Below are 92,925 nucleotides of genomic sequence, written 5' to 3'. Positions count from 1 at the left end.
AAATCCATATCCGCGGGCCATCTCGACAAGATCGTATTGCCGGCGCTGGCTTTCGAGGTTCGTCATAACCTGGCTCTGCGTCGACTGGCGCACGTAGATCACCGCCTGACGCTTCAGCAGTTCCGGTGGAAACGTGAGGGCCATGTCATTCATTGCTGTGCCCTCCCGGACCGGTTTTTGCCGCGGTCAGCAGCAATTGCGCCAGGGCTGTCACCATCGACCGGTATTCCGGTTCCGTCAGCGATGGTGCCGGCGATAACGGCAGCGGCAACTGGGCTGGTGTCGAGGATCTGTGATGCTTCATTCGGGGCCTCCATGGGTGACTCGTCACCATTCAACCCTCGCCGGAAACCGAGGTGCCCGAGAACCGAATGAAGTTCGAAAAGCGCATCCGTGGACACCAAAGGTGCGCCAAGCTCGAAACTCTGACAAACCGAAGCATCCAGAATCCAAGCGGGTGCCAGGATCGCGATCCCCGCATCGCGCTCGATCCCAACATGTTGGCCATCACCGCGATTGAGCGTGCGGAAAACCTTCACGTCCGAGCCAAAATAGGCATGCCATCGATAATGAACCCGGTAAACTTGCCCGACATGGGCAGAATGAACGGGAACTGGCCATAGGCCGCAAAAACTACCTGTTCGTCGGCTCCGAAGGTCGCGGCAACGCAGCTGCCACCGCCTATACCCCGATCGAAACCGTCAAGATGAACGGCGTAGATCCGCAAGCCTGGCTTACCTGGGTTCTGGCCCAGATCGCAGATCATAAGATCACTCGCCTGAACGAACTCATGCCATGGCACTACGCTGCTGCCGCAGCGTAGCAAGCAGCACCGCCACCGTACCAGAGCGCCTTCGCCGGACGGTTACGATTTCCGGGCCCTAAATTTCTATCTTTCACTGTTCAAGGCAAATCCAGCCGCGGCAAATTTTAAAGAACGCCTGAGATGTGATATATTCAGCCCAGCTCAACTAAAGGATTATCACCCATGTGGCGCGGATGGTTGTGTGCTTTGGTGGTGGCGACGGCAGCAAGTCCTGCGGTCGCTCAGGAGAATGCGGATTTGCGAATCGCGATGTCTGTGAGCGACAGGCAAGTGCCGCGGGAACTGGCAGAACTGGTGGTTGAGGCGGAGGCCTGGCGACAGTTTGGCCGCGCGGTGGAGTTGCTGCTCACTGACCGGCCCGTGAAAGACCTGCTGCAGGCAGGGGAGGCCGATCTGGGGTTCGTGCCACTGTATCAGGCCTTGGACCCTGACGAACGGCAATTGGGAGTGGCCAGTATCCTTCACCAGCCATTTGGCGGGCTTGGCCCCGGCGGCACGGCAAGACTTCTGGAAACCGGGTTCAGGGATGCCGCCTTGATGGATTTGGGGCAAAAAGACTTCTTTACCCTGTCCTTTGCCAGTCTTGGGACCAGCAGCCTCATTTCATCCCTGGACCTCAACACGGCCGAAGAGTTCGACGGCCTCATGGCGTTTGAGTTTGCGCCCGACGGCACCGGCCTCGACGCCCTTGGCGCCGACCTGCAGCGCGTTGAAATTCAGGAATTACCAAGGGCTCTTCAGAACAGAAATATCGAAATTGCCGAGACTCTGTGGAGCGAAGATGTTGCAAGCTTCGTGGCAGAACAACAGCCGCAAAGCGTTCTCACCGGATACTCTTCCCTGGTTCTGGCAGTATTGGTCCGCCCTGAAACCTGGGGCGCGTTGTCCGAACAGGAACGGCGCCAAATCCGCAGCGCGCTATTGCAAATTGAAGAACGGAGTTTCGCCAACGCGGAGAACGACATCGAGGCATTGCAGAACCAGCTTGCCGAACTGGGAGTGAATGCCATTCCATTTGCCGAAGTGGCGGGTGAAGAGGGCCGGCAGCGGATGGCTTCGGCCTGGGCGGAGCAGGTAGAAAACCGTGCCTTTGCGCTCGAACTGTTTGAAGCGGCCCTGGAGGAGGCCAGTGGCCCGCGGCCTGAGCCCAACCCCGATGACGAGGGGTTTCTGGGGCCGGAAGGCAAGCCTCTGATTTACTTCGCAACCGACCGCGAACGCAATTATACAGGAAACCTCGCCACCGAATTCGGGGTCGAGCAAATCACGGAAGCGCGCTTCCACTGCGGCCGGGTAGACTGGCAGAAGAATGGACGGCGGGACAGCGACAATCTTTACGCCGGCAGCATCTCCCTTGCTGGACGCCTCAGTGCTGACGACGACTGCATTTCAGATCTGGCGCAGCCTCTGGGAGCCGAACGTGTCTTGCTTTTCATTCACGGGTACAACAACTCCTTTGAAAAGGCTTTGCAGCGGGTCATCGCCGTGGCCGAAGATATTGGCTGGCAGGGCCCGGTTCTTTTGTGGAGCTGGCCATCATGGGGGGAGCGCTCGGCGTATCTGGCAGACGCGCAGCACATCGACGACAGCCGCCGCAGGCTGGAAGGATTTCTGAGGAACCTGACGCAAGCAAGCAACGGGATGACGATAGATCTCGCGGCCCATAGTATGGGCGGCCGGCTGGGCGTCGAGACCGTTTACCAATTCGCCCGGGGAGCGAGCGGCCCGCTGATGCGCGCTGTATTTGTGGCCCCTGACGTGTCGGGAAAGGCATTCTCCGACATGATCAAGCGTTCAGGGCATAAGCATCCAATTACGCTCTATTCGCATCGGGAAGACTGCCCGTTGAAATTCTCGGCGCACAGGTTCAACAACGACCAGCCGCGCGCGGGGCAAGGCGGGCCCCATCTGATCGTTCTCAGTGGCCTTGAGACCGTGGACGCGACCTATGTCCGGGACGGAAAACTGTGCGGAAACCATACCTACACATTTGACAGACCCAGAGCGCTGAAGGACTTCGCAATGTTGCTCAACCACGGAGCGTCAGCCTGTGCCCGCGGCCTCGAAAAGACCACCCGCAACGGCATCCGCTACTGGCGGATTTCAAAACATACGCGTAAGTGCCCCTGATCCAAAGGGATGCCCTCTCCTCCGCCAGTCCTGCAAGGGGCAGCAGCAGTTCAGCGGCATAGCAGTTCATCGCGTCCGGTCGGTTCGCAGCGCACCAGCGCGTTCAGTTCCGCGCGAGTCTGGCCGGTGCGCGCCAGGTTGTCTTCCAGCATCGGCGTGCGCGCCGCGCCAAGGCAGACCGCATTGACCCTGATCTTGTCCGGGACATAGTTGCGCGCGAGGTTTTGGAGGAAAGCGGTCACTGCGGCCTTGGCGGTGTTGCAGGCGATTTGCCCCGCCGCCGGAGGTGCGGAAGTGATGGTCGGCCGCGCGGCACAGTTCTGAGGCGGAGAAAAATTCCCCTGCATTTCGCGCGCCCCGACGGCGAACCGGTCTTCAAGCGGCTCGGCAGCGCTCACATGCAAGAGGATTCCGGCGTTGTCGGCCGGAACGGTTATTCCCGAAAGTGTCTGCATGCAATCGCCTCTCAACGTGACGGGCAGGAAAATTCCCGCCAGCTGCGTTTCTGCGCGGCGTGCCTTCGCCAGCATGGGCGATCCGACAGCCCTGGTGTCGGAGAGGGTGAAGCCCTACGGAAAAGGATCGCCCGGATCCAGCCCGATCTGGGTATTCGCGTATATCCAGCACTGGCGGGACCCCCGGTGCGGTTCAGTAGCCGCGATTACCATGATGTTCACCCTTGAAGATGGGGTAGGCATATTACAACTTCCCCTAAACGGCTGAGTACATCATCGCCGTGACTGTGTTGATCCTTTGGCCTCTAGGAGGGCTTTTAGTACATCCTAAGACAACCCTAACGCATAACTATTACCGCAGTTAGGTGACTGCTGTCAGCCCTTCACGGACCTTCGAGCCTGGCGCAGCGCCCGCTCCTCTGAAGGTGCAAATTTTCGTAATCACCTTACTGAAAGCTGACGCTCGGAAATGCGTTGTCACAACTTGTGATGCTGAGGGGACGCCGGTGAAGACGAAGCGCAGTTAGCGAATGTTGCAAAATGGGGACCGCAAAACGCCGCCAAGGGCCACGGCGGCCCATAGCGATTTTTCTATTTGCTAGGTGGGTCTGGGAGTTCTACCGTAGAGTTCTTTAAGCCTTCGCAAAATCAACCTACGCATTACCTTGGCCTGTACGCTCTCACTCCAGCCTTTGCGCTGCATTCGAAGCCGTACATCTTGGTCCATCTTCGGAACTGGAGAAATCCGCAGTAAATTAACTGTCATCGGAAACTTACCTTCTGGACAAATGGAGTCCACCATAGAGCGAAAACGCTGTTCAAAAATCGTCTTTTGGTCGAAAGGGCGGTGACGAGCCCTGAACTGCAGCTGCCCTGGCCTGTCTGTTTCTCAGGTGTAGCAACCCGGTCGAAGTCCAAACTTGCCCCTCGCCCATGTACCATCTCTCCCTGGGGTTGCTCGTCGAACGGGCGGCAGTCGGCTTTCGTTATTAAGCCGCATACCGGCCGAAAACTCACAACAACCGGCACGCGAAGAGCCGTGTTTTGCGACAGCGCATGGCTGGTGGTGCAAGCCTGAGAAACGTGGCCGCACCGTCCGGCTGTTCACTCTTGCCTTTCCGCCGGCTGCCAGAGAAACAAACTCTGGCAGCCGGTGAAAGAAACTACCTGTTTCAAAATTCCTGCCACATATCTTTGGCAGCATTGCCATCAACACTAGCTGTGGCAATGGAAGGGGCATGCTCGGTTGATTGCCATTCATTTCCGCCTAAGGTAGCTTCTGCCGCTTGTCTATCGTAGGGCGTATTCGCAAAACCTTCCTCGCGTATTTTGAAACGGGCTACCAGTTCCGCCAGCTTGGTAGCGTCGCCGCTGAGCATGTGGCCGGCCGCCGTAGACTGCTCCACCATGGCCGCGTTTTGCTGGGTCACCTTGTCGAGCTGAACTACACCGGTGTTGATCTCGCCCAAGCCCGTTGATTGCTCGGCAGCCCCCTCGGCGATATCGGAAACCAGCTGGGAAATGTGGTTCACTCTTTCCACAATGTTGTTCAGTGCGCCGCCGGCCTTGCCAACCAGTTCAACGCCGTGGGTAACCTGTTTGCTGCCGTCGTTGATCAGCGTCTTGATCTCGGTTGCAGCGTCCGCCGAACGCTGAGCCAGGCCGCGCACTTCGGAGGCGACCACCGCGAAACCACGCCCAGCCTCACCAGCTCTTGCCGCTTCCACACCGGCGTTAAGAGCGAGCAGGTTTGTCTGGAAGGCAATGTCATCGATAACGCCGATGATCTGGGAGATCTTTGCCGAAGACTGTTCAATTTCGGTCATCGCCGAAACCGCATCCTTCACAATTATGCCGCTGTTTTCAGCCTCCGCTCTGGCCTCGCCCATGATGCTTTCCACACTGCGCGCGCCTTCGGCCGCGGATTTGACACTTGCAGTCAGTTCATCGAGCGCCGCCGCGGTTTCTTCCAGTGTTGCCGCCTGGCTTTCGGTGCGGTTGGACAAATCGTCGGAGGACTGGCTGATTTCAGCCGCACCATTCCTGATGCTCGAAGAGGCCGAAATCACCTGAGACACTGTCTGGCTGAGCGTGGCCGCGGTGGTGTTGAAGTCCTTGCGGAGTTGCTCGTAATCCTCCGGGAAGGACTGGCTGATATTCGCTGTCAGGTCTCCCCGTGACAGATCGGAGAGACGGCCGCTGAGCTCCCGGACGACCTCGGCCTGCTGTGCGTCACGCGCCCGTTGCGCCTCTTCCAGTTCCTTTTCACGAACCAGGGAATTGCGGAACACATTCAGGGAACGTGCCATTGCGCCGACTTCATCCCCTCGGCTCTGGCCGGTGATTTCCACAGCGGTATCGCCTTCCGCAAGGCGCCCCATTGACTGGGTGACGGCTCGCACGGCATTGCCGATGCTGGATCCGATAATCAGGGACACGGCCGCCCCGATCAGCACTGCCGCCGCGACCGCACCCAAAATCAGAAATCGGGTGTTCGAGGACGTTTCAACATTGGCCTGCCTGCGTTCTTGCATCAGCGTCTGCTCTATCGATGCGAACTCGCTCATGATGCTGCGAAACTGGTCGAAGAAGTGCTTGCCGCGTTCCTCACCAACAAGACGCGCCATGTCATCCATGGTTTCCGCATTGCCGATCTCTCGGCGCAGATCCAGCATCGGCACCACGATTTTTGCGCGCCATTCAGCGATGACGGTCTGTATTTCATGCAGACGTTCCACTTGGGGGGGATTATCGCTTACAGTCTCGGCGAGGTTCTGGATCAGGCTCTCAATTGCCTGTCCGCCCGCCTCGTAGGGTTCAAGAAATTCTTCCTTGCCGGCCAGGAGAAAGCCGCGCATCCCGGTCTCCATGTCTACTGCAGCACCTACAATACTCAAGGCCTGCTCGATAACCTCGTGAGTATGGTTCACCATGCCCATGGCATTCCGGATGGTCGCTCCCGTGGTTTCACCACGGTCCAGAAGCTTGTAGAATTCGGAGGTGCGTTGCTCCAAAAGCTTTTCTTCCACTTCTATAAATTCAGCCGCGAGGGCTCTAAACCGATCAAAATATTGTTTTCCCTCAGCCTTTTGAACCTTGCGCGCCAAATCGACCATAGTTTGGGAGTTTCCAATGGCGCGGCGCATAGCGATTTGCTGTTCAGCCACTTCCGATTGCCATTCCCTCAGGATATTTTCGGCCTCTGCCAGGCGCTCAACCTGAGGCGGGTTATCACTGACTGTTGTCCGCAAGGAGTCCAATGAAGAATAAACATTTGTTTCGCCACTATGGTACGGCGCCAGGAACGTCTCTTCGCCCGCCAGAAGATAGCCCCGCATGCCGGTTTCCATGTCCACTGCAGAAGCTACAATCGTGTCGCCCTGCTTCAGAACCTTTTGGGTGTGCTCGACCCAGCCGGAGGTCTCCGCCATTTTTGCGAGGTTCATTTGCGCGACAATTCCAATTCCCAGCGTCAGTACCAATGGCGCTGCCGTGGCTACCAATACTTTTGCCTTGGTGGACCAGTTGGAGAATTTAAAAATCCAATTTCTTCTTTTGGTTGATTCGCTTGTTTTCATTATACGTGCCTCCTCAAGGCAAAACTCACTGAACAATTCATTACTTCATCAAAAAAGTTTCCAAAAAGTTCAATGCATCAAATCCCATGTAACGCCTCGCTTCCTTTCGCAACTTTATTGCGCGGCCGAATGCTGCCTTTTGATAATTAGAGCAAAGAAAAAATAGAGCTTGGGGACGCATGTAGTATGAATTTCATCCTTGATACACTAAATATCCGCACAACTTGAATATGGTTACCAACCCCTTAATGACGGTCACGGTAGTGTTTCCGCGTGAGGCGCCCAAGTTTGATCAGGGCGAGCTCGTTGCCATGATCATCCGGTTTAACGCTGGTTTTGCTAAGGGGGGGCGGGCGTCCGCCTTGATTGTGATTCTGCGCGGTCCAGAGCGGACACAAATCGCGGCTTGCCGTTCTGGCGGTACTTACACGAGCAGAGGAACTCCTCTCGTTGGTCTGTTGCTTCGGCTGCGATGCCTTGCTTCGCACAGCCAGCCGCCTTCTCAACCCAAGTGCGGGCCAACTGAACATCATCGGGTGATGAACGTCAGTTTTTCCTGTCAAGATCGCGGAACTGAGCACCTGCAGCGGTTTCAAGTTGCTCGCCCGATCCGCCGAAACGCTACGTCCGCCTCGTTCCGACAAGATGAGGTCGTTCGGCCTGTAACTTTGCAATTACAGCGAACGGCAGGAATGACGGGACGCGCCGCAGCTATTTGAAGTCGGTTTGCGCGGCCGACCGGCGACAGGAGTGTGACTCTGCAAATGGCGCTTTCTGCGCTTCGCCGCCACTGGTGCTGACCGCAGCGTTGCCGTCAATGTGCATGAGCGGTTGATAGGCCGCTTTGGATGGGAGGCACAGTTGGTTTCGCGCTTGCGGTCCCCTTGAGGCTGCACCGATGCGGCCCGGACAGCTGCAACCGACGGTTCATAGATCACAACCAGGTTCCACCGCTTCCCAGTAATGGTTCACAGGCAAACTTCGGGCACGCTGCTCGATCTCTGACAGGCTCACCGGTCGAAAACCCCATAAGTCGGCGCCAACATTCACGCTGTTGCGCGTTCCCGGCCGATTTTTGTGGACGTGGCCGACCAGCTGAAGCGCTTTGCGGCGGGCACCCGGAAAGGTAATCTTCGGATAATGGCATAGAAACACTCGTCGGCAATCAACTAGGATCTCGGCTATGTCGCTGACGCTGTCCCATCGCAGTCTCCGAACCCAAGGGCGGTCAAACGGCATCGTTCCGAAAGCCAGTTTTTCGCAAACTCGTTTCGGGGGAGTTCGGGTCGGATCAGGAGCCCAGCCGCCGCGGAAAATGCTCCGCAGCGGCGCTCCCACCAATGAGTGAGCTCTCAACTGGCGGGTCAAGACCAAGCTGATGCACATTCCGGTAGAGCGCGATCTTGCTTAGGCCTGCCACTATGGCCTCCCCGCTTACGGCCCTCAAGACTCGCCCTGAAGAACCGGGAACATTCCACGAAACACCGCAGTCAGAAGGACCTGCGCCAAGGCTTTGGCGTACATGCCACGGTCCTGGGCGTGCCAATCCACTAGCTGCAGAAATGTTTTGGCCATGCCAAGCTGTCTAACGCCACTATCTTCGCCGAAGCCGTAAGCCGCCAGCAGTAGGACATCGCATCCCGAACGTGGCATTAAGTTACTCCGGCCCGCCGCCCCGGATCGGCGCAATGCGAAAAACTGTCTGCTGAATTGATTTTCGCAAGCCCGGCACTTGCTACGCTGCTGGAGATGCCAATGGAACAAGAGGCGCACTGCACCAAAGCGGCTCAGGCCTGCGTTCAGAAACCCCGAAACTGACATGTGCGAAAACAAAAAAATCAATATTTTCAATTCACTACACGGAAAATTAGACTCTTGCGTCCCGCGCAGCCCCCCCCTATTGGGCACCCTCCCGAGAGGAGCGTACAGTGACCATAGACCCTTCCCCAGATGATCATCCCAAACCCCGCCTGCCAGAGTGGGCGCCTTTCGCCCGTGCTCTGATTCGACGCCACCACGCGGGCAGCGACAGCTCGCCTGCTCATGCCGGCGCTCCCGCTGTGGCCACAGCCGCCAGCCGGGCGGAGAAGCACTCCGATGACACTGATGCCATAGGGCCTCACCCAGACCACCTACTCCTGCTCATCCGATGGGCTGCGACCTGGGGCTCGGAGCAGTGCTTTCGGGGTCAGGTTCTCAGCTCCGGATCCGTGACGGTGCTGGGCGGCATCAACGCACGCGAGCTGAGCGGGATGGAATACCTTCTGAAACACAGTCTAGTGCCGCCGGACATGCGCGTATACACCCGCGGCCCCCGTCATCCGGCCGAACCCGTGCTTCAACTGTGCGCACCACAGTTCCGCAGTTCTGGAGACATCTCTAGCCACATGCGCGACGTCTTCGAAGACACTATTCGGGAGGCGCTCCTGTTTCCGGCACCGATGCTCATCTTGGTGCCAGACGGGTTCGAGTTTTCCGCTCCCCTTCGGCGGGCTCTGCCCGAAGCGCAGCGCCTTGCCCCCGTCGATCGGCAGATCCTATTTATGCTGATCACGCACCACTACAACATGGTAGGCGAGGCGGAGCACGCGCGTCTACTCCCGGACCGTGAAACCCTCGCGCGGCTCGAGTACCCGGCATTGCTCATGGCCCTACGGGCGCCCACAGCGCAAAACGCGGCGCGCAAGCTGCAGAAGCTGACACGGCCACGTCGCCCTGTCCGGGAGGAGGCCCTGACACTGGCAGAGATCGGTGGCAATTCCGCTGCCCACCAGGCGGCGGCGGCCCTCGCCGCTGACGTGCAGGCTTGCCTGCAGGGTACCGCGAGCTGGTCTGACATCCCGCGCTCGCTGCTTCTTTACGGCGATCCAGGCACAGGAAAAACGATGCTTGCGCAGGCCACCGCAAGATCGGCGGGCCTTCCGATCATCATCGCGAGTGCAGCCGAATGGCAGGCACGGGGACATCTTGGGCACATGCTTAACGCCATGCTCGGTACATTTTCCCAGGCGGCTGCGCAGCGTCCTTGCATCGTTTTTATCGACGAGATCGACTCATTCGGGTCGCGCGACGGCCGAGATCAGCACAACAGCAACTATCGCCGGCAAGTAATCAACGTGCTGCTCAAAGAAATAGACAAGTTTCTTGCGGTTGACGGCACCCTCCTCTTGGGAGCTTGCAACGCCGTGGACACGATTGATCCGGCCATTTGCAGACCAGGGCGCTTCGACAAAGTCGTCGAACTGGGGCGGCCGCATCTTCGGCAGGTCGCTCACATGCTCCGGCAAGTGTTCACGGAGCCCGAGGAGGTGTTGGGTCTGGCACGCCTCTGCGTCGGCCAAACGCCGGCGGAGATCGACGCAACGGTCCGCGCGGCAAAGGCCACGGCGCGTCGCGAAGGCATCCCCTTCGATGCTAGTTATTTTACCGCGCACCTGAAGTGCAACCGCCCGGAGCGCCCCGCTCTGGAGCGGCGCATTGCACTGCATGAAGCCGGCCACGCCTTTGTCACGGCACTGCTGCTCGGTGCATCGGCCGTCGAACGCATCGTGATCACGAAAGATGTAGGGATGACGACCCGGGGAACCGCGATCATCGAGGGCACCACCCACGAGTTCGAGGGCGAGATGGCAATCCTCCTCGCCGGGCGTGCCGCGGAGCACCTGGTGCTCGGGGATGTCAGCGCTGGCAGTGGCGGTGGTCCGGGCAGCGATCTTGAACGTGCAACCCGCCTGCAGTTGCATTGTGATCAGGTGTTCGGCCTCGGCATCCATGGCCCCGCCTGGCTCGGTGAGCCCGACATGGCGCGGCTTTCCAGGGCGGATTGGGACCGTGTGCGCGTCAAGCTCCAACAGTTCGAGCAAAATGCGCGAGACCTCCTAGCGCCGCACCGGGATCTGCTCGAGAGCCTTGCCGGTGCGCTGATCCTTCAGCGCGAAATGAATGCTGAAGAGCTGTGGCCTTGGCTCAGCCAGATCACCGGCAGCAACTAGCTCCCACCGTCCTTTTTCATCAACAACAGGAGGACACCGCATGACTTTCCATCAGGTTTTGCCCTTTAGCCCGTTCTTGGACATCTACTGCATGCCGCGCCGACATCTTGACAACTGGCAGCCTCGCGGGGCCGCCCTCTACGCATTTCACGCCGATGATCGGGTATACCTTGGGGAATCTGCTGATCTGGCCAGTCGGTTGATGGACAGCCTGCGGGAACAGGGCTTCGGTGATACTATTATATGCATAATTCTAAATCCGCATCGGTTCCCGTCAAGAGATGCGCGGCTCGAACTGGAGAAGCTGTGTATTTCGGCTCTACACACCCTCCTTTGGGGTCACGGCACTCCTCTATCTCTCACAAACAAAAGAGATGTTGTACTACTCGAAGACGTCGCATGGAACGCCGACCGCCCCGAAGGTATTTCCATCGCGATCTGTATCGCGAGAACCATTCTCCACGCATTTGGCATGCCTTCGGCCTGGTTCGACCTACCATGCCGCTGGGCGCTATATACAATATCCCCTGTGCTTCTTGCTCGTCACAACAGAAAAATTAAACCGCTCTTTCTTAAAAGAGCGGCGAGCCTCCGCCAGGGAATATTCGATCAAGCCCTCGCACTCTCCGGTTCCCCGCGGCATTGTCTGAAAGCGCAATTCGCCCAGTTCTATGCGGAGGAGTAGGGCTGGTGAGGTGCGCCTGATAGCGCTCAAAGCTCTTTCGCCCCTCCCGGAGCTTCAAAAAACGTCCTGCAATATCGAGCTGGATGACAGGGCGCTCTTCTAGGCGAAAGCTGGTTGCCAGATCAAGGCTTGCCAAGGCGCGACGCCTAAGGGGGACTGCTGCCGCGATGGCCAGCAGGAGACCGTTCCGATAAACGGTTGCGGAGTGGATGTCATGGCTGGAGCCTGCCTGGGCTTCGTCTATCATGTTCAGGCCGGTCTGGTAGATCAAACTTGCAGGGATGAACTGGGAAGGCCTTTTCTGGCATGGTCCAGCGATCAGCGCACGTCCCTTCAACTCTCGCAAAACTGCTTGGCAAGCTATCGAGCGAAATCCTGGTGTCAGGACATGAGTGTAGCACATGTAGACCTTCGTGGTGGTGGAAAGAACCGCCGAAGGCCAGACATCAATCGTTTGTAGATGCTCGGCAAAGCGGTTCAATTCGGCACCTGTCATTGGGCTCCTTGTATCGCTCTCCCGGAAGCGAGCCCAGGACACGAGCGCTTCAGCCATGCTCTTGAGTGTGAAAGGACTGAGCATGACATGCGCTGGTTCGGGCTCCGTTTCACAACTTGAAATGAAACTGCCAAACCTTTCCTGCCAAGCGGCCGGCAGGCGGACCGCCGCAGTCCGGACAGCATCCCAAATCAGAGTACTCTTGAGTACTCTAAGCAGGAGTACTTTTCATCTTAATGTGGATTTTTTTTGAATCGCTCTCCAATTAATTGATATGTTCAGTTTGCTGGAGCGTCGAGGAAACCTGGATGGGCGCCAGAATGCATCGCTCTGAGAATTGCTGACAAGTTTGCGACGGGGTTTGCGGTCTTGTGAATCTGTTCCGCGGCAGGGCACAGATTTCTGGAAGTACAAACCAAATGTAAGCGGGCGTTCAACCTGCTCTGAGGCTCGAATCGGACAGCCAGCCTCTGAGCAGCGGGATTGCTTTAGGTGCGATCAAACAGCTCAAGGTGTATCAGTGTACTCTTAATTTCGTTCTGAGTGTGGAAGCCAGAGCAGGTCATGAATTTCCCCTGGGCGCCACTCGCGGTAAGGCTTGCGAAATGTTGCCGGGGATGCGCGTCTCGCCCACGATATCGATATCTTGGAGATTAATGGCGAGAATGACCGGCTCGCGCAAGGCCGGGGCTGTAACAGCAGTTGGACCCGTTGGAAAACTGCGAAGCACGGAGGTAACCGCCGTGTGGCTGGGTTTGGTGCCGCTGTTGACACCAGAGGCGCCGCCCGCTTGAAACGTCAAGCGCAGGCGGAGCCCCAACTTACCTCTCCTGCCGACTCCGCTCAAACGCCAGCCTCGCAACTTTCCTTTTCGCCGCAATGTCGCGGACGGTCGCGGCAACCTCTGATGCGCTGAAATCTATCGGATTGAAGGGGCGCCCGTACCAGCGGATCATGTTTTTGTGTTCCGGGTGATGGTTATTGGCCATGGCCTCCAAGAAATCCATGATACCGGGCGGACCACCCACATCTTCTGGCGGCGCGGTGCGCTCACCATCCAGATATATGGGATAGTCTACATCTGGATCCGCGACGCCTATGTGTTCGATGGCAATGCTATGCTGCCAGTTGTCACCAAAATCGTAGGTGTACTGGAACTCTGCGATGCCGCGCCCGACCAAGGTTCCCAACCGCATATACTTGGCATGGTAAGCCTTGTGTCCCAATACTGCATCCTCGGGACCGGGTTCCCCATAGAAGCGCTCTCCGATCGAGAATTGATAAAGGTGATCGTTCTCCCACGACATTACGGCTTGGATGAGTTCATGCAAGGCGCTTAGGTTTGTGGTCAGGCTGACCTCCACCCTCCGCCAGATGCGTGGTTCGATGTGCAGGAGTTCCACCCGAAGTCGCGCGATTTGATCTGCCATGATGCCTCCTTGATTGCGGCCGAGAGGGCGACCAGCACCTTTCCCTCTATTCCGCCGCTATACCTGGTCCGGATGCCGAGAGACGATTGACGTAGGACTTGAACTCACTCGTGGTCGTGAAACAACGGTAAGTCCAGCACCCACATAGGCGTCGCGCGACGCTCGCCTCGTCAAGTTTGCACAGGCCTCAATGGCAGGTGTCACTCTCGTCTCAGAGACTGGCAAACGAATCAGTTGAACGGGCTGCTATAGAAACAGCACACTCGGCTTCTCTCGGAGAAGCCTAACAGTAGGTGAAAGGTAGTGAAGGCCCCGATGGCTACGCGAGAGAAATTGCGTCCCCAGTGCGTCCCCATAGCAATACGCAGCTTTTCGCAACACCACTACGCTTTGGAAAAACTTCAAATATTTCAATGATTTGAAGTGGTGCCCGGGGGCGGAATCGAACCACCGACACGAGGATTTTCAATCCACTGCTCTACCCCTGAGCTACCCGGGCACGGGAAGGCTGATCGCCTTGGGTGGAGGCCTTCTATGCCGAGGGCGCGGCGGTGTCCAGAGGGTTTTTCAAAGAAAATTGCTAATGACGCGTCTGCTGCGTCTTTTCTTCGGATGCCAGTGCGCGCTCCGCTTCTTCCAAAGCGTTTTCAATGTCTTCCGGATCCTGGCTGGGCACCGAGTAGGCACCGGTCAGCCACTTCCCAAGGTCGATATCGGCACAGCGTTTGGAGCAGAACGGCCGAAAGCTCTTTTGCGATTCCCCGCCGCAAATCGGACAGCTCATCTCAGCACCTCACTCAGGGCAATGCGGCCGCGTTTGCGCTGCAGTTCGTAGTGGCCAAGGCTGGTCCAGCCGGCCAGAACCGTTTCCTCGGAATCGGCCCGGAAGGCGGCCCGCAGCGCGGTCTCGAACCCGCGGCGGTCCTTTTTGGGCATCGGCGCCAGGTCCAGCACGATCTGGCCGCCCAGACCCCTGACGCGCAGGGCACGCGGCAAGGCCTTGGCGGCCGCCATATTGGCCTTCACACCTGCCGCCAGCGAGGTGTCGGACCCGGTGTTCACATCCACCGCGACCAGGGCGCGGGTGGGCTCGATAAACAGGGAACCGCCGCCCGGCAGCGGCTCGCGGATACCCCGGGCAATGTCCAGCGCATCCAGAACGCCCAGGCGTTCAAATCCGCCTGGATCCTGCTCGATATCCGCGGGCTCGACCCAGTCCCGCCAGGCCAGCAGATGCGGGGTGTCGCCTTCGGACAGCACTTCCGCTTCGGCTCCTTCATCCTGCATCACCTGAGCCGCCATAGCTGCCATAGCCGCGACATCCTCGGCGATCTCTTCGCGGTCCGCCCCGGCGCAGGCAGAGCGCAGGATCAGGCCATAGCCCGTGTCCCCCATTTCCTCGTGGGCGATCTCCAGCAGGCGGTCGCGCTCTTCCTCGTCGCGGATGCTGCGCGAGATGTTCAGACCAGGGGCCTCCGGCGTCACGATCGCATAGCGGCTCTTGAACAGCAGCTTCTGGGTGACCGGGATCGCCTTGCCCGGCTCGGCGTAGCCGGAGACCTGCACCAGGATCATTTGCCCCGGTGCCAATCCTTTGACCTGACGCAGGAAGGCCGGGCCGTCAGGCGTGGTCAGGAACATGCCGCCCTGCCCCTTCACCGGCCGGTCGGCGCGGGCGCGGTAGATGGTGCCGGGCGCAGGCGCATCGCTTTCGATCAGGAAATCTTCCAGTTTGCCATCCACCATAAGCGCGGCGGCTTCACGGTCCTGGATGTGGTCGAGAATAACGGTGCGGCCCTTCATGCGGCAGCCTCCTGATACAGCGGCAGCCCGGCGGCGCGCAGAAGATTGGCAGTTTCTGACAGCGGCAGCCCGACGATACCGGTGAAGGAGCCGCTGATCCACGGAATGAAGGCCCCGGCGGGCCCCTGGATGGCATAGGCGCCGGCCTTGCCTTCCCAATCGCCTGTGGCGAGGTAGGCATTCAGCTCCTCGTCAGACAGGTTTTTCATTTTCACCTGGCTCACCACGTCTTTTTCCCAGATCCGGTCCCCGCGGCGCACGGCAACGGCAGTGATGACCCGGTGGCGGCGGCCCGACAAGGCGAGAAGGAACGCGGCCGCTTCTCCTGCATCGCGCGGCTTGCCAAGGATGCGGCGGCCCAGGGCGACGGTGGTGTCGGCACACAGGACAATATCGTCCGTTCCCGCGGGGACAGCCTGCGTTTTTTCCCGCGTCACCCGGGCGCAATAGTCGCGCGGCAGCTCGCCTTTCAGCGGTGTCTCGTCGATTTCCGGCGGGCGCACAGCGTCGGGATGCACGCCTAACTGCGCCAGAAGCTGCAGCCGCCGCGGACTGCCCGATCCCAGAATGAATGCCATGCATTGGCCCTCTTGACTGTTCGCGCCTGTCATACGGTGATTTCCGGCCGCGGAAAAGCGCACTGGCCCGCTTCCTGTTGCCTAAAATATCCCCGCCAGAGGCCGCGGCTGCAAAGCCGCTTCAAAAACAAAAGCCCGGCGCGATGCCGGGCTTTGATTGTCTTGGCAGATCAACGGCTTACTTGAAGCGGTAGTTGATCCGGCCCTTGGTGAGGTCATAGGGTGTCATTTCCACCTGGACCCGGTCGCCGGCCAGAACACGGATGCGGTTCTTGCGCATCTTGCCTGCCGTATGCGCGATGATTTCATGGCCGTTTTCCAGCTCGACCCGAAACGTCGCGTTAGGCAGGAGTTCCTTCACGACACCGGGAAATTCGAGCGTATCTTCCTTGGCCATGTTGTCTCCATCATTGGGTTAACCCGCAAACTGCGGGACGTGCGCTTAAATGGGGGCATTTTCCCAATATTTCAAGGCCTCAATCAGGATAACACGGCTTTTGTGACTGATTTCACCCGCGGCATCTGCTCCTCCCAATGCAGCCGGTTCAGCACCCCGCCATCGGCCCGCACATGGGCAATTGTGTCCAGATCAGCCTCGCCGTAGGTCCAGCCCGGCTGATTGAGCACGCCCTCGGCGAGCACCCCGGTTCCGGGGAACCCATTGTCCGGCGGGCCGAAAATGCCGCCCATTCCGGTATTCGTATCCACCGCCTCGGACCATGCGTTGTTGCCCACGACGGAGGCCATTGCGGTCACGCACTGGTTTTCCAGCGCCCGCGACATCGCGCCGATGCGCACCCGCCAGTATCCGGCCAGCGCCTCGGTGCAGGAGGGGACGAGAATCACATCCGCCTCCGCCAGGGCACGGCCCAGCAGCGGGAACTCGCTGTCATAGCAGATCAGCACACCGATTCTGCCCAGGCTGGTCTCGAAGATCTTGAGCGGGCCGCCCCCAGCGATGCCCCACGGCGCGCGCTCGAACCGGGTCATGATCTGCTTGTCCTGGTGATCGCGGCTGCCGCCGGGCGTGTAGAATTCCGCCCGGTTCACCGGCTGGTCCAGCCCGCTGTTCACGGGCGCAGATGCGCCCAGGATGTGCACCCCGTACTCAGCGGCCAGCCTCAGGTGCAGCGCCGCCGCATCCTCCATCTTTTCCGAGACCGAATGGATCGACTGCGCCAGATCGCCTGCAACCGCGGCCCCGTCCAGGGTGGACAGCTCCATCGCGCCGTATTCCGGGAACACCAGCAGTTCGGCGCCGTTCCCGGCGGCCTCTGCCACCCAGGCGGCCAGCTTGTCTTCGTACTGCGCCCAACTGTCGAGCCAGTCGAGCGGGTAAGCGGCAGTGGCGATTTTCATCCTGTCTTCCCTTTGTGCAATTCCTGCTGTGCAGATAGGCCCGGCTGCTTTTGAGGGTCTTCGAAAACGGGGGGTGCCTTCCGTACACTCCCTGTGCACCCCCTGTGCACCCCTCTTACAGCGGACCGGCAGAAGGCTCTCCGGCCAAACCGGGCCGGCAGTGCTGCAAATCCCGGATCCAGAATTGCAGCGGCTTCTTCGTTTCTTCCGCCTGATCGACGTCCTTCCATGAGAAATGCGCGATGGCGCCAGCCAGGGGCTGGTAGCCGCGCTTGCGCCAAAACGGGTCCAGCGGCGCGTAATCCGCCGGGCGCAGCGGATGGTCCGCCGGACGCTGCACGCCGCAAAACGCGCATTTGCGGAAACCGTGCCTGCGCGCGTGCGCCTCTCGCGCGTCAAAGAAACCGTGGCCGGCACCCTGCCCGCGGTACTCCGGCAGCAGCACAGATTCGGCGCAGTAGAAGACGTCCTTCAGCTCAACGCCAGTGCCCTCAAAGGCCGCCGCGAAATCATCCGCGTGATCAGCCAGCGGCGCGCCGGTGGAGGCGCCGACCAGCGCATCGCCGTCGAAAGCGCCGACCACAACGGCGCGGTCACTGTTGCGGTAGCTTTGCAGATATGCGCGCTCATAGGCCAGATCGCCGTCATAGAGATACGGCCAGGCCCGGAACACCTTGATCCGCAGGCCCGCCACGTCGTCCAGCGCGGCCTCCAGCGCCGCGCCGGTCATCGCTTCGACCCGGAGTGTCATCCGGCGGAGACCTGGGCGATCCAGTCCGCCAGGTTGTAATAGGTGGTGACGCGGGAAATCTTGCCGTCCTTCAGCTCAAAGAACGACCCGCCCGGCAGGCGGTAGGTCTGGCCCTTGGCTTCCGGCAGGCCTTCGTCGGTCACCAGATAGGTGCCGTTGACGATGAATTCGGCCGCCGCGCGGGTACCGTCCTCATTGGAAAAGATCACCATATCGGTCAGCTCTTCCTTGTAGCAGCGGCTCATGTGGGCGCAGAATTCCGCGAATTTATCCTTGCCCGCGCGGATCTTGCCCTCATTGACGTGATGGGCAATCTGCTCGTCCAGGCAGTCCAGCATGGCACCGGTGTCGCCTGCATTGAAGGCTTCGAAATAGCGCGCGATGGTGTCGGTCATGTTCTCTCCGTCGGTTCGCCCCAGCGGTTTTTCAGATGCTGGATGATTTGATCCCGTGTTTGACGGTAGATATCTAGCTTGGCTTCGCGGGTCTCGCCGAGCCCGGTTGGGTCCATAATCGGCCAATATTCGACATCGAGGTGAAAAAAACGGGTCAGTTCCAGCGCCCGGCGCTGGCTGGCGGGCGACAGCGCCACCACCAGGTCAAACGACGACAGGTCATCGCCCCAGCGCTCCATCTCGTCAAAGGAGCGCGAGCGGTGGCGCGACAGCTCGACATCTATTTCCTGGCAGACCGCGATGGAGAAGCCGTCGATTTCCATGTCGTTCTTGACGCCGGCCGACTGCACATAGGTGCCGGTGCCATAGAATTTCTTCATGATGCCCTCCGCCATCGGAGAGCGGACCGAATTGTGGTCGCAACAGAACAGAACGGACTGCGGCAGCTCCTTCACCCGTCAGCCTCCGAAATGCAAAACGCAGATCAGGGTGAACAGGCGGCGGGCGGTATCCGTGTCGACCTCGGCCTTGCCCTCCAGCCGCTCCTGCAGCACCCGGCTGCCTTCGTTGTGGATGCCGCGCCGGGCCATGTCGATGGTCTCGATCTGGCTTGGCGGCATGGTCTTCACCGCGGTGAAATAGCTCTCGCAGATCTGGTAGTAGTCTTTCACCACCTGCCGGAAGGGCGACAGTGACAGGTGGAATTCCGCGGCCTTCTCACCTGCTTCGGTGTTGATGTCGAACACCAGCCGCTTGTCGCGGATTGCCAGGCCCAGATGGTACGGGCCTTCAGGCAGATCGCGGTCCTCGCGGGACGGCAGGGTAAAGCTGTTTTCTTCGATCAGGTCATAGATAGCCACCTTGCGCTCCTGCTCGATCTCAGGGGTCGGAGGCGGCAGGTTGCGGTCGTCCAGTTCGATGTGGCTGATGCGGCTCATGGGTCTTTGTCTCTATATGCGCTAAGGCGTCCGGCCATGAGTATCGCACCGGCGCGCCTTGGGCAATGCAGCAGCAGGCGTCACAGCAAGGCCGGTATGCGGCAGCGCTTGACAGACAGCGCCCGCCTGCCCAGCCTGCCCCGTGCAGGAGACAGGACCATGACAGCGCTTGAACAGTTTTCCCTCGCAGGCCAGCGCGCGCTGGTGACCGGCTCCACGGACGGCCTGGGCTTTGCCGCCGCCCGGCTGCTGGCCGAAGCCGGTGCCGAGGTCTGGGTAAACGGCCGCAGCGAGGAGCGGGCGGCAGCGGCAGCGGCCCGGATGCCCGGCACCGCCCGCCCGCTTATTCTGGATGTGGCAAATGAAGAGGCTTGCGTTGCGTCGATGGAAGACATCGCGGCGGCAGGCGGGCTCGATATCCTGGTCAATAACGTCGGCCAGCGCGACCGCCGCAGCCTGCCGGAGTTCTCCCGCGCCGACCTGCAGGCGCTGTGGGAGGTCGACCTGGTCTCGCCCTTCCGCCTGAGCCAGCTGGCAGCGGCGCAGATGGCCCCCAAGGGATATGGCCGCATCATCAACATCTCTTCGATCGCGGGCCTGATCGCGCAGGCGGGCGACGCCGCCTACACCACCGCCAAGGCCGGTATCAACGGCATGACCAGGGCGCTGGCGGCAGAGCTGGGGCCGATGGGCATCACCGTAAATGCAATCGCCCCGGGCTTTTTTAAGACCGCGCCCAATATGGCCGCGGCGGCGGACCCGGCGATTGCGGAAAAGCTCAAGGCCGCCACGTCCCTCGGCCGCTGGGGCGAGCCTGAGGAGCTGGCGCCCGCCGTTCTGTTCCTCGCCTCCCCTGCCGCGTCCTACATCACCGGACAGGTGCTGGCGGTGGATGGCGGCTATACCGCGCACTACTGAGGGCGCGCGGCTTTTCTTCTGGCTGGAAATATCCCGGGGTGAATGCGCGCCCCGCGCGCAGAGGGGCAGCGCCCCTCCGACCCCTTACCCGTTCAGCGCATCCAGACGTGCGGTGACGGACAGACCGTGCGCCTCCAGGCTTTCGCTTTGCGCCAGCACTTCGGCCGCCGGGCCAATGGCGCGCAGCGCATCCGGTGTCATCTGGCTGAGCGTCGTGCGCTTGAGGAAATCCAGCACCGACAGGCCGGAGGAGAACCGCGCCGAGCGCGCGGTCGGCAGCACGTGGTTCGGGCCGCCGACATAATCGCCGATGGCTTCGGGCGTGTACTGGCCCAGGAAGATCGCGCCCGCGTGTACCGTCTTTTCGCTGAGCGCAACCGGGTCGGCGACGCACAGCTCCAGGTGCTCCGGCGCGATGCGGTTGGACAGCGCCGCCGCCTCACCCAGATCCTGCACGGTGATCACCGCCCCGAAATCGCGCCAGGAGGCGCCGGCAATGGCGCGGCGCTCCAGCGTCTCCAGGCGTTTGTCCACCGCCTCCGCCACCGCGCGGCCAAAGCCTTCGTCGTCGGTGATCAGGATCGACTGGGCGCTTTCGTCGTGTTCGGCCTGGCTCATCAGGTCCAGCGCGATCCAGTCCGGGTTGTTGTCCTTGTCGGCGATCACCAGGATCTCCGAGGGGCCAGCAATCATGTCGATGCCGACCTTGCCGAACACCCGCCGCTTGGCCGCCGCGACAAAGGCGTTGCCGGGGCCGGTGATCTTGTCCACCGGCGCGATGGTTTCGGTGCCATAGGCCAGCGCCGCCACGGCCTGCGCACCGCCAACGCGGTAGATTTCATCGACTCCGGCAATCCGTGCCGCCAGCAGCACCAGCGGGTTGATCTGACCGTCCGGCGTTGGCACCGTGACCGCCAGCCGCTCGACACCGGCCACCTTGGCCGGGATGGCGTTCATCAGCACCGATGACGGGTAGGACGCAAGCCCGCCCGGCACGTAAAGCCCCGCAGCCGACACCGCAGACCAGCGCCAGCCCAGCGTTGCGCCGGCCTCATCCGTCCACTGCGCATCCTCCGGCATCTGGCGCGCGTGATAGGCGCGGATGCGGTCTGCCGCCAGCTCCAGTGCGGCGCGTTCTTCGGGGGAGACTTCGGCAATGGCGGCATCAACGTCCGCTTCGGTGATGCGCAGCTGCGCGGGCGCCAGGTCCAGCCGGTCGAATTTGGCCGTCAGCTCCACCAGCGCCGCATCGCCGCGGGCGCGCACGTCCGCGATGATCCCGGCCACGATGGCGTCCACATCCGGGCTGTCCTCGCGCTTGGCACCCAGCAGCGCCGTGAAGGATGCTTCGAAATCGGTGTCACGGGTGTTCAGAAACTGCGGCATCGGGATCTCCTTTGCCCTCGCATAGCTGCATGACCGGGCAGTCTCAAGATCTATGGGCTCAAGATGCATGGGCACGCGCGGCGCAAATGGACGCAATCGCGGGACGCCGCCCCCTTTTGGACCGGCGGCCAATGCCCCCGGACCGCCAGTCCGGTTGCGCTGCCTTACTGCAAAGGCCCGGGAGAGGCCGGGCTTGTTTTGCGCTGGTCAGGATTTGTGATCCGGTGCCTTCCCCGAGGGGGCGCGGTAGGGCCGGGTCACGTCGCGCAGGGAGACTTCCAGCGCCTCGACCGACAACCGGATCGCCCCGTCGCCTGCCAAGGTGAGCAGCACGTGGCCGGTGCCGTCCTCGCCGGGTTCGAAACTGACGGCAAGAAGGGACAGCACCAGATCCTTGTCCTTGCGGTCGACCCCTTGCGAGGCCACCCGCAGCACATTGTCCACCACCAGCAGCGACTGCACCCGTTCATAGGCGCGGCCGCGGCGTTCTGCAGCGTCGCGGTCCTCCCAGCGGAAACGGTTCAGAAGCAGGGCAAAGCGGCGCTGCGAGGCGCGCCAGCTCATTTCGGTTGCCGGGAAAACAGCATCCTGGATCAGTGAGGAGAGGACCTTGAGGTCCTCTTCCTCCAGGGCGCCCAAATTCAGCGGAACCTCGCGGCCGTCCTCGAAACTTGCATCCGCCATCACTGCTCCTTGATCCGTTCGATTTTGGCACCAACGCCGGACAGCTTGCGCACCACATGCTCATAGCCGCGGTCCAGGTGGTAGACACGGCTCACCTTGGTTTCGCCTTCTGCTGCCATGCCAGCCAGAATCAGCGAGACCGAAGCCCGCAGGTCGGTGGCCATAACGGGCGCGCCTTTCAGCTTCTCGACGCCGGTTACCGTGGCATGGCCGCCATGCACCTCGATCTGCGCCCCCATACGCACCAGTTCCGGGGCGTGCATAAAGCGGTTTTCAAAGATCTTCTCTTCCAGCACCGAGGTGCCTTCGGCGGTGCACATCAGCGCCATCATCTGCGCCTGCAGGTCGGTCGGGAAACCGGGGAAAGGTTCTGTCACCACGTCCACCGCCCGGACCCGGCCGTTCTTGCGGCTGACGGTCAGGCTGTTTTCGTTTTCGGTGATCTCGATGCCGGCCATCTCCAGTTTGTCGCAGAAGCTTTCCAGCAGGCTGCGGCGGCCGCCCAGCAGTTCGACCTCGCCGCCGCAAATCGCGGGGGCCAGCATATAGGTGCCAAGCTCGATCCGGTCGGTGACCACCTGGTGAGTTGCGCCATGCAGCCGGTCAACGCCCTGAATGGTGATGTCCGGGCTGCCGTCGCCCTCGATCTGTGCGCCCATTTTGCGCAGGCAGTCCGCCAGGTCGACGATCTCAGGCTCGCGTGCCGCGTTCTTGATGACTGTGGTGCCCTTGGCAAGCGTGGCCGCCATCATGATGTTTTCGGTGGCGCCGACCGAGGCAAAACTCAGCTCGACCACCGCGCCCTTGAGGCCGCCCGGCGCCTTGGCGTGCAGATAGCCGTCTTTCAGCTCGATCTCGGCGCCTAGCGCCTCAAGTCCGTGGATGTGCAGATCCATCGGCCGCGCGCCGATGGCGCAGCCGCCCGGCAGCGACACCACGGCCTGGCCCTGACGGGCCAGCATCGGGCCCAGCACCAGGTTGGAAGCCCGCATTTTCCGCACGATTTCATAGTCGGCGACATGGCTTGTCAGGTCATGGCTCGACATTGCCAGCACCTGGCCGTCCTGCAGGCTGGACACTTCGGCCCCCAGGGACTGCAGCAGCAGGGTCATCGTCTTGATGTCGCTGAGCCGCGGCGCATTGGTAAGCGTCAGCGGCTCGTCGCTGAGCAGCGTCGCCGGCATGAGGGTCAGGCAGGCATTTTTGGCGCCCGCGATCGGGATCTGCCCGTTCAGCGGGCCATTGCCCGTTACCAGAATCGAATCCATCTGCTCTTACTCTCCGCTCTTACCTGTGTCCTGGTCCTGCTTATCAGCCCGCGCCTTGGCCTGGGCCTTGCGCCGGGCCATGTTGGCCTTGAGCGCGGCCTTCAGCCGGTCTTCTCGGGAGGCCGCAGATCCGTCGTTTTTCGGTGTTTTCTTCTCTGCCATAGAACTTCTGTAACTTAGTGCGAAAAAACCGTCCAGAATGCTCTTGCACCCCCCCGCGTTTATGCCTAAAAGCCCCCTCACCGGCGCTGCTGTAGCTCAGAGGTAGAGCACTCCCTTGGTAAGGGAGAGGTCGAGAGTTCAATTCTCTCCAGCAGCACCATCTTCCAAAACATCAGTGTTTTCAAAGGCTTGAAACTGGGCCGAGTGTTTTTGATGCCGCTTTCGCATGCAAACGGCCATCGCCTGCAGGCTTGATATCCTGAAAATAAAGGAATTTCGCGCCGCGTGCGCCGTTGGCAGTCTGCCGGGCGGTTTTCAGCCGGAACCGGGCTGGCGGCGGCACAGCTGCACCCGGCCCGGCAGATTCGCAGCTGCGGGCGCAGGAAGGCGGCGGAATTCGGCTGAGCCTGAGCGAATCACCGCATCGGCGGAGTCCGCAAATAAAACTGAATCGGCCTTTTTGCGGCCCCCGCCGCGGAGAGATGCCGCAAATCAGGGGCTCCGGCACCGGAATTAACGCTGCGGAAACGAATCCCTCTGAGTGTTTCTCACATCAACCGCCACCCGGCTGGCACAGCCCGCCGCTGCACTCTGGCTGCCGGGCAGACCGAAATGCTGATGGGAGCTGCACACTGATGACCCGACTTTCCAAATTCTGGGGCAATATGCGGCTGGGCCGCAAGCTGCCGCTGTCCATCGCCGCGCCGACAATCCTGCTGACGCTCGCTTCGGGCTTTTTCTTTGCCTGGGAAGCCGGGCAAGCGCTGAAGGCCAACCGCGAAGCCGCCTTTGCAACGCTGCTGGAGGAACGCAAGGAAGCCCTGGAATCCTGGGTGGCGGACCTGCGCTCGCAGACCCGGACGCTGGTTGCCAGCAAGGCGGTGGAAACGGCGCTGCGGGATTTCTCCAACGGCTTCTACTCTCTGGGCGAGGATCCCGGAGGTTACCTGCGCGCTGCATATGCCGACAGCAACCCCAACCCCTCCGGGGAGCGTTATAAACTACTGGACGCCAAGGACAAATCGGCCTGGTCGATCCGCCACAAGATGAACCATACCGGTTTTGTCACGTTCTTGGAGGAACAGGGGTTTCTTGACGCCTATCTTTTGGATGTTCAGGGCAACATGGTCTATTCGGTTCAAAAGAATGCCGATTTTGCACTAAATTACCTGGATGGGCCCTACAAGGACAGCGGCCTGGGCCAAGCCTTCCAAACGGCGCTGGAGCTGGAACAGGGCGATGTGTTCCTGTCGGAAATGGCCGCTTATGAGGCAGGCGGCGGTGCTGCCGCCATGTTCCTGTCCTCGCCGGTCTTCAAAAAGGGCGCGATCATGGGGGCCCTGGTCCTGAGGGTGCCTGTGAACGAAATCGCGGGGATTCTGTCACATTCCGCGTTGCTGGGGGACACCGGCCAGGCCTATCTGGTGCGCGGTGATGGCGTTGCCTTGACTGCATCCAGCCGCCCGGGCGGCCACCAGATCCTGTCGCAGCTGCCTCAGCTGCAGCAGATCGGCGCCGCGATCGGCGGCCGGGAAAGCACGTTCTCCGGCACGCCGGGGCTGTCCGGCCAGCCGGTTGAGGCGATGGCCGGCCGCGTCGGCCTGGAAGACCGGACTTGGGGAATCGTGCTGGAAGTCGACAGTGCCGAGGCATTGGCTGCGCAGAAAAGCCTGGTCAATGCCGCCATGCTGCAGGCAGTTGGGGTGGCGCTGGCGGTAGCGCTGCTGTCGTGGGCGGCGGCCCGCGGCATCGCCCGCAAGGTTGCCGCCCTGTCCGGCAGCGTCGAGCATATTGCGGCCAAAGATTACGATCATCCGGTTGCGGGCAAGGGCAACGGAGACGAATTCGGCAATATCGCAGGCATTCTGGAAGGTTTGAAAACCGATCTGCAAAATGCCCAGACCGCCGAAGAGGAACGGGCAGAGCTGCAGCGCCAGCAGGGCCATGTGGTCAGCGAGTTGCGCAACGGCCTGAAAAACCTGGCAAACGGCGACTTCTCCAGCACGATTGATAAGCCCTTCCCCGAGGCCTACAAGGGCCTGCGGCTCGACTTCAACCAGACGGTCAACACGCTGAACGCGACGGTGCGCGAGGTGGTTGAGGCCACCACCAGCATCCGCAGCGGCACGCATGAGATCAGCCAGGCGTCAGACGACCTCTCGCAGCGTACCGAAAGCCAGGCTGCCACGCTTGAACAGACCGCGGCGGCACTGGATCAGATGACCGCCAGCGTCAAAGCGGCGGCCGATGGCGCCCGCGGGGTTGAAGCCGCGATGAACAGGGCCCGGGATGAGGCTGAAACCAGCGGCCAGGTGGTTCAGAATGCGGTATCCGCAATGACTGAGATTGAGCAGTCTTCAACCCACATTTCGCAGATCATCACCGTGATCGACGACATCGCTTTTCAGACCAACCTGCTGGCGCTGAACGCCGGGGTGGAGGCCGCACGGGCGGGTGAAGCCGGACGCGGGTTTGCGGTTGTCGCCTCCGAAGTGCGGGCGCTGGCGCAGCGGTCCTCGGATGCGGCGATGGAAATCAAGGCGCTGATTTCCAATTCCGGCGAACAGGTGGCCAAGGGCGTGGACCTGGTCGGCAAGGCTGGCGCGGCGCTGGACGGCATCGTCTCGCAGGTCACCCATATCTCGGGCCTGGTGTCGGGCATTGCCGAAGGCGCCGCCGAACAGTCCACCGGCATCGGCGAGATCAACACCGGCGTGATGCAGCTGGATCAGGTGACCCAGCAGAATGCCGCGATGGTGGAACAGATGACCGCGGCAGGCCAGCTGCTGAACGGCGATGCGGCCAAGCTGGCCGGGCTGGTGGCGCGGTTCGATGTCGGGCTGGCGACGGCGGCGCCAAAGCAGCCGGCCGCAGCGGAACTGCCATCGGCGCATGGCACGGGCTGGGCTGATGCGCCGGAGGGACCGGCCGCCGTCCCGGCTCCGGATGGGTCTGCCGCCCTGATGAAATGGCAGGATTTCTGACCCCGCGCCGGACTCCTTGCTGCGGGCCCGGATCCGCGCACGGGGCCGGGCCTGGGCGGCCAGGCTGCCTGCTGCCCCGTGTGACGGTCTGCCCGCCGCCGCCCGCCGGCCGACGCCGAGGCCGGCGCGGCACCGCCGCTGAAATAGCTGCGGTTGTGAAAACCTGTTTTTCAGACTTTAAGGAGATCTTGGAGCAGAACCGGACACCTGACGTGCAGAGCCCTGGCGGCTGTCAGAGGAGATTCGCGCAAATGCAAAAGGTGGCTAGATGGCCCTGAACAAGATTTCCGCAGGCTGGCTGCGCAGGCTCGGCAACCGGACCTACCTGCCCGCCCTGCTTGCCCTGGCGGTTGTTTGCGCTGCCGGGTATTACGCCGAAAGGCAAAACGACACGATCCACTACCAGTCCGAACGCGCCAGGGTTCAGCAGCAGGCAGGGCTGATGAAGTCCAGCCTAGAGGGCCAACTGAACGGCGACTATCAGCGGCTGCGCGGGCTTGCCGCCATGCTGGCCACCGAACCGGACATGCCGCAGGCGCGGTTCAGCCAGATTGCGGAACAGGTTCTGATGGGACAGACCGCGATCCGGCATATTGCCGCGGCCCCGGGGCTGGTGGTCTCGCTGATCTATCCGATCAAGGGCAACGAGCCCGCCATCGGGCTGGACTACACCAAAACAGCAGCCCAGCGGGAAGCGGCCTACCGGGTCCGCGACAGCGGTGAAATGGTGCTGGCCGGCCCGGTCAACCTGGTGCAGGGCGGCACCGGTTTCATCTACCGGCTGCCCATCTTCACCGGGCCGGAAGACAAGAAGAAATTCTGGGGCATTCTGTCGGCCGTTGTCGAGACCAAGACGCTCTATGCGGAAACCGGCGTAACAGGCGGCGCCCAGACGCTGGAAATTGCCCTGACCGGCAAGGACGGCACCGGCGCGGCCGGCCAGCAGTTTCTTGGAACCGAGGAGATCCCCGCTGGGGAACCGGTCCTGATGGACATCAATCTGCCGGTCGGGTCCTGGCAGCTGGCGGCCCGGCCCGCAGGCGGCTGGCAGGCCCAGCCGGGCAACCTGTGGCAGCTGCGGCTGGCGCTGCTGGCGGCCGGGACCCTGATTGTTTTCCCGACCTTCCTGGCCGGCAGGCTGTCGGCGGCGCGGCAAACGGTGATCGGGCAGCTGCGGCGCCGGGAGGCGGAGCTGGAAGCGGTTTCACGGCGGCTGGAGATCGCGGTCAAGACCTCCCGGGTCGGCATCTGGGAATGCGATGCCGGCAACAAGCGTGTCAGCTGGGACAGCCGGATGCATGAACTGTACGGCGTCCCCCGCGAGCAGGGGCCGCTGGCGGGCAGCGCCTGGATTGCCAGGCTGCACCCGCAGGACCGGGACCGGGTGGTCAAATCCCTGGAGGCCGCCGAGCGCGCGAAAACGAATTTTGCCTCCGAGTTCCGGATCCTGCTTGACGACGGCTCCGTCAAGCACATCCGGGCCTTGGCCAGCCCGTTCACCGACACGCAGGGGCGCAGCTGGATGATCGGCGTCAACTGGAATGTGTCGGAAGACGTCCGCCTGCGCGAGGAGCTGATCCACGCCAACCAGGCGCTGTCGGAACGCAATACCGAGCTGAAAGAAGGCAAGCGGGCGCTGGAGGAAGCCCATGCCGAGCTGCAGAAACAGCAGGCGGAATTGCACCGTCTGTCACTGGTCGCCAAACATGCCTCTGACAGCATCATCCTGACCGATGGCAGCCGCAAGATCCTCTGGGTGAACGACGCCTTTACCCGCGCCACCGGCTACGGCGCCGACGAAGCCATCGGCCGCACCCCGTCCGACCTTCTGGACGGGCCTGCCACCGACCTCAGCGTGGTGCGCGAAATGAACCGCCACAAGGAGCGCGGCATCCGCTACCACAATGAAGTGCTCAACTACACCAAGGCCGGCGAGGAGGTCTGGTTTGACACCAACATCGTACCGGTGACCGGTGCCGATGGCGAGGTCGACCTGATCATCGGTATCGAGCGCGACATCACCCGCAGCAAGCAGCGCGAGCGTGAACTGGCCGAGGCCAAGCTGGCCGCCGAACACGCCGACCGCGCCAAGTCGGAATTTCTGGCCAACATGAGCCACGAAATCCGCACCCCGATGAACGGGATCATCGGCATGGCCGATCTGCTGGCGGAGGCAGACCTGACGGCCGATGACCAGCAGAACGTCGAAACCATCCGCAGTTCGGCACAGGCGCTGCTGAAAATCATCAATGACATCCTCGACCTGTCGCGGCTGGAGGCCGGGAAATTCGCCATCAGCCGGGAGGATTTCAACCTGCGCGACTGCATCGGCGGCGCTGCCGACCTGTTCCGCCCGAAGGCGCTTGAAAAGGGCCTTTCGATGCAGGTGAGCTATGCAAACGGCCTGCCTGAATGGCTGCACGGCGACGACGGGCGGTTGCGCCAGATCCTGGTCAACCTGATCGGCAATGCGGTGAAATTCACCCCGGACGGCAAGATCGCGGTGCGGGTTTCGCACGCCGGCGCGGACCGATGCCGTCTTGTGGTCGAGGTTGAGGACAGCGGCATCGGAATTTCCGAAGCCCAGGCCAGCCACATCTTTGACCGCTTCACCCAGGCTGACGCCGCAACCACCAAGGCGTTTGGCGGCACCGGTCTGGGCCTGACGATTTCCAGCATGCTGGCCAAGCGGATGGGCGGCGGAATTTCGGTGCAGTCGCAACCCGGCAAAGGCTCTTGCTTCCGGCTGGAACTGCAGATGTCCCCCGCCAGCCAGGCGCCGGATACAGAAGCACCGGCGCTGCCGGACGCTGCGCCGCAGCTTCGCCCCTGCCGGGTTCTGCTGGCCGAGGACAATCAGACCAACCGTCTGCTGGTCCGTAAGTTCCTGCGCGGCCAGCCGGTTGATCTGCAAGAGGCCGGGAACGGCCGCGCGGCAGTGGAGATGTGCAGGGAGCTGGAGCCAGACGTCATCCTGATGGACATGTCGATGCCGGAGCTTGATGGCATTTCAGCCACGCAGGAAATCCGCAGCCTTCCCATTCGCCAGCCAGTCATCGTGGCGCTGACGGCCAATGCCTTCTCCAGCGACCGGCAGGCCTGCCTGGACGCCGGCATGGACCATTTTCTGGCGAAACCGGTGAAAAAGACGGTGCTGCTGCATACTCTTGCGGCCGTTCTGGCGGAAGCAGAAGACACGCAGCGGCGGCCCCGCGCCAGTGCCTGATGCCTCGGCCCGCCGCCCTGTCCGGCTGTGGGCCGCCAAGGGGCGCGGGCGCTAGACAGCCGTACCGATGAGCGACACGCCCGCGGCCATCAGCACCGCCGCGCCCAGGCGCCGCATCCAATAGCCCTCCTTCAGAACGGCAAACCCGATCAGCGCCGCAAAGATCACCGAAGTTTCCCGCAGCGCCGAGACCGCCCCCAGCGGGGCAAAGTTCTTCGCATAAAGCACCAGGCCGTAGGCTGTCATCGACACCAGCCCGCCTGCAATTCCCAGGACCCAGGTCCGCGGGCGCAGGGCCGCCAGTGTGCGGCGCTTGCGCAAAGCAACGAAGCCCGCAATGAAGATGTGCAGGAACGCCCCCCAGGCCCAGTAGCTGAGCGTGTTGCCCGACAGCCGCACCCCGATGCCATCGACCAGCGAATAGACCGAAATGCAAAACCCGGTGCCGGCGGCAAATCCCAGTGCTGCACGGCCAACGCCGGATCGCAGCGCTTTCCAGCTGCTAAGCTGGATGCCAAGCACAATCACCGCAATCCCGGCCCAGGCCTGCAGCGGCAGCACCTCTCCGGCAAAGATCATCGCCCAGAGGCCCACCAGTGCCGGCACGATGCCCCGCGCGATCGGGTACACAACGCTGAGGTCGCCATGCTGATAGGCGCGCCCCAGCATGTAGTAATAGCCGAAATGCACGGCAGTCGAGAGCAGGATGAAAACAAAACTCTCAGCCGACGGCAGCGGCAGCACCGCGATCATCACGGAGGCGGGGATGACATGGCCAAAGGCAACCAGCCCCAGCGTTGTGGTGCGGTCGGCAGCGGTTTTTACAATAGCGTTCCACACCGCGTGCAGCAGCGCCGCTGACAGAATGATGGCAATGATAAAGGGGGTCATAATCGTGATAGGACTTCTATTAACAGGCCGGCTCCTGCCTCAATCGGTTTCTTCCGGCCGCATCTCCTCGATCAGCCGCGTCTCCAGCAGCTGGCCGTTGCGGTAGAGCACCGGATAGGCCACCGCGGCGATGTGGCTGTTGAACTCGCGCAGGGCGCGCAGGGTCTCCAGGTGGATGTCGGAGGTGTCGAAACTCTCCCGCCCGCCGCCTTGCAGCCGCCGCAGGTGGCGCTTGCGGCTGTCGCGCTCCATCCGCTTCAGCTCGGTCTTCTCCAGGCTCAGAAGCCGCGCGCTCTCCAGGTCATCGGAGATCAGCACGTTGGAGGCCAGCTGCAGATTGGCCAGGATCGCCTCATGCATGCGGGTGATCTCCAGCCAGCCGTCGCGGGAAAACCGCAGCTCCTTCTTGCGCATCTCCCCGGCCAGCACCGTCAGGCGGCGGGCCACCACATCGCCCGCGGTCTCCAGCCGGATGGCGTATTCCATCAGGCTGCGGGCGGTCTTCAACTGCTCCTTGCTGAACGCTTCCGCCGGGATCGCCGCCACATACTGGCGGATGCCCGAGAGGCAGGCGTTGACCTCCCCGTCCATCTGCTGCACCGCGCGGATCTGCTCCTTGCTGCCGCCCTCGTACAGTTCCAGCACCGGGCGGAACATGGCGCCAACCTGGTCGGCCATCCGCAGCAGCTCGCGCGTGAGGCTGCCCACGGCCTGCGCGGGCGCGCCGTAGCTGCCCTGCTCCAGCGCGCTGACCGGCCGCCCCGGCGGCTGCGCCGGGGGCGCCGCCGGATCCGGGAACAGCCGCGCAAAGACACCGCCCAGCGGCGTGCAGAGCGGCAGCGCCAGCAGCAGCAGCGCGGCATTGAAGGCGAGATGCGCGCTGACCAGCATCTGGCCGCCCTGCGGATCGCCGAGCCAGCCCTGGCGCAGCGCCAGATTGGCGCCGAACAGGCAGATCACCGCCCAGGTGCCGCGCAGGGCGAGGTTGGCATAGGGAATGCGCCGCGCCTGCAGGTCCATGCCGCGGCTGAGCCAGACCGGAATGAAGGCGGAGCCGAAATTCGCCCCCAAGACCAGCGACAGTCCGGCGGCAAAGGGAAGGGCGCCGATCTGCACCAGCGTCACGCACATCAGGATCGCCGCAACGCTGGAATGCATCACAAAGGCCAGCGCGCCGCCGACCAGGAAGGCGGTGATATAGTCGCGCGCCAGATAGCCTGCGATGGCGGGCAGAAAGGCGCTGTCGCGGATCGGATCCATCGCCTCGCGCAGAAACCTGAGCGATATCAGGATGAAGGCCACCCCCATCAGGATCCGCCCCAGCTGGCGCGCCTTCTTGGCCTCGGTCTTGACGAACAGGTAGCCGCCCGCCGCCAAGAGCATGGGCACCAGCCAGTCGAGCTTGAACGACAGGATCTGGATGATCAGCGCCGAGCCGAGATCGCCGCCCAGCACGATCGCCAGCCCGGTGGGGAAGGCGAGATAGCCGCTGGCCGCAAACCCCGACGCAAGCAGCGCCACCGCCGCCGAGCTTTGCAGCACGATGGCGAGGGTCAGCCCCATCATGCCGGCCTGCAGATGGCTCTGCCGCCCGGTCAGCAGCCGCTGGAACGAGGCGCCATAGCTGCGCTCGATCCCGGTGCGCACCATCCGCACCGCGTAAAGCAGCAGCATCGTCGCGCCCGCGAGGCTGATCAGAAAGGTCAGGATCGCCATATCAGATTCCGGTTTCCCCTCCATGCCAGGAGGTCTCTGCCGCGAGGACTATCAAAACCGTATCAGCACAGCCCGGCCGCGGGCGCAACGGGAACGCGCAGCACGGCCCGGATTTCCAGCCGCCGGGCAAGGCCCGGGCTGATGTCAGATCCCTCAACTGTCTGCCCCGGGCGCGATATCGGTCTTTATCCCCCAGCCGGAGAGAGCTGCGGCCAGCTTCCTGCCAGGGGCCTGATCCGTGAACAAAAGATCAATCCTGCGCGGCGACGGGCCGCAATGCGGTGCGGTTTCGTCAAATTTGGGGTGCGCAATGGCGACAGCAAGCTGTTCGGAGCACTCCGCGACAACGCGCGCCAGCTGCGCCTCGGCCGCGCTGTGGTAGAGGATCCCCTGCTTGGCGGAGAATCCGTCCGCCGACAGGATCGCCAGGTCCAGCGCGAAGCGGCGCACCTGCTGTTCCGTGACAAAGCCGAAGGTTCTGCGCTCATTGCTTTGCAATTCACCGCCCAGGAAATGAACCCGGTTGCCATTGTGGTTTGCCAGTGTCTGCGCGGCCCCTACGGAATTGGTCACAACGGTCAGGCCTGACTTCTGCCGCAGCTCCTCGGCCACAAAGGCGGTGGTGGAGCCGACATCCAGAAACAGCGCCATGCCATTGCGGACATACGCCGCCGCGCGGGCTGCAATCCGCGCCTTTTCCTTCTGGTTCTCGGAAATCCGCCGGGCAAAGCTGGTCGCGCTTTGCGGCCCGGCCAGGAAGGCGCCGCCATGCACCCGCTGCACCGCGCCCGCTTTGTCCAACGCCTTGATGGTGCGGCGCACGGTCTCCTCTGAGACGTCGAGCATCCTGGCAAGCTCCGCACTGCGGGCCGAGCCGCCAAGGCGCCGCAAGGCGTCCACAAGCTCCATTTCACGGTGGGAGAGGGCAAGAGAGTCCGGCAAGAGGCACCCCATTGGCAACTGAAGTCTTCACTTGTTTAGGCATGGCCCGCCGCCGCATTACAACACCGCCCCACAATTTCCCACAATTTTTTGGGATTTCCGGCAGATGGGCCATAAACGCCTCGCAAACGCGCGCACTGCCCGTCCAGCTGCGGAGGCGCTCCCGCCCCTTATCCGGCCTGCCTGCGGCCGTCCCGAAAGCGTTGGGCAGGGCGCCGTGCGGGCCGCACGGCGCGGGCAGCGCCCCTCTTAGGGGCGCTGCCGGGCCCAAGGCCCGTGCCGGGGCATCAGCGATGCACCGGCGGGGCGCGGGAGGGCTGCCTTTGCGGCAAGGAAAAACCGCCGCGGCTGAGGGGCCGCGGCGGTTCGTTTCTGTCAGTCCCGAAAGGGCTTACAGGTTCGGGTAGAGCGGGAAGCGGGCGCAGAGGTCCGCGACCTTGGCGCGCACCGACGCTTCCACATCCGCGTTGCCCTCTTCACCGCTGGCCGCCAGCCCGTCGATCACCTCGATGATCAGGTCGGCGATCTGGCGGAACTCCGCTTCGCCGAAGCCGCGGGTGGTGCCGGCAGGCGTGCCCAGGCGCAGGCCCGAGGTCACGGTGGGCTTTTCCGGGTCGAACGGGATGCCGTTCTTGTTGGTGGTGATATGGGCGCGCCCCAGTGCCTTGTCGGCGATGTTGCCGGTCACGCCCTTGGGCCGCAGGTCGACCAGCATCACATGGGTGTCGGTGCCGCCGGTCACGATGTCCAGGCCGCCCTTGATCAGCTGGTCCGCCAGCGCCGCCGCGTTGGCGCGCACCTGCTTCTGGTAGGCCTTGAACTCCGGCTTCAGCGCCTCGCCGAAGGCCGCCGCCTTGCCTGCGATCACATGCATCAGCGGGCCGCCCTGGATGCCCGGGAAGATCGCCGAGTTCACCTTCTTGGCGATCGCCTCGTCATTGGTCACGATCATGCCGCCGCGGGGGCCGCGCAGGGTTTTGTGGGTGGTGGTGGTGGCGACATGCGCGTGCGGGAACGGTGAGGGGTGCTCACCGGCGGCGATCAGGCCCGCGATATGGGCCATGTCGACCATGAAATAGGCGCCGACGCTGTCCGCGATTTCACGGAATTTGGCAAAGTCGATCTGGCGCGGGATGGCGGAGCCGCCGGCGATGATCAGCTTGGGGCTATGCTCGGTGGCCAGGGCCTGGATCTGGTCGTAGTCGATCCGGTTGTCATCGCGGCGCACGCCGTAATGCACGGCGTTGAACCACTTGCCCGACTGGTTCGGCGCAGCACCATGGGTCAGGTGGCCGCCGGAGGCCAGATCCATGCCCAGGATGGTGTCGCCGGGCTGCAGCAGCGCCTGAAACACGCCCTGGTTGGCCTGGCTGCCGGAGTTCGGCTGCACGTTGGCATATTCGCAGCCGAACAGCTGCTTGGCGCGGTCGATCGCCAGGTTCTCGGCGACGTCGACATACTGGCAGCCGCCGTAGTAGCGGCGCCCCGGGTAGCCTTCGGCGTATTTGTTGGTGAGCACGGAGCCTTGCGCTTCCATCACCGCGGCGGAGACGATGTTCTCGGAGGCAATCAGCTCGATCTCGTCGCGCTGGCGGCCCAGCTCGGCCGTGATCGCGCCAAAAAGCTCAGGATCGCGCTCGGCGAGGGGCTGGGTGAAAAAGAGGTTTTTGGACATTCGGGGCTCCTGTCTATCCAGTCCAGCCAAGGCCCGCGGCGACGCAGTTCATCGACTGCATCAGCGGGACAGGCACTGTTGAAGGCTTTTCGGCGCGGTTCTCTTGCAGGAGCCGCACTTGGGTCTTGTGGATTTCGCGCAGCATGTTTTCGACGCGGCCAAAGCGGGCGCGCAGCCGCGGGAAGCGCAGTGCCAGGCGGCTGTCACCGGTCAGGAACAGGATCGCGTCGCAGGCCAGCTGATACTCCTTGCGGATGGACCCGAAGATGCGATCCCGGATTTCAGCGTCCTGCACCAGCGTGGCGTAACCGGCGGCAATGTCCATGTCGCTTTGCAGCAGGGTCTTTTCGACCTCATCCACCACCAGGCGGAACAGCGGAGAATTCGCGAACATCTCCTGCAGCACCGCATCGCCGCGCGCCCCGCGGAATTTGCGGAAACTGGCAACCGCCGAGCCGAAACCGTACCAGCCGGTGATCATGTGGCGGTTCTGCGACCAGGCAAAGACCCAGGGGATCGCGCGCAGGTCCTCCAGCGAGCCGGCCCCGAAACGGCGGGCAGGGCGCGAGCCGATCTTCAGCATCGCCAGCTCCTCCACCGGGCTGGCCTGTTGAAAATAGTCCAGGAAACCGGGCGCGTTCAGCAGGTTGGAATAGGCCGCCTGGGACATGCCCGCGAGTGCCTCGAAGGCGTCATCGAAGTCAGGATTGACCGGCGGGGTGCCGTCCTGCAGCGAATGGCGCAGCACCGAAGAGGCCATCAGCTCCAGCTGGTGCAGGGCGGTGCCGCGGTTGGCGTATTTGGAGCTGACCACCTCGCCCTGTTCGGTAATCCGCATCCGGCCCGCGATAGTGCCCGCAGGCTGGGCGGCAATGGCGCGTTCGGCAGGTGCGCCGCCGCGGGAGACCGAGCCGCCGCGGCCGTGGAAGAACACCGGTTTCATCCGGTGCGCCGCCAGGGTGCGCGTGATCAAGCGTTGCGCCTTCTCCAGCTCCCAGGTGGAGCAGAGAAAACCGCCGTCCTTGTTGCTGTCGGAATAGCCCAGCATCACCTCGATCCGGCTGTCGCTGGATTTCAGAGAGCGGCGCGCGAAGGGCACGTCCAGCAGGCCGTTCAGGATACCGGGCGCGGCGCGCAGGTCGCCAATGGTTTCAAACAGCGGCACCACCTTGAGCGCGGCCTTCTCGGCGCCGAACCCGGCATAGCGCGCCAGCAGGTAAACCCCCAGCAAGTCATCGGTGGAGCGGGTCATCGACAGGATGAACGGCCCCATCGCCTGCGGATCCTCCCCTGCCCCTGCATCGCGCATCAGCCGCAGCAGTTTCAGCAATTCGCCGCTTTGCGAGCTCAGCTCATCCGGTGTCATATAGGGGAGCGAGGCACTGCCCAGTTCCTTGCGCAACCGTGCCGACCAATCCGGGCTGCCGAACTCCGGCACTTCGCCCGAGCGCGCCCATATCTCCGTCAGTGTTTCCGTGGTCACGGTTGAGTTTTGGCGCACGTCCAGCGTCACCGTCCGGAAGCCGAAGACATCGGCCTGCCAGCGGATCGGGCGGACATAGCGGGCCGCCAGGCGGTTGGCGCCGATTTCCTCAAGTGCCGCTTCCACTTCTGTCAGGCCGGTAACGAAATCGCCAAGGTGCTTATAGGCGCCAGTGCCCTCGGCAGCAGTGGCCCTGATCCGCGCCAGGATCGCGGTCAGCGCCTGGCGGAAGACTTCGCCGGGATTGCGGGCGGACAGTGCTGCGGCGCCGGGTGCTGCGGCAATGACCTTCGCCAGCCGGGCAGAGGTGGTTTCCGGCAAGGCAAACACCGCCGCCGAAATGGAAATCCGCTCCGCCGCGGTGGTCAGCGCCTTCTGATAGCGTTCCAGGATCGCTGCGCGGTTCGCGGTCAGGGCTGCTGCCGTGGCCTCCACCGTCACATTCGGATTGCCGTCGCGATCGCCGCCGATCCAGGAATGGAATTTGAGGCAAGGCGCATCGGCGCTCTCGCCCAGCCGCGGTTCGGCCGCTGCGATGTAGCGCTCAAACAGCTGCGGTACCGCCTCAAACAGGCTGTCCCGGAAGAACTGCAGCCCCCATTGGATTTCATCCTGCAGGCTGGGCCGGTCGCGGCGCAGCTCGCCCGTCATCCACAACAGGTCGATTTCCGAGCGCAGATCCGCCAGCAGGCCCGCCCGCTCGCGCGGGGTCCAGCGCTTGGCCTCCAGCGACACCAGCCCGCGGTATATGCGGCGGTGGATTTCCAGGATGGTGACGCGCTTGGCCTCGGTCGGATGCGCGGTCAGGGTCGGGCCGATGGAAAACTGGCTGGCGACCTCCTGCAGCCGTTCGGGCGTTGCCTGCTCCCCGGCCAGATCCAGCGCGCGGGCAAAGCTGCCCTCGACCACTTCGGGCCCGTCCTGGGTTTCGGCCATGCGGCGGTCGCGCATGGCGGCGTTTTCCTCGACGATCTTCAGCAGCTGGAACCAGATATTGAACGCCTGCATATAGGCGGTCGCGGGCTGCCCGCCGGACAAATCCCAAGCGGTTTCGGAGACCGCCTTCGCAGCAACCTCCGGCGCGCGCTGGCGCAAAACATCCAGCCACAAGGCGTGGAGCTCATTGCGAAGCCCGGCGGCGTAGCCAGTGTCTTCGACACCCTCATGGGTGGTTTCAGCAGGATCTCCCATCACATCACCCGGTCGCGCGGTTCGCGCCCAGCAAAGAAATCGGTCAGGTTATCCAGGACGCGAAAGCCCATCGCCTCGCGCGCTTCGCGGGTGGCGCTGCCCAGGTGCGGCAGCATCACAAGGTTGTCGCAATCCATCAGGTCCGGGTTGATGCGCGGCTCGCCGTCGAACACATCCAATGCGGCGCCGCCGATGGTTTCGAACCACAGGGCGCGGGACAGGGCCAGCTCGTCGATTACCTCGCCGCGGGCCGTATTAATAAGGAAGGCGTCCGGCTTCATCAGGTTCAGCATCCGGGTATTGATCAGATGCCGGTTCGCAGCGCCGCCCGGGCAGTGCAGAGAAACAAAATCGCACTGCGGCATCAGGTCTTCCAGGCTGTCGACCTGGGTGGCGTTGTAGCGGGCGAGGGTATCGGGGGACACGCGGGAGCGGTTCTGCACCACGATCTTCATGCCAAAGCCGTGGTGGGCGCGCCGGGCCATCTCCTGGCCAATGCGGCCAAAGCCGACGATACCCAGCGTCTTGCCGGAAACCTTGGTGCCGACCAGATGGGTCGGGCGCCAGCCGGTCCATGCGCCGGCGCGCAGCTCGCGCTCGCCTTCGCCCGCACGGCGGGCCACCATCAGCAAAAGCGTCATGGCGATATCAGCGGTGCATTCGCTGAGGACATCCGGGGTGTTGGTCACGGTCATGCCGTGGCCGGCCGCACCGTGCATATCAATATGAGAGTAGCCGACACCGTAGTTGGCGAGGATCCGGGCCTGGGGCTTGGCGATCTCGAACGCCTTGGCTGAGATCTTGTCGGTCACGGTCGGCAGCACTGCGTCATAAGATGTCATCGCATCGCGCAGCTCGTCCTCAGTCAGGGGCTTATCGCCCGTGTTCAGCACAGCATCAAACGCCTCGGAAAGCTGCGCCTCAACTGCGGCGGGCCAGCGGCGGGTCACCAGAACCTTGGGCTTTGCCATGATATTAACTCCCTGACGTGCTTGTGCTTTGTAAATGCGCTCCACCCCCGCCATTGCCCCAGGTCGGGGGTGGAGCGTTGCGCCTGTCCCGTTGCCGGATCAGGCGGCGTTCTTTTTCATCACGCTTGCGATGGTTTCGCCGATCACGGCGGGGTTTTCGGCAACGGTCACACCGGCCGCCGACAGAATCTCCACCTTCTCGGAAGCGCTCTCACCAAAGGCCGAGATGATCGCGCCGGCGTGGCCCATGGTGCGGCCCTTGGGTGCGGTCAGACCCGCGACATAGGCCACTACCGGCTTGGTCACGTGATCGCGGATGTACTCCGCCGCTTCCGCTTCCTGCGGGCCGCCGATTTCACCGATCATTGCAATGACCTCAGTTTCCGGATCCTTCTCGAACCACTCAAGAATGTCCTTGAAGGAGGAGCCGTTGATCGGGTCGCCGCCAATGCCGACGGAGGTGGAAACCCCCAGCCCCAGCTCTTTCAGCTGCGCCGCGGCCTCATAGCCCAGAGTGCCGGAGCGGCCGATGATGCCCACGGTGCCCGGCAGGTAGATGTGGCCCGGCATAATACCCAGCAGCGCCTTGCCCGGCGAGATGGTGCCCGCGCAGTTTGGCCCGGTCAGGATCATCCGCTTGTCCTTGGGATAGCGGTACATGTAGCGCTTCACACGGATCATGTCCTGGGCCGGGATGCCGTCAGTGATGCAGACGCAGTATTTGATGCCTGCATCCGCCGCTTCCATGATGGAGTCGGCTGCAAACGGCGGCGGCACGAACACCAAGGAGGCATTGGCGCCGGTGGCCTCAACCGCTTCTTTCACGGTGTTGAAGACCGGCACGCCCTCGACGGTCTCGCCGCCCTTGCCCGGCACCACGCCGCCCACGACGTTGGTTCCGTATTCGATCATGTCCTTGGTGTGGAAGCGGGCGATCTTGCCGGTGATGCCCTGGACGATGACACGGCTTTCGCGATCAAGAAGGATGCTCATTTGACGGCCCTCACACGGGTGTTTTGATCAAGGTCGTTTTTCCACGCGCCGACGGCCCGCTCAGCGGCTTCCATCAGCGAGGATGCGCGGATCAGCGGCAGGCCGGACTGGGCCAGGATCTTCTGGCCTTCCTCCACGTTGGTGCCGGCAAGGCGGACCACCACGGGCACGTCGACCTGAACCTCCTTCAGCGCCTGAACGACACCTTCGGCCACCCAGTCGCAACGGTTGATGCCGGCAAAGATATTGACCAGAACCGCCTGAACATTGCTGTCGGACATCACCAGGCGGAACGCCTTGGCGACCCGTTCGGGCGTGGCCCCGCCGCCGATGTCCAGGAAGTTGGCAGGCTCGCCGCCGGCCAGTTTGATGGTGTCCATGGTCGCCATCGCCAGGCCCGCACCGTTCACGATGCAGCCGATGTTGCCCTCAAGCCCGACATAAGACAGGCCGCGGTCCGCCGCGCGGGCTTCGCGCGGGTCTTCCTGGCTTTTGTCGCGCAGCTCGGCAATCTGCGGGTGGCGGAACAGGGCGTTGTCGTCAAAGGTCATCTTGGCGTCCAGCGCGATGACCCGGTTGTCCGAAGTGACCACCAGCGGGTTGATCTCAACCATGGTGGCGTCCAGTTCGGAAAACGCCTGGTAGCAGCCCTTCAGCGTGCGCACCATCTGCTGCGTCAGGGCCGGTTCGATGCCCAGGGCAAACGCGATCTCGCGCGCCTGGAAATCTTGCAGGCCGACGGCCGGCTCAACGGTCGAGCGCACGATGGACTCGGGCCGCTCGGCAGAGATCTCCTCAATCTCCATGCCGCCTTCGGAGGAGGCAACGATCATCACCCGCTGGCTGGAGCGGTCCAGCACGAAGCCGAGATAGATCTCCCGGGCAATCGGCACCGCACCCTCGACATAGACACGGTAGATGCCTTTGCCCTCGGGGCCGGTCTGGTGCGTCACCAGCTTCTTGCCGAACAGGTTCTCGGTCGCCTCATAGATCTCGGCTTCGGAATTGCACAGCTTGACGCCGCCCGCCTTGCCGCGGCCGCCGGCGTGGACCTGGGCCTTGACGATCCATTTGTCGCCGCCCAGCTCCCGCGCGCGATAGGCCGCCTGCTCGGGGCTGTAGGCCAGCGCGCCCGGCGGAACCGTCACGCCGAAGTTGCTCAGAACTTCCTTGGCCTGGTATTCGTGGATATCCATGGTTCTCTCCTCCTCATGGATGCCGGAAAACGTTACTCAGCGGCCTCAAGGGCTGCGGAGTAGTGCCTGTCGAGCAAGGCGTTGACCGCTGCCATGTCGACGTTTGCGCCCATGTCGTTCATCGCCTTGCCGAAACGGTTGACGATGTCGGTGATGGCCGCCGGGGTGATCTGATTCAGGATGCCGATGCGGACCTGGACTGGCTCCGACAGGGTCGGCCAAATGCCAAAGCCCACGGCGCGGCAGTTGCCCACCAGTTCCTTTTCCTTGCCGGCCAGATCGCCGGGCAGGTTCAGAACCACCAGGCTGGTCATGTTGCTGGTCACATCGCAGCCCATGGCGGTAACCGCATCACGCAGCGCTTTCTCGTGGAACGAATAATCGCGGGCCTTCTGGGCGCGACCATGCTGCAGGGTAATGCGCAGCGCCTCGTGGAAGGCGGCAACCGCATAGCCGGAATGGGTGCGGTGGTAGGTGCCGGCCGCAACATCTTGGCCGTCCACGATGCCCCAGTGGCGGGCTTCCAGGATCGGGTTGTGGACGTAGGAATGGCAGCCGTTCTCACGCACGGTCTGGATGTATTTGTCGGTGAAGGACACCGGCGCATAGGTCAGCGGCAGGCACAGCACGCCTTTCTGCGGGCAGGAGGCCCAGCCGGCAACGCCCGGGAAATCGTCGATCGAGAAATCCTCGATGCCCAGCGAGGACACCGCGTCGATCAGGCCCATCACGCCGTGCTTGACGCAAGCGTCCGAAAAGCCTTTCAGGTCGTTAATGCGGCCCGAGCCGGTTTCCCAATGCGCCATGAACGCCCACTTGGGTTTCTTCTCACCCAGCACCTGCTCCACCAGCTTGCCGGATACTGACTCGCCATGCGGCACGTCGACCACGGTGACGGAGGCAGGCTGCGGGTTCATCGGATTGGCAGCCAGCTCCTCGCGGGTGGCGGCCTTCATCCGGATGGTCATTGCGTCGATGCCGGAGAAGGTGCCATTCTGGAAGGCAACCACGGTATCACCAGGCAGGATCGCGTTCAGCATACAATCCAGGCCGGAGAAGCCGGTGCCGCCAACCCCGTAGGTGTAGGTGTTGGAAGTGCCCCACAGGCCGCGCAGCATCTGCTTGCACTCGATCATGCCGCGCAGCACGTCCGCCTGCATGTGGTCAGCCAGGCCGGTGTTGGCAAAGGCCTGCAGCACGCGGGGGTCGGTATTGCCCGGGCCAGGGCCGGCGGCCAGGGTCTCCGGGATTTCCAGGCTGGGGAAGATCGTGGGTTCTGTCATCGGGTCAAACCTCTGTTGGTGTGCGGTTGCCGATGCGCCGGAGGTCACATGCCTTCTTCGCTGCGGGAAGGTTTGTTTCCTGACGGTCAACATCTGTTAACGCAAGGAAACCTTAGGTCGACAAAACCCGCAACATTCCTATATCCTGCTTTTGGGTATCTAAATGGGCGGCAAGTTACCCACCCAAACAGGTAAAAATACCGTTGCATACCAAAACTGGCCCTACCCATTCGGGTAGTTTTTGACAAAAAGGCACCAAATGGCTCCGATAAGCGACAAAGTTTCCCCTATTTCGGTCATGCTTGCTGACGCAAATCCGCTGGTGCTGTCGGCCATGTCCGAGATCTTCGAAAAGGACCCGCGATTCTCGCTGGTCGCCACCTCCGCCACCGCCGAAGGCTTCCTCGGAACCGTGATGCGGGTGCCGGTCCAGGTCGGGATCATCGACTGGAACCTGCCCGCCCTTGGCGGTGCCAAGCTGATCGAGGTGCTGCGCGACCAGGCCAACGCGCCGCGGCTGGTGGTCTATGCCGACGACAGCGGCGACGTGCCGCGCAAGGCGATGAGCGCAGGCGCGGCCGGCTTTGCCCCGCGCTCCAGCGCTGTCGAGGGGCTGCTCGACACTTGCCTGGCCGTGGCGGCGGGCAAGATGGTTTTCCCCTTCCTCGACGTCCGCGGGCTGCAGACCGATCCGATCGAACAGCTGTCGCGCCGCGAGCGCACGATGCTGGAGGCGCTGTCCAAGGGGCTCACCAACAAGGAGCTCAGCAAGGAGCTGGAGATTTCCACCAACACGGTGAAGTTCCACCTGTCGAACCTCTACGAAAAACTCTCGGTCAAGAACCGCGCCCAGGCGATTGCGTTCTACTACGCCAACCGCGCCGCCCGGGGCGATTTCAGCCTGGAGGAATAGCCCCGGTTCGCCGCCCCGCGCCTCGCACGCGGGTGCGCATACGCGTACGCGCGCGAGGGCGCGACGCGCGGGCGAATGTATTTAAATGAAAACTTTTTTCTTGACAGGAAACATCCTCATGAGGAATGCCTAGAGAGGAGAGGACGAAACCCCATTGCGAATGAGGAGCGCACCCATGTCGTTTCATACCGTCGAACAGGCCCCCGGCCGCCTGAACCGCAGCGAGCTGGCAATCCCCGGATCCCAGCCGCAGATGTTTGAAAAAGCAGCACAATCTGACGTCGACGTGATCTTTCTGGATCTCGAAGACGCGGTTGCGCCGGACGAGAAAGACCAGGCCCGCAAGAACATCATCAAGGCCCTGAACGAGATCGACTGGGGCAAGAAATCCATGTCGGTGCGAATCAACGGCCTCGACACCCATTACATGTACCGCGATGTCGTGGATGTCGTTGAACAGGCAGGCGAACGCCTCGATCTGATCATGGTCCCCAAGGTGGGCACCGCGGCGGATGTTTACGCCGTCGACATGCTGGTCACCCAGATCGAAGACGCCAAGGGCTACAAGAAGCGGATCGGCTTCGAGCACATCATCGAGACCGCGCTTGGCATGCAGAACGTGAGTGAAATTGCCGCAGCCTCCAAGCGCAATGAATCGCTGCATTTCGGTGTCGCCGACTATGCCGCTTCGACCCGCGCCCGCACCACTATCATCGGCGGTGTGAACCCGGATTACGCGGTGCTGACCGACCCGGCGGCAGACGGCTCCCGCGATGTTCACTGGGGCGACATGTGGCACTATGCGCTGGCCCGCATGGTGGTTGCCGCCCGCGCCAACGGGTTGCGGCCGATCGACGGCCCGTTCGGCGATTTCCAGGACAAGGAAGGCTACAAGGCCGCCGCCAAACGCGCCGCGGTGCTGGGCTGTGAAGGCAAATGGGCGATCCACCCGAGCCAGATCGAGCTGGCCAACGAAGTGATGTCGCCGTCGGACGCGGAAATCACCAAGGCGCACCGCATTCTGGAAGCCATGGCCGAGGCTGAAGCCGCCGGCAAGGGCGCGGTATCGCTGGACGGCCGCCTGATTGACTACGCCTCAATCCGTCAGGCAGAAGTGCTGGTGGAGAAGGCCAAGCAGATCGCCGGCAACTAAGCCGCCGTTCTGTTTCAAGACCTTACGCCGTCCTGGCTTGTGCCGGGGCGGCTGAACTCGACTATACTTGGGAGATCCGGATGACCGAGTTGCTGACCACCGCCAGGACCCTGTTCCAGGCCGCTGTCGACCGCGCAGACCCGGCCAAGGCCCTGCGTGCGCAGCTAGAGTTGTCACCGCTCTCCCCCCTGCCCGAAGGCGGCAGAAACCTGCTGCTGGCCGTGGGCAAAGCCGCGATCCCGATGATGCGGGAGGCACTCGCGCTGATCCCGGATGCAGCCCAGGCATTGGCAATCACAAACCCTGAAAATTACACGCACATTCCTGGCGCCACGGTGATCTGCGGCGCCCATCCGGTGCCGGATGAAACCAGCGCCGCCGCCGGTCAGGCGGCTATTGAACTGGCGCATTCGCTCGGCCCCGGTGACCGGCTGATCGCGCTGATTTCCGGCGGCGGCTCCGCCCTGATGGTGGCCCCCGCCCCCGGCCTGACACTGGCGGACAAGGCTGCGGTGAACCAGCTGCTGCTCGCCTCGGGCCTTGAGATCAACGAGATGAACCTGATTCGCCAGCAGCTGTCGGGCATTAAGGGCGGCGGATTGCTGCGCCATGCCGCGCCTGCTCAGGTGCAAGCCTTCATCCTGTCGGACGTGATCGGAGACGACCTGCGCGCCATCGCCTCCGGCCCCACCGTGGCACCGATCGGCACCCGCTCCCAAGCACGGGAGATCCTGCAGCGCGCCGGCATCTGGGACAAAGCGCCTGAAACCGTAAAAAACCATCTCAGCACCCTTGAGAACGCTCAGGAAAACCTGCCCCCGGCCAGCAACACATTGATCGGCTCCAACCGCCACAGCCTGAAGGCGATGATGGCGGCGGCAGAGGGCTGGACCTGCATGCTGGTCTCCCACCGCTTGGTGGGTGACGTGGCAGAGGCTGCTGAAACTGTCGTCACTGCTGCGCAAAATGCCCCCAAAAACAAACCCGTCGCGCTCATCTTCGGCGGCGAAACCACCGTGCAGCTCCGCGGCAGCGGCCTCGGCGGGCGCAACCAGGAACTGGCGCTGCGCGTCGCCAAACTGGGCGCGGAACGGCTCAGCGGCGACTGGCTGTTCCTGTCCGGCGGCACTGACGGGCGCGACGGGCCGACAGATGCCGCCGGCGGTATCGCGACCCCGGCCACCTGGGACGCCATCAAGGCCGCAGGCCTGGACCCGGACGCGCTGCTGGCCAACAACGACAGCCACGCCGCCCTCAAAGCCGCGGACGCGCTGCTGATCACCGGCGGAACCGGCACCAATGTGGCCGATGTGCAAGTTTTCCTGAAACGTCCAGGCTGATCAGAGCACCCGCTCTTTCATCCTTCCAAAAAAACTCCCGTCCCGCCGCCCGGCAGGCGGCTTTGCCGCCGAAAGGGGCGGCTCCTGCGGCGGCAACAGACGATGCGGTCAAGCCGTGGCGCGCTTCTCGCCCCACTCGGCCAGATCGTTCACCAGCATCATCGCCACCCGCCGGAACACCTGGCGCAACCGCTCCACATGCGGCCCGTCCAGCGACAGGTCCGCCAGCGCCTGGTCCATGCATTTGAGCCAGTTCTCAGCGTCTTCCTCGGTGATCGGCACATGAGCATGCATCAGCTTAACATCCATATGCCCGTGCTTTTCCTCGTAGTACCGGCGCCCGCCCATGAAACCGGACAGAAAATTGAACTGCTCGATCCGGGCATGATCCATCCCATGCCCGCGCTTGTGCAGCTTGACGATCTGCGCGCCGGCCTCCGTTTCCTCGACAATATCGTAGAACCGCTCGACCAGCGCACGCAGCATCTCTTCGCCGCCAATCTGCTCAATCAGCTTCTGAGCCATTTAACCTCCCAGCCCCGCAAACGGCCGGCCTCAGGATTGAGGCCGGGTCTTCTTGGGGTCGTAATGCGCAAAGGGTACGATTTTGGCCGGCAGCCGTTTTTGATGCCCGTCAAGCTTGCCGATTTCCACTTCGGTCCCAACCTCGGAACAGGACACGTCCACCCGCGCCAGCGCGATGTTCTTGCCCAAGAGCGGTGAGCGCATGGACGAGGTCACCTCCCCGATTTGCGCGCGCCCGATATGCACGCAGTCGCCATGGCCAACATCAATCGCCGAGTCGATGTCCAGCCCGACCAGTTTGCGCGCCGGCGTGGTCTTGCGCCGGATCAGCGCATCGCGGCCGATGAAGTCATCCTCTTTCGACTTCAGCGGCACGGTGAACCCGATACCAGCCTCGAACGGGTCGGTCTGATCGGAGAAGTCATAGCCTGCAAAGATCAGCCCGGCCTCGATCCGCACCATGTCCAGCGCCTCCAGCCCCATCGGGCGGATGCCATGATCCTGGCCTGCCGCCCAGACCGCATCAAACACTTCGCTCGCGTGCTTCGGGTGGCAGAAGATTTCATACCCCAGTTCACCGGTGTACCCGGTCCGCGATACGACCACCGGCACGCCCTGATCATCACCAATCCGCGCGGGCGTGAAGCGGAACCAGCCCAGTTCCTCCAGCGCCGGATTGTGCGGTGCGGTCCAGATGATCTTCTTCAGCAAATCCCGGCTTTCCGGGCCTTGCACCGCGATATTGTGCTGCATATCGGTCGAAGACCGGATCAGCACGTTCAGACCCAGCTTCTCCGCCTGCTCGCGGATCCACTCGCCGCCATAATCCGAGCCGCCGATCCAGCGGAAGTTGTCCTTGCCCAGGCGGAACACAGTGCCGTCGTCGATCATGCCGCCATGCGGGTAGCACATCGCGGTATAGACCACCTGCCCCACCGCCAGCTTCTTGATGTTGCGGGTAAAGATATACTGGCACAGCGCCTCCGCATCCGGCCCGGTGATCTCGAACTTGCGCAGGGCGGACAGGTCCAGCACCACGCATTTCTCGCGGCAGGCCCAGTATTCCTCCAGCGGCCCGGAACTGGCATAGCAATTGGCCAGCCAGAACCCGTTATACTCAACAAAGTTGCGGGTCATCTTGCTGAGGCGGTCGTGGAAACCGGTTTCCTTGGTCATCTTGGGCTCCGATTCAGGGGTCGCGCGGAACGCAATCGCCCGCTTGAAACTCTCTTGTCCGCTGTAGGTGCGGACGTGAATGTCGGTGGGGTTCCAGCCATTGGCGGCGCTGGTGTCATCCGGGCAGGCAGAGCTGACACAGACCAGATCGGTCAGCGCCCGCAGCAGCACATAGTCGCCGGGCCGGGTCCAGGGCTCATCGGCGTACATCACGCCATGCTCATCCAGCCCGGTGTTGAAGAAGAAGTTGATCGCCATCCACCCCGCGCGCGGTGTCACCCCATGCTGGGCCAGCGTCGCGTTGAAGTTATCCGAACAATTCACATGGCCGGGATAGCCGATGTCGTCGTAGTATTTCGCAGCGCAGGCCAGGGCAAAGGCATCATGCCGCCCAACCGTGTCCTGCACCACTTCGACCAGCGGCAGCATATCCTGATCGTAATATTTCGCATGCAGGCCGGGCATCGGATAGGCATGGCCCATCAGCGTCCGGGTGGTGGTCACATCCAGCGCATGCTCCACGCCCTTGTCCAGTTTCCGGGCGGCAAAGCACTGAAAGTCGGTGCACTGGCGGCCATCCACGTCAATGATCTGGATGTAGTCGCCGGCCTTCACGAAATAGCTTTCCGCGGTGGCGCTGTGCACCCGCACCTCATTGACCGGCTCGGCCAGCGGGTCCGGCAGTTCAAACCGCGCCACCTGCTTGATCACCGCCCGCTTGACCATAACCGTCAGGGATGTGGCCGTATCCTGCTTCTCAAAATCCATGATACCGCCAGGGGCCGCGACGATCACGACGCCGTCGCGCTGCGCGGTAAAGCTCTCCTCCGTCTTGGCAGGCGTCGCCGCATCAAACAACCGGACCGCGCCGCCCTGCGCCAAATCGATGCCGCGCGCTTCCATCCCCATGCGCAAACCGCGCAAGGACTGGTCCGAGGAGGTCAGCAGCGCCTTCAGCCCGCTTGCATCGCTATTGGGCGCCGCGCCGATGATCCCCGCGTCAATGCGCCCGTTGTCCTCTGCGGCAATGATCTCGCAGGGCTGGCCGCCCTCGTCATTGATCACAGTCACCCTGTCGCCGGTTTCCAACCGGATCAGGATCGCGCCGCAGCCCTCGACCACGTAGCGCTCGGTTCCTTTCGGCAGCGAAAACACCGACGGCTGATACAGTCCCGAAGGCTTCGGCGGCCCTTTCACGACATCAGGGAAGCTCATGTCATTCATCGCGCATCTCCTGCTGAACTCCGGCCAGAAATTGCACAGCCGGAATATTTATTTATTGAAAAGAATATTGCCTTCCGCCACTCTAATCAACAAACATGTTGATTTTCAGCGGAAAAACGGAAAATGCCCGGGATGCGTCATTTTCCTCGGGGTGAATGCCGCAAACGAAAGGATAACCGCCATGCACGCGCTGCTCCTTGGCCTTGCCGCGGCCCTTGCCTGGGGCATACATGACCTTTGCGTGCGGTTTGTCTCACAAAGAACCGGTATCCTGCCTGCCATGCTGACCGTCTTTGCCAGCGGGGCGATTCTGGTGGCCGCCGCGGCTTTTGCCTTTGGCAATTGGCAGGCGATGACCCTGCCCGCGGCCCGGCTGGCAGGGCTGTCCGGCGCGATCTTTGCTCTGGCGTCCTATACGCTCTACCGCGCCTTTGCGCTGGGGCCGGTCAAGCTGGTGGCGCCGCTGATCGGCGCCTACCCTGTGCTGTCGCTTGGCATGGCAATGCTGCAGGGCCAGCCGGTTGGCCCGGGCCACTGGCTCGCCGTCGCGGCAGTGGTTGGCGGGGTCGGCTGCATCGCGGTTTTCGCAACAGAAGACGACGGAAGCCCGGCCAGCCTGCAGGCGGCGGCCTGGGGGCTGGCTGGCGCCATCGGCTTCGCCCTCACGTTTGCCACAGGCCAGGCCGCCACCCAGGCAGGCGCGGAACTGCCGGTTCTGATCGTGACCCGCACCGCCGCCATCCTGATCTTGCTGAGCTTGGCGCTTGCCGCCCGGGCGGTTCAAATGCCTGCCCGCAAGATGCTGCCGCTCCTGTGCCTGATGGGCGCGCTGGACGCATTTGCGCTCGGGCTGGTGTTGCACTCCGGCACCCTGCCCCGGCCTGAATTTGCCTCGGTCGGCGCGTCCTTGTTCGGTCTGGTCACCGTGGTTCTGGCCTGGCTCGTGCTGCGCGAAAGCATGAACCGCGCACAGTGGATCAGTGTTGCCGTCACCTTCGGCGGCATCGCCTACCTGGGCTTCTGACCCCCAGCTCTTTCATCTTTCCAAAAGGGGCTCCGCCCGTTCCCGGCGAAACGCTCACCCCTTCATCTTTCAAAAAATACTCCCGCCGGAGGCGTCCGGCGGGAGCGGTTTTGTTCGAACCTTGGCGGTCTGCGCGTCAGGCGGTCAGCCCTTCCGGCTCCGCGAGGTTGCTGGCGCGGCAGGCGGCGGTCACGGTGTTGGCCAAGAGGCAGGCGATGGTCATCGGGCCGACGCCGCCCGGCACCGGGGTGATGGCGCCCGCGCGCTCCGCGGCCGAGGCGTAATCCACATCGCCCACCAGACGGGTCTTGCCCTCACCCTTCTCCGGCGCATCGATGCGGTTGATGCCGACGTCGATCACCGTCGCGCCCTCCTTGATCCAATCGCCCGGCACCATCTCCGGACGGCCCACGGCAGCCACCACGATGTCGGCGCGGCGCACCACATCCGGCAGATCCTTGGTGCGCGAATGCGCGATGGTCACGGTGCAGCTGTCGCCCAGCAGAAGCTGCGCCATCGGCTTGCCGACGATGTTGGAGCGGCCAATGACAACCGCGTTCAGGCCCGACAGCGAGCCATGATGCTCGCGCAGCATCATCAGGCAGCCCAGCGGCGTGCAGGGCACCATCGACTTCTGGCCGGTGCCCAGAAGGCCCACGTTGGAGATGTGGAAGCCGTCGACATCCTTCTCCGGCGCGATCGAATTGATCACCAGATCCTCGTCCAGGTGCTTCGGCAGCGGCAGCTGCACCAGGATGCCATGCACGGACGCGTCGTTGTTCAGCTGATCGATCAGCGCCAGCAGGTCGGCCTCCGGGGTGTCCGCGTCCAGCTTGTGCTCGAACGAGTTCATCCCCACCTCGACGGTGCTCTTGCCCTTGGAGCGGACATAGACCTGGGAGGCCGGGTCCTCGCCCACCAGCACCACCGCCAGGCCGGGGGTGATGCCATGCTCCTCTTTCAGCCGCGCCACATGCTCCGCCACCTGGCCGCGCACCTTGGCCGCAAAGGCCTTGCCGTCAATCACTGTTGCTGCCATTGCTCTCTTCCTTTCCGCCGGGGGGCCGCCCCCGGATCCGGTCCCGTCATCTCAAAGCTTCAGCGGCCCGGGTGTCCCCGGGCCGCTGCATTCCGTCTGTGCCGGCTCAGAACAGGCCTTCGATCTGGCCGTCCGCATTCAGGCGGATGGTCTCCGCCGCCGGGGTGCGCGGCAGGCCCGGCATCGTCATGATCTCGCCGCAGACCACCACGATGAAGCCCGCACCGGCCGAAAGCCGCACTTCGCGCACCGGCACCGAGTGGCCCACGGGCGCGCCGCGGCGGTTCGGGTCGGTGGTGAAGGAGTACTGGGTTTTTGCCATACAGACCGGCAGGTTGCCATAGCCCGCCTCTTCCCATTCCTTCAGCTGGTTGCGGATCTTCTGATCGGCCAGCACCTCGTCGGCGCGGTAGATGCGCTTGGCGATGGTCTCGATCTTCTCAAACAGCGGCATGGCGTCCGGGTAGATCGGCGAGAAGTTCGCCTTGCCGGAGTCGGCCAGCTCCACCACTTTCTGCGCCAGATCGGCAGAGCCTTCGGAGCCCAGCTCCCAGTGGCGCGACAGCACCGCTTCGACGCCATGGCTGCCGCAGTAGTCCTTGACCGCCTGCACCTCGGCCTCGGTGTCGGTCACGAAGTGGTTGATCGCAACCACCACCGGCACGCCGAAGGATTTGACGTTCTCGATGTGGCGGCCGAGGTTGGCGCAGCCCTTGTTGACCGCATCGACGTTTTCCGCGCCCAGGTCCGCCTTGGCGATGCCGCCGTTCATCTTCATCGCCCGCACGGTGGCCACGACCACCACCGCCGACGGCGCGATGCCTGCCTTGCGGCACTTGATGTTCATGAACTTCTCGGCGCCGAGATCGGCCCCGAAACCGGCCTCGGTGACCACGTAGTCGGCCACTTTCAGGGCGGTCTTGGTGGCAATCACCGAGTTGCAGCCATGCGCGATGTTGGCAAACGGGCCGCCATGCACGAAGGCCGGGTTGTTTTCCAGGGTCTGCACCAGGTTCGGCTGCATCGCGTCCTTCAGGAGCACGGTCATCGCGCCCTCGGCCTTGATGTCGCGGCAGTAGACCGGGGTCCGGTCGCGGCGGTAGGCCACGATGATGTCGCCCAGGCGCTGTTCCAGGTCCTTGAGGTCATTGGCCAGGCACAGGATCGCCATCACTTCCGAGGCCACGGTGATGTCAAAGCCGGTCTCGCGCGGGAAACCGTTGGAGACGCCGCCCAAGCTGGCGGTGATCTGGCGCAGGGCGCGGTCGTTCATGTCGACCACCCGGCGCCAGGCGACGCGGCGCACGTCGATCTCGCACTCGTTGCCCCAGTAGATGTGGTTGTCGATCATGGCTGACAGCAGCGAATGCGCCGAGGTGATGGCGTGGAAGTCGCCGGTGAAATGGAGGTTCATCTCCTCCATCGGCACCACCTGGGCATAGCCGCCGCCCGCAGCGCCGCCCTTCATGCCGAAGTTCGGCCCCAGCGAGGCTTCGCGGATACAGATCATCGCGTTCTTGCCGATCCGGTTCAGCCCGTCGCCCAGGCCCACGGTGGTGGTGGTCTTGCCTTCGCCCGCAGGCGTCGGGTTGATCGCGGTCACCAGGATCAGCTTGCCGTCTTCGCGGTCCTGCACCGAGTTGATGAACCGCTGGCTCACCTTCGCCTTGTCGTGGCCGTAGGGCAGCAGATCGTCATTGGAAATCCCGATCTTCGCACCAATCTCCTGGATCGGCTTCTTCTGCGCGTCCCGCGCGATCTCAATGTCACTCTTGTAGCTCATGGCCATCTCCCTGCTGCCATCCGTTCCGGGTCACGCCTCGCGGTAAGCTTTGATTGCGAGGCAGATATATTCCTATTACTCAATTTATTTTCCTAACCGTCAACACCCTCTTGTCCCCTTTCCGGGGCCAGACCCGGCATTTTCTGCCTTTCCGCCGCCAATAGGAAACAGGCAGAATTTCACCCCAAGTGAACACGGCGCATATGCGGCAGGCGCTGCCGCAAATAAAAAGGGCCCGGGCATTGCCCGGGCCGTAGAGGTCCGGCCCGCAGGCCAGACCGGGGAATCAGATGTCGAGGGTGTTGTCCTTCTCCCAGCGGGAGAAGTGATTGACGAAGGAGTTCCACTCCTGCTGTTTCATCTTCAGGTAAGCGGCCGAGAACTCTTCGCCCATCATCGCCTTCAGGCCGTCGTCCTTGTCGTAGAAGCGCAGTGCATCCAGCATGTTGAGCGGCAGCTTCGGCGCGTCGGTGATGGTGTGGCCTTCGGCGTACATGTCGATGTCATGGCGCGGGCCGGGGTCGGCCTTGGCGCGGATGCCGGAAAGACCGGCCGCGATGATCACCGCCTGCAGCAGGTAGGGGTTCACCGCACCGTCGGGCAGGCGCAGCTCGAACCGGCCGGGGCCGGGGACGCGCACCATATGGGTGCGGTTGTTGCCGGTCCAAGTCACGGTGTTCGGCGCCCAGGTGGCCCCCGACATGGTGCGCGGCGCGTTGATGCGCTTGTAGGAGTTCACCGTCGGGTTGGTGATCGCCGCCAGCGCCGAGGCGTGTTTCATGATGCCGCCCAGGAACCAGCCGCCCTGCTCCGACAGACCCAGTTCGGCAACCTGGCCCGTACCCTTTTCACCGGCGAAGACGTTGACCCGGGCATCCTTGCCCGGCGCGTCCCAGACCGAGATATGGGCGTGGCAGCCGTTGCCGGTGAGGCCCTCGACCGGCTTCGGCATAAAGGTCGCGCGGTAGCCGTGCTTTTCCGCCACCGATTTGGTCATGAACTTGAAGAAGCTGTGCTTGTCCGCGGTCGACAGCGCGTCGTCGAACTCCCAGTTCATCTCGAACTGGCCGTTGGCGTCCTCATGGTCGTTCTGGTACGGGCCCCAGCCCAACTCCAGCATGTAGTCGCAGATCTCGCGCACCACGTCATAGCGGCGCATCACCGCCTGCTGGTCATAGCAGGGTTTTTCAGCCGTATCGAAGGGGTCGGAGATCTGCTCCCCGTCCGGCGACAGCAGGAAGAATTCGGCCTCGATGCCGGTCTTCACATGCAGGCCTTCGTCCGCGGCCTCCTTGATCAGGCGGCGCAGCACATTGCGCGGCGCCTGGGCCACGTCCTCGCCTTCCATCACGCAGTCCGCCGCCACCCAGGCGACCTCCGGCTTCCATGGCAGCTGGATCACCGAGGAGGGATCCGGCACTGCCAGCATGTCCGGATGTGCGGGCGTCAGGTCAAGCCAGGTGGCAAAACCGGCAAAGCCGGCCCCGTCTTCCTGCATATCCGCGATCGCCTGCGCCGGCACCAGTTTAGCGCGCTGCCCCCCGAACAAGTCGGTGAAGGAGATCATGAAGTATTTGACGCCTTTTTCTTGTGCGAAAGCAGCCAGATCTGTCGTCATGGTCCTACTTCCTTTCCCTGTTGAACGTATTTCGAAAATGGGGCGCGGACTGTTGCCAGCCGCGCCCCGCCAATCGTCAGAACCCAGCCTTGCCCGGGTACCAATCGGTCCCCGCCAGCGGCACCCGCGCCATGGCGGCGGCCTCCATGGTCAGGGCGCACAGATCCTCGGGCTCGAGGTTGTGCAGATGGTTGTGGCCGCAGGCGCGGGCGATGGTCTGGGCTTCCAGCGTCATCACCTTGAGGTAGTTGCGCAGGCGGCGGCCCGCATCGACCGGGTCCAGGCGCTTCATCAGTTCCGGGTCCTGGGTGGTAATGCCCGCCGGATCCTTGCCCTCGTGCCAGTCGTCATAGGCGCCGGTGGTGGTGCCCAGTTTCTGGTACTCGCTTTCCCACTTCGGGTCGTTGTCGCCCAGCGCGATCAGCGCCGCGGTGCCGATCGCCACCGCGTCCGCGCCCAGCGCCATTGCCTTGGCCACATCGGCGCCGGTGCGGATGCCGCCGGAGACGATCAGCTGCACTTCGCGGTGCACGCCCAGATCCTGCAGAGCCTGCACGGCAGGGCGGATGCAAGCCAGGGTCGGCAGGCCGACATGTTCGATGAACACGTCCTGGGTAGCGGCGGTGCCGCCCTGCATGCCGTCCAGCACCACAACGTCCGCGCCGGCCTTCACCGCCAAAGCAGTGTCGTAGTAGGGTCGGGTGCCGCCGACCTTCACATAGATCGGCACCTGCCAGTCGGTGATCTCGCGCAGTTCCAGGATCTTGATTTCCAGATCATCCGGGCCGGTCCAGTCCGGGTGGCGGCAGGCGGAGCGCTGGTCGATGCCTTTCGGCAGAGTGCGCATTTCCGCAACCCGGTCAGAGATCTTCTGGCCCAGCAGCATGCCGCCGCCACCAGGCTTGGCGCCCTGGCCGACCACGACCTCAATCGCGTCCGCCTTGCGCAGGTCATCGGGGTTCATGCCGTAACGCGACGGTAAATACTGGTAGACCAGCTTGGAGGAATGGCCGCGCTCTTCCGGGGTCATGCCGCCGTCGCCAGTGGTGGTCGAGGTGCCCGCGGCGGATGCGCCGCGGCCCAGGGCCTCCTTGGCCGGCCCCGACAGCGCGCCAAAGCTCATGCCGGCGATGGTGACCGGGATGTCCAGCTCAATTGGCTTCTTGGCGAAACGGGTGCCCAGCGTCACCTTGGTTTCGCACTTCTCGCGGTAGCCTTCCAGCGGATAGCGCGAAATCGAAGCGCCAAGGAACAGAAGGTCATCGAAATGCGGCACCCGGCGCTTGGCGCCGCCGCCGCGGATGTCGTAGATCCCGGTGGCCGCCGCGCGGCGGATTTCCGCGTTGATCGGGTTCGAGAAGGTCGCCGACTGGATCGGGACCGTGCGGGGGATTTTATTGCTATCCATGTCTAGTGATCCCTGTCCTTAGTACGCTTGCGCGTTGTCGACGTCGAAGTTGTAGAGCGTGCGGGCGGAACCGTAGCGCTTAAACTCCTCCGGCTTGGCATCGGCGCCGGCGCGGGCCAGCAGATCCTTGAGGATCTCGATATGCTCCGGGCGCATTTCCTTCTCGATGCAGTCGGCGCCCAGGCTCTTGACGTTGCCGCGCACAAAGAACCGCGCCTCGTAGCAGCTGTCGCCCAGCGCATCGCCCGCATCGCCCAGCACCACCAGGTTGCCCGCCTGCGCCATGAAGGCGCACATGTGGCCGATGTTGCCGTGAACAACGATGTCGATGCCTTTCATCGAGATGCCGCAGCGCGACGAGGCATTGCCCTTGATCACCAGGAGGCCGCCATGGCCGGTGGCCCCGGCATACTGGCTGGCGTCGCCCTCGACGATCACGGTGCCGGACATCATGTTTTCCGCAACACCGGGGCCGGCCGACCCCTCCACCTTGACAGTCGCCTGCTGGTTCATGCCGGCGCAATAGTACCCGGTGGACCCCTTGACGGTGACTTCAATGGGCGAGTTCAGGCCCACGGCAATGGCATGGCTGCCCTTGGGGTTGACGATCTCCCAGGCGGTTTTGTTGGAGCTGCCGTTCAGTTCCTGCAGGGCCGAATTCAGACCGCGCAGGCCATTTGCTTCAAGATCATATGTCTGCATCTTAGTGGTTCCAGAAGTAAACGGTTGCGGGTTCGGGCTCCCAGACCTTGGCGTCTTCGATGCCCGGCAGGTTCACCAATGCGCGGTATTCGCTGCCGAAGGCCACATACTGGTCAGTCTCTGCCATTACGGCCGGTTTACAGGCGATCGGGTCGCGGACCACGCCAAAGCCGTCCTTGGTGCCGACCACAAAGGTGAAGAAGCCGTCCAGATCCTCCAGGCTGCCTTCCAGCGCCTCGCCCAGCGTGGCGCCGTTCTGCATCTTCCAGGTCAGATAGGCCGCGCCCACTTCGGTGTCGTTCTGGCTTTCGATCCGCACGCCTTCGCGGCGCAGCTTGCGGCGCAGCGCGTTGTGGTTGGACAGAGAACCATTGTGCACCAGGCACTGGTCGGAACCGGTGGAGAACGGGTGCGCGCCCTCTGTGGTCACGGCGGATTCGGTGGCCATACGGGTGTGGCCGATGCCGTGGCTGCCGCCCATGCCGCGCACGTTGAACCGCTCGGCAACCTTCTCGGGCAGACCCACTTCCTTGTAGATCTCGATGGTGTCGCCCGCGCTCATGACGCGCATCCCGGGACGCAGTTCTGCCAGCGCGCTGCGGGCCTCTTCCTCCTTGCCCGCGGGCAATTCCAGAACCGCGTGCGTGTCGATCACCCGGATCGACACATCGGCGCTCAGCGCTTCGGCCAGCGCGCCGTCCAGGCCGTCAAACGCCGCTTCCGGCGTGTCGGACTGAACTGTGAGCTTGGCCCGCCCATCGGCGTCCGCGCCATAGATCGCAATGCCCGCGCTGTCCGGACCGCGGTCCGTCATGGTGATGAGCATATCGGTGAGCATATCGCCCAGTTTCGGCTCAAGTGATTTGTCTTTTAGAAAAAGACCGACAATCCCGCACATGGGTGTGCCTCCTGCTTTTCATCTCGAATCAACGCTAGCAGTTTGCGATCTACCGTTCAACTCTTATGAAACTTATTTTCCTACGAAGGAAAGAAAAGGCGCGCCGCATGGCGCGCCCCTGGTCTGGAAAGGTCAGTACTTCTCCAGCAGACTGTGGATTTTTTCCGTGTCTCCCATCCGCTTGGCCTTCTCCAGGTGCTGGCCCTCGCGGACGAACTGGATCCGGTGCCAGGCAATCCAGAAGACCACCCCAAGGACCACCATCAGCCCCTCTGACCCCTGGAACGGATAAACCGCCCCAACCTCTGCCAGATCCACCGCCCAGCTGTCGTAACCGATCGTAGACATTTCAATTCTCCTTATTCAGCTGGAACGCCGCCGCCATTCAGTGCAGCCTTGTCGGCGGCAATGATCTCGGCCTTGGCATCTTCGTAGGCATGGTGTTCCGCGTAATCGAGGCCCTGCAGCTCGACCTCCACCGGGATCCGCAGCACGCCCGCGGCGGCCTGCATCTTGGCGATCACGAAGCCCGGCAGCCAGCCCAGCACCCCGAACATGATCACCGCGCCAACGACCTGGCCGACCGGGTTCACCGTGGCGAAACCTTCATAGGGCGAGCTTGGTGCGCCCCACAGCAGGAAGCCCGCGATGATCAGGCCGACAACGCCGGAATAGCCATGCACCGCAACCGCGCCCACCGCGTCATCCAGCTTGAAGGTGCGCTCCACCCAGTAGTGCAGCTTGTAGACGATCACGACACCAACAGCGCCGACCAGCATCGCCTGGATCGGGTGATACAGATCGTTGCCCGCCGAGGCAGTGATGATGCCCGCCAGACCGCCGGAGAAGGTCCAGAACGCATCGCCCTTGGACACCACATAGGCCGCCATCAAACCGCCGGACATCGACATCAGGAAGTTAAAGGTGATCGCGGACAGCGAGGTCGGCGCCAGGTAAATATTGGTGGCCGTCCAGGTGTCGCCGGTCAGCATCCCGCCAATGCCTTCGGGCGAGATCACAGGGATGTTGCACGCGGCGTAAAAACCCCAGAAACCGGAATAGATCAGGAAGATCCCGATGGTCAGCATCCAGGGGTTATGCGGCGGGATATCGCGCGGGGTGCCATCGGCGGCAAACTTGCCCAGCCGCGGCCCCAGCACCATGATCACGCCCAGCGCGTAACCGCCGGCAATCGCGTGGATCACCCCCGACGCATAGGCATCATGGTAGCCTAGGTATTTCACCATCCAGCCCTCGGCATGCCAGCCCCAGGCGGCGTCGATGATCCAGAACACCGACCCGATCATCACCGCATGCACCCACAAGGCAGAGGAGCGGATCCGCTCAATCACCGCACCGGACACGATCGAGGCGGCGGTCCAGGAGAACAGCAGGAACGCTGCCCAGAACACGCCGGTGATCCGGTCGGACAGGTTGGTGGCCATGTTCTGCGACCACGGCAGGTTCGCCGCGCCCGCCTCATAGTTCAGGCCGCCGAAGAACGGGAAGCTGGGAAAGGCCCAGTAGATCCACCAGCCGAAAAAGAAGAATGTCACCGTGACCAGCGGAATGATCATGATGTTCTTCATCAGTGTGTGCATGTGGTTGCGGTGGCGGCTGGCGCCGACCTCATACATGCAGAACCCCACGTGAATGAGGAACATGAAGACAACCGTCACCCAGTAATAGAACTCGGTGAACACGGTTGTTAACGCGTTCAGATTTCCATCCAATGTTTTGCCCTCCTGTTGGCAGTGCTCCCGGGCATTTTTGCCTCTTGGGAATATTATTTTCCTTTACATTGGGTCCTGAGGCGCAAATCTGTCAACAATCATGTGAAAGTTTATTCACTCGCAGGGAACCCGCCTGGCTCCCAGGCGTTCTCCCTGGCGCTTCCGGCGGACCTCTGTTCGCCCGCGCCTCCAACGGCTTAGGGCACCTTGGCGCCGCCTGAAGCCCGCACAGCCGCCTGCGCGCGCCGGCGGCCCCGGAACAGCGGGCTACGCTTGGCCGGAACGCCCGTTTGCGGCGGAATCGCGCGAATCTCCGGCGCTGAAGGCCTCCGATTCTCGCTTGAAACGGGTCATCGGGCAGCCCCCGCAACCCCAAGTCGGCTGCCAAAAAGACCATTTCAGGCCAATCCATGCCGCAAAGCCATGGGGAATCGGCCTTTTAGGCGAAATCTTTTTCCTGATAGGAATATTCATTGACACAACGCCCCCTCTCTTGGCTAACTGGACCAGACCAAAGGAACCAAATCAACAATTTTGGTCCGCACCAATAGGGAGACTTAGACAATGACTGCATCCTGGCGCTTCTCAACCCTTGCTGACCGCCACCGGGCGATGGGCTCGGACCTGGAAGACTGGAGCGGCATGGGCACCGCCTGGACCTATGACAAGGACCAGACGGAAGAATACATGGCGATCCGCACCAAGGCGGGCTTCATGGACGTGTCCGGCCTGAAGAAGGTCCACATCGTCGGCCCCCACGCCAGCCACGTCATCGACCGGGCTACCACCCGCAACGTGGAAAAGATCAAACCCGGCCGCAGCACCTATGCCTGCATGCTGAACGACGACGGCAAATTCGTCGACGACTGCGTGATCTACCGCATGGGTCCGAACAGCTGGATGGTGGTGCACGGCTCCGGCCAGGGCCACGAGCAGCTGACCATGGCGGCGCAGGGCCGCGACGTCGACATCCGCTTTGACGACAACCTGCACGACATCTCCCTGCAGGGGCCGCTGGCGGTCGATTTCCTGGAAGAACAGGGCGTACCCGGCATCCGCGACGTGGTCTACTTCAGCCACATCCACACCACCCTTTTCGACAAGCCCGTCACAATTTCGCGCACCGGCTACACCGGCGAGCGCGGCTATGAGATCTTCTGCCGCGGCCAGGACGCGCCCCACATTTGGGACAACCTGGTCGAAAAGGGCGCACCGGTGGGTATCATCCCGACCCGCTTCACCACGCTCGACCTGTTGCGCGCCGAAAGCTACCTGCTGTTCTTCCCCTATGACAACTCGGAGATGTACCCCTTCGAGAACGAGAAATGCGGCGACACCCTTTGGGAACTGGGCCTCGACTTCACCGTCTCGCCGGGCAAAACAGGCTTCCGCGGCGCCGAGGAGCACTACCGCCTGAAGGGCAAGGAGCGCTTCAAGATCTACGGCGTCAAGCTGGAAGGCACAGAGCCCGCCGAAGAAGGCGCGCCGCTCCTGCGCGACGGCAAGCAGGTCGGCGTGGTCACCATCGGCATGTACTCGCCCCTGAACGAGCACAACGTGGGCATCGCCCGCATGCCGGTCGACTGCGCCGAACCCGGCGTGCCGCTGACCGTCAAGAACTCCACCGGCGAAATCCCCTGCGTTGCAGCGGAAATGCCGTTCCACGATCCGGAAAAGAAACGCCGGACCGCAAAAGGCTGAGCCGAATACCGGCCGTCCCCGCACCGGGGGCGCCTGCTTTCGTTCACCCGGACTGCAGGAAAAGCGACCCACATGCCCAAGACACAATTTCCCCCTTCCATCACCAGCCGCCCGGTCTACGGCGAGCTTGAGGCCCGCTCCGGCGGCGGCCATCTGATGATCGCCGATGCCGAAGGCGCCGAGGCGATCCTCGACCTGGCCAAATCCGTGGACCAGGGCTTCTGGGCCAAGGCCCACATCATCTACATCCCCAAGACGACCGGCACCAAATACAGCAGCCAGCTGGAAGAGCTGGGCGCGGGCCAGTACTACGCCGGCCCCTCCTATGAGGCTGCGCAAGGCCGCATCCGCCGCGCCCTGCAGGATTGCCACATGGGCACCCAGGTGTACCTGACCGGCACCGAAAGCCTGATGGGCCAGGCCATGGCCGAGGCCACCGCGGCCGGTATCCCGCACACCGCGATCCAGACCGAACACCGCGGCTCCACCGCGCGGCGCATGCAGTGCGTGCACTGCAAGGGCATCACCGAGGACGTGACCACCGACCCGTTCGAATGCAGCCACTGCGGCCTCAGCCTGTTCGTGCGCGATCACTACTCGCGCCGCCTGGCCGCCTTTCAGGGGGTGCGGGTGGATGCTGAGGATCCGGGCAACATTCCCGAGAAAGTGGAGCTGTTCAAATGAGTGCTGGCACCGCAAAGCTGAATGTCACCGTGGCCGAGGTCAAACCGGTCAACGATCTGGTCACCCGCTTCAAATTCGTCCGCACCGGCGGCGGCGACCTGCCCACTTTCTCGGGCGGGGCGCATACCGTGGTCGAGATGCAGGACGGCGATATCACCCGGCTCAATGCCTATTCCCTGATGTCCAACCCGGCCGACCGCGGCGCCTATACCATCTCGGTGCGGCGCGACGATCAGGGCCGCGGCGGCTCCAGGTTCATGCACACAAAGGTCAAGGAGGGGATGGAGATGGTGATCTCCAACCCGGTGAACCTGTTCTCGCTGGACCTGCGTGCGAAGAAACACCTGATGCTGGCCGGCGGCATCGGCATCACGCCATTCATGGCGCAAATGCATCAGCTCTCGATGATGGGCGGCCATTTTGAGCTGCACTACGCGGTCCGCACAGCCTCGCTCGGCACATATGCCAGGGAGCTCTCAGAGCGCTACCCCGGCAAGGTCCACATCTACCATGACGACCAGAACGAGGCGATTGACCTGAACACCCTGCTCGCCAACCAGCCGCTGGGCACCCATGTCTACGTCTGCGGCCCCAAGGGCATGATCAACTGGGTGCATGCCACCGCCGAGGAGATGGGCTGGCCGCGCGAGGCGGTGCACTCCGAGGAATTCCTGGCACCGGCCTCCGGCAAACCGTTTGAGGTCAAATGCGCGGTCTCCAACAAGATCGTGCAAGTCGGCGAACACCAGTCCTTGCTGGAGGCGCTGGAAGCGGCCGGCATCGACGCCCCCTACCTCTGCCGCGGCGGCGCCTGCGGCCAGTGCGAGACCAATGTCATCGGCTATGACGGCAAGTTCCTGCACTACGACCACTGGCTGACGGATGAGCAAAAGGCCGGCGGAAAACACATCATGCCCTGCGTGTCGCGCTTTGAAGGCAAGACACTGGTTCTGGACCGCTGAGGGAGACAGACATGACCATTCAATTCAATGACGAAACCTTCTACGGCGACTTCACCTTCAAGAACTCGGACTGGGCGATCAAGCGCTTCCCCTTCCCGTTCCACGAAGACAGCTACATGTACTCCGTGAACATGGAGCCGCACAAATCCTACCGGCCCGGCTCGGTATTCGAACGCACCTTCGACGTGGATGAACACTATGTCTCGGAAATGAAGGACCGGGCCAGGGTGCTGGCCAATGACCCGCTGCGCTGCCAGTCGCTGCCGCATATGACGCTGGCGGGCTGGGATCTGGTCGAGCTGATCATGGAAGCCAAGGCAGCCGAATACCCGGACCTTTTCGAACTTCACAAGGACGGCAACCGCTGGCGCTGGGTGAACAAACCGCTGGGCATCGACGACACCTTCACCTTCCTCGATGAAAGCACCCTGCCTTACGGACCGATGGAATACATCACCCGCCAGACCCAGGGCGACTTTGCGGTGCTTGACCAGCGCGATGACAACCTGTGGATGGACGCCGGCATGGTTACCACCCAGGCCGACTGGTCGCTGGACTTCGACATCGGCATGAACTTCTTCGAATGGCACGCCCCGGTGCCGAAGGCGCATGAGATGGGAATCTTCGTGCGCGCCCTGAAGTTCCTCCTGAACATCCAGCAGGGCCAGCCCGCCCGCCGCCTGAACTGGACGATGACCATCAACCCGCTGCTCGATACCTCGCCCGAGAACTACCACAAATGGGGCGTGATGAAGCAAGGGCTGACGAGGGAGAACATCGGCGACAAGCAGCACCTGCGGGTCGAGTTGCAGACCTTCTTCCGGCTGCCCCGCTCCAACGCGCTGGTGTTCCCGATCCGCTGCTACCTGATCAGCTTCAACGATCTGGTGAAGGTGCCGAAATGGGCCCGCCGCCTGCACCGGGTGATCCGCGACCTGCCGGAGGAGCTGGCGGCCTACAAGGGCTTCATCGACAACCGCCCCCTGATGGTGGAGTGGCTCTCGCAATTTGACGACGGCAGCCCGACCTCGGACGGCATCTGGCCCGACGACGACTGATCCCGAGCGGACTTGCGGGCCGTCCCTACCCTTGTCACCTAGGCCCGCTTCACTGACTGCCGCTGCCCCTGGCTCCGGCAGTTTCTTTTTGTGCGCAGGGGAATACGAGGCCCTCCCGCCCCCGCATCAGACGGCAGGCTGCGCCTGCCCCCTGCGCGGCGTTGGGCCGGGCAGCGCGCTTCGCGCACTGCGGGCGGCCCCGCAAGGCTTGCCGCAAAACGCAACCGCGCCGCGCATCGCGCGGCGCCGGGCCCAACTGTGCAGGGGCATCGTCAGATCGCCCGGAACAGGCGGGAGCCCGCCCCGCCGGTATCTCAACTCGACTGCGGGTAGGAAATGACCGACAGATAGCGCGCAGGCAGCTTCACCAGGCTTTCCGGCCCGTGCGGCGCATCGGCGTCGAAAAACAGCGTGTCGCCCGGCTTCAGCGGAAACACCTTGTCGCCGTGGCGGTAATCCACCTCACCTTCCAGCATGTACAGCATCTCGATACCGTCATGCTGGAAGGTCGGGAAGACATCCGACTCCTCGGTCAGGGTGATCATGTAAGGCTCCACCATCACGCCGGAGGCATTGGCGCCAAGATGGCCCAGAAGCTGATACTGATGCCCCGCCCGCGTGCCCGCGCGCTCGGTTTCCACTCCCGCGCCCGACTTGGTGTGCACCGCTTCCCGGGTTTCCTCAAACCGGCGGAAGAACGAGGTGATCGGCACGCTCAGCGCATTGGCCAGCAGTTGCAGCGTGGTCAGCGACGGAGAGGTGTTGCCGTTCTCGATCTTCGACAGCATCCCGATCGACAAGCCGGTCAGATTGGCCAGATCCGCCACCGTGATCCCCTGCTGGCGCCGGAACGACCGCACTTCGCGGCCGATCGCCACCTCCAGGACTTTTTCGGAGCCCTCGCGGACACGGTGCGGATCTTGGGAAAGGTTATTTGCCACGGCGTCGGTATCGTCTTTAGGTTTAGCCACTGTGTTATCTTCCTTATTGACGGCCTCTGACAAGCGCGCAGCGGCGCATACGCAAAAACTTTTCCAGGCGCAAGAAACCACGCGAAAATTATTTTACTGCCGTTACAGGTTTTTCCCAAGCCTTTGCCGGGTGCGGACGGAAAATAGTTGCCGCGAGGCACCGGCCGGCATAGCCGCAACCAGCAAAACCCGGGCCATCCGGCCCGGGTTCCAGCGCCATGCGGCACAATCGCAGATTTAACTCAGCCGTCCAGCAGCAGCAGGCAGGCCCCCAGAACTTTGCGGGTGCCGTCAAACACCGTGGGCTTTTCGCCCCGCCAGCGGCTGGCGTGCCGGTGCAGCGCCGCCCGGCCCGAGGTCAGGTTGCGCAGCGTTTCCCCGGTCTCTGCCGCGATCCGCCCCACACGGGTTTTCAGATTGGCGTGGAACGTGTCGCGGTGCAGCGCCTCCATCCTCAGGTGAAACAGCGACGACCGGCTGCGCGGCGCAATCCGCATCGCCGCCACCTGCTCAGCCGCTCCGGCCCAGACCCGCAGGGCGCGCGCCTGCAGCCGCTCCGCCTCCGCCAGCGCCCCGCGCCGGAAGTGCAGCACCGCCAGATTGGCAGGCGCCGCGGCCCGGCGCAGGTCCGCGGCCGGAAACGCCGCCCGCGCCAGCAGATCCGCCAGCCGGAACAGGCGCATGGCTTGGCGCGAACGCCCTGCCGCGGCCGCTGCCAGCGCCCGCTCCATCAGCCGCTCCCAGGCCAGATCGGCCCGCGACCAGCCCGCCTCGCGCGCGGCCCGCAGCTCTGCATCCGGCCTAAAGCCCCAGATACGCGGCGCGGACGTGTTCGTTCCCGTGAAGCTCATCTGCAGGACCCTCCATTGCTGCATTTCCGGTTTCCAGAACATAGGCGTAATCGGCCAGCTCCAGCGCCAGTTCGGCGTTCTGCTCGACCAGCACCACCGACAACCCCTTGGCGTTGATTTCTTCAACGATCTGAGCAATTTCCTCGACGATCACCGGTGCCAGCCCCATCGACGGCTCATCCATCAGCAACAGCCGCGGCTTGGACATCAGCGCGCGCCCGATGGCCAGCATCTGCTGCTCGCCGCCCGACATGGTCTTGGCCATCTGGGTGCGCCGCTCGCGCAGCCGCGGAAAGCGCGTGAAGACATCTTCCAGATCCTCTTCCACCGCATCAGCGTCCTTGCGCAAAAATGCCCCGGTCCGCAGGTTCTCCTCCACCGTCATGTCCGGAAAGATCCGCCGCCCCTCCGGCACATGGGCGATGCCGTTCGCCACAACCTTGTGCGCGGGCAGATGGTCGATCCGCTTGCCCTCAAAAGTGATCTCACCGGCGGTGATCGGCAGCATTCCCGACATCGCCCGCAGCGTGGTGGTCTTGCCAGCACCGTTGCCGCCGATGATGGTGACGATCTTGCCCTCCGGCACCGCAACTGAGATGTTCCGGATCGCGTTGATCTTGCCGTAATTCACGGCGATGTTCTTCATCTCAAGCAACATGGCGCGCCCCTCCCAGATAGGCCTCGATCACCGCCGGATGGTTGCGGATCTCCTGCGGGCCGCCTTCAGCCAGGAACTTGCCAAAGCTCATGCAGGTGATGGTGTCGCACAGCCCCATGATCGCCTGCATGTCATGCTCCACGATCAGGATGGTGATCCCGTCGGCCTTGAGCCGCTCCATCAGGTCCATCATCTGCCGGGTCTCTTCCGGGTTCATGCCGGTAAAGGGCTCGTCCAGCAGGATCACATCCGGGTGGCTGGCATAGGCCACCGCCATGCCCAGCGCCCGCTGGTGCCCGTGGGACAGATCCCCGACGCGTTCCTGCATCACATGATCGAGGCCGAAAAACTCCAGCGCCTCCTTCGCACGCGCCTCTGCGCCGCTGCGGTCCTCCCTGTCCCAGCCGATGATCGCGGCAAAGATATTGGGTCGGAACGGCATATGGGTGCCGACCAGCGCATTCTCCAAAACAGTCAGCTCGGCAAAAAGCGTCGAGTGCTGGAAGGTCCGCACCACCCCGCGCCGGGCGACCTCATGCATCTGCAGGCCGGAGATATCTTCGCCGCGCAGCAGAACCTGCCCCTCGGTCGGCTTGTAAAAGCCCGAGATCATGTTGAACGTCGTTGTCTTGCCTGCCCCGTTGGGACCGATCAAACCGTGGATTGAGCCATGCGCCACCTTGAACGACAGGCTGTCCACCGCCGTCAGGCCGCCAAACCGCATGGTCAGGTCTTTGACTTCCAGAAAATCGGTCATTCTGCCGGGCTCCGTTCCGGCGCGCTTTTCGCAGCGCGTCTTTTGGTGAGTTTCTGCACGATGCTTTCCAGCCCGTTGGGCAGGAACAGGATCGACAGGATCATGATGGCGCCATAGACCAGCGGCCGCATCTGCTCGAGCCCAAGCTCGCGCAGCACGATCTCATTCAGCACCGTCAGCACCACGCAGCCCAGGATCGGGCCATAGAAGGTGGCGGTGCCGCCGACAATCGCCCAGGTCAGCACAAAGACCATCAAGTCGATATCAAAGGCATTGGGATTGATGGTGCCCACATAATGCGCCAGCAGCGCGCCCGAGATGCCGGCAAAGCCCGAGGCGATGGCAAAGGCCAGCGTCCGGTAGGCCCGCACATTCACGCCCGAGGCCTGCGCCAGCTTGTCCTGCCAATGCACCGCATGGAAGGTAAGACCGACCGGCGACTTCTCGATCCGCCACAGGATCCACAGGCAGAAGGCGACGATGACACCGGCGAAGTAGTAATATGACGTCGGCTCAAAGAAATCGAACTGGTAGAAGCCGATGGAGAAATCCGGCATCGGGTCGATCCCCTTGATCCCCTTGGCGCCGCCAAAGGGGTCCCGGAACCGCTTCCACAGCAGGCGGATGATTTCACCGGCGGCAAACGATCCGATCAGGAAGTAAAACCCCTTCATCCGGAACAGCGGGAACGACAGCAGCACCGCGATCAGCGCCGCAACCACCCCGCCCAGCAGCATCGAAACCGGCACATAAACCCCCAGCTTCTTGGTCAGAAGCGCCGAGGAATAGGCCCCCACCCCCATGATCACCACATGCGCCAGCGACCATTCACCGGTCAGCGTCAGCAGCCGGTAGCTGGCCACCAGCAGCACATTGATGGTCAGGAACACCAGGATTTCCTGCTGCGAGAAGCTGAGGCCATGCGGCAGGGCAATCAGCGCGGCAAGGACCGCGACCCAGATCAGGAACTTAGGCACGGTCCGCACTCCCAAACAATCCGGTCGGCTTGACGATCAGCACCACCAGCATCAGCGACAGACCCACGATGTCGGCCAGAACACCGTCCCAGAACGTGGTCACAAAGGTATGCACCAGCGCATAGGCGACCGAGGCCACGATGGCGCCCTCCAATGAGCCGACCCCGCCGACGATGATGACAATGAACGCGGTGACGATCACCGAATGCCCCATATGCGGGTTGACCGAGACCAGCGGTGCCGTCAGTGCGCCGGCAATCCCCGCCAGCCCTGCGCCGATGAACATGGCGATGCGCGCGGTCTGGGTGATTGAAATCCCCTGCAAGGCGGCTGCTTCCGGATCCTGCGCAGAGGCCCGCAACGCCCAGCCGAACCTGGTGCGTTTCAGGAAATACCAAAGCGCCGACAGCAGCACGATTGCCGCGATGATAACGTAAAGCCGCGCCACCGGCAGCCGCACCTTGTCACTGAAGGCAATGACCTCCTGCGTGACCGGCGGGATATGCACCATCCGCACACCGAACCCCATCACCGCCAGCGCCTGCAGGATCATCAGAAACCCGATCGAGGCGACCAGCCCGCCCAAGGGATTATCCTTCAAGGGACGGAACAGTGCCCTTTCCATCAAGAGGCCCAAGCAGCCCACAAACAGCAGGCCGACCGCCACAGCCAGAAAGAACGGCACGTTCAGACCGGCATAGAGCGCCACAATCGCATAGGCACCCGCCATGAACAGTTCACCATGGGCAAAATTGATCACGCCCATGACGCCAAAAATCAGCACAAGCCCCACAGCAACAAGGGAAATATAGCTCGCAGCATACACGGCGTTGAGGCCGGTCTGCGCCAAAAGGTCCAGCATCGGATTGTCTCTTTTCTCAGTGGCTCTTGCGGTGCGGGGACAGGTCCCGCACCGCCTGATGGCCTGGCTTGCAGGTCAGCTGCGCTGATCCCACATCTGGTCATAAGCCTTCATATGCTTGACCAGCAGATCGCCGTGCCTCGCGTACCAGTCGGGGATGGAGCGGAAGTCCTTGATCCGGGCTTTGCCCTTTTCAATCGCCACCACCGGCCAGTCGCCGACCAGCGCGTTGTCGATGCCAAACAGCTCAGTGCCCCACCAGTCCGCGTCGCCAAAGGCATGTTTGCCTTTGCCCTCTTTCATCGCGGCCGCCACTGCATCCGGACTGGCCGACCCGGCCTTTTCCGCCGCGGCCTTCCACAGATCCATGATCGAGGCATATTCCCAGCTCACCGCGCCCCACTGGCCCGGGTGGCGGGTGTTGAACTCCGCATAAAAGCCGTTCGGGTCGGTGAAGTTGATGTTGTCGCCATTCAGCGCCGGATCGTCGAAGTCCGGGAACTGGAAGACAAAGCCCTCCATGAACTCTTCCGAGGTCTTGGCGATCATCTGGTCATAGAAATCCGCGGTGCAGGAAATGATCTGCCCCTTGAACCCCTGCTGGAACAGCTGCTCGGCAATCGGATGCACATAGTCGCTGTAGCAGGTGTCGAGGCAAACAATATCCGGGTTCTTGCTGATCAGCCGGGTCACCACCGGGGCAAAATCGGTGGTGGCCGGGTCAAACAGCAGCGGCTCGTCCAGCATCTCGATGCCCGCCGCCTCAAACGCCGCCAGATAGGTCGCGACGGACGGCAGCCCCAGCGCGTCATCCTGGGCGCACATCACCGCGGTCTTCAGCTCCGGCTTGTTCTCGGCCAGCCACTCGACCCCGGTCACGTTGTAGATCGGATGCACCTCGGCCGGCGCGATCAGCGTGCTGGTGTCTGGCGACAAGTCCGACGGCAGCAGGGTGGAAAACAGCATCCCCGTCTTGTCCGCCACCGGCTGCACGCCAGGCCATGTGTCGCCGCCCAGCATCATGATGAAGCTGACACCATCCTCGCGGATCAGCTTGGTCGCGCCGGTGCGCGCCTTGGCCGGATCGTATTCATTGTCGTAGGAGACGAACTCGACGCTGTAACTGCCATCACCCAGCTTGATGCCGCCCGCGGCATTGACCCGCTCGGCCCAGATCTGGCAGCCGTCCAGCCCCGGCTTGCCCCAGGCTGCAACCGCGCCGGTCAGCGGCGCCAGAAAGCCGATCTTGATGGTCTTGCCCGCCGCCAGCGACGCGCCCGGCAGCCCGGCGCTCATCGCGGTAACCGCTGTCGACTTGAGGAACGTCCTCCGGGTCAGCCCCGATTTCACGATCTTGGAAATCATTTTCATCTCCCATGTTGGACCCGCCTGTTTCTGCGGCGGTGTGTTCTTCGGGATGGCCCCCGGTGCGCCCCCTGATACCGGCTCAAACCCAATGGACCAGTTGACGCAAATTGGACCCATCCTGGACCAAGGCTAGCAGCCAGATGGTTCACCTCCAAGAAATTTTCTTTCACCTTGCGCACCAAAAAGGCACCAAAATAAGACCGGATGGATCGCTTTACGGCAAAAATAGCGTCAAAAACGGCATCAAAACATGATCTTACGCCTCACCTTAAAAACACGGCCGGAAAACCAATTTAAGAACCAATTCCCTCTGTTTTCTTGCCGTCCGGCGCAGAAACCGGTAGGCTCACAGCAAGTTTAAGCTGAGTCAGATGGTTGCGCACCGGACGCCAAAACCGGTATTTGCACCCTTGGCACAGTGATCAGGAGCAGGGGATTCTCCCGCTCGTCCGGCCTGGAAAACAGATATGAGCTCAGCGGAAGAGACGACTTCGCAAATCCTGACCACGCATTCCGTGGGCGCCACCGTGCAGGTGGTGATCGACACGCTGTTTGCCCGCATCAAGGCAGGCACCTACCCGGTCGACACCCGCCTGCCGTCCGAACGGACATTGGCCTCGGAACTGGGGGTTGCCCGCAACACCGTGCGCGAGGCGCTGGATGTTCTGGCCAGCCAGAACGTGATCCACCGCCGCCCCGGCTCCGGCAGCTTTGTCAAATTCCGCTCCGACCCCAAGCCCGAAACCTCCTATTCCTCGCTGGCCAAGGAAGTGTCGCCGCTCGACCACCTGGTTGTGCGCGGCATTCTGGAGCCGGAGATGATCCGCCTGGCGGTGATCAACATGACCCCGCGCCAGATCGAGGAGCTGGACGAGATCCTGTCGCGGGTCGAGGCCGTGCGCACCGATCCCGGAGACTTCATCGAGGCGGAGGAGGATCTCTACCGCAAGATCGCCGAGGGCACCGGAAACCCGCTGCTGCACTCCTGCTACGAGCTGACGATCGAGGCCTGCCGCCTGTCCTACCGCACGGCCCTGCGCCGCCGCCACCTGACGCCGCAGCGGATTCAGGACTACCAGAAGCGCTACAACACGCTGTTCAACGCCATCGCCTCACGCGATGTGGAATCCGCGGTGGAATTCATCAAGCTGCACCTGATCGACGAACAGAAGCTGCTGCTGCAGGATATCTGACCCCGCGCGGCTGCCGCCCTGCGCCTCCCGGCCGGGCACGCCAGCCACCCCGTCAGACTTGCACGGCGCGCGAGCCGACCTGGCTGCCCGGTGCGCCGCTTTCCAGACGCTGATGCCACAGCTGCCCCAGCGCCTCCATCTCTGCCTTCAACAGATTGGAGTGCTGTGCCAGCCAGGCAGGGATCGACCTGAACCCGGCGATCCGCGCCTTGCCGTCCTGGATGGTGACCACCGGCCAATCGCCGACCAAAGCATTGGAAATGCCGAAGATATCCTCGCCCCACCATTCCGCGTGGCCGAAGGCATGGGTCACATGGCCCAGCTGTTTCATCGCCGCCAGCACCGACAGCGGTTCAACCGATCCCGCCTTTTCCACCGCGCTGTGCCAGATATCCAGGATCGCCACATATTCCCAGCTCACCGCGGACCAGCTGCCCGGGAAGCGGCGGTTGTACTCCTCATAGAACACATGCGGCCGGTTGAAGAAAAACGCCTTCTCCCGCAGCATCGGGTCGTCGAAATCCGGGAACTGGAACACCACCCCTTCCATGAATTCGGCTGAGGTCTTCTCCACCAGCTGGCCGTAGCCATCCATGGTGCAGCTGATGATCTGTCCCTTGAACCCCTTGGCATAGGCGTATTGCGTCATCGCATGCACCATCGGCGCATAGGACGAGCACCAGCACAGGATATCGGCGCCGCTCTCCAGCATCGGGTCCACCACCGGCGCCGGGTCGCTGGCGGCCGGATCATACTGCACTTCCCGCAGGATCTGCTTGTCCGCCGCCTTGAACGCCGCGCGGTAGACGGCCTGCGCGGGCAGCCCCAGCAGATCGGCCTGGCTGCACAGGGCGACGGTTTTCAGCTCCGGCCGGTTTTCCGCCAGCCACGCCACCCCGGTCACATTCTGGATCGGGTGCGCCTCGCTGGGCGCAATCAGATAGGGCGTGTCCGGCGACAGATCCGTGGGCAGCAGGGTCGATGTCAGCACCTTGTTGCGCATCAGAAAGCCGCGCACCGCCGCAAAGGTGTCCCCGCCCAGCATCAGCATCAGCTTGACGTTATGCTTCTGCACCAGCTCCACCGCGCCCTCCAGCGAGCGTTCGGGGTCATGGCCGCAGTCGTAAGAATGGATGCGGATCGGGTAACGGCGGCCGCCGATCAGCAGCCCGCCCGCCTTGTTCAGACCGTCCTCCCAAATCCGGCAGCCGTTCAATCCAGGCAGCCCCCAGCTCTCGACCCGGCCCGAAAGCGGACCCAGAAAGCCGATATTCACTGATTCTGTCATCCCCACCGACAGCCGGGGCAGCGCCGCGCGGGCGGCCAACTGGTGCGCAAAACTCGTCGTCTTCATGCTCTGAATCCTAACGATAAATCTCCGTCCTGCCAGTCCAATCAGGGAAAAATAGTATTCCCTCCGTGAAAATATGTTGACTCGGCGGTGCAATTTTGGACCTTATTGGATCAGACCAAAAGAACCAAACAAACATATTGGTCCATACCAATGGGAGAGCCACATGACCAAGAAACGCATTGCCATCATCGGCGCCGGCCCCTCCGGCCTGGCCCAGCTGCGCGCATTCCAGTCCGCCGCCAACAAAGGCGAAGAGATTCCGGAGATCGTCTGCTTTGAAAAGCAGGACGACTGGGGCGGCCTGTGGAACTACACCTGGCGCACCGGCCTGGATGAAAACGGCGAGCCGGTGCACTGCTCGATGTACCGCTACCTGTGGTCGAACGGCCCCAAGGAAGGCCTGGAATTCGCCGACTATTCGTTTGAGGAGCATTTCGGCAAGCAGATCGCCTCCTACCCGCCGCGCGCCGTGCTGTTCGACTATATCGAAGGCCGGGTGAAGAAGGCCGGCGTGCGCAAGTGGATCCGTTTCAACTCTCCCATCCGCTGGGTCGACTACAACGAGGACAAGGGCAATTTCACCGTCACCGTGCACGACCACGCCAAGGACAGCACCTACAAGGAAGACTTCGACCACGTGATCTGCGCCTCGGGCCATTTCTCGACCCCGAATGTGCCGTTCTACCCCGGCTTCGACACCTTCAACGGCCGCGTGCTGCACGCTCACGACTTCCGCGACGCCCGCGAGTTCAAGGACAAGGATATCCTGATCCTCGGCGCCTCCTACTCTGCCGAAGACATCGGCTCCCAGTGCTGGAAATACGGCTGCAAATCCGTCACCTCCTCCTACCGCTCGGCGCCGATGGGCTTCAAATGGCCCGACAACTGGGAAGAAAAACCGGCGCTGGAATCCGTCAGCGGCAACACCGCCACCTTCGTCGACGGCACCCAGAAGCAGGTCGACGCGATCATCCTCTGCACCGGCTACAAGCACTTCTTCAACTTCCTGCCGGACGATCTGCGCCTGAAGACCGCCAACCGCCTGGCCGCCGCCGACCTGTACAAAGGCGTGGTCTACGTGCATAACCCCAAGATGTTCTATCTGGGCATGCAGGATCAGTGGTTCACCTTCAACATGTTCGACGCCCAGGCCTGGTGGGTCCGCGACGCGATCATGGGCAAGATCGAAATCCCGTCGGACAAGGACACTCTGCTGGCCGACGTGAAAGAGCGTGAAGAGCGTGAAGAAGCCTCCGACGACGTCAAATACGCGATCAAATACCAGGGCGACTACGTGCTGGAGCTGATCGAGGAGACCGACTACCCGACCTTTGACGTGGCCGGCGCCTGCCAGGCCTTCTACGAATGGAAGGGGCACAAGGCCCAGGACATCATGGCCTTCCGCAACAACTCCTACAAATCAGTGATCACCGGCACCATGGCGCCCGTGCACCACACTCCGTGGAAAGACGCCCTGGACGACTCGCTGGAATCGTATCTGCAAAACTAAGCAGATCCGCCCGCGCCGTTTTCCCCTTCCTGTACGGCGCGGGCACCCTTTCGCTGCTGTGCGAATCCCCTTTCGCAAGCTAAGATCAACCCCATGCAGCGCGACAACACCATGACTCTCGGATTTCTGATTTTTCCCGGCTTTCCAATGGCCTGCCTGACCTCGGCCATCGAACCCCTGCGGGCGGCAAATGAAATTGCCGGCACTGAAACCTTCCGATGGAAACTGATCTCCGAAACCGGCGCCAGCGTGAATGCCTCCGCCAATGTGGCGTTCCAGCCCGACTGCTCCCTGGACCAGACCGAAGACATCGACACCCTGTTCCTGCTCTCCAGCCCGCAAGGCAAGTTTGAGGACCCCAAGGGCTCCAACGGCAAGCTGCGCCACCTGGCCCGCCACGGCACCAAGATGGGCGCGGTCTCCGGCGGCGTGTTCCCGCTGGCCCGCTCCGGCCTGCTGGACGGGCACAGCTGCTCGGTCCACTGGTGCTACAAGGCCGCCTTCACTGCCGAATTCCCGTCGCTGGCCACCGTTGACGACGTGATGGTGCTCGACCGCCGCCGCTTTACCGCCAGCGGCGCGGCGGCGATGTTCGATCTGTCCCTGCAACTCATTGAACAGACCCTGGGCGATGCAGTGATGACCGAAGTCGCCTGCTGGTTCCAGCACCCGATGGTCCGCGCCGAGGGAGTGCGCCAGAAAATCCCCGCCTTTAAGACCGACAGCACCGCCGACAGCCTGCCGCCGCCGGTCGCCAAGGCCGTCGAACTCTTTGCCGACAACCTGGAACATCCGGTGTCGATCCGCGATGCCGCCAGCGAAATCGGCGTCTCGCCGCGCCAGCTGGAGCGCAGCTTCAAGGCCGCCACCGGCCAAAGCCCGGCGATCTATTACCGCACCCTGCGGATGAATGCGGCGCGGCAGCTGGTGATGTATTCCCGCGACTCGATCACCTCGATCGCCAATGCGGTGGGCTACGCCACCTCCTCCACCCTGTCGCAGCACTACCGAGAAAGCTTCGGCGTCACCCCGCAGGAGGAACGCCGCAAGGTGAACCTGTTCCGAGTCCAGGACAACCGCCCGATACCGTCGGTCTGACGCAAACCGGGCCGGTGCGGCGCATTAGCCCGGGCCAAACCGCCGGACCGCTGTTAAACTCTCCTTATTGGTGCAACCCGATTTGAGAGGTCACGGCGATGCTGACTGCAGTTGCCACATTTTTCATCCGCCGCGCGGAAAAACGGATTGGCGTAAGCCTGGATTATGTCCACCATATCGCGCAGACAAATTTCTCCCTACTGTCCCGCTACAACAGGGTTTTCGGCTTCCTGGACCCCAACCGCCACGTCCCGGCTGCGGCCTACCATGCCGCCCGTCTGCGCGGGGCGCGCGCGTCGGACTGCGGCACCTGCGTCGAGGCCGAAATCAACCTGGCCCTGGCCGCCGGCCTGGAAGAAAACCTGATCCTCGCCATCGTCCAGGCAGACGAACAGTCCCTGCCGCCTGAAATTGCTTCCATTGTCCGGCTGGCGGACGCCGCCACCGCCCGGCGCGAGGATGATCCCAACGCCCGAAGCGCGGTAATTGAAGCATACGGGAACGCCGGGCTGATCGAGCTGTCCTTTGCGATGAACGGCGCCGCAATGCTCCCCGGCATCAAACGCGCCATGGGCCATGCGACGGCCTGCGATCTATCGGTGATGCGGCGGCTTGCAGGAAACCAATAGAAAAACGCCGCGCTGGACTCGCGCGACGTTCATTCTTCGAAGCAGAGGTCAGATCACCGATTTCGCCGCCGCCACCAGCGCGTGATGCAGCGATGCCGCCGAGGAACGCGGGCCGATGATCGAATATCTCTGCCCCGGCGCATGGCACAGCAGAAATACCCCCAGATGCTCCACCGAGGTGCGGGTGGCATCCCCCGCCTTGCCCGCACGGATGTTGGCGTTGCACAGCCGCTCCAGCACATCGAAACAGCGCGCGCCTTCCATGCCGAAACAGCACCACCCGTCGGTCTGTTCCACCACGGAGCCCGCGTCGCCGACTGCCTGTTTCAGCTCAGCCGCCAGCAGCTCGTGGCTGTCATGCGGGGCAGAGACCATCCACAGATCCGGCCCCATCCACCAGGCCGCAAGCTCCCCCGCCGCGCTCCAGCGGGCAGGCTCCGGCAAGAGACCGCCCAGATGCGATGCAGCCGCGGCTTTCACCGCCTCCGCCTGCCCCTGGCGTGCCGCCAGCGAGGCCAGCGCCCGGTCGGTGACTTCCCGGATCAGGAGGCCGGTGAAGGCATCCGCCCGCGGCTCATGCCCGCCCAGCGGAGAGATGGCTTTCAGCCCATGCTGATCAAACTTACCCACGGAGACGCTCCCCTTCCGGATCCACAAAATGCGCGCTGACAACTTCGACCCGGGTCTCCTTGCCCTCCAGCGGGTTGACTGCGCGGATCACCTCCCCCAGGCGCGCGTCGCCGCGCTTCAGGAAGCCGATCCCGATCGAACAGCCCAGCACCGGCGAATAGGCGGCAGAGGTGATATAGCCCTGATCGGTGGCCGCGCTGACCTCGCCATCGGCGTTCATCAGATGCGCCCCGGCCTGCACCGGATCACCAGCATTCACAGGCCTGAAGCCCACCAGCTTCAGCGCGTCGTCCTGGTTCATGCCCGGCCGCTCACTCAGCACGTTGCCGATGCAGTCCTTTTTCTTGCTGACCATCCGGCCCATGCCAAGGTTCAGCGCCGAGGTTGTCCCGTTCAGCTCGTTACCTGCCGCATGGCCCTTTTCGATCCGCATGACGCCCAGCGCCTCGGTGCCGTATGGCACCGCGCCGAACTCCTCGCCCGCCTCCATCAGCTTGCGGATCATCGCATCGCCGTAGCGGGTCGGCACCGCGATCTCATAGGCCAGCTCGCCCGAGAAGGAGATCCGGAACAGCCGCGCCCGGCAGCCGCCCGCGACGGTCACTTCACCGCAGCCCATGAACGGGAACGCCTCGTTCGAGATGTCGAACTCAGGGTCCACGACCTTTTGCAAGAGCTTGCGGGCATTCGGACCCGCCACCGCGAACTGTGCCCAGGCCTCGGTGGTCGAGATCAGCTGCACATCCATGTCCGGGAACAGGCACTGGCGCGCAAATTCCATGTTGCGGTAGACCAGAACTGCGTTGGCGGTGGTGGTGGTCACCACGAAATGATCCTCGGCAAACCGCGCCGCGGTGCCGTCATCATAGGCAATGCCATCCTCGCGCAGCATCAGGCCATAGCGGACCTTGCCCACCGGCAGCTTGGCAAAGGCATTGGCATACATCATGTTCAGGAACTCGGCGGCATCCTTACCCTGCACATCGATCTTGCCCAGCGTGGTCACGTCGCAGATGCCGACCGAATTGCGGGTCTGCAGCACCTCGCGGTCCACCGACTGGCGCCAATGGGTTTCGCCCGCCTTGGGGAACCACTGCGCGCGCAGCCACTGGCCCACCTCGACAAACACCGCACCCTGTTCCTCGGCCCATTTGTGGCTGGGAGTTTTGCGGGTCGGACGGAACTCCTCACCCACGGAGCGGCCAGCCATCACGCCAAAGGACACCGGCGTATAAGGCGGGCGGAACATGGTGGTGCCGACCTCGGGGATCTGCTTGCCCGCCAGTTCGGCCATGATCGCCAAGCCGCCCATGTTGGAGGTCTTGCCCTGATCGGTTGCCATGCCCAGGGTGGTGTAGCGCTTCAGATGCTCGACCGAGCGGAAGTTCTCCTGATGCGCCAGCTTCACGTCCTTGACGGTGACGTCGTTCTGCTGGTCCAGCCAGGCGCGGCCCTTGCCCTCCTTCACGTACCAGAAGGGGGTCACGTTGACGGGCGCGTCCTCGGCCTCGGGCAGATCACTCGCCTTGGCCTCGATCCCCAACTCCGACAGCGCAGCCACCGCGCCCTCGGCACCGGCCCGCAATGCGGCAGCGGTGGAGAAATCGCCATTGGCAGCTCCAGCCACAGACATGTTCTGCGGCAGCTCGCCCGCGGGGACAAAGGCCGCAATGTCCTCGCGCCAGGCCGGGCGGCCGCGCTGGTGGCAGGTCAGATGCACGTTCGGGTTCCAGCCGCCGGACACCGCCAGCGCCCCGCAAGGCACGTCGCGGGTGGTGCCGTCGGCCAGGCGCACCTGGGCCACTTCCAGCCCCAGCCGGCCCTTGGTGTCGATCACCCGGGCACCGGCAAGCAGCTCCGCGCCTTCGACCTTGGGCGCGTCGGTGCGGGTGTCGATCACCGCCGTGACCTTCACCCCCTTGGCAATCAGGTCGGCGGCGGTGCGGTGGCCATCGTCATTGTTGGTGAACACCGCAACCGTCTGGTCCGGCGTCACCGCCCAGCGGTTGGCATAGGCGCGCACCGCACCCGCCAGCATCACGCCCGGACGGTCGTTGTTCTCAAACGCAATCGGACGCTCGGTGGCGCCCGCCGCCAGCATCGCCCGCTTGGAATAGATCCGCCACAGGATCTGCCGCGGCTTGCCCGCTTCCGGCGCCAGCACATGGTCGGCCACCCGCTCCACCGCGCCATAGATACCGTGGTCAAAGGCCCCGATGATGGTGGTGCGCGGCATCACCCGCACATTCGGCATCGCCGCCAGTTCAGCTTGCACCTGCGCACCCCAGGCCGCGCCGGTCAGATCGCCAATGCCGAATGTCTCGGCATTGAGACGCCCGCCCAGCAGAAAGTCCTCATCGGCAATGATCACCTGCGCCCCGGCCCGGCCCGCGGTCAGCGCCGCCATCAGGCCGGTGGGACCCGCCCCGATCACCAAGAGGTCACAATGCAGGAAGCCCTTGTCATAGGCATCCGGGTCGGCCTCGAAACTGATGCTGCCGAGGCCGGCCGCCTTGCGGATGATCGGCTCATACACCTTCTCCCAGAACGCCGCAGGCCACATGAAGGTCTTGTAGTAGAATCCCGCGGTCAGGAAGTTCGAGAACCGGTCATTGATCGCCATGAAGTCATGCTGCAGCGACGGCCAGCGGTTCTGCGAGTTCGCCTCCAGCCCGTCATACAGCTCCGCCACGGTCGCTCGGGTGTTCGGCTCCTGCCGCCCGCCGCTGCGCAGCTCGACCAGCGCGTTCGGCTCTTCAGAACCAGAGGTCAGCACACCGCGCGGACGATGGTATTTGAACGAGCGGCCCATCAGCCGCACACCGTTTGCCAAGAGCGCCGAGGCCAGCGTGTCGCCCTCATGCCCCTCATAGCGCGTGCCGTCAAAGGTGAAGCCCAGCTTCCGGGCGCCGTTGATCAGCCCGCCATCCAGACGGTTGACCTGAGCCCCCTTTCGGGCGCCATTGCTGCCATCGGCACGGAACGCCATGGCGCCGGCATTCATCACTGCGTCAGTCATTTGCTGCGCCCCCTTGCCCGGGCCACATCACGGGCCAGTTCGACAGTCAGGATTTCATGGGTCACGGTGTTGCGGGTCACCACCAGCCAGGAGCGGTCGCCCTGCTCATGGAACCACAATTCGCGGTGCTCGCCCGCCGGGTTGTCGCGCAGGTACAGGTAATCGTGAAACTGATCCGCCGCGTCTTCGGCCTGCCAGTCCGGCCGGTCGATCAGGCTGGCGTCCCCCAGATAGGTGAACTCCTGGCTGTCCCGCGGCCCGAGGATCGGATGGTTGATAATCATCGCTGTCTTCCTTTCCTCAGTGCAGGTTCGGCTGGGCGCCCTGGCCCTTTTCGTCGATCATGCAGCCGCGCCGGAACCGGTCGAGCCGGTAGGCCGCCGCCACCTTGTGCGGGGTATCCGTCGCCAGCAGATGCGCATAGCACCAGCCCGACGCCGGGGTCGCCTTGAACCCGCCGTAGCACCAGCCGCCGTTGAAATAGAGCCCGTCGATATGGGTCTTGTCGATGAAGGGGGAGCCGTCCATCGACATGTCCATGATGCCGCCCCAGCTGCGCAGCATCCGCACCCGGCCCAGCATCGGCATCAGCGCCATGCCGCCCTCCATCACGTCCTCGACCACCGGCAGGTTGCCGCGCTGCGCATAGGAGTTGTACATGTCCAAGTCACCGCCAAAGACCAGCCCGCCCTTGTCCGACTGGCTGACATAGAAATGCCCCGCGCCGAAGGTGACGACACCGTCCAGCACCGGCTTCAGGCCCTCAGACACAAAGGCCTGCAGCACATGGCTCTCGATCGGCAGGCGCATCCCCGCCTTCTCCATCACCCGGCTGGAGGAGCCGGCCACGCAGCTCGCCACCTTGTTGGCGCCGATGAAGCCCTTGCTGGTCTCCACGCCCAGACACTTGCCGTTCTCGATCCTGAAACCGGTGACTTCGCAGTTCTGGATGATATCCACGCCGCGCAGATCCGCCCCGCGGGCATAGCCCCAGGCCACCGCATCGTGCCGGACAGTGCCGCCGCGACGGTGCAAAAGCCCGCCCTTGATCGGGAAGCGCGCGTTGCTGAAGTTCAGGAACGGGTACATCGCCCGCACGCCTTCAACATCCAGCAGCTCCGCGTCCGATCCGTTCAGGATCATCGCATTGCCCCGGCGCCGCGCCGCATCGCGCTGTGCATCGGTATGCACCAGGTTCAGAATGCCGCGCTGGCTGACCATGGCGTTGTAGTTGAAATCCTGCTCCAGCCCTTCCCACAGTTTCAGCGACAGCTCGTAAAACGGCTCGTTGCCGTCCAGCAGATAGTTGGAGCGGATGATGGTGGTGTTGCGGCCCACATTGCCGCCGCCGATCCAGCCCTTCTCGATCACCGCCACATTGGTCAGCCCATGGTTCTTGGCCAGGTAATAGGCCGTCGCCAGCCCGTGCCCGCCGCCGCCGATGATCACCACATCGTAGCTATTCTTGGGTTCCGGATCACGCCAGGTGGGGCGCCATCCCTTGTGGCCCGTCAGGGCCTCCTTGATCACTTTCAGGCCGGAATACCGCATGATGTCCTCATCAACTGTCCTTGCAACAGTTGTTGAGAAACGCCGGTCTTCACAGAGCGATTTCGGACACCCGCCGCGCCATTTGCGTCAGCAGCGCGAATTCGCCCATTCAGCTGCAGCGGGACAACCGGCACCCCGAGGCTGCCATGAATAATCAAAACACTGATTATATTGATAAAATCAAGAAGCCACAGACGGGCACCCGAAAATTCCCACGCTGCCCGGTTTGCGTCACCCGCCCGGACATCCGCGCCAGATGCGGCAGCAGCGACTCACTCCGTCAGATCAATCTGGTCCAGCTCATTCAGCAGGTCCAAAAGCGCCTCATAGCGTTCAGGCCCCATCTTGGCCCGGGTCCGGTTCATCAACTCCAGACTCGCCTCGATATTGTCGGCGATGACCTTCTCGCCCGCAGGCGCGATCCGCACCACCTGGCGGCGGCGGTCCTCCTTGTCGCGCACGCGGCTGATCAGCTGCTTTTCCTCCAGCTTCTGCAGGATCCGCGTCAGGCTTGGCAGCAGCAGGCAGGCCTTGTCGGCGATCTGGGTCGGGTCAATCGGCCCGTCTTCCTGCACCACCCGCAGCCCCCGCCACTGCTGCTCGGTCAGACCCGCGCCGCTCAGCAGCGCCCGGATCGGACCCATCACACGTTCCCGCGCCCGGAGCAGAGCAATTGGCAGCGAACGGTCGGTGGCCGGCATCATCTTGGTCATAGCCGATTATCACCCCGCTGCAGGCTAAACGCAATTGCTGCTTGGATTTCTTCTGCTTGACCGGCGGCCCTCATTTTGCTACACATGTTAAGCAATTCAGGAGGACGCTGGATATGCCGCACATCACGCTGGACTACTCCGCCAACATGGAGGACCGCACCGACATTGCCGCGCTCTGCCGCCATCTGCGGCAGGCGGCAGCGGAAACCGGCGTGTTCCCGCTGGCCGGGATCCGGGTGCGCGCCTTTGCCGCCAGCCATGTCTCGATTGCCGACGGCGATCCGCAGCACGGCTTTATCGACATCTCCATCCGGCTGCGCGCCGGGCGCGATCTGGACACCCGCAAGCGCGCCGCCCAGGCCGTGTTCGCGGCAGCACATTCCTTTCTGGAACCGGCCCTGCAGCAGCACTCCATCGCCCTGTCGCTGGAAATGCGCGACATCGATCCGGAGCTTTCCCCGAAATGCGGCACCATCCGCGACCACATGCGAAAGGCGGACCCGTGATGAGCGATCTGGCCACCAACACCGAAACGCTGAACCGCCATCTGGCCCGCTTCCGCGAGACCGGCATTTTAAACCTGATCAACGGTGAAACCCGCCCCGCCGCCTCCGGCGCCACCTTCGAAACACTCTCGCCGGTGGACGAAAGCGTGATTTGCTCCGTTGCCAAAGGCAGCGCTGAGGACATCGGCACTGCAGCTCAAGCCGCCAAGGCCGCCTTTCCCGCCTGGCGCGACATGCCGGCGCTGGAGCGCAAGAAGATCCTGCACCGCATCGCTGATCTGATCGTCGAACGCGCCGAGGAAATCGCGCTCTGCGAATGCTGGGACACCGGTCAGGCCATCCGTTTCATGTCCAAGGCCGCCCTGCGCGGCGCCGAAAACTTCCGCTTCTTCGCGGACAAGGCCGCCTCCGCCCGCGACGGCCAGCAGCTGCAATCGCCGACGCTGATGAACGTGACCACCCGCGTGCCGATCGGCCCCGTCGGCGTCATCACCCCCTGGAACACGCCCTTTATGCTGTCCACCTGGAAGATCGCCCCCGCGCTGGCGGCGGGCTGCACCGTGGTCCACAAACCGGCTGAGTTCTCCCCGCTCACCGCCCGCATCCTGGCCGAAATCGCGCATGAGGCCGGCCTGCCTGCGGGCGTTTGGAACCTTGTGAACGGCTTCGGCGAGGATGCGGGCAAGGCGCTCACCGAACATCCCGATATCAAGGCCATCGCCTTTGTCGGCGAGTCGAAAACCGGCTCGATGATCATGAAGCAGGGCGCGGACACCCTGAAACGCGTGCATTTCGAACTGGGCGGCAAGAACCCGGTGGTGGTCTTTGACGACGCCGACCTCGACCGCGCGCTCGATGCCGCCATCTTCATGATCTACTCGCTCAATGGCGAGCGCTGCACCTCTTCCTCGCGCCTCTTGGTGCAGGACAGCATCGCGGAGACGTTCGAGGCCAAGCTGATCGAGCGCGTCAACAGCATCAAGGTAGGCCACCCGCTGGACCCCGCGACCGAGGTTGGCCCGCTGATCCACAAGGTGCATTTCGACAAGGTCACGTCCTACTTCGAGACCGCCAAACAGGACGGCGCCACCATCGCCGCCGGCGGCACCCGCGCAGGCGACAAGGGCTGGTTTGTGCGCCCGACGCTGTTCACACATGCCACCAACGACATGACCATCGCACAGGAGGAAATCTTCGGCCCGGTCCTCACCGCGATCCGCTTCAAGGACGAGGAGGAGGCCCTGACACTGGCCAACGGCACCCAGTACGGTTTGACAGGCTATGTCTGGACCAACGACCTCACCCGTGCCCTGCGCTTCACAAACGCGCTGGAGGCCGGGATGATCTGGGTGAATTCGGAAAACGTCCGCCACCTGCCCACCCCCTTTGGCGGGGTCAAGGCCAGCGGCATCGGCCGCGACGGCGGCGACTGGTCGTTCGAGTTCTACATGGAACAGAAGCACATCGGCTTTGCCACCGGCCGCCACAAGATCCCGCGCCTCGGCGCCTGATCCGCGCTTCATCTGGCTCAAAATATCCCGGGGAGCGCGAGGGGCCGGCCCCTCGCTCCCGCACCCGGCCTCAAGCGAAAGGTCCAAACCATGCCCGTTCCCGCCCCGAACCTCTACCCGCCCTTCAACATCGTGCGGCTCAGCCATGTGGAATACGCCGTCACCGACCTCGCCGCCTCCCGCGCGTTCTATGTGGACACCCTCGGCCTGCAGGTGACGCATGAGGACGACAGCCGCATCTACCTGCGCGCGATGGAGGAACGCGGCCACCATTGCATCGTGCTGGTTCAGGCGGATACGGCGTCCGTCGGCGTGCTGGGCTTCAAGCTCTACGATGAGCCGGACCTGGACAAGGCGGCGGAGTTCTTTGCCTCCAAAGGGCTGCCGGTGGAATGGATCGAACGCCCCCATATGGGCAAAACCCTGCGCACCCGCGACCGCTGGGGCATCCCGCTGGAATTCTACGTCAAAATGGACCGGCTGGCGCCGATCCACCAGAAATACAGGCTCTATAACGGGGTAAAACCGCTGCGCATTGACCATTTCAACATGTTCAGCGCCGATGTGGATGCTTCTGTTGCCTTCTATAACGAGATGGGCTTCCGCGTCACCGAGTTCACCGAGGATGACGACAGCGGCAAGATCTGGGCCGCCTGGATGCACCGCAAGGGCGGCGTGCACGACGTGGCCTTCACCAACGGCCTCGGCCCCCGCCTGCACCACACCGCCTTCTGGGTGCCGAACCCGCTCAACATCATCGACCTCCTGGACCTGATGTCGACCACCGGCTACGTCGGCAATATCGAACGCGGCCCCGGCCGCCACGGCATCTCCAACGCCTTTTTCCTGTACGTGCGCGACCCCGACGGCCACCGGATCGAGATCTACTGCTCTGATTACCAGACCGTCGACCCGGATCTGGAGCCGATCAAATGGTCGCTCACCGACCCGCAGCGCCAGACCCTCTGGGGCGCGCCTGCGCCGCGCAGCTGGTTTGAGGAAGGCTCGGTGTTTGAAGGCGCCACCCCGAAACCCAGCGCCTTGAACGCGCAGCCGATTATTGCACCCTGATGAAAAGGATCGCGCCCGGCCCCTAGCCGGGCACACTCCCAAAAGAACAAGGTAAGAAGAATGAAATGGGATGACTTCTCCGAATGGGGCCGCCGGGTCGCGGACTGGACGCAGGACTATCACCTGACCGTCGGCGACCGCCCGGTGCGCGCCAGGACCAAACCCGGCGAAGTTCTGAACGCCCTGCCCCAAACCCCGCCTGAGGACGGTGAAGGGATGGAGGCGATCTTCCGCGATTTCGAAGACATCGTGATGCCCGGCATCACCCATTGGCAGCATCCCCGCTTCTTTGCCTATTTCACCTCCAACGCCGCCGCGCCCTCGGTGCTGGCGGAATTCCTCGCCTCCGCCATCGCGCCGCAGTGCATGCTGTGGCAGACCTCCCCCGCGGCGACGGAGATGGAGACGCGGATGATGGACTGGCTGCGTCAGGCGCTGGACCTGCCAGAGCAGTTCCAGGGCGTCATTCAGGACTCTGCCTCCTCCGCCACCCTCGCCGCCGTCCTGACCATGCGGGAAAAGGCGTTGAACTGGCAGGGCAACAGCCACGGGCTGTTCGGGCAGAAGCCACTCCGGATTTACTGTTCATCTGAAGTTCACACCTCCATCGACCGCGCCATCTGGGTCGCGGGCATCGGCCAGCAGAACCTGATCCGCATCCCCATCAAGGGCGGCTGGCGCGGCATGGACCCGGCAGCACTCGAAGCCGCCATCGAAGCCGACCTCGCCGCTGGCCATCAGCCCGCGGGCGTCATCCTCTGCGTCGGCGGCACCGGCGTTGGCGCCACTGACCCCGTCAACCAGGTACTGGATGTGGCCGAGAAGCATGGACTCTACACTCATGTCGACGCCGCCTGGGCCGGCTCTGCGATGATCTGCCCGGAATACCGCCATTACTGGCCGGGGGTGGAGCGCGCCGACAGCATCGTCTTCAACCCGCACAAATGGCTCGGCGTGCAGTTCGATTGCTCCGCCCATTTCCTGAAGAACCCGGATGACCTGGTGCAAACCCTCGCGATCAGCCCGGAATACCTCAAAACCCACGGCCACGACGGCATCATCAACTATTCCGAATGGTCGGTGCCGCTGGGCCGCCGCTTCCGCGCGCTGAAAATCTGGTTCCTGATCCGCACCTACGGGCTGGAGGGCCTGCGCCAGCGCCTGCGCAACCACATCACCTGGTCCAACCAGCTGCATGAGAAGCTGAAAGCCGAGCCTGATTTCGAGATCACAACCCCGCCGATGTGGTCGCTCTGGTCGTTCCGCTACGCGCCCGAAGGCGCCAAGGATCTGGACGATCTGAACCTAAGGCTGGTCAACGCCATCAACGATGACGGCCGCATCTACCTGACCCAGACCCGCCTCGACGGCGAGCTGGTGATCCGCTTCCAGGCCGGCCAGTTCGAAACCACCGAAGCAGACGTGATGATAGCCTTCGACGTCATCACCGAAATCGCAAGGAACCTGACCTGATGCGCTTTGCCACCTACTCCGCCGATGGCGAGACCTTCTATGGCGCTGTGACAGACGCAGGCATGATCGCCCTATCGCCGCATTTCCCGGACTGGCCCACCCTGCGCGAGGTGATCGCCGCCCAAGGCCTGCCCGAACTAGCCGAAGCCGCTGAGGGCAAGCCCGTCACACACACGGATTTTGTCTATGAGATCCCCATCCCCAACCCGGAAAAGATCCTCTGCGTCGGTGTGAACTTCCCGGACCGCAACGCGGAATACAAGGACGGCTCCGCCCAGCCCAAGCATATGTCCCTGTTCCCCCGCTTCCCGCGTTCCTTCACCGGTGCCGGGCGCCCGCTGATCCGCCCCCCGGAAAACCACACGCTGGACTACGAGGGCGAGGTCGCCGTGGTGATCGGCAAACCGGGCCGCCGGATCAAGCCGGAGGATGCCTACGACCATATTGCGGCTCTAACACTGGCAAATGAGGGCACCATCCGCGACTGGGTGCGCCACGCCAAGTTCAACGTGACACAGGGCAAGAACTGGGACAACTCCGGTTCGATCGGCCCCTGGCTTGTCCCCTTCACGGATGCTGCCCAACTGGATAAGGCCCGTATTGTCACCCGCGTGAACGGAGAGATCCGCCAGGATGACACCCTGGCCCGCATGATGTTCCCGGTCCGCGAGGAGATCGCCTATATCTCAACCTTCACCACCCTGCAGCCGGGTGACGTGATCATCACCGGCACCCCCACCGGCGCAGGCGCGCGGTTTGATCCGCCGAAATACCTGTCCCCCGGCGATGTGGTCGAGGTCGAGGTGGAGGGCATCGGCATCCTGCGCAACACCGTCGAGGATGAGACATGACGCCGGAGCAGCACCATGAAGCCGCTGAGAGCCTGCTGAAGGCCGAGCAAACCGGCCAGCAATGCGGCCTGCTCTCCCTGGCCTATCCCGGCATAACGCTGGACGACGCCTATGCGGTGCAACAGGCTCTGATACGGCGAAAACTGGCTTCCGGGCGCAGGAAAATCGGCTGGAAAATCGGCCTCACCAGCCGCGCCATGCAGCAGGCGCTGAACATCACCACCCCCGACAGCGGCGTGCTGCTGGATGACATGGCGTTTGAAAACGGCAGCACCGTGCCCGCAGGCCGCTTCATCCAGCCGCGGGTGGAGGCGGAGATCGCCTTTGTCATGAAATCCCCCCTCGCAGGTGCCGACTGCACCCGCGCGGACGTGCTGGCAGCCACGGATTATGTAGCCCCCTCTCTGGAAATCCTCGACACCCGCATCCTGCGCACCGACCAGGCGACCGGACAGGCCCGCGTCATCACCGACACCATCAGCGACAACGCCGCCAATGCAGGCGTCGTGCTGGGCGCGGAACGCCACGCCGTGGACGCCCACGACCTGCGCTGGGTGGGTGCCATCGCCGCCCGCAACGGCACAGTAGAGGAAACCGGCCTCGGCGCGGGTGTTCTGAACGATCCTGTCACCTCGGTCCTGTGGCTGGCGCGCCGGATGGCAGAATATGGACAACAGATCGAGGCCGGGGATATCGTGCTCTCAGGCTCTTTCATCCGCCCCATCGAATGCCCGCCGGGCACGGAGATCACCGCCGATTTCGGCCCCTTCGGTTCCGTATCCATCAATTTCGCCTGACAGGAGGCCCAGCCCATGCCCGCGCCCAAGAACACCTTCAAACAGGCTCTATCACAGGGCAAACGCCAGATCGGCTGCTGGATGAGCTTCGCGGACGGGCAGATCGCCGAGATCATGGGCACCTGCGGTTTCGACTGGCTGGTGATCGACGGCGAGCACGCGCCCAATGATATCCGCTCGATCCGCGACCAGCTGATCGCGCTGGCAGCCTCGCCCAGCCACCCGGTGGTGCGGGTGCCTGTGGGCGAGACCTGGATGATCAAGCAGGTGCTGGATGCAGGCGCGCAAACGGTGCTGGTGCCGATTGTCGAAAGCGCCGATCAAGCCCGCGAGCTGGTCCGCGCCTGCCACTACCCGCCCAAGGGCGTGCGGGGCGTCGGCGCCACGGCGGCCCGCGCCACCCTGTTCGGCTCGGTCTCCGAGTACATCCAGACCGCCGATCAGGAGGTCTGCCTGCTGGTGCAGGTGGAAAACCGCGCCGGGATGGCCGCGCTGGATGAGATCCTGCAGGTCGAGGGCATCGACGGCGTGTTCATCGGCCCGGCGGATCTATCCACCGACATGGGCCACCAAGGCAACTCAGCCCACCCGGAGGTTCGCGAAGTGATCGCCGATGCCATCGCCCGCATCAAGGCGGCAGGCATCGCCCCCGGCATCCTCGGCACCACCGATGAGGCCACCCAAGCCTACGCAGACATGGGCGCACAGTTCCTAGCCGTTGGAATCGACGTGATGGTGCTGGCCAGAAACGCCCGCGATCTCGCCGCCAAGTGGAAGGCAGACTAAAGCCGAAGCGCCAGCCGCAACAGGCAGCCCTCCCGCGCCCGGCCGCCGCCCTGGCTGACGCCAGCGCAGCGGCAGCGGCCTTGGGCGTGGCACCGCGCCTTGCGCGGTGCCACGCCCAACGGGAGGAAGGTATTTCCAATACCTGACGACGGGCGGGAGCGTTCCCCTGCCGCTAGGCGCCGCGCCCGGATCAGGCCCGGATCAGGCCACGATCAGCGCAGGACCATGCCTTCGGGCCAGTTCAGCGTGGTGTCCAGCCGGATCGTGCGGCTTTCACCCGCCGCCAGCTCCAGATCCCAGGCCAGAATGCCGCGCTGCTTCTCCACATCCTCCTCCGCAGGCCGCGGTTTGGCGCTCCAGCCGATCTCCAGATCGTCCTGCTGCGAATAGGGCACCCGGTCCAGCACCCGCACCGCCCAGTCCTGCCCGGTCAGGTTCTCCACCTCGATCTCCACCGCCTGCACCTGCTGGCTGCTGCGCGAGATCAGGCCCTGGCCGCCTTCGCTCTGATCCAGCACATCGCGGCGCAGCTGCAGGCCTTCGACCGGGCCGAACCCCGCCTCCATCTCCGCGACCGGCGCCAGCCCCGCAAACCGTTCAACCGCAATCAGCTTGCCATCCGCAAAGCGCGGCACCTCCGCCGCACCCAGCAGCTGCTCGCCAAAGCTGTTGATGAATTTAACCACCCTGTAGGCGGTCTCGTCCCGCAACGGCACTGCCACCGCCCTCAGCTCAGCCGCGGCAGTCAGGCTGTCCATCTCCAGCCGCAGCAGATCGGCGCCGGAGGCCACGGTGACCGGCGCGCCAAACCGGTAAGTGACAGCGGCGCCGCTGCGATCCGCGCTCCACTCAAGCGCCTCCTCCGCAACTGCGGCCGCTTCTGCCGCCGGCGCCGCCAGCGCGCCCATTTCAGAGTCGAACGATTGCAGCCGCTTTTGCGGGCGCGGCAGCTCCGGCGCTTCAACCCGGCGCAGCCAGGGATGCAGCGCGGAGGGGCTGCCCTGCCCGGAGGGCGTTGCCGTCGACAGCGTCAGCGCCACATCCTGCCAGTTCTCGCCGGTGTCCTGTGCCAGCAGCACCGCCCGCTTCAGGGTGAGTTCAGCCGCATCCGCAGGCTTATCCGCAGTGCTGAGGTGCATTTCATAAGACGGCTGCCAGCCGATGTTTCCGGCCCCTTCGGTGAGGTAGCGGACCGTCACCGCGCCGTCCCCCGCCTGCTCGGCCTCGATATCCACCGCAATGAACAGCCGGTCCCGGTCTTCCAGCGAAATCGCCGCCAGCGCCGCACGGGCCTCTGCCAGGCCTTCCTCCAGATCCTCCAGCTGCAACCCGATCCGCCGCGCCTCAGCCTCGGCCGCCACCGCCGCCTGGCTGGCGCCCGCGGCCTCCTGCGAAATCATCCGGGCAATCGCGCTCAGCGCCGCGGCATCGGCCTGCGCCAGCCCCTCGTTGCCGCCCAGCTGCTGCAGGAACCCGATCGAGGCTTCCGCCGCCCTGACACCGGCCCGCGCCCGCTCCGCCTCATCGCGGACCGCAGCGATGCGGGCCTCTGCCGCGCTAACACGCGCCTCGGCGGCCTCGATCTCCGGGTCAGCGGCATCGCGCGGCGGCGCGTAATCCTGGCGCAGCTGCGTGGCAATGCGGCGCGCCCCGGCAATCTCAACTTGCAGGGTGCTCAGCCGCGCAGAGTGCGGCACGTTCTGCAGGATCAGGCGGTGCCGCCCTTGCTTCAGCGTCAGCGCTGCGCTGCGGGTCACTTCTGCCAGGCCCGGGAAAAGGGTCACTTCAGACACCCGGCTGCTGACCGGAATTTCGTCCGCCGCCGCCGGTGCGGCAGCCAAGGCGCAGCAGGACAAGGTAAAAGCCATCAAGGAAAATCGCATTGGCATCTCTCACTCAGGAAATGAAGGCGGGCAAAAACGCCCGCCCGATGCCAAGCCTACCCTTCCGTCCCCGGCGTGGCCAGCACGCTCAGGCCGCCTGGGCAGAGGGCCGCTGCGGCTGCGACGGGCCAAAGCGCAGCTCCAGTTCCATCGGGTCGATCCCCAGATCCTCACAGGAGGAAATCGCGGTAAGGCTGGCCGCATCGAACAGCCACAGATCCTCGCCGCGCATCCGCAGGCACAGCCCCTTGCGGCGCAGCCCGCGGCACAGGGTGAACCAGTCCCCGGCAGCGCTGAACTCGCTGGCAACATGCTGCTTCAGTTCCGCCGCCGTCACGCAGCTCAGCCCGGGCCTGCGTTCGGGCTCAGGGCGCGCAGCGGCCGCAGACCGCTGCGGCAAATGCATCGGGGCAAAGGACGGAAGCATCTGCGTTGCGGGGGTGGCGGTGCTGAAGTCCTGCAGTGCGATCATGGCGTTTTCCTCTGTCTGCGGCGGCTGTTTTGCTCTCCCCTTCAAAGTACCGGACCCGTGCGCGCCCCGGCAGCCGTGCAAAAGAAAAGGGGCCGCCTCTTCCGAAGCGGCCCCCTCACCAAAAGGATATAAGGCTCAGCCTTTCTTCAGGACCTCGCGGCCCAGCAGCTCGGCAATCTGCACCGCGTTCAGCGCCGCGCCCTTGCGCAGGTTGTCGCTGACGCACCACAGGTTGATGCCGTTGTCGATGGTCGAATCCTGGCGGATGCGGCTGATGAAGGTGGCGAAATCGCCAACGCATTCTACCGGGGTCACGTAGCCGCCGGCTTCGCGCTTGTCGATCACCATGATGCCGGGCGCCTCGCGCAGGATGTCGCGGGCCTCGTCCTCGTCCAGGAAGTCCTCGAACTCGATGTTGATGGATTCGGAGTGGCCGACAAACACCGGCACCCGCACGCAGGTTGCGGTGACCTTGATCGACGGGTCGACGATCTTCTTGGTCTCGGCCACCATCTTCCACTCTTCCTTGGTCGAGCCGTCGTCGAGGAAGACGTCGATATGCGGAATGACGTTGAAGGCGATCTGCTTGGGATAGACTTTCGGCGGCACGTCCTGGGTCGGGTTATAGACCGCCTTGGTCTGGTCCCACAGCTCGTCAATCGCGTCCTTGCCGGAGCCGGACACCGACTGGTAAGTCGACACCACAACGCGCTTGATCCGGGCGCGGTCATGCAGCGGCTTCAGCGCGACAACCATCTGCGCGGTGGAGCAGTTGGGGTTGGCGATGATGTTCTTGTTCTTGTAGCCGTGGACCGCCTGCGGGTTCACTTCCGGCACGATCAGCGGGATCTCCGGGTCGTAGCGGTACAGCGACGAGTTGTCGATCACCACACAGCCGGCCGCTGCCGCCTTGGGCGCGTATTTCTTGGTCGCGTCAGAGCCGATGGCGAACAGCGCCATGTCCCAGCCGGCAAAATCGAAGGTGTCCAGATCCTTGGTAGTGAGTGTCTTATCGCCAAAGCTGACTTCAGTGCCGAGAGACTTGCGGCTTGCCAGCGCAGCGACCTCGTCCACGGGGAACTGGCGCTCGGCCAGGATGTTCAGCATTTCGCGGCCCACGTTGCCCGTGGCGCCGACAACGGCGATGCGGTAACCCATTTTTCTGTTTCTCCAGTATTGCCCGGCCCCATGGCCGGCGCGGGAGTGATAATGCCTCCGGGCAAAAGTTTAAAGGGGGCGGATCAGTCCATGCTGTCGCGGCTGAGCAGATAAACCGCGCACCCCGCCGCCAGGCACACCAGAAAGAAGCCGAAAATGCCGGTGTAGGGCAAAGCCGGATCCGCTCCCGCCATTTCCGCGTGAATGCGCCCGGTCGCAAACTGCATGATTCCCACTCCGCCAATGCCGAACAGGTTCAGCAGGGTCACCCCGCGCCCGGCCAGATGCGGCGGCACGAAGGCCCGCCCATGCGCCATGATCACCGGGAAGGAGGCTCCGAAAAACCCCACCGCCCCCATCATCGCGACCGGCACCCAGACCGGCGCGCCGGTGGCCATAATCAGCCCCCCCAGGGCAGCGCAGGCCAGCAGGTTGCCGCCCAGGATCACCCATTTGCGGGTGCCCAGCATCCGGTCCAGCGGCCCATAGGCAAAGGTGCCCGCAATCATCGCCGCGCCCATCACCAGCGTCGCCAGCCCCACGGCCTGGGTGCTGAGCCCGTAAAGATCGCTCAGATAGGGTCCGATCCACAGCCCCCGCAGCGCGCCTGACGGCGCATAGGCCACCAGCATCAGCGGAAAGACCGCCCACATCGCCGGCATCTTCAGCAGATCCAGCACCGATCCCTTCAGTTCGCCGTCGGGCTTGTCCGGGTCGCTCACGGTCAGGAATATCCCCGCCGCCACCGCAACCGAGACCGCCGCCAGCCCCGCCAGGGTGCCGCGCCAGCCGAACAGGTCCACCGCCAGCGCGGTCGGGTAAGAGGCCACCAGATTGCCTGCCGACCCCACCCCCAGCATCAGCGCCGCCAGGGTGGCAAAGCGGGCGGGCGGGTACTGGCGGGCAAAGATGTAATAAGACGCCATCAGCACCGGCGAGCAGCCGATGCC

At 63.2% G+C, this 92,925-nt stretch carries 78 protein-coding genes, 2 tRNA genes and 1 pseudogene (1 of these 81 only partly in view); 26 read left to right on the top strand and 55 right to left on the bottom strand.

Going from position 1 to position 92,925, the window contains the following annotated elements; translation table 11 throughout:
- Nucleotides 1-149: 149 nt before the first annotated feature.
- The gene (locus PHA8399_RS22255) at nucleotides 150-539 is read right to left on the bottom strand and encodes a hypothetical protein (protein ID WP_145976994.1); all 390 of its coding nucleotides are present in this window, start codon (nucleotides 537-539) and stop codon (nucleotides 150-152) included.
- A gap of 68 nt (nucleotides 540-607) precedes the next feature.
- Here PHA8399_RS22255 and PHA8399_RS21865 point away from each other — a divergent pair.
- Nucleotides 608-823, top strand: a pseudogene (locus tag PHA8399_RS21865) (transposase domain-containing protein); the annotation flags it as partial.
- 165 nt (nucleotides 824-988) lie between these two features.
- A complete protein-coding gene (locus PHA8399_RS07240) occupies nucleotides 989-2,956 on the top strand; it encodes an alpha/beta hydrolase (protein ID WP_082649480.1) in 1,968 nt (655 codons plus the stop codon).
- A 50-nt stretch (nucleotides 2,957-3,006) separates the two neighbouring features.
- Here PHA8399_RS07240 and PHA8399_RS07235 read toward each other — a convergent pair whose 3' ends face one another.
- Nucleotides 3,007-3,486: an SDR family oxidoreductase gene (locus tag PHA8399_RS07235; RefSeq protein ID WP_082649479.1), complete on the bottom strand. Its 480-nt coding sequence runs from the start codon at nucleotides 3,484-3,486 to the stop codon at nucleotides 3,007-3,009.
- A gap of 1,097 nt (nucleotides 3,487-4,583) precedes the next feature.
- Entirely contained in the window at nucleotides 4,584-6,992 is a 2,409-nt protein-coding gene (locus PHA8399_RS07230) for a CHASE3 domain-containing protein (protein ID WP_439330520.1), read from the bottom strand.
- Between the two features lie 2,384 nt (nucleotides 6,993-9,376).
- Between PHA8399_RS07230 and PHA8399_RS07220 the strand changes: the two genes are divergently transcribed.
- Nucleotides 9,377-10,981, top strand: coding sequence for an AAA family ATPase (locus PHA8399_RS07220; protein WP_158509254.1), 1,605 nt, complete (start codon nucleotides 9,377-9,379; stop codon nucleotides 10,979-10,981).
- Nucleotides 10,982-11,553: 572 nt separating this feature from the next.
- On the opposite strand, the gene PHA8399_RS22250 is transcribed toward PHA8399_RS07220, so the two are convergent.
- From PHA8399_RS22250 to PHA8399_RS07160, 12 genes are all read right to left on the bottom strand, one after another.
- Nucleotides 11,554-12,162 carry a hypothetical protein gene (locus PHA8399_RS22250; RefSeq protein WP_145976992.1) on the bottom strand — a complete coding sequence of 203 codons (609 nt, stop codon included), beginning with the start codon at nucleotides 12,160-12,162 and terminating at the stop codon, nucleotides 11,554-11,556.
- 821 nt (nucleotides 12,163-12,983) lie between these two features.
- Nucleotides 12,984-13,592, bottom strand: a complete 609-nt coding sequence (locus tag PHA8399_RS07210) for a plasmid pRiA4b ORF-3 family protein (protein ID WP_058285486.1) — start codon at nucleotides 13,590-13,592, stop codon at nucleotides 12,984-12,986.
- A 424-nt stretch (nucleotides 13,593-14,016) separates the two neighbouring features.
- Nucleotides 14,017-14,091: transfer RNA gene (locus PHA8399_RS07205), tRNA-Phe, on the bottom strand.
- Between the two features lie 81 nt (nucleotides 14,092-14,172).
- Nucleotides 14,173-14,376, bottom strand: coding sequence for a DNA gyrase inhibitor YacG (locus PHA8399_RS07200; protein WP_058285485.1), 204 nt, complete (start codon nucleotides 14,374-14,376; stop codon nucleotides 14,173-14,175).
- The gene (locus PHA8399_RS07195) at nucleotides 14,373-15,395 is read right to left on the bottom strand and encodes a ribonuclease E/G (protein ID WP_058285484.1); all 1,023 of its coding nucleotides are present in this window, start codon (nucleotides 15,393-15,395) and stop codon (nucleotides 14,373-14,375) included. The genes PHA8399_RS07200 and PHA8399_RS07195 overlap by 4 nt, the downstream gene beginning before the upstream one ends.
- Complete coding sequence (locus PHA8399_RS07190) at nucleotides 15,392-15,973, bottom strand: Maf family protein (protein WP_058285483.1); 582 nt, start codon at nucleotides 15,971-15,973, stop codon at nucleotides 15,392-15,394. The genes PHA8399_RS07195 and PHA8399_RS07190 overlap by 4 nt, the downstream gene beginning before the upstream one ends.
- 178 nt (nucleotides 15,974-16,151) lie before the next feature.
- A complete protein-coding gene (gene infA, locus PHA8399_RS07185; RefSeq protein ID WP_005620785.1) occupies nucleotides 16,152-16,370 on the bottom strand; it encodes a translation initiation factor IF-1 in 219 nt (72 codons plus the stop codon).
- 83 nt (nucleotides 16,371-16,453) lie between these two features.
- Nucleotides 16,454-17,332 carry a carbon-nitrogen hydrolase family protein gene (locus PHA8399_RS07180; RefSeq protein WP_058285482.1) on the bottom strand — a complete coding sequence of 293 codons (879 nt, stop codon included), beginning with the start codon at nucleotides 17,330-17,332 and terminating at the stop codon, nucleotides 16,454-16,456.
- 115 nt (nucleotides 17,333-17,447) lie between these two features.
- Entirely contained in the window at nucleotides 17,448-18,083 is a 636-nt protein-coding gene (locus PHA8399_RS07175) for a GNAT family N-acetyltransferase (RefSeq protein WP_058285481.1), read from the bottom strand.
- Nucleotides 18,080-18,478 (bottom strand): ketosteroid isomerase-related protein, encoded by a 399-nt coding sequence (locus PHA8399_RS07170; RefSeq protein WP_058285480.1) that lies wholly within the window; start codon nucleotides 18,476-18,478, stop codon nucleotides 18,080-18,082. The genes PHA8399_RS07175 and PHA8399_RS07170 overlap by 4 nt, the downstream gene beginning before the upstream one ends.
- Entirely contained in the window at nucleotides 18,475-18,933 is a 459-nt protein-coding gene (locus tag PHA8399_RS07165; RefSeq protein ID WP_058285479.1) for an arsenate-mycothiol transferase ArsC, read from the bottom strand. The genes PHA8399_RS07170 and PHA8399_RS07165 overlap by 4 nt, the downstream gene beginning before the upstream one ends.
- Before the next feature lie 3 nt (nucleotides 18,934-18,936).
- Entirely contained in the window at nucleotides 18,937-19,416 is a 480-nt protein-coding gene (locus PHA8399_RS07160) for a UPF0262 family protein (RefSeq protein WP_008555698.1), read from the bottom strand.
- A gap of 159 nt (nucleotides 19,417-19,575) precedes the next feature.
- Here PHA8399_RS07160 and PHA8399_RS07155 point away from each other — a divergent pair, with 159 nt between their 5' ends.
- A complete protein-coding gene (locus tag PHA8399_RS07155) occupies nucleotides 19,576-20,334 on the top strand; it encodes an SDR family oxidoreductase (protein WP_058285478.1) in 759 nt (252 codons plus the stop codon).
- An 84-nt stretch (nucleotides 20,335-20,418) separates the two neighbouring features.
- Here the strand turns inward: PHA8399_RS07155 and hisD are convergent, their stop codons facing one another.
- The 4 genes from hisD to PHA8399_RS22635 all read right to left on the bottom strand — a co-directional run bounded on the left by hisD (nucleotide 20,419) and on the right by PHA8399_RS22635 (nucleotide 23,834).
- Entirely contained in the window at nucleotides 20,419-21,720 is a 1,302-nt protein-coding gene (hisD, locus tag PHA8399_RS07150) for a histidinol dehydrogenase (RefSeq protein ID WP_058285477.1), read from the bottom strand.
- Nucleotides 21,721-21,927: 207 nt separating this feature from the next.
- Nucleotides 21,928-22,404, bottom strand: coding sequence for a DUF2948 family protein (locus PHA8399_RS07145; protein ID WP_058285476.1), 477 nt, complete (start codon nucleotides 22,402-22,404; stop codon nucleotides 21,928-21,930).
- Nucleotides 22,404-23,672, bottom strand: a complete 1,269-nt coding sequence (murA, locus tag PHA8399_RS07140; RefSeq protein WP_058285475.1) for a UDP-N-acetylglucosamine 1-carboxyvinyltransferase — start codon at nucleotides 23,670-23,672, stop codon at nucleotides 22,404-22,406. The genes PHA8399_RS07145 and murA overlap by 1 nt, the downstream gene beginning before the upstream one ends.
- A 6-nt stretch (nucleotides 23,673-23,678) precedes the next feature.
- Nucleotides 23,679-23,834 carry a hypothetical protein gene (locus PHA8399_RS22635; protein ID WP_008556790.1) on the bottom strand — a complete coding sequence of 52 codons (156 nt, stop codon included), beginning with the start codon at nucleotides 23,832-23,834 and terminating at the stop codon, nucleotides 23,679-23,681.
- A gap of 85 nt (nucleotides 23,835-23,919) precedes the next feature.
- Between PHA8399_RS22635 and PHA8399_RS07135 the strand changes: the two genes are divergently transcribed.
- The 3 genes from PHA8399_RS07135 to PHA8399_RS07125 all read left to right on the top strand — a co-directional run bounded on the left by PHA8399_RS07135 (nucleotide 23,920) and on the right by PHA8399_RS07125 (nucleotide 30,044).
- Nucleotides 23,920-23,994, top strand: a tRNA-Thr gene (locus PHA8399_RS07135).
- A gap of 475 nt (nucleotides 23,995-24,469) precedes the next feature.
- On the top strand, nucleotides 24,470-26,818 hold the full coding sequence (locus tag PHA8399_RS07130; protein ID WP_058285474.1) for a methyl-accepting chemotaxis protein: 2,349 nt from the start codon (nucleotides 24,470-24,472) through the stop codon (nucleotides 26,816-26,818).
- Between the two features lie 268 nt (nucleotides 26,819-27,086).
- On the top strand, nucleotides 27,087-30,044 hold the full coding sequence (locus PHA8399_RS07125) for an ATP-binding protein (protein ID WP_058285473.1): 2,958 nt from the start codon (nucleotides 27,087-27,089) through the stop codon (nucleotides 30,042-30,044).
- A gap of 51 nt (nucleotides 30,045-30,095) precedes the next feature.
- Here the strand turns inward: PHA8399_RS07125 and PHA8399_RS07120 are convergent, their stop codons facing one another.
- The 9 genes from PHA8399_RS07120 to PHA8399_RS07080 form a co-directional block, all read right to left on the bottom strand.
- A complete protein-coding gene (locus PHA8399_RS07120; protein ID WP_058285472.1) occupies nucleotides 30,096-30,935 on the bottom strand; it encodes an EamA family transporter in 840 nt (279 codons plus the stop codon).
- Nucleotides 30,936-30,974: 39 nt separating this feature from the next.
- Nucleotides 30,975-32,651, bottom strand: coding sequence for a Na/Pi cotransporter family protein (locus PHA8399_RS07115; protein ID WP_058285512.1), 1,677 nt, complete (start codon nucleotides 32,649-32,651; stop codon nucleotides 30,975-30,977).
- Nucleotides 32,652-32,804: 153 nt separating this feature from the next.
- On the bottom strand, nucleotides 32,805-33,593 hold the full coding sequence (locus PHA8399_RS07110; RefSeq protein WP_439330519.1) for a DeoR/GlpR family DNA-binding transcription regulator: 789 nt from the start codon (nucleotides 33,591-33,593) through the stop codon (nucleotides 32,805-32,807).
- Nucleotides 33,594-33,984: 391 nt separating this feature from the next.
- Nucleotides 33,985-35,268: a serine hydroxymethyltransferase gene (glyA, locus tag PHA8399_RS07105; RefSeq protein ID WP_058285470.1), complete on the bottom strand. Its 1,284-nt coding sequence runs from the start codon at nucleotides 35,266-35,268 to the stop codon at nucleotides 33,985-33,987.
- 13 nt (nucleotides 35,269-35,281) lie between these two features.
- Complete coding sequence (locus tag PHA8399_RS07100) at nucleotides 35,282-37,942, bottom strand: phosphoenolpyruvate carboxylase (RefSeq protein WP_058285469.1); 2,661 nt, start codon at nucleotides 37,940-37,942, stop codon at nucleotides 35,282-35,284.
- Nucleotides 37,942-38,913 (bottom strand): 2-hydroxyacid dehydrogenase, encoded by a 972-nt coding sequence (locus tag PHA8399_RS07095; protein ID WP_058285468.1) that lies wholly within the window; start codon nucleotides 38,911-38,913, stop codon nucleotides 37,942-37,944. Before PHA8399_RS07095 ends, PHA8399_RS07100 begins: the two co-directional genes overlap by 1 nt.
- 99 nt (nucleotides 38,914-39,012) lie before the next feature.
- Complete coding sequence (gene sucD, locus PHA8399_RS07090; RefSeq protein WP_058285467.1) at nucleotides 39,013-39,906, bottom strand: succinate--CoA ligase subunit alpha; 894 nt, start codon at nucleotides 39,904-39,906, stop codon at nucleotides 39,013-39,015.
- Nucleotides 39,903-41,102: a malate--CoA ligase subunit beta gene (locus PHA8399_RS07085; RefSeq protein WP_058285466.1), complete on the bottom strand. Its 1,200-nt coding sequence runs from the start codon at nucleotides 41,100-41,102 to the stop codon at nucleotides 39,903-39,905. The genes sucD and PHA8399_RS07085 overlap by 4 nt, the downstream gene beginning before the upstream one ends.
- A gap of 32 nt (nucleotides 41,103-41,134) precedes the next feature.
- Nucleotides 41,135-42,385 (bottom strand): pyridoxal-phosphate-dependent aminotransferase family protein, encoded by a 1,251-nt coding sequence (locus tag PHA8399_RS07080; protein ID WP_058285465.1) that lies wholly within the window; start codon nucleotides 42,383-42,385, stop codon nucleotides 41,135-41,137.
- Between the two features lie 298 nt (nucleotides 42,386-42,683).
- Here PHA8399_RS07080 and PHA8399_RS07075 point away from each other — a divergent pair, with 298 nt between their 5' ends.
- The 3 genes from PHA8399_RS07075 (at nucleotide 42,684) to PHA8399_RS07065 (ending at nucleotide 45,791) form a co-directional block, all read left to right on the top strand.
- The gene (locus tag PHA8399_RS07075) at nucleotides 42,684-43,298 is read left to right on the top strand and encodes a response regulator transcription factor (RefSeq protein WP_082649478.1); all 615 of its coding nucleotides are present in this window, start codon (nucleotides 42,684-42,686) and stop codon (nucleotides 43,296-43,298) included.
- 175 nt (nucleotides 43,299-43,473) lie between these two features.
- Nucleotides 43,474-44,451, top strand: coding sequence for an HpcH/HpaI aldolase/citrate lyase family protein (locus PHA8399_RS07070; RefSeq protein WP_058285463.1), 978 nt, complete (start codon nucleotides 43,474-43,476; stop codon nucleotides 44,449-44,451).
- Nucleotides 44,452-44,531: 80 nt separating this feature from the next.
- On the top strand, nucleotides 44,532-45,791 hold the full coding sequence (locus tag PHA8399_RS07065) for a glycerate kinase type-2 family protein (protein WP_058285462.1): 1,260 nt from the start codon (nucleotides 44,532-44,534) through the stop codon (nucleotides 45,789-45,791).
- A gap of 108 nt (nucleotides 45,792-45,899) precedes the next feature.
- Here the strand turns inward: PHA8399_RS07065 and PHA8399_RS07060 are convergent, their stop codons facing one another.
- Both PHA8399_RS07060 and PHA8399_RS07055 read right to left on the bottom strand, forming a co-directional pair.
- On the bottom strand, nucleotides 45,900-46,316 hold the full coding sequence (locus PHA8399_RS07060; protein ID WP_058285461.1) for a group II truncated hemoglobin: 417 nt from the start codon (nucleotides 46,314-46,316) through the stop codon (nucleotides 45,900-45,902).
- 30 nt (nucleotides 46,317-46,346) lie between these two features.
- Nucleotides 46,347-48,716, bottom strand: coding sequence for a trimethylamine N-oxide demethylase (locus PHA8399_RS07055; protein ID WP_058285460.1), 2,370 nt, complete (start codon nucleotides 48,714-48,716; stop codon nucleotides 46,347-46,349).
- A 181-nt stretch (nucleotides 48,717-48,897) separates the two neighbouring features.
- Between PHA8399_RS07055 and PHA8399_RS07050 the strand changes: the two genes are divergently transcribed.
- Nucleotides 48,898-49,740, top strand: a complete 843-nt coding sequence (locus PHA8399_RS07050) for an EamA family transporter (RefSeq protein WP_244270167.1) — start codon at nucleotides 48,898-48,900, stop codon at nucleotides 49,738-49,740.
- Between the two features lie 136 nt (nucleotides 49,741-49,876).
- Here the strand turns inward: PHA8399_RS07050 and folD are convergent, their stop codons facing one another.
- The 8 genes from folD to PHA8399_RS07010 form a co-directional block, all read right to left on the bottom strand.
- A complete protein-coding gene (folD, locus tag PHA8399_RS07045) occupies nucleotides 49,877-50,779 on the bottom strand; it encodes a bifunctional methylenetetrahydrofolate dehydrogenase/methenyltetrahydrofolate cyclohydrolase FolD (RefSeq protein WP_058285458.1) in 903 nt (300 codons plus the stop codon).
- A 106-nt stretch (nucleotides 50,780-50,885) separates the two neighbouring features.
- Nucleotides 50,886-52,562, bottom strand: coding sequence for a formate--tetrahydrofolate ligase (locus tag PHA8399_RS07040; protein WP_058285511.1), 1,677 nt, complete (start codon nucleotides 52,560-52,562; stop codon nucleotides 50,886-50,888).
- Between the two features lie 286 nt (nucleotides 52,563-52,848).
- Nucleotides 52,849-54,180 (bottom strand): type III glutamate--ammonia ligase, encoded by a 1,332-nt coding sequence (gene glnT, locus PHA8399_RS07035; protein ID WP_058285457.1) that lies wholly within the window; start codon nucleotides 54,178-54,180, stop codon nucleotides 52,849-52,851.
- 76 nt (nucleotides 54,181-54,256) lie between these two features.
- Complete coding sequence (locus tag PHA8399_RS07030; protein WP_058285456.1) at nucleotides 54,257-55,588, bottom strand: FMN-binding glutamate synthase family protein; 1,332 nt, start codon at nucleotides 55,586-55,588, stop codon at nucleotides 54,257-54,259.
- A gap of 18 nt (nucleotides 55,589-55,606) precedes the next feature.
- A complete protein-coding gene (locus tag PHA8399_RS07025; protein ID WP_058285455.1) occupies nucleotides 55,607-56,290 on the bottom strand; it encodes a GltB/FmdC/FwdC-like GXGXG domain-containing protein in 684 nt (227 codons plus the stop codon).
- A 1-nt stretch (nucleotide 56,291) separates the two neighbouring features.
- Complete coding sequence (locus PHA8399_RS07020) at nucleotides 56,292-57,188, bottom strand: class II glutamine amidotransferase (protein WP_058285454.1); 897 nt, start codon at nucleotides 57,186-57,188, stop codon at nucleotides 56,292-56,294.
- 132 nt (nucleotides 57,189-57,320) lie between these two features.
- A complete protein-coding gene (locus PHA8399_RS07015; protein ID WP_058285453.1) occupies nucleotides 57,321-57,536 on the bottom strand; it encodes a hypothetical protein in 216 nt (71 codons plus the stop codon).
- Between the two features lie 11 nt (nucleotides 57,537-57,547).
- Complete coding sequence (locus tag PHA8399_RS07010) at nucleotides 57,548-58,921, bottom strand: ammonium transporter (protein WP_058285452.1); 1,374 nt, start codon at nucleotides 58,919-58,921, stop codon at nucleotides 57,548-57,550.
- A 564-nt stretch (nucleotides 58,922-59,485) separates the two neighbouring features.
- Between PHA8399_RS07010 and PHA8399_RS07005 the strand changes: the two genes are divergently transcribed.
- From PHA8399_RS07005 to PHA8399_RS06990, 4 genes are all read left to right on the top strand, one after another.
- Entirely contained in the window at nucleotides 59,486-60,622 is a 1,137-nt protein-coding gene (locus PHA8399_RS07005; protein ID WP_058285451.1) for an aminomethyl transferase family protein, read from the top strand.
- 72 nt (nucleotides 60,623-60,694) lie between these two features.
- Nucleotides 60,695-61,306: a dimethylamine monooxygenase subunit DmmA family protein gene (locus PHA8399_RS07000; protein ID WP_058285450.1), complete on the top strand. Its 612-nt coding sequence runs from the start codon at nucleotides 60,695-60,697 to the stop codon at nucleotides 61,304-61,306.
- Nucleotides 61,303-62,268 carry a PDR/VanB family oxidoreductase gene (locus tag PHA8399_RS06995; RefSeq protein WP_058285449.1) on the top strand — a complete coding sequence of 322 codons (966 nt, stop codon included), beginning with the start codon at nucleotides 61,303-61,305 and terminating at the stop codon, nucleotides 62,266-62,268. Before PHA8399_RS07000 ends, PHA8399_RS06995 begins: the two co-directional genes overlap by 4 nt.
- An 11-nt stretch (nucleotides 62,269-62,279) precedes the next feature.
- Nucleotides 62,280-63,326, top strand: coding sequence for a heme-dependent oxidative N-demethylase family protein (locus PHA8399_RS06990; protein WP_058285448.1), 1,047 nt, complete (start codon nucleotides 62,280-62,282; stop codon nucleotides 63,324-63,326).
- Between the two features lie 314 nt (nucleotides 63,327-63,640).
- Here the strand turns inward: PHA8399_RS06990 and PHA8399_RS06985 are convergent, their stop codons facing one another.
- From PHA8399_RS06985 to PHA8399_RS06955, 7 genes are all read right to left on the bottom strand, one after another.
- The gene (locus PHA8399_RS06985) at nucleotides 63,641-64,297 is read right to left on the bottom strand and encodes a helix-turn-helix domain-containing protein (RefSeq protein ID WP_058285510.1); all 657 of its coding nucleotides are present in this window, start codon (nucleotides 64,295-64,297) and stop codon (nucleotides 63,641-63,643) included.
- A 242-nt stretch (nucleotides 64,298-64,539) separates the two neighbouring features.
- Nucleotides 64,540-65,148 (bottom strand): hypothetical protein, encoded by a 609-nt coding sequence (locus tag PHA8399_RS06980; protein WP_058285447.1) that lies wholly within the window; start codon nucleotides 65,146-65,148, stop codon nucleotides 64,540-64,542.
- On the bottom strand, nucleotides 65,099-65,806 hold the full coding sequence (locus PHA8399_RS06975) for an ABC transporter ATP-binding protein (protein ID WP_058285446.1): 708 nt from the start codon (nucleotides 65,804-65,806) through the stop codon (nucleotides 65,099-65,101). Before PHA8399_RS06975 ends, PHA8399_RS06980 begins: the two co-directional genes overlap by 50 nt.
- Nucleotides 65,796-66,563, bottom strand: coding sequence for an ABC transporter ATP-binding protein (locus tag PHA8399_RS06970; protein ID WP_058285445.1), 768 nt, complete (start codon nucleotides 66,561-66,563; stop codon nucleotides 65,796-65,798). Before PHA8399_RS06970 ends, PHA8399_RS06975 begins: the two co-directional genes overlap by 11 nt.
- Nucleotides 66,560-67,540 carry a branched-chain amino acid ABC transporter permease gene (locus tag PHA8399_RS06965; protein WP_145976990.1) on the bottom strand — a complete coding sequence of 327 codons (981 nt, stop codon included), beginning with the start codon at nucleotides 67,538-67,540 and terminating at the stop codon, nucleotides 66,560-66,562. The genes PHA8399_RS06970 and PHA8399_RS06965 overlap by 4 nt, the downstream gene beginning before the upstream one ends.
- The gene (locus PHA8399_RS06960; protein WP_058285443.1) at nucleotides 67,533-68,402 is read right to left on the bottom strand and encodes a branched-chain amino acid ABC transporter permease; all 870 of its coding nucleotides are present in this window, start codon (nucleotides 68,400-68,402) and stop codon (nucleotides 67,533-67,535) included. The genes PHA8399_RS06965 and PHA8399_RS06960 overlap by 8 nt, the downstream gene beginning before the upstream one ends.
- A gap of 75 nt (nucleotides 68,403-68,477) precedes the next feature.
- The gene (locus PHA8399_RS06955) at nucleotides 68,478-69,767 is read right to left on the bottom strand and encodes an ABC transporter substrate-binding protein (RefSeq protein ID WP_058285509.1); all 1,290 of its coding nucleotides are present in this window, start codon (nucleotides 69,765-69,767) and stop codon (nucleotides 68,478-68,480) included.
- Nucleotides 69,768-70,237: 470 nt separating this feature from the next.
- Between PHA8399_RS06955 and PHA8399_RS06950 the strand changes: the two genes are divergently transcribed.
- Nucleotides 70,238-70,963: a FadR/GntR family transcriptional regulator gene (locus tag PHA8399_RS06950; RefSeq protein WP_058285442.1), complete on the top strand. Its 726-nt coding sequence runs from the start codon at nucleotides 70,238-70,240 to the stop codon at nucleotides 70,961-70,963.
- Between the two features lie 52 nt (nucleotides 70,964-71,015).
- On the opposite strand, the gene PHA8399_RS06945 is transcribed toward PHA8399_RS06950, so the two are convergent.
- Nucleotides 71,016-72,317, bottom strand: a complete 1,302-nt coding sequence (locus PHA8399_RS06945) for an ABC transporter substrate-binding protein (protein ID WP_058285441.1) — start codon at nucleotides 72,315-72,317, stop codon at nucleotides 71,016-71,018.
- A gap of 163 nt (nucleotides 72,318-72,480) precedes the next feature.
- Here PHA8399_RS06945 and PHA8399_RS06940 point away from each other — a divergent pair, with 163 nt between their 5' ends.
- The 3 genes from PHA8399_RS06940 (at nucleotide 72,481) to PHA8399_RS06930 (ending at nucleotide 75,554) form a co-directional block, all read left to right on the top strand.
- Nucleotides 72,481-73,827 (top strand): trimethylamine monooxygenase, encoded by a 1,347-nt coding sequence (locus PHA8399_RS06940; protein WP_058285440.1) that lies wholly within the window; start codon nucleotides 72,481-72,483, stop codon nucleotides 73,825-73,827.
- A 93-nt stretch (nucleotides 73,828-73,920) separates the two neighbouring features.
- Complete coding sequence (locus PHA8399_RS06935; RefSeq protein ID WP_058285439.1) at nucleotides 73,921-74,925, top strand: GlxA family transcriptional regulator; 1,005 nt, start codon at nucleotides 73,921-73,923, stop codon at nucleotides 74,923-74,925.
- A 98-nt stretch (nucleotides 74,926-75,023) separates the two neighbouring features.
- Nucleotides 75,024-75,554, top strand: coding sequence for a carboxymuconolactone decarboxylase family protein (locus tag PHA8399_RS06930; RefSeq protein WP_058285438.1), 531 nt, complete (start codon nucleotides 75,024-75,026; stop codon nucleotides 75,552-75,554).
- 48 nt (nucleotides 75,555-75,602) lie between these two features.
- Here the strand turns inward: PHA8399_RS06930 and PHA8399_RS06925 are convergent, their stop codons facing one another.
- The 5 genes from PHA8399_RS06925 to hpaR form a co-directional block, all read right to left on the bottom strand.
- Nucleotides 75,603-76,184: a sarcosine oxidase subunit gamma gene (locus PHA8399_RS06925; protein ID WP_058285437.1), complete on the bottom strand. Its 582-nt coding sequence runs from the start codon at nucleotides 76,182-76,184 to the stop codon at nucleotides 75,603-75,605.
- Nucleotides 76,177-79,173 (bottom strand): sarcosine oxidase subunit alpha family protein, encoded by a 2,997-nt coding sequence (locus tag PHA8399_RS06920; protein ID WP_058285508.1) that lies wholly within the window; start codon nucleotides 79,171-79,173, stop codon nucleotides 76,177-76,179. The genes PHA8399_RS06925 and PHA8399_RS06920 overlap by 8 nt, the downstream gene beginning before the upstream one ends.
- 26 nt (nucleotides 79,174-79,199) lie before the next feature.
- Entirely contained in the window at nucleotides 79,200-79,487 is a 288-nt protein-coding gene (locus tag PHA8399_RS06915) for a sarcosine oxidase subunit delta (RefSeq protein WP_058285436.1), read from the bottom strand.
- Between the two features lie 16 nt (nucleotides 79,488-79,503).
- Entirely contained in the window at nucleotides 79,504-80,754 is a 1,251-nt protein-coding gene (locus PHA8399_RS06910) for a sarcosine oxidase subunit beta family protein (RefSeq protein WP_058285435.1), read from the bottom strand.
- A gap of 272 nt (nucleotides 80,755-81,026) precedes the next feature.
- Nucleotides 81,027-81,467, bottom strand: a complete 441-nt coding sequence (gene hpaR / locus PHA8399_RS06905) for a homoprotocatechuate degradation operon regulator HpaR (RefSeq protein ID WP_058285434.1) — start codon at nucleotides 81,465-81,467, stop codon at nucleotides 81,027-81,029.
- Between the two features lie 113 nt (nucleotides 81,468-81,580).
- On the opposite strand from hpaR, the gene PHA8399_RS06900 reads away from it, so the two are divergent.
- The 7 genes from PHA8399_RS06900 (at nucleotide 81,581) to PHA8399_RS06870 (ending at nucleotide 88,462) form a co-directional block, all read left to right on the top strand.
- Nucleotides 81,581-81,973: a 5-carboxymethyl-2-hydroxymuconate Delta-isomerase gene (locus tag PHA8399_RS06900; RefSeq protein WP_058285433.1), complete on the top strand. Its 393-nt coding sequence runs from the start codon at nucleotides 81,581-81,583 to the stop codon at nucleotides 81,971-81,973.
- Complete coding sequence (gene hpaE, locus PHA8399_RS06895; protein ID WP_058285432.1) at nucleotides 81,973-83,484, top strand: 5-carboxymethyl-2-hydroxymuconate semialdehyde dehydrogenase; 1,512 nt, start codon at nucleotides 81,973-81,975, stop codon at nucleotides 83,482-83,484. Before PHA8399_RS06900 ends, hpaE begins: the two co-directional genes overlap by 1 nt.
- Before the next feature lie 90 nt (nucleotides 83,485-83,574).
- A complete protein-coding gene (gene hpaD / locus PHA8399_RS06890; RefSeq protein ID WP_058285431.1) occupies nucleotides 83,575-84,555 on the top strand; it encodes a 3,4-dihydroxyphenylacetate 2,3-dioxygenase in 981 nt (326 codons plus the stop codon).
- A gap of 60 nt (nucleotides 84,556-84,615) precedes the next feature.
- On the top strand, nucleotides 84,616-86,028 hold the full coding sequence (locus PHA8399_RS06885; RefSeq protein WP_058285430.1) for a pyridoxal phosphate-dependent decarboxylase family protein: 1,413 nt from the start codon (nucleotides 84,616-84,618) through the stop codon (nucleotides 86,026-86,028).
- A complete protein-coding gene (locus tag PHA8399_RS06880) occupies nucleotides 86,028-86,879 on the top strand; it encodes a fumarylacetoacetate hydrolase family protein (protein ID WP_058285429.1) in 852 nt (283 codons plus the stop codon). The genes PHA8399_RS06885 and PHA8399_RS06880 overlap by 1 nt, the downstream gene beginning before the upstream one ends.
- Nucleotides 86,876-87,676, top strand: coding sequence for a 2-oxo-hept-4-ene-1,7-dioate hydratase (gene hpaH / locus PHA8399_RS06875; RefSeq protein ID WP_058285428.1), 801 nt, complete (start codon nucleotides 86,876-86,878; stop codon nucleotides 87,674-87,676). The genes PHA8399_RS06880 and hpaH overlap by 4 nt, the downstream gene beginning before the upstream one ends.
- A gap of 15 nt (nucleotides 87,677-87,691) precedes the next feature.
- The gene (locus PHA8399_RS06870; protein ID WP_058285427.1) at nucleotides 87,692-88,462 is read left to right on the top strand and encodes an aldolase/citrate lyase family protein; all 771 of its coding nucleotides are present in this window, start codon (nucleotides 87,692-87,694) and stop codon (nucleotides 88,460-88,462) included.
- A gap of 212 nt (nucleotides 88,463-88,674) precedes the next feature.
- On the opposite strand, the gene PHA8399_RS06865 is transcribed toward PHA8399_RS06870, so the two are convergent.
- The 4 genes from PHA8399_RS06865 to PHA8399_RS06850 all read right to left on the bottom strand — a co-directional run.
- On the bottom strand, nucleotides 88,675-90,345 hold the full coding sequence (locus PHA8399_RS06865; protein ID WP_058285426.1) for a DUF4139 domain-containing protein: 1,671 nt from the start codon (nucleotides 90,343-90,345) through the stop codon (nucleotides 88,675-88,677).
- An 88-nt stretch (nucleotides 90,346-90,433) separates the two neighbouring features.
- Nucleotides 90,434-90,817 carry a hypothetical protein gene (locus PHA8399_RS06860; RefSeq protein ID WP_058285425.1) on the bottom strand — a complete coding sequence of 128 codons (384 nt, stop codon included), beginning with the start codon at nucleotides 90,815-90,817 and terminating at the stop codon, nucleotides 90,434-90,436.
- A gap of 135 nt (nucleotides 90,818-90,952) precedes the next feature.
- On the bottom strand, nucleotides 90,953-91,975 hold the full coding sequence (locus PHA8399_RS06855) for an aspartate-semialdehyde dehydrogenase (protein WP_058285424.1): 1,023 nt from the start codon (nucleotides 91,973-91,975) through the stop codon (nucleotides 90,953-90,955).
- Nucleotides 91,976-92,058: 83 nt separating this feature from the next.
- A protein-coding gene (locus PHA8399_RS06850; protein WP_058285423.1) for an MFS transporter crosses the window boundary here: on the bottom strand, nucleotides 92,059-92,925 show its 3' portion. Its footprint extends 306 nt past the window's final position; 867 of the gene's 1,173 nt are visible here — the last part of the coding sequence; the start codon falls outside the window, past its right edge; the stop codon is at nucleotides 92,059-92,061.

Origin of the sequence: Leisingera aquaemixtae, assembly GCF_001458395.1 — a bacterium.
Classification (GTDB): domain Bacteria; phylum Pseudomonadota; class Alphaproteobacteria; order Rhodobacterales; family Rhodobacteraceae; genus Leisingera; species Leisingera aquaemixtae.
Note: the sequence above shows the minus strand (reverse complement) of the source record. Positions and strands in the feature narration are given on the sequence as shown.

Coding starts and splice junctions, on each gene's coding strand:
- PHA8399_RS07240 (WP_082649480.1), top strand. CDS start 989: ATGTGGCGCGGATGGTTGTGTGCTTTGGTGGTGGCGACGGCAGCAAGT.
- PHA8399_RS07235 (WP_082649479.1), bottom strand. CDS start 3,486: ATGCTGGCGAAGGCACGCCGCGCAGAAACGCAGCTGGCGGGAATTTTC.
- PHA8399_RS07220 (WP_158509254.1), top strand. CDS start 9,377: ATGCGCGACGTCTTCGAAGACACTATTCGGGAGGCGCTCCTGTTTCCG.
- PHA8399_RS22250 (WP_145976992.1), bottom strand. CDS start 12,162: ATGACAGGTGCCGAATTGAACCGCTTTGCCGAGCATCTACAAACGATT.
- PHA8399_RS07210 (WP_058285486.1), bottom strand. CDS start 13,592: ATGGCAGATCAAATCGCGCGACTTCGGGTGGAACTCCTGCACATCGAA.
- PHA8399_RS07200 (WP_058285485.1), bottom strand. CDS start 14,376: ATGAGCTGTCCGATTTGCGGCGGGGAATCGCAAAAGAGCTTTCGGCCG.
- PHA8399_RS07195 (WP_058285484.1), bottom strand. CDS start 15,395: ATGAAGGGCCGCACCGTTATTCTCGACCACATCCAGGACCGTGAAGCC.
- PHA8399_RS07190 (WP_058285483.1), bottom strand. CDS start 15,973: ATGGCATTCATTCTGGGATCGGGCAGTCCGCGGCGGCTGCAGCTTCTG.
- infA (WP_005620785.1), bottom strand. CDS start 16,370: ATGGCCAAGGAAGATACGCTCGAATTTCCCGGTGTCGTGAAGGAACTC.
- PHA8399_RS07180 (WP_058285482.1), bottom strand. CDS start 17,332: ATGAAAATCGCCACTGCCGCTTACCCGCTCGACTGGCTCGACAGTTGG.
- PHA8399_RS07175 (WP_058285481.1), bottom strand. CDS start 18,083: ATGACACTCCGGGTCGAAGCGATGACCGGCGCGGCGCTGGAGGCCGCG.
- PHA8399_RS07170 (WP_058285480.1), bottom strand. CDS start 18,478: ATGACCGACACCATCGCGCGCTATTTCGAAGCCTTCAATGCAGGCGAC.
- PHA8399_RS07160 (WP_008555698.1), bottom strand. CDS start 19,416: ATGAGCCGCATCAGCCACATCGAACTGGACGACCGCAACCTGCCGCCT.
- PHA8399_RS07155 (WP_058285478.1), top strand. CDS start 19,576: ATGACAGCGCTTGAACAGTTTTCCCTCGCAGGCCAGCGCGCGCTGGTG.
- hisD (WP_058285477.1), bottom strand. CDS start 21,720: ATGCCGCAGTTTCTGAACACCCGTGACACCGATTTCGAAGCATCCTTC.
- PHA8399_RS07145 (WP_058285476.1), bottom strand. CDS start 22,404: ATGGCGGATGCAAGTTTCGAGGACGGCCGCGAGGTTCCGCTGAATTTG.
- murA (WP_058285475.1), bottom strand. CDS start 23,672: ATGGATTCGATTCTGGTAACGGGCAATGGCCCGCTGAACGGGCAGATC.
- PHA8399_RS22635 (WP_008556790.1), bottom strand. CDS start 23,834: ATGGCAGAGAAGAAAACACCGAAAAACGACGGATCTGCGGCCTCCCGA.
- PHA8399_RS07130 (WP_058285474.1), top strand. CDS start 24,470: ATGACCCGACTTTCCAAATTCTGGGGCAATATGCGGCTGGGCCGCAAG.
- PHA8399_RS07125 (WP_058285473.1), top strand. CDS start 27,087: ATGGCCCTGAACAAGATTTCCGCAGGCTGGCTGCGCAGGCTCGGCAAC.
- PHA8399_RS07120 (WP_058285472.1), bottom strand. CDS start 30,935: ATGACCCCCTTTATCATTGCCATCATTCTGTCAGCGGCGCTGCTGCAC.
- PHA8399_RS07115 (WP_058285512.1), bottom strand. CDS start 32,651: ATGGCGATCCTGACCTTTCTGATCAGCCTCGCGGGCGCGACGATGCTG.
- glyA (WP_058285470.1), bottom strand. CDS start 35,268: ATGTCCAAAAACCTCTTTTTCACCCAGCCCCTCGCCGAGCGCGATCCT.
- PHA8399_RS07100 (WP_058285469.1), bottom strand. CDS start 37,942: ATGGGAGATCCTGCTGAAACCACCCATGAGGGTGTCGAAGACACTGGC.
- PHA8399_RS07095 (WP_058285468.1), bottom strand. CDS start 38,913: ATGGCAAAGCCCAAGGTTCTGGTGACCCGCCGCTGGCCCGCCGCAGTT.
- sucD (WP_058285467.1), bottom strand. CDS start 39,906: ATGAGCATCCTTCTTGATCGCGAAAGCCGTGTCATCGTCCAGGGCATC.
- PHA8399_RS07085 (WP_058285466.1), bottom strand. CDS start 41,102: ATGGATATCCACGAATACCAGGCCAAGGAAGTTCTGAGCAACTTCGGC.
- PHA8399_RS07080 (WP_058285465.1), bottom strand. CDS start 42,385: ATGACAGAACCCACGATCTTCCCCAGCCTGGAAATCCCGGAGACCCTG.
- PHA8399_RS07075 (WP_082649478.1), top strand. CDS start 42,684: ATGCTTGCTGACGCAAATCCGCTGGTGCTGTCGGCCATGTCCGAGATC.
- PHA8399_RS07070 (WP_058285463.1), top strand. CDS start 43,474: ATGTCGTTTCATACCGTCGAACAGGCCCCCGGCCGCCTGAACCGCAGC.
- PHA8399_RS07065 (WP_058285462.1), top strand. CDS start 44,532: ATGACCGAGTTGCTGACCACCGCCAGGACCCTGTTCCAGGCCGCTGTC.
- PHA8399_RS07060 (WP_058285461.1), bottom strand. CDS start 46,316: ATGGCTCAGAAGCTGATTGAGCAGATTGGCGGCGAAGAGATGCTGCGT.
- PHA8399_RS07055 (WP_058285460.1), bottom strand. CDS start 48,716: ATGAATGACATGAGCTTCCCTGATGTCGTGAAAGGGCCGCCGAAGCCT.
- PHA8399_RS07050 (WP_244270167.1), top strand. CDS start 48,898: ATGCACGCGCTGCTCCTTGGCCTTGCCGCGGCCCTTGCCTGGGGCATA.
- folD (WP_058285458.1), bottom strand. CDS start 50,779: ATGGCAGCAACAGTGATTGACGGCAAGGCCTTTGCGGCCAAGGTGCGC.
- PHA8399_RS07040 (WP_058285511.1), bottom strand. CDS start 52,562: ATGAGCTACAAGAGTGACATTGAGATCGCGCGGGACGCGCAGAAGAAG.
- glnT (WP_058285457.1), bottom strand. CDS start 54,180: ATGACGACAGATCTGGCTGCTTTCGCACAAGAAAAAGGCGTCAAATAC.
- PHA8399_RS07030 (WP_058285456.1), bottom strand. CDS start 55,588: ATGGATAGCAATAAAATCCCCCGCACGGTCCCGATCCAGTCGGCGACC.
- PHA8399_RS07025 (WP_058285455.1), bottom strand. CDS start 56,290: ATGCAGACATATGATCTTGAAGCAAATGGCCTGCGCGGTCTGAATTCG.
- PHA8399_RS07020 (WP_058285454.1), bottom strand. CDS start 57,188: ATGTGCGGGATTGTCGGTCTTTTTCTAAAAGACAAATCACTTGAGCCG.
- PHA8399_RS07015 (WP_058285453.1), bottom strand. CDS start 57,536: ATGTCTACGATCGGTTACGACAGCTGGGCGGTGGATCTGGCAGAGGTT.
- PHA8399_RS07005 (WP_058285451.1), top strand. CDS start 59,486: ATGACTGCATCCTGGCGCTTCTCAACCCTTGCTGACCGCCACCGGGCG.
- PHA8399_RS07000 (WP_058285450.1), top strand. CDS start 60,695: ATGCCCAAGACACAATTTCCCCCTTCCATCACCAGCCGCCCGGTCTAC.
- PHA8399_RS06995 (WP_058285449.1), top strand. CDS start 61,303: ATGAGTGCTGGCACCGCAAAGCTGAATGTCACCGTGGCCGAGGTCAAA.
- PHA8399_RS06990 (WP_058285448.1), top strand. CDS start 62,280: ATGACCATTCAATTCAATGACGAAACCTTCTACGGCGACTTCACCTTC.
- PHA8399_RS06980 (WP_058285447.1), bottom strand. CDS start 65,148: ATGAGCTTCACGGGAACGAACACGTCCGCGCCGCGTATCTGGGGCTTT.
- PHA8399_RS06975 (WP_058285446.1), bottom strand. CDS start 65,806: ATGTTGCTTGAGATGAAGAACATCGCCGTGAATTACGGCAAGATCAAC.
- PHA8399_RS06970 (WP_058285445.1), bottom strand. CDS start 66,563: ATGACCGATTTTCTGGAAGTCAAAGACCTGACCATGCGGTTTGGCGGC.
- PHA8399_RS06960 (WP_058285443.1), bottom strand. CDS start 68,402: ATGCTGGACCTTTTGGCGCAGACCGGCCTCAACGCCGTGTATGCTGCG.
- PHA8399_RS06955 (WP_058285509.1), bottom strand. CDS start 69,767: ATGATTTCCAAGATCGTGAAATCGGGGCTGACCCGGAGGACGTTCCTC.
- PHA8399_RS06950 (WP_058285442.1), top strand. CDS start 70,238: ATGAGCTCAGCGGAAGAGACGACTTCGCAAATCCTGACCACGCATTCC.
- PHA8399_RS06945 (WP_058285441.1), bottom strand. CDS start 72,317: ATGAAGACGACGAGTTTTGCGCACCAGTTGGCCGCCCGCGCGGCGCTG.
- PHA8399_RS06940 (WP_058285440.1), top strand. CDS start 72,481: ATGACCAAGAAACGCATTGCCATCATCGGCGCCGGCCCCTCCGGCCTG.
- PHA8399_RS06935 (WP_058285439.1), top strand. CDS start 73,921: ATGCAGCGCGACAACACCATGACTCTCGGATTTCTGATTTTTCCCGGC.
- PHA8399_RS06930 (WP_058285438.1), top strand. CDS start 75,024: ATGCTGACTGCAGTTGCCACATTTTTCATCCGCCGCGCGGAAAAACGG.
- PHA8399_RS06920 (WP_058285508.1), bottom strand. CDS start 79,173: ATGGCGTTCCGTGCCGATGGCAGCAATGGCGCCCGAAAGGGGGCTCAG.
- PHA8399_RS06915 (WP_058285436.1), bottom strand. CDS start 79,487: ATGATTATCAACCATCCGATCCTCGGGCCGCGGGACAGCCAGGAGTTC.
- PHA8399_RS06910 (WP_058285435.1), bottom strand. CDS start 80,754: ATGCGGTATTCCGGCCTGAAAGTGATCAAGGAGGCCCTGACGGGCCAC.
- hpaR (WP_058285434.1), bottom strand. CDS start 81,467: ATGACCAAGATGATGCCGGCCACCGACCGTTCGCTGCCAATTGCTCTG.
- PHA8399_RS06900 (WP_058285433.1), top strand. CDS start 81,581: ATGCCGCACATCACGCTGGACTACTCCGCCAACATGGAGGACCGCACC.
- hpaE (WP_058285432.1), top strand. CDS start 81,973: ATGAGCGATCTGGCCACCAACACCGAAACGCTGAACCGCCATCTGGCC.
- hpaD (WP_058285431.1), top strand. CDS start 83,575: ATGCCCGTTCCCGCCCCGAACCTCTACCCGCCCTTCAACATCGTGCGG.
- PHA8399_RS06885 (WP_058285430.1), top strand. CDS start 84,616: ATGAAATGGGATGACTTCTCCGAATGGGGCCGCCGGGTCGCGGACTGG.
- PHA8399_RS06880 (WP_058285429.1), top strand. CDS start 86,028: ATGCGCTTTGCCACCTACTCCGCCGATGGCGAGACCTTCTATGGCGCT.
- hpaH (WP_058285428.1), top strand. CDS start 86,876: ATGACGCCGGAGCAGCACCATGAAGCCGCTGAGAGCCTGCTGAAGGCC.
- PHA8399_RS06870 (WP_058285427.1), top strand. CDS start 87,692: ATGCCCGCGCCCAAGAACACCTTCAAACAGGCTCTATCACAGGGCAAA.
- PHA8399_RS06865 (WP_058285426.1), bottom strand. CDS start 90,345: ATGCGATTTTCCTTGATGGCTTTTACCTTGTCCTGCTGCGCCTTGGCT.
- PHA8399_RS06860 (WP_058285425.1), bottom strand. CDS start 90,817: ATGATCGCACTGCAGGACTTCAGCACCGCCACCCCCGCAACGCAGATG.
- PHA8399_RS06855 (WP_058285424.1), bottom strand. CDS start 91,975: ATGGGTTACCGCATCGCCGTTGTCGGCGCCACGGGCAACGTGGGCCGC.